At 72.0% G+C, this 114452-nt stretch carries 103 protein-coding genes, 1 tRNA gene and 3 pseudogenes (2 of these 107 only partly in view); 50 read left to right on the top strand and 57 right to left on the bottom strand.

Translation table 11 applies throughout. The features are described 5' to 3' along the window. On the top strand, nt 1-879 hold the 3' portion of the coding sequence (locus KY5_RS22660) for an ABC transporter ATP-binding protein (protein WP_098243976.1). Its footprint begins 270 nt before the window's first position; the window shows 879 of its 1149 coding nt (coding positions 271-1149); the start codon falls outside the window, past its left edge; its stop codon occupies nt 877-879. 62 nt (nt 880-941) lie between these two features. Here KY5_RS22660 and KY5_RS22655 read toward each other — a convergent pair whose 3' ends face one another. Next, a complete protein-coding gene (locus KY5_RS22655) occupies nt 942-2060 on the bottom strand; it encodes an alpha/beta hydrolase (protein ID WP_098243975.1) in 1119 nt (372 codons plus the stop codon). Between the two features lie 249 nt (nt 2061-2309). Between KY5_RS22655 and KY5_RS22650 the strand changes: the two genes are divergently transcribed. The 6 genes from KY5_RS22650 to KY5_RS22625 all read left to right on the top strand — a co-directional run bounded on the left by KY5_RS22650 (nt 2310) and on the right by KY5_RS22625 (nt 7255). Beyond that, on the top strand, nt 2310-4130 hold the full coding sequence (locus tag KY5_RS22650; RefSeq protein WP_098243974.1) for a phosphatidylglycerol lysyltransferase domain-containing protein: 1821 nt from the start codon (nt 2310-2312) through the stop codon (nt 4128-4130). A 30-nt stretch (nt 4131-4160) separates the two neighbouring features. After that, complete coding sequence (folP, locus tag KY5_RS22645) at nt 4161-5033, top strand: dihydropteroate synthase (protein ID WP_098243973.1); 873 nt, start codon at nt 4161-4163, stop codon at nt 5031-5033. Continuing rightward, a complete protein-coding gene (locus tag KY5_RS22640) occupies nt 5030-5530 on the top strand; it encodes a nuclear transport factor 2 family protein (RefSeq protein ID WP_098243972.1) in 501 nt (166 codons plus the stop codon). The genes folP and KY5_RS22640 overlap by 4 nt, the downstream gene beginning before the upstream one ends. Nucleotides 5531-5754: 224 nt before the next feature. Beyond that, nucleotides 5755-6114 (top strand): dihydroneopterin aldolase, encoded by a 360-nt coding sequence (gene folB / locus KY5_RS22635; RefSeq protein WP_098243971.1) that lies wholly within the window; start codon nt 5755-5757, stop codon nt 6112-6114. Continuing rightward, nucleotides 6111-6722, top strand: a complete 612-nt coding sequence (folK, locus tag KY5_RS22630; protein WP_098243970.1) for a 2-amino-4-hydroxy-6-hydroxymethyldihydropteridine diphosphokinase — start codon at nt 6111-6113, stop codon at nt 6720-6722. Before folB ends, folK begins: the two co-directional genes overlap by 4 nt. A gap of 47 nt (nt 6723-6769) precedes the next feature. Continuing rightward, on the top strand, nt 6770-7255 hold the full coding sequence (locus tag KY5_RS22625) for a DUF3180 domain-containing protein (RefSeq protein ID WP_098243969.1): 486 nt from the start codon (nt 6770-6772) through the stop codon (nt 7253-7255). A gap of 4 nt (nt 7256-7259) precedes the next feature. Here KY5_RS22625 and KY5_RS22620 read toward each other — a convergent pair whose 3' ends face one another. From KY5_RS22620 to dacB, 7 genes are all read right to left on the bottom strand, one after another. Further along, complete coding sequence (locus KY5_RS22620) at nt 7260-8249, bottom strand: hypothetical protein (RefSeq protein ID WP_234362821.1); 990 nt, start codon at nt 8247-8249, stop codon at nt 7260-7262. 70 nt (nt 8250-8319) lie between these two features. After that, nucleotides 8320-8925 (bottom strand): GTP cyclohydrolase I FolE, encoded by a 606-nt coding sequence (gene folE, locus KY5_RS22615; RefSeq protein ID WP_098243968.1) that lies wholly within the window; start codon nt 8923-8925, stop codon nt 8320-8322. A gap of 144 nt (nt 8926-9069) precedes the next feature. Beyond that, a complete protein-coding gene (gene ftsH, locus KY5_RS22610) occupies nt 9070-11094 on the bottom strand; it encodes an ATP-dependent zinc metalloprotease FtsH (RefSeq protein WP_098243967.1) in 2025 nt (674 codons plus the stop codon). 184 nt (nt 11095-11278) lie between these two features. Further along, complete coding sequence (hpt, locus tag KY5_RS22605; protein ID WP_055549829.1) at nt 11279-11839, bottom strand: hypoxanthine phosphoribosyltransferase; 561 nt, start codon at nt 11837-11839, stop codon at nt 11279-11281. Between the two features lie 54 nt (nt 11840-11893). After that, entirely contained in the window at nt 11894-12925 is a 1032-nt protein-coding gene (tilS, locus tag KY5_RS22600; protein WP_098243966.1) for a tRNA lysidine(34) synthetase TilS, read from the bottom strand. Nucleotides 12926-13163: 238 nt separating this feature from the next. Beyond that, the gene (locus KY5_RS22595) at nt 13164-14285 is read right to left on the bottom strand and encodes a zinc-dependent metalloprotease (RefSeq protein WP_098243965.1); all 1122 of its coding nucleotides are present in this window, start codon (nt 14283-14285) and stop codon (nt 13164-13166) included. A gap of 164 nt (nt 14286-14449) precedes the next feature. Beyond that, a complete protein-coding gene (gene dacB / locus KY5_RS22590; RefSeq protein WP_098243964.1) occupies nt 14450-15964 on the bottom strand; it encodes a D-alanyl-D-alanine carboxypeptidase/D-alanyl-D-alanine-endopeptidase in 1515 nt (504 codons plus the stop codon). An 85-nt stretch (nt 15965-16049) separates the two neighbouring features. On the opposite strand from dacB, the gene KY5_RS22585 reads away from it, so the two are divergent. Together KY5_RS22585 and KY5_RS22580 are read left to right on the top strand one after the other, a co-directional pair. Beyond that, nucleotides 16050-16541 (top strand): inorganic diphosphatase, encoded by a 492-nt coding sequence (locus KY5_RS22585; RefSeq protein ID WP_055549835.1) that lies wholly within the window; start codon nt 16050-16052, stop codon nt 16539-16541. A 144-nt stretch (nt 16542-16685) separates the two neighbouring features. Beyond that, a complete protein-coding gene (locus KY5_RS22580; protein WP_234362820.1) occupies nt 16686-18359 on the top strand; it encodes a threonine/serine ThrE exporter family protein in 1674 nt (557 codons plus the stop codon). A 110-nt stretch (nt 18360-18469) separates the two neighbouring features. On the opposite strand, the gene KY5_RS22575 is transcribed toward KY5_RS22580, so the two are convergent. After that, on the bottom strand, nt 18470-19165 hold the full coding sequence (locus tag KY5_RS22575) for a DedA family protein (protein WP_098243963.1): 696 nt from the start codon (nt 19163-19165) through the stop codon (nt 18470-18472). 139 nt (nt 19166-19304) lie between these two features. Here KY5_RS22575 and KY5_RS22570 point away from each other — a divergent pair, with 139 nt between their 5' ends. After that, a complete protein-coding gene (locus KY5_RS22570; RefSeq protein WP_098243962.1) occupies nt 19305-19676 on the top strand; it encodes a YbjQ family protein in 372 nt (123 codons plus the stop codon). A 300-nt stretch (nt 19677-19976) separates the two neighbouring features. Here the strand turns inward: KY5_RS22570 and KY5_RS22565 are convergent, their stop codons facing one another. The 7 genes from KY5_RS22565 to KY5_RS22535 all read right to left on the bottom strand — a co-directional run bounded on the left by KY5_RS22565 (nt 19977) and on the right by KY5_RS22535 (nt 26501). Continuing rightward, complete coding sequence (locus KY5_RS22565; RefSeq protein WP_098243961.1) at nt 19977-20753, bottom strand: MerR family transcriptional regulator; 777 nt, start codon at nt 20751-20753, stop codon at nt 19977-19979. Between the two features lie 104 nt (nt 20754-20857). After that, the gene (locus tag KY5_RS22560; RefSeq protein ID WP_098243960.1) at nt 20858-21637 is read right to left on the bottom strand and encodes an ABC transporter permease; all 780 of its coding nucleotides are present in this window, start codon (nt 21635-21637) and stop codon (nt 20858-20860) included. Between the two features lie 17 nt (nt 21638-21654). Next, nucleotides 21655-22605, bottom strand: coding sequence for an ATP-binding cassette domain-containing protein (locus KY5_RS22555; protein WP_098243959.1), 951 nt, complete (start codon nt 22603-22605; stop codon nt 21655-21657). 113 nt (nt 22606-22718) lie between these two features. Next, nucleotides 22719-23360, bottom strand: a complete 642-nt coding sequence (locus tag KY5_RS22550) for a PadR family transcriptional regulator (RefSeq protein ID WP_098247409.1) — start codon at nt 23358-23360, stop codon at nt 22719-22721. A gap of 46 nt (nt 23361-23406) precedes the next feature. Then, on the bottom strand, nt 23407-23958 hold the full coding sequence (locus tag KY5_RS22545) for a DinB family protein (RefSeq protein ID WP_098243958.1): 552 nt from the start codon (nt 23956-23958) through the stop codon (nt 23407-23409). Between the two features lie 153 nt (nt 23959-24111). Then, a complete protein-coding gene (locus KY5_RS22540; RefSeq protein ID WP_098243957.1) occupies nt 24112-25569 on the bottom strand; it encodes an aldehyde dehydrogenase family protein in 1458 nt (485 codons plus the stop codon). 68 nt (nt 25570-25637) lie between these two features. Next, nucleotides 25638-26501, bottom strand: coding sequence for a helix-turn-helix domain-containing protein (locus KY5_RS22535; RefSeq protein ID WP_098243956.1), 864 nt, complete (start codon nt 26499-26501; stop codon nt 25638-25640). A gap of 323 nt (nt 26502-26824) precedes the next feature. On the opposite strand from KY5_RS22535, the gene KY5_RS22530 reads away from it, so the two are divergent. Beyond that, nucleotides 26825-27313: an ATP-binding protein gene (locus tag KY5_RS22530; protein ID WP_098243955.1), complete on the top strand. Its 489-nt coding sequence runs from the start codon at nt 26825-26827 to the stop codon at nt 27311-27313. A gap of 49 nt (nt 27314-27362) precedes the next feature. Here the strand turns inward: KY5_RS22530 and KY5_RS22525 are convergent, their stop codons facing one another. The 7 genes and pseudogenes from KY5_RS22525 to rpmG form a co-directional block, all read right to left on the bottom strand. Then, on the bottom strand, nt 27363-27602 hold the full coding sequence (locus KY5_RS22525; RefSeq protein ID WP_223775964.1) for a DUF397 domain-containing protein: 240 nt from the start codon (nt 27600-27602) through the stop codon (nt 27363-27365). A gap of 127 nt (nt 27603-27729) precedes the next feature. Further along, nucleotides 27730-28076: pseudogene (locus tag KY5_RS22520) on the bottom strand (SRPBCC family protein). Continuing rightward, a pseudogene (locus KY5_RS22515) lies at nt 28073-28309 on the bottom strand (ArsR/SmtB family transcription factor); the annotation flags it as partial. The pseudogenes KY5_RS22520 and KY5_RS22515, both read right to left, overlap by 4 nt. Before the next feature lie 44 nt (nt 28310-28353). Continuing rightward, the gene (locus KY5_RS22510; RefSeq protein WP_234362819.1) at nt 28354-28533 is read right to left on the bottom strand and encodes a hypothetical protein; all 180 of its coding nucleotides are present in this window, start codon (nt 28531-28533) and stop codon (nt 28354-28356) included. Nucleotides 28534-28630: 97 nt separating this feature from the next. Then, entirely contained in the window at nt 28631-29815 is a 1185-nt protein-coding gene (locus tag KY5_RS22505; RefSeq protein WP_234362818.1) for a CobW family GTP-binding protein, read from the bottom strand. Further along, nucleotides 29812-30060 (bottom strand): type B 50S ribosomal protein L31, encoded by a 249-nt coding sequence (locus KY5_RS22500; protein WP_098243951.1) that lies wholly within the window; start codon nt 30058-30060, stop codon nt 29812-29814. The genes KY5_RS22505 and KY5_RS22500 overlap by 4 nt, the downstream gene beginning before the upstream one ends. Before the next feature lie 5 nt (nt 30061-30065). Then, on the bottom strand, nt 30066-30230 hold the full coding sequence (rpmG, locus tag KY5_RS22495) for a 50S ribosomal protein L33 (RefSeq protein ID WP_098243950.1): 165 nt from the start codon (nt 30228-30230) through the stop codon (nt 30066-30068). A 198-nt stretch (nt 30231-30428) separates the two neighbouring features. Here rpmG and KY5_RS22490 point away from each other — a divergent pair, with 198 nt between their 5' ends. Beyond that, nucleotides 30429-30968: a hypothetical protein gene (locus tag KY5_RS22490; protein WP_234362817.1), complete on the top strand. Its 540-nt coding sequence runs from the start codon at nt 30429-30431 to the stop codon at nt 30966-30968. 13 nt (nt 30969-30981) lie between these two features. On the opposite strand, the gene KY5_RS42620 is transcribed toward KY5_RS22490, so the two are convergent. The 5 genes from KY5_RS42620 to KY5_RS22465 all read right to left on the bottom strand — a co-directional run bounded on the left by KY5_RS42620 (nt 30982) and on the right by KY5_RS22465 (nt 37194). Next, nucleotides 30982-33531 (bottom strand): FUSC family protein, encoded by a 2550-nt coding sequence (locus tag KY5_RS42620; RefSeq protein ID WP_234362816.1) that lies wholly within the window; start codon nt 33529-33531, stop codon nt 30982-30984. A gap of 101 nt (nt 33532-33632) precedes the next feature. After that, nucleotides 33633-34814 carry an ABC transporter permease gene (locus KY5_RS22480; protein WP_234362815.1) on the bottom strand — a complete coding sequence of 394 codons (1182 nt, stop codon included), beginning with the start codon at nt 34812-34814 and terminating at the stop codon, nt 33633-33635. Beyond that, a complete protein-coding gene (locus KY5_RS22475) occupies nt 34811-35482 on the bottom strand; it encodes an ABC transporter ATP-binding protein (protein WP_098243947.1) in 672 nt (223 codons plus the stop codon). The genes KY5_RS22480 and KY5_RS22475 overlap by 4 nt, the downstream gene beginning before the upstream one ends. Next, complete coding sequence (locus KY5_RS22470) at nt 35479-36546, bottom strand: peptidoglycan-binding protein (RefSeq protein WP_098243946.1); 1068 nt, start codon at nt 36544-36546, stop codon at nt 35479-35481. The genes KY5_RS22475 and KY5_RS22470 overlap by 4 nt, the downstream gene beginning before the upstream one ends. After that, nucleotides 36547-37194 (bottom strand): hypothetical protein, encoded by a 648-nt coding sequence (locus tag KY5_RS22465; RefSeq protein WP_098243945.1) that lies wholly within the window; start codon nt 37192-37194, stop codon nt 36547-36549. It abuts the gene before it with no gap. 164 nt (nt 37195-37358) lie between these two features. Here KY5_RS22465 and KY5_RS22460 point away from each other — a divergent pair, with 164 nt between their 5' ends. From KY5_RS22460 to KY5_RS22450, 3 genes are read left to right on the top strand one after another with little or no spacing between them, the layout of a single operon-like run. Beyond that, on the top strand, nt 37359-38051 hold the full coding sequence (locus tag KY5_RS22460; RefSeq protein ID WP_098247407.1) for a response regulator transcription factor: 693 nt from the start codon (nt 37359-37361) through the stop codon (nt 38049-38051). 4 nt (nt 38052-38055) lie between these two features. Then, nucleotides 38056-39528, top strand: a complete 1473-nt coding sequence (locus KY5_RS22455; protein ID WP_098243944.1) for a sensor histidine kinase — start codon at nt 38056-38058, stop codon at nt 39526-39528. Then, complete coding sequence (locus KY5_RS22450) at nt 39525-40076, top strand: hypothetical protein (protein ID WP_234362814.1); 552 nt, start codon at nt 39525-39527, stop codon at nt 40074-40076. Before KY5_RS22455 ends, KY5_RS22450 begins: the two co-directional genes overlap by 4 nt. 27 nt (nt 40077-40103) lie before the next feature. Here KY5_RS22450 and KY5_RS22445 read toward each other — a convergent pair whose 3' ends face one another. Next, nucleotides 40104-41291: a DUF2786 domain-containing protein gene (locus KY5_RS22445; RefSeq protein WP_098243942.1), complete on the bottom strand. Its 1188-nt coding sequence runs from the start codon at nt 41289-41291 to the stop codon at nt 40104-40106. Between the two features lie 90 nt (nt 41292-41381). Here KY5_RS22445 and KY5_RS22440 point away from each other — a divergent pair, with 90 nt between their 5' ends. From KY5_RS22440 to KY5_RS22425, 4 genes are all read left to right on the top strand, one after another. After that, entirely contained in the window at nt 41382-42167 is a 786-nt protein-coding gene (locus KY5_RS22440) for an ABC transporter ATP-binding protein (protein WP_098243941.1), read from the top strand. Next, nucleotides 42164-44314 carry an ABC transporter permease gene (locus KY5_RS22435; protein WP_098243940.1) on the top strand — a complete coding sequence of 717 codons (2151 nt, stop codon included), beginning with the start codon at nt 42164-42166 and terminating at the stop codon, nt 44312-44314. Before KY5_RS22440 ends, KY5_RS22435 begins: the two co-directional genes overlap by 4 nt. Before the next feature lie 70 nt (nt 44315-44384). Then, entirely contained in the window at nt 44385-45227 is an 843-nt protein-coding gene (locus tag KY5_RS22430; protein ID WP_098243939.1) for a nitrilase-related carbon-nitrogen hydrolase, read from the top strand. A 411-nt stretch (nt 45228-45638) separates the two neighbouring features. Continuing rightward, entirely contained in the window at nt 45639-47342 is a 1704-nt protein-coding gene (locus KY5_RS22425) for a bifunctional 3'-5' exonuclease/DNA polymerase (RefSeq protein ID WP_098243938.1), read from the top strand. Nucleotides 47343-47402: 60 nt separating this feature from the next. Here KY5_RS22425 and KY5_RS22420 read toward each other — a convergent pair whose 3' ends face one another. From KY5_RS22420 to KY5_RS22405, 4 genes are all read right to left on the bottom strand, one after another. Continuing rightward, nucleotides 47403-50549 (bottom strand): BTAD domain-containing putative transcriptional regulator, encoded by a 3147-nt coding sequence (locus tag KY5_RS22420; RefSeq protein ID WP_418952875.1) that lies wholly within the window; start codon nt 50547-50549, stop codon nt 47403-47405. 272 nt (nt 50550-50821) lie between these two features. Then, nucleotides 50822-53023, bottom strand: coding sequence for a HAMP domain-containing sensor histidine kinase (locus KY5_RS22415; protein WP_234362812.1), 2202 nt, complete (start codon nt 53021-53023; stop codon nt 50822-50824). Further along, complete coding sequence (locus KY5_RS22410; RefSeq protein WP_098243936.1) at nt 53013-53855, bottom strand: response regulator transcription factor; 843 nt, start codon at nt 53853-53855, stop codon at nt 53013-53015. The genes KY5_RS22415 and KY5_RS22410 overlap by 11 nt, the downstream gene beginning before the upstream one ends. Before the next feature lie 129 nt (nt 53856-53984). Next, the gene (locus KY5_RS22405) at nt 53985-54530 is read right to left on the bottom strand and encodes a hypothetical protein (protein WP_159072585.1); all 546 of its coding nucleotides are present in this window, start codon (nt 54528-54530) and stop codon (nt 53985-53987) included. Nucleotides 54531-54672: 142 nt separating this feature from the next. Here KY5_RS22405 and KY5_RS22400 point away from each other — a divergent pair, with 142 nt between their 5' ends. Beyond that, a complete protein-coding gene (locus KY5_RS22400) occupies nt 54673-56427 on the top strand; it encodes a sensor histidine kinase (protein WP_098243934.1) in 1755 nt (584 codons plus the stop codon). Nucleotides 56428-56435: 8 nt separating this feature from the next. Continuing rightward, a complete protein-coding gene (locus KY5_RS22395) occupies nt 56436-57149 on the top strand; it encodes a response regulator (protein ID WP_098243933.1) in 714 nt (237 codons plus the stop codon). A 35-nt stretch (nt 57150-57184) separates the two neighbouring features. On the opposite strand, the gene KY5_RS42615 is transcribed toward KY5_RS22395, so the two are convergent. Continuing rightward, nucleotides 57185-60928 carry a BTAD domain-containing putative transcriptional regulator gene (locus tag KY5_RS42615; protein WP_418952807.1) on the bottom strand — a complete coding sequence of 1248 codons (3744 nt, stop codon included), beginning with the start codon at nt 60926-60928 and terminating at the stop codon, nt 57185-57187. A 113-nt stretch (nt 60929-61041) separates the two neighbouring features. Between KY5_RS42615 and KY5_RS22385 the strand changes: the two genes are divergently transcribed. Beyond that, the gene (locus tag KY5_RS22385) at nt 61042-61998 is read left to right on the top strand and encodes an alpha/beta fold hydrolase (protein ID WP_098243932.1); all 957 of its coding nucleotides are present in this window, start codon (nt 61042-61044) and stop codon (nt 61996-61998) included. A gap of 28 nt (nt 61999-62026) precedes the next feature. On the opposite strand, the gene KY5_RS22380 is transcribed toward KY5_RS22385, so the two are convergent. Then, a complete protein-coding gene (locus KY5_RS22380) occupies nt 62027-63463 on the bottom strand; it encodes a PLP-dependent aminotransferase family protein (protein WP_098243931.1) in 1437 nt (478 codons plus the stop codon). Nucleotides 63464-63553: 90 nt separating this feature from the next. Here KY5_RS22380 and KY5_RS22375 point away from each other — a divergent pair, with 90 nt between their 5' ends. Next, on the top strand, nt 63554-64402 hold the full coding sequence (locus KY5_RS22375) for an alpha/beta fold hydrolase (RefSeq protein ID WP_098243930.1): 849 nt from the start codon (nt 63554-63556) through the stop codon (nt 64400-64402). 18 nt (nt 64403-64420) lie between these two features. On the opposite strand, the gene KY5_RS22370 is transcribed toward KY5_RS22375, so the two are convergent. Continuing rightward, nucleotides 64421-65299 carry an SDR family NAD(P)-dependent oxidoreductase gene (locus tag KY5_RS22370; RefSeq protein WP_098243929.1) on the bottom strand — a complete coding sequence of 293 codons (879 nt, stop codon included), beginning with the start codon at nt 65297-65299 and terminating at the stop codon, nt 64421-64423. Continuing rightward, entirely contained in the window at nt 65292-65840 is a 549-nt protein-coding gene (locus KY5_RS22365; RefSeq protein WP_098243928.1) for a cupin domain-containing protein, read from the bottom strand. The genes KY5_RS22370 and KY5_RS22365 overlap by 8 nt, the downstream gene beginning before the upstream one ends. A gap of 118 nt (nt 65841-65958) precedes the next feature. Between KY5_RS22365 and KY5_RS22360 the strand changes: the two genes are divergently transcribed. Next, nucleotides 65959-67281, top strand: a complete 1323-nt coding sequence (locus tag KY5_RS22360; RefSeq protein WP_098243927.1) for a peptidoglycan-binding protein — start codon at nt 65959-65961, stop codon at nt 67279-67281. A 1118-nt stretch (nt 67282-68399) separates the two neighbouring features. Here KY5_RS22360 and KY5_RS22355 read toward each other — a convergent pair. Further along, nucleotides 68400-69131, bottom strand: a complete 732-nt coding sequence (locus KY5_RS22355) for an RNA polymerase sigma factor (protein WP_098243926.1) — start codon at nt 69129-69131, stop codon at nt 68400-68402. Between the two features lie 85 nt (nt 69132-69216). Beyond that, nucleotides 69217-70062 carry a response regulator gene (locus KY5_RS22350; RefSeq protein ID WP_234362811.1) on the bottom strand — a complete coding sequence of 282 codons (846 nt, stop codon included), beginning with the start codon at nt 70060-70062 and terminating at the stop codon, nt 69217-69219. A 106-nt stretch (nt 70063-70168) separates the two neighbouring features. Here KY5_RS22350 and KY5_RS22345 point away from each other — a divergent pair, with 106 nt between their 5' ends. From KY5_RS22345 to KY5_RS22315, 6 genes are all read left to right on the top strand, one after another. Further along, a complete protein-coding gene (locus KY5_RS22345; protein WP_159072584.1) occupies nt 70169-71449 on the top strand; it encodes a sensor histidine kinase in 1281 nt (426 codons plus the stop codon). A 90-nt stretch (nt 71450-71539) separates the two neighbouring features. Continuing rightward, on the top strand, nt 71540-72130 hold the full coding sequence (locus KY5_RS22340; protein ID WP_098243924.1) for a sigma-70 family RNA polymerase sigma factor: 591 nt from the start codon (nt 71540-71542) through the stop codon (nt 72128-72130). Continuing rightward, the gene (locus KY5_RS22335; RefSeq protein ID WP_098243923.1) at nt 72127-72882 is read left to right on the top strand and encodes an anti-sigma factor; all 756 of its coding nucleotides are present in this window, start codon (nt 72127-72129) and stop codon (nt 72880-72882) included. The genes KY5_RS22340 and KY5_RS22335 overlap by 4 nt, the downstream gene beginning before the upstream one ends. Nucleotides 72883-72904: 22 nt before the next feature. Further along, entirely contained in the window at nt 72905-74269 is a 1365-nt protein-coding gene (locus KY5_RS22330; protein ID WP_098243922.1) for a cryptochrome/photolyase family protein, read from the top strand. A gap of 86 nt (nt 74270-74355) precedes the next feature. Then, nucleotides 74356-76485, top strand: a complete 2130-nt coding sequence (locus KY5_RS41475) for a molybdopterin-dependent oxidoreductase (protein WP_234362810.1) — start codon at nt 74356-74358, stop codon at nt 76483-76485. Nucleotides 76486-76552: 67 nt separating this feature from the next. Next, a complete protein-coding gene (locus tag KY5_RS22315) occupies nt 76553-77227 on the top strand; it encodes a fasciclin domain-containing protein (RefSeq protein ID WP_098243920.1) in 675 nt (224 codons plus the stop codon). Between the two features lie 8 nt (nt 77228-77235). Here KY5_RS22315 and KY5_RS22310 read toward each other — a convergent pair whose 3' ends face one another. Both KY5_RS22310 and KY5_RS22305 read right to left on the bottom strand, forming a co-directional pair. Further along, nucleotides 77236-77985 carry a GAF and ANTAR domain-containing protein gene (locus tag KY5_RS22310; protein ID WP_098243919.1) on the bottom strand — a complete coding sequence of 250 codons (750 nt, stop codon included), beginning with the start codon at nt 77983-77985 and terminating at the stop codon, nt 77236-77238. Between the two features lie 6 nt (nt 77986-77991). Continuing rightward, nucleotides 77992-78843 carry a GAF and ANTAR domain-containing protein gene (locus KY5_RS22305; RefSeq protein WP_098243918.1) on the bottom strand — a complete coding sequence of 284 codons (852 nt, stop codon included), beginning with the start codon at nt 78841-78843 and terminating at the stop codon, nt 77992-77994. A 569-nt stretch (nt 78844-79412) separates the two neighbouring features. Between KY5_RS22305 and KY5_RS22300 the strand changes: the two genes are divergently transcribed. Then, nucleotides 79413-80201: an NUDIX domain-containing protein gene (locus tag KY5_RS22300; RefSeq protein ID WP_098243917.1), complete on the top strand. Its 789-nt coding sequence runs from the start codon at nt 79413-79415 to the stop codon at nt 80199-80201. Here the strand turns inward: KY5_RS22300 and KY5_RS22295 are convergent. Then, nucleotides 80185-81192 (bottom strand): regulator, encoded by a 1008-nt coding sequence (locus tag KY5_RS22295; protein ID WP_098247404.1) that lies wholly within the window; start codon nt 81190-81192, stop codon nt 80185-80187. The genes KY5_RS22300 and KY5_RS22295 overlap by 17 nt on opposite strands. Nucleotides 81193-81837: 645 nt before the next feature. Here KY5_RS22295 and KY5_RS41875 point away from each other — a divergent pair. The 18 genes and pseudogenes from KY5_RS41875 (at nt 81838) to KY5_RS22210 (ending at nt 93647) form a co-directional block, all read left to right on the top strand. Next, a complete protein-coding gene (locus KY5_RS41875; protein WP_159072583.1) occupies nt 81838-81987 on the top strand; it encodes a hypothetical protein in 150 nt (49 codons plus the stop codon). Nucleotides 81988-82038: 51 nt separating this feature from the next. Beyond that, entirely contained in the window at nt 82039-82491 is a 453-nt protein-coding gene (locus KY5_RS22290; protein WP_098243916.1) for a hypothetical protein, read from the top strand. Nucleotides 82492-82595: 104 nt separating this feature from the next. Continuing rightward, nucleotides 82596-82778, top strand: a complete 183-nt coding sequence (locus KY5_RS22285; protein ID WP_098243915.1) for a hypothetical protein — start codon at nt 82596-82598, stop codon at nt 82776-82778. 193 nt (nt 82779-82971) lie between these two features. After that, nucleotides 82972-83238, top strand: a complete 267-nt coding sequence (locus KY5_RS22280; protein WP_098243914.1) for a DUF6284 family protein — start codon at nt 82972-82974, stop codon at nt 83236-83238. Next, nucleotides 83235-83366: pseudogene (locus tag KY5_RS22275) on the top strand (integral membrane plasmid transfer protein); the annotation flags it as partial. The gene KY5_RS22280 and the pseudogene KY5_RS22275, both read left to right, overlap by 4 nt. A gap of 104 nt (nt 83367-83470) precedes the next feature. Next, nucleotides 83471-84001 (top strand): hypothetical protein, encoded by a 531-nt coding sequence (locus KY5_RS22270; RefSeq protein ID WP_098243913.1) that lies wholly within the window; start codon nt 83471-83473, stop codon nt 83999-84001. After that, nucleotides 83998-84984: a DUF2637 domain-containing protein gene (locus tag KY5_RS22265; RefSeq protein WP_098243912.1), complete on the top strand. Its 987-nt coding sequence runs from the start codon at nt 83998-84000 to the stop codon at nt 84982-84984. Before KY5_RS22270 ends, KY5_RS22265 begins: the two co-directional genes overlap by 4 nt. Beyond that, nucleotides 84984-85370 (top strand): RRQRL motif-containing zinc-binding protein, encoded by a 387-nt coding sequence (locus KY5_RS22260; protein ID WP_098243911.1) that lies wholly within the window; start codon nt 84984-84986, stop codon nt 85368-85370. The genes KY5_RS22265 and KY5_RS22260 overlap by 1 nt, the downstream gene beginning before the upstream one ends. Before the next feature lie 32 nt (nt 85371-85402). Then, nucleotides 85403-85729 carry a hypothetical protein gene (locus tag KY5_RS22255; protein ID WP_098243910.1) on the top strand — a complete coding sequence of 109 codons (327 nt, stop codon included), beginning with the start codon at nt 85403-85405 and terminating at the stop codon, nt 85727-85729. Further along, nucleotides 85726-85884, top strand: a complete 159-nt coding sequence (locus tag KY5_RS22250) for a pRL2-8 (RefSeq protein WP_098247403.1) — start codon at nt 85726-85728, stop codon at nt 85882-85884. The genes KY5_RS22255 and KY5_RS22250 overlap by 4 nt, the downstream gene beginning before the upstream one ends. Before the next feature lie 147 nt (nt 85885-86031). Next, complete coding sequence (locus KY5_RS22245) at nt 86032-88167, top strand: FtsK/SpoIIIE domain-containing protein (protein ID WP_098243909.1); 2136 nt, start codon at nt 86032-86034, stop codon at nt 88165-88167. Nucleotides 88168-88370: 203 nt separating this feature from the next. Next, entirely contained in the window at nt 88371-88844 is a 474-nt protein-coding gene (locus KY5_RS22240; protein ID WP_098247402.1) for a hypothetical protein, read from the top strand. Nucleotides 88845-88896: 52 nt separating this feature from the next. After that, on the top strand, nt 88897-89316 hold the full coding sequence (locus KY5_RS22235; RefSeq protein ID WP_159072582.1) for a hypothetical protein: 420 nt from the start codon (nt 88897-88899) through the stop codon (nt 89314-89316). 86 nt (nt 89317-89402) lie between these two features. Beyond that, nucleotides 89403-90320: a bifunctional DNA primase/polymerase gene (locus KY5_RS22230; protein WP_098243907.1), complete on the top strand. Its 918-nt coding sequence runs from the start codon at nt 89403-89405 to the stop codon at nt 90318-90320. 80 nt (nt 90321-90400) lie between these two features. Continuing rightward, entirely contained in the window at nt 90401-90664 is a 264-nt protein-coding gene (locus tag KY5_RS22225; RefSeq protein ID WP_234362809.1) for a hypothetical protein, read from the top strand. Continuing rightward, nucleotides 90661-91806, top strand: coding sequence for a DUF3631 domain-containing protein (locus KY5_RS22220; RefSeq protein ID WP_098243906.1), 1146 nt, complete (start codon nt 90661-90663; stop codon nt 91804-91806). The genes KY5_RS22225 and KY5_RS22220 overlap by 4 nt, the downstream gene beginning before the upstream one ends. 169 nt (nt 91807-91975) lie before the next feature. Then, the gene (locus tag KY5_RS22215) at nt 91976-92176 is read left to right on the top strand and encodes a helix-turn-helix domain-containing protein (RefSeq protein ID WP_098243905.1); all 201 of its coding nucleotides are present in this window, start codon (nt 91976-91978) and stop codon (nt 92174-92176) included. 61 nt (nt 92177-92237) lie between these two features. Further along, nucleotides 92238-93647: a tyrosine-type recombinase/integrase gene (locus KY5_RS22210; RefSeq protein ID WP_098243904.1), complete on the top strand. Its 1410-nt coding sequence runs from the start codon at nt 92238-92240 to the stop codon at nt 93645-93647. Nucleotides 93648-93695: 48 nt separating this feature from the next. Here the strand turns inward: KY5_RS22210 and KY5_RS22205 are convergent. From KY5_RS22205 to bldG, 11 genes are all read right to left on the bottom strand, one after another. Continuing rightward, nucleotides 93696-93769: transfer RNA gene (locus KY5_RS22205), tRNA-Thr, on the bottom strand. An 84-nt stretch (nt 93770-93853) separates the two neighbouring features. Continuing rightward, on the bottom strand, nt 93854-95425 hold the full coding sequence (locus KY5_RS22200) for an alpha/beta hydrolase (protein ID WP_098243903.1): 1572 nt from the start codon (nt 95423-95425) through the stop codon (nt 93854-93856). A gap of 137 nt (nt 95426-95562) precedes the next feature. Then, nucleotides 95563-96768, bottom strand: coding sequence for a DNA polymerase III subunit delta' (locus tag KY5_RS22195; protein WP_098243902.1), 1206 nt, complete (start codon nt 96766-96768; stop codon nt 95563-95565). Nucleotides 96769-96873: 105 nt separating this feature from the next. After that, nucleotides 96874-100098 carry a dTMP kinase gene (tmk, locus tag KY5_RS22190; RefSeq protein ID WP_098243901.1) on the bottom strand — a complete coding sequence of 1075 codons (3225 nt, stop codon included), beginning with the start codon at nt 100096-100098 and terminating at the stop codon, nt 96874-96876. Nucleotides 100099-100249: 151 nt separating this feature from the next. Continuing rightward, nucleotides 100250-103093, bottom strand: coding sequence for a type I DNA topoisomerase (gene topA / locus KY5_RS22185; protein ID WP_098243900.1), 2844 nt, complete (start codon nt 103091-103093; stop codon nt 100250-100252). A gap of 576 nt (nt 103094-103669) precedes the next feature. Continuing rightward, on the bottom strand, nt 103670-103867 hold the full coding sequence (locus KY5_RS22175) for a hypothetical protein (protein WP_098243898.1): 198 nt from the start codon (nt 103865-103867) through the stop codon (nt 103670-103672). Between the two features lie 296 nt (nt 103868-104163). Beyond that, nucleotides 104164-105687 (bottom strand): DUF7059 domain-containing protein, encoded by a 1524-nt coding sequence (locus tag KY5_RS22170; protein WP_098243897.1) that lies wholly within the window; start codon nt 105685-105687, stop codon nt 104164-104166. Nucleotides 105688-105868: 181 nt separating this feature from the next. Continuing rightward, nucleotides 105869-106453 (bottom strand): small secreted protein, encoded by a 585-nt coding sequence (locus KY5_RS22165; protein ID WP_098243896.1) that lies wholly within the window; start codon nt 106451-106453, stop codon nt 105869-105871. A 227-nt stretch (nt 106454-106680) separates the two neighbouring features. Next, nucleotides 106681-109083: a sodium-translocating pyrophosphatase gene (locus KY5_RS22160; protein WP_098243895.1), complete on the bottom strand. Its 2403-nt coding sequence runs from the start codon at nt 109081-109083 to the stop codon at nt 106681-106683. A 315-nt stretch (nt 109084-109398) separates the two neighbouring features. After that, complete coding sequence (locus tag KY5_RS22155) at nt 109399-109839, bottom strand: ATP-binding protein (protein ID WP_098243894.1); 441 nt, start codon at nt 109837-109839, stop codon at nt 109399-109401. A 130-nt stretch (nt 109840-109969) separates the two neighbouring features. Further along, the gene (gene bldG / locus KY5_RS22150) at nt 109970-110311 is read right to left on the bottom strand and encodes an anti-sigma factor antagonist BldG (RefSeq protein ID WP_003975386.1); all 342 of its coding nucleotides are present in this window, start codon (nt 110309-110311) and stop codon (nt 109970-109972) included. A gap of 80 nt (nt 110312-110391) precedes the next feature. Here bldG and KY5_RS22145 point away from each other — a divergent pair, with 80 nt between their 5' ends. After that, nucleotides 110392-112854 carry a DEAD/DEAH box helicase gene (locus KY5_RS22145; protein ID WP_098243893.1) on the top strand — a complete coding sequence of 821 codons (2463 nt, stop codon included), beginning with the start codon at nt 110392-110394 and terminating at the stop codon, nt 112852-112854. On the opposite strand, the gene KY5_RS22140 is transcribed toward KY5_RS22145, so the two are convergent. The 4 genes from KY5_RS22140 to KY5_RS22125 all read right to left on the bottom strand — a co-directional run. Then, a complete protein-coding gene (locus tag KY5_RS22140) occupies nt 112823-113296 on the bottom strand; it encodes an Rv3654c family TadE-like protein (protein ID WP_267894290.1) in 474 nt (157 codons plus the stop codon). The two genes, KY5_RS22145 and KY5_RS22140, sit on opposite strands and share 32 nt — an antisense overlap. Next, the gene (locus KY5_RS22135; RefSeq protein WP_098243892.1) at nt 113293-113700 is read right to left on the bottom strand and encodes a TadE family type IV pilus minor pilin; all 408 of its coding nucleotides are present in this window, start codon (nt 113698-113700) and stop codon (nt 113293-113295) included. Before KY5_RS22135 ends, KY5_RS22140 begins: the two co-directional genes overlap by 4 nt. Next, on the bottom strand, nt 113687-113824 hold the full coding sequence (locus tag KY5_RS42605) for a DUF4244 domain-containing protein (RefSeq protein WP_234362807.1): 138 nt from the start codon (nt 113822-113824) through the stop codon (nt 113687-113689). The genes KY5_RS22135 and KY5_RS42605 overlap by 14 nt, the downstream gene beginning before the upstream one ends. 128 nt (nt 113825-113952) lie before the next feature. Then, nucleotides 113953-114452: the 3' portion of a type II secretion system F family protein gene (locus KY5_RS22125; protein WP_098243890.1), read on the bottom strand. The gene runs 286 nt beyond the window's last position; 500 of the gene's 786 nt are visible here — the last part of the coding sequence; the start codon falls outside the window, past its right edge; the stop codon is at nt 113953-113955.

The following is a 114452-nucleotide window of genomic DNA, read 5'->3' as shown; positions in this document are numbered from 1 at the left end:
AAGACGGTCCTGGAGAACACCGCGACCGTCCCGCACCTCCTGGGCGTCAAGCGCGGCAAGGCACGCGAGCGCGCCGCCGAACTCCTCGACCTGGTCGGCCTCGACCCCGCCGTCTTCGGCGACCGCTACCCCGAGCAGCTCTCCGGCGGCCAGCGCCAACGCGTCGGCGTGGCCCGCGCCCTGGCGGCCGATCCGCCGGTGCTCCTGATGGACGAGCCGTTCGGCGCGGTCGACCCCGTGGTGCGCGAGCACCTGCAGAACGAGTTCCTCCGCCTCCAGCAGGCCGTACGCAAGACCGTGCTCTTCGTCACGCACGACATCGAGGAGGCGGTCCGCCTCGGCGACCGGATCGCCGTCTACGGGCAGGGCCGCATCGAGCAGTTCGACACCCCGTCGACCGTCCTCGGCGCCCCCGCCAACGACTACGTGGCCGACTTCGTGGGCGCGGACCGCGGCCTCAAGCGGCTCTCCGTGACGCCGATCGAGGAGGGCGACCTGGAGCAGCCGCCCGTGGTGCACCTCGACGACCCGCTGCCCAAGAAGCTCGACGCCCGCTGGGCCGTCGTCCTGGACGGCGAGAACAACCTGCACGGCTGGATCTCCGCCGAGCACGCGCGCGGGGAGAGCGGCACGGTCCGCGAGCACGCGCGGCGCATGGAGGCCTGGCTCCCGGTGGGCGCGAGCCTCAAGCAGGCGTTCGCGACGATGCTCCAGCACGACGCGGGCTGGATCGCGGTGATCGACAAGGACAGCGAGGGCCGCTTCCTGGGGGTGCTCACACCCGCCAGGCTGCACGAGGCGCTGCGCCGCTCCACGGCAGCGGACGCGCAGGCCATCGCGCGCGACGAGGTCGAGCTGGAGACGGTCACCAAGGTGTGAGAGAGCTCATCACGGCGTGAGGGGCCTCGGTGTGAGCGAGCTCACCCGGCGGCGCGTGGCGCTCAGTTGTCGGTGAGGCGGCCGCTGATCCACTGCAGGGTCGCCGGGATCTCCCGGCGCCAGGTGTTGAAGTTGTGGCCGCCGCTGTCGAGCGTGATCGACGAGATCCGCGTGGGGGCCTTCACCTTGTCGATGAACTTCAAGGTGTCCTTGTAGTTGCTCTCGCCCTTCTTGCTGCTGCTCACCAGCAGGGAGGTCTTGGGCGGCGGCATGTGCTCCAGGTACCAGTCCAGGTTGGCGCGCTGCTCCAGCTCCTTGTCACCGTGGAAGAGATCGCCCGTGGTGACGTCGATGGGCGCCTTGTAGTACGCGGAGAGGCCCGCGCCCGCGCCGTACTTGTCGGGGTGGTGCATGGCGAGCTTCAGGGCGCAGTAGCCGCCGGTGGAGTCGCCGATGATGCCCCAGTTCTCGGCCTTGGTGCCCACCCGGTACTGGCCGGAGATCGCGTGGGGCAGGTCCTTGGCGAAGAACGTCTCGGTCTGCGGGCCGCCGGGGATGTCCACGCACTCGGTGTCCCTGGGCGGCGCGACGGTCGGCCGCATCATGATCAGGATCATCGGCTGCATCTTGCCGTTGGCGGCCTGGCGGTGCGCGGTCTGCGGGTAGTGCAGGCCCTTGATGAGCGCCTCCGCGGTGCCCGGGTAGCCGGTGAGGACCACGGAGGCGGGGAACTTGCGGTTCTTGTACTGCGGTTGGAAGTACTCGGGCGGCAGGTAGACGTAGGCGGGGCTGGCTATGTTCGACGTCCTGCCGCCGATGTCGACCTTCTGGATCTGGCCGCCGGTGGCGGGCCTGCTGCCGCCGGGCACGTTCACCGGCTGGGTGTCGAGGACCTTTACCGGACCCTCCCCTTTGGCCGGGTCGTGGTCCACCACCACGCCGGGACTCGTCTCCTGCCCGAAGAGGTCGGCCCAGGTGGCGTAGAAGCCGAACGCCTGGTTCGCCGAGAGGCCGATCGAGGCGAAGATCGCGACCTGCGTGGCGATCAGCAGCCCCACCCTCCCCGTGACGGCCTTCCAGGACTGGCGCGCGAGGCGCGGCCAGAGCCATATAGTGCCGACGAAGAGCAGAACGGCCAGCACGACCGCAAGGGTCAGGACCTTGTTGCTCGTGAGTCCCATGGGGTGTTCCTGCCTGCACTTTCTACCTTTGCCCGGCTTTGCCGTGGCCTGCCGGACCGTGACCGAACCCGGACCTCGGCCTTACTGGCTCTTGCCGGAGCTTTTCCTCCGGTTTTCCGGTCGGGAGTGAACCCGTCTCCCGGAAGGACCGTCCTAGAGGGCGCAATAGTGCCGGATGCCGCTTTGGCACCGGATTCAAGCTCTCTCGCAGAACTACGGGATGCGATGTCTGTCAGGATAGATGGGGAAATGTCGGGTGGGGTTCCGAGCAGTGAGGACCACCATCATGACGGGCGGCTCCACCGGATACTGCGCGGCCCGCGCCCGGAGGCAGTGCCGACCCTCGTCGCCAGGGCCTGCCTGCTCGTAGGGCTGCTGAACGTGGCGGCGGGTGTCTTCCCGCGCTTCCGGCACAGTCGCATGCACGCCATCGCGGAGGTCCTGCCGGGCGCGCTCGGCCCCTTCGCGGCCGCCCTCGCGCTCAGCTCGGGCATCTTGCTGCTGCTGCTCGCGCACGGCCTGCGCCGCCACAAACGGCGGGCCTGGCGGGCCGCCGTGGTGCTGCTGCCCGCGGGCGCCGTGGCGCAGTTCACCTACCGGCACTCCGTGATCGGCGTGGTGATCTCGCTCGCTCTGCTCGCTCTCCTGCTGCGCCATCGGAGTGAGTTCACGGCCCTGCCCGACCCGCGCAGCCGCTGGCGGGCACTGGCCAATTTCGTCCTCCTCGGAGCGGGTTCGATCCTCCTCGGTCTGGTGATCGTCAGCGCCCACCCCGGGAAGGTGATCGGGGACCCGAGCATCACCGAGCGCCTGGCGCACGTCCTCTACGGACTCTTCGGTCTCGAAGGCCCCGTCGACTACTACGGACGCACCTCCTGGACGGTTGGTTTCTCCCTGGGCGCACTCGGCATGCTGACCGCGCTCACCACCATCTACCTGGCCTTCCGCCCCGAGCACCCGGCCGCACGCCTCACCGAGGACGACGAGACCAAGCTGCGCGCCCTGCTCGACAAGCACGGCGGCCGCGACTCGCTGGGCCACTTCGCGCTCCGCCGCGACAAGGGCGTCGTCTTCTCCCCCAGCGGCAAGGCCGCCGTCACCTACCGCGTCGTCTCCGGAGTGATGCTCGCGAGCGGCGACCCGATCGGCGACGTCGAGGCCTGGCCCGGCGCGATCGAGCGCTTCATGGACGAGGCGAAGGCCCACTCCTGGACGCCCGCCGTCATGGGCTGCTCCGAGACCGGCGGCGAGGTCTGGACCCGCGAGACCGGCCTTGACGCCCTCGAACTCGGCGACGAGGCGGTGGTGGACGTCGCGGATTTCTCCCTGTCCGGGCGTGCGATGCGCAACGTACGCCAGATGGTCAAGCGAATCGAGCGCAATGGGTACGAGACGCGCGTACGGCGCATCCGTGACCTCGGCGAGAACGAGCTGGCCAGGATCCAGCGCGCCGCCGACGACTGGCGCGGCACCGACACCGAGCGCGGCTTCTCCATGGCGCTCGGCCGCATCGGCGACCCGGACGACGGCGACTGTCTGATCGCGACCGCCCACAAGGCCGACGAGGAGCCGGGCGCCTACGGCGACCTGAAGGCCGTCCTGCACTTCGTCCCCTGGGGCAAGGACGGCGTCTCCCTGGACCTCATGCGCCGCGACCGCTCGGCCGACCCCGGCATGAACGAACTGCTCATCGTGGCCGCCCTCCAGGCCGCCCCGAAGCTCGGCATCGCGCGCGTGTCCCTCAACTTCGCGATGTTCCGCGCGGCGCTCGCCCGCGGCGAGAAGATCGGCGCGGGCCCGGTGCTTCGCGCCTGGCGCGGGCTGCTCGTCTTCCTGTCCCGCTGGTTCCAGATCGAGTCCCTGTACAAGTTCAACGCGAAGTTCCGCCCCCGCTGGGAGCCCCGCTTCGTGGTCTACCGCTCCAGCAAGGACCTGCCCCGCATCGGCTTCGCCGCGATGCAGGCCGAGGGCTTCGTCACGCTCGCGCTGCCCCGGTTCCTGCGCAAGGGCACCGCACAGCGCCGTCCCTGCCCGCACCAGGCCGCCGAGCGCGAGGTCCAGGCGGCGTAATCGGCCCTTGTCCGGGCCTAGGCTGGACGCATGAGTACGTTGCGCGGGCGGGGAACGGTCCAGGGGCTTCCGGAGTGGGACCGCTGTGCGGTCATGGGGGTCGTGAACGTGACGCCCGACTCCTTCTCCGACGGCGGCCGCTGGTTCGACACCACGGCCGCCGTCAAACACGGCATCGACCTGGTCGCGCAGGGCGCCGACCTGGTCGACGTCGGCGGCGAGTCCACCCGCCCCGGCGCACCGCGCGTGGACGAGGACGAGGAGCTCAAGCGCGTCGTCCCCGTGGTGCGCGGCCTGGCGGCCGAGGGCGTCACGGTCTCCGTGGACACCATGCGCGCCACCGTCGCCGAGCAGGCGCTCGCGGCGGGCGCCGTCCTGGTCAACGACGTCAGCGGCGGCCTCGCCGACCCGCGCATGGTCCCTGCGGTTGCCGCCGCGGGCGCCCCCTTCGTCGTCATGCACTGGCGCGGCTTCCTCACCGACATCCACGCCAAGCCGCACTACGAGGACGTGCTCCGCGAGGTCGTCGACGAGCTCCACGCGCGCGTGGCGGCCGCCATCGAGGGCGGCATCGCCCCCGAGCGCATCGTCGTCGACCCGGGCCTCGGCTTCTCCAAGGAGGCCGAGCACGACCTGACGCTCCTCGCGGGTCTGGAGCGGCTGCGCGAGCTCGGCCACCCGATCCTGGTCGCCGCCTCCCGCAAGAGGTTCCTCGGCCGGGTCCTCGCGGGCCCCGAGGGCGCCCCGCCACCCGCCCGCGAGCGCGACGCGGCCACCGCCGCGGTCTCCGCCATCGCCGCCCACCAGGGCGCCTGGGCGGTCCGCGTGCACGAGGTGCGGGCGACCGCCGACGCGGTCCGCGTCGCCCAGGCCGTCACGGACGCCGCTGGCGGCCACAAGTGACCGGGGCCCAGACCGACGTCGAACAGGTCGAACGCGCCAACACCGCCTTCTACGAAGCCCTGGAGCGCGGCGACTTCGACGAGGTCTCCGACCTGTGGCTGGACTCCGAGGACCCCGCGGAGGACGGCGAGGGCCAGGCCACGACCGGCGAGGCGATCTCCTGCGTGCACCCCGGCTGGCCGGTGCTCACCGGGCGCGGCGAGGTCCTCAGGTCGTACGCGCTGATCATGGCGAACACGGAGTACATCCAGTTCTTCCTGACCGACCTCAAGGTCGGCGTCGCCGGTGACACCGCCCTGGTGACCTGCACCGAGAACATCCTCAGCGGCGGCCCGCCCCCGGAGGGCGGCGGCGAGCTCGGCCCGCTGGTGGGCCAGCTCGTGGTCGCCACGAACGTGTTCCGGCGCACACCCGACGGCTGGAAGCTCTGGTCGCACCACGCCTCGCCCGTGCTGGCCGAAACCGACGACGAAGAAGGCGACGAGACACCCTCCTGAGTGGGTAGGTGCCGAGAAGTGGTTGGGATCACGGGCCGCCGGGTATGGGCGGCTACCAGCCACGCGCCGCGGCCCGAACGCGGCGCGACACCCGTCCACCGCGGCGGCCTACGGGCCCCGCGGGCGAGCACTGTCGGTGCTCGCAGGTAGATTCGATCGAGGCTGGTGTGCCGACCGCACTCGGTGCAGGCCTGCCGATACCGACGATTGCAGGAGTGATTCGCGTGGATCGTGTCGCGCTGCGCGGCCTCAAGGCCCGCGGGCACCACGGTGTCTATCCGCGGGAGCGCGAAGAAGGCCAGACCTTCATCGTGGACCTGGTGCTTGGCCTGGACACGCGAGCGGCCGCGGCCGACGACGACCTGGCGAAGACCGTGCACTACGGAATCGTGGCCGAGGAGGTCGTGGCCGTCGTCGAGGGCGAGCCCGTCGACCTCATCGAGACGCTCTCCGAGCGCATCGCCCAGACGTGTCTCAAGCACGACGGAGTCCTGGAGGTCGAGGTGTGCGTGCACAAGCCGGACGCCCCGATCACCGTCCCCTTCGACGACGTGACCGTCACCATCACCCGGAGCCGAGTATGACTGCGCCCTTCAAAGCGGGTCAGAGCGACCCGACCGTCCAGCCGGTGCCCACCTCCGTGGTCGAGCAGGTGGACGCCGCGGACACCACCCTGTCCAACCCCAAGCGCGCCGTGATCTCCCTCGGCAGCAACCTGGGCAACCGCCTGGAGACCCTCCAGGGCGCCATCGACGCCCTGGAGGACACCCCGGGGCTGCGCGTCAAGGCCGTCTCCCCGGTGTACGAGACCGAGCCCTGGGGCGTCGAGCCCGGCACCCAGCCCTCGTACTTCAACGCGGTCGTCGTGGTGAAGACGACCCTGCCGCCCGCCTCCCTCCTGGAGCGCGCGCACGCGGTCGAGGAAGCCTTCCACCGCGTACGCGACGAGCACTGGGGCCCCCGCACGATCGACGTGGACATCGTGGCGTACGCCGACGTGATCTCCGACGACCCGGTGCTCACGCTGCCCCACCCGCGCGCGCACGAACGCGCCTTCGTGCTCGCCCCCTGGCACGACGTGGAGCCCGAGGCCCAGGTCGCGGGACGCGGCCCGGTGGCCGAGCTGCTCGCCGGTGTCGGCCGCGACGGCGTACTGCCCCGCGCCGACCTGGAACTCCGGCTGCCGGAGTAGTCGTTGGAGAAGGCGGTCGAGGAAAGCAAGCCGATGAAGGGTCACCCGTGAAGCAACTGCGCATCAGGACGCTGGCCGGCCTCTTCGCCGTGGCCGGAGTGCTGTCCTGGTCGGGCGCCCGCCTGTGGGACTCCCTCGGCACGCTGCCGCGGGTCCCGCTGGCCGCGCCCATCGTGCTCGCGGTGATCGCCGTCGTCCTGCTGGCGACGGCGCTCTCACTGCGGTCCCGGCTGCGCGCCCAGCGCGAGCGCCGCCCCGACGCGAAGGGCGTGGACCCGATGATGGCCGCGCGCGCCCTGGTCTTCGGCCAGGCGAGCGCCCTCGTCGCGGCCCTCGTCGCGGGGATGTACGGCGGCGTGGGCGTGTTCATGCTGGAGTTCCTCGACATCCCCGCACGCCGCGACCAGGCGATCTACGCCGGGCTCTCGGTCCTGATGGGCATCGCCGTCATCGCGGCCGCCTTCTTCATGGAGCGGGTCTGCAAGCTCCCTGAGGACGACGACGAGGACGCGGGGGCGGCGCCGGCGGCATAGGCGCTCACCACTGCTGTCGGGCCAAGTGACCGTTGACCAGGAAGCTGGGGTAGGGGGCGAGCCGGAACCCGTACAGGGTGAACGGCTTGTCCCCAGCCTCACGACGCCGTACCGCGTGCACCTGGGACCAGCCGGACTCACGCAGCTGGATCGGATGCTGCTCCGGCCTGAACGTCCCGCGTGAAGGCCATCGGTCGGTGATGATGAGCCTCGAAGCCCGCCCGTCAGCTCGGGGCGTGAACCTCGCACCCACGATCCGGGCGAGCTCGGTGAGGAAGGGAACGTTGGCGCTGACCAGTACTCGCCCTGGCCAGGTCTTGATGAGGTATCCGTCGCCGTCCGTGTAGCCGTCCAGGAAACCCTGGAAGGTCTCCGGATCCCGAAGCACCACGCGCGGAAACCCCTGCCTTAGATGGTGGGCATCACCGCCCACGTACTGCCTCAGCACATCCGCCAGGTAGGACGACACGACGCGGACCCGATAACCGGGTACCTGCCGTCGCAGGTACCCGGACGGGCGCGTCACGGGCTCGAGCCCGGCGCTCAGGCCCGTGGCAACGGTCAAGCACCGCGCGTACCGCTGGGCGAACCGTTCGTCATTGACGACCAGCGAAACGTAGTTCACGCCGACCGTGCCGTCCGAACACGTGGCGCCGATCAGATACCCGAACTCGTAGCCCGGCCTGATCGTCAGACGTGCTCGGCACAACTTGCGTGCCGGGGTCCACGCGAGCACCGTGTCCGCGGCGTCCCGGGCGTGAACCCATCCGTCGGGCGCACCGAGCATCTGGTCCGCGGCAACGGTCAGCGTCACGCCGTCAGCCACGACGTCCACGACTTCTCTCGCCTTGACGACCTCCACTTCCGTGACGGTCGTCTGCACCGTGCGTTCGCCGTCCAACGTCCAGAGCCTGGAACCGACACGAATGTCCCGCGCACGCTGCCGCCCGCCCACGGCGTTCACCGTTTGGTTGCTGGGCAGCCCGTATCCCACCGCGATCCCCCTTCGACCAGCGACCAACTCCACTGGCCGGGGAGGGTATCGGGCAGTACTGACAATCCGGCTATCGCGCCATGATCAGGCTCATCGCCTCGTTGCGCGTCGCGGGATCGCGCAGCTGCCCGCGCACCGCCGAGGTGATCGTCTTGGCGCCCGGCTTACGGATACCTCGCATCGACATGCACATGTGCTCGCACTCGACGACGACAATGACGCCACGCGGCTCCAGGATGCCCATCAGCGAGTCCGCGATCTGGGTCGTCATCCGCTCCTGCACTTGGGGGCGCCGAGCGTAGACGTCCACGAGCCGCGCCAGCTTCGACAGTCCCGTGATCTTGCCGCTGGCGGACGGGATGTAGCCCACGTGCGCAAGGCCCCTGAACGGGACCAGATGATGCTCGCAGCATGAGGTCACCTCGATGTCCTTCACCAGGACCATCTCGTCGTGGCCGAGATCGAACGTCGTCGTCAGGACGTCCTCCGGCTTCTGCCACAGCCCGGCGAATATCTCCTTGTACGCCCGCGCCACGCGCCCGGGAGTCTCCCGAAGCCCCTCCCTGTCGGGGTCCTCCCCCACGGCGATCAGGAGCTCACGCACGGCGTTCTCGGCCCGCTTCTCGTCGAACTCGCCGATCGCGCCCTCGCCGTCCAGCGTCACGGGGTCGGTCATCTGTGCCTCGTTCCTCTACGTTCCCGCGCCTGCCGTGCGCGGGAGTGAGCGTGCCAATTGCGGGCGTACGAAACAAGCCGCGCCCCCCAGGCTAAAACCAGGGGGGCGCGGCATCCATTCCGGGCCTGCTCAGGGCTCGCGGGATCAGCTCTCGGGACGGTCCTCCGGGACCACCTCGACGGGCTGGTCCGTCGTGCCGGCGGTCACCGCGGGGGTGGCGCCGTTCGCACCGTTCGTCAGTGACAGCTCCCTGGGGGAGAGCACCGGCGGGCGGGTCGAGGGCGTGCGCCGCGAGGAGCCGGTCCACGCCGGGCGGGCCGGGCGCTTCACGATGCCCGCGAAGATCTCGGCGATCTCTTCCTTGCCGAGGGTCTCCTTCTCGAGCAGCTGGAGAACCATGTTGTCGAGGATGTCGCGGTTCTCGACGAGGATCTCCCACGCTTCGTTGTGCGCGTTCTCGATGAGCTTCTTGACCTCTTCGTCGACCAGCGCGGCGACCTCTTCCGAGTAGTCCCGCTGGTGACCCATCTCGCGGCCCAGGAAGGGCTCGGTGTTGTCACCGCCGAACTTGATCGCGCCGAGCCGCTCGGTCATGCCGTACTGCGTGACCATCGCGCGGGCCGTGCCCGTGGCCTTCTCGATGTCGTTCGCCGCGCCCGTCGTCGGGTCGTGGAAGACGAGCTCCTCGGCCGCGCGCCCACCCATCATGTACGCGAGGGTGTCGAGCATTTCGTTGCGCGTGGTCGAGTACTTGTCCTCTTCGGGCAGGACCATGGTGTAACCCAGGGCCCGGCCGCGGGACAGGATCGTGATCTTGTGGACCGGGTCCGCGTTCGGAGAGGCCGCCGCTACCAGGGCGTGGCCGCCCTCGTGGTACGCGGTGATCTTCTTCTCCTTGTCGGACATGATCCGGGTCCGCTTCTGCGGGCCCGCCACGACGCGGTCGATCGCCTCGTCGAGGGAGTGGTTGTCGATCAGCTTCTTGTCGCTGCGCGCCGTCAGGAGCGCCGCTTCGTTCAGCACGTTCGACAGGTCGGCGCCCGTGAAGCCCGGGGTACGCCTGGCCACCGCGCCCAGATCGACGTCCGGGGCGACCGGCTTGCCCTTCTGGTGGACCTTGAGGATCTCCAGACGGCCCATCATGTCCGGACGGTCGACGGCGATCTGCCGGTCGAAACGGCCCGGGCGGAGCAGCGCCGGGTCGAGGATGTCGGGCCGGTTCGTGGCGGCGATCAGGATGACGCCGCCCTTCACGTCGAAGCCGTCCATCTCGACGAGCAGCTGGTTCAGCGTCTGCTCGCGCTCGTCGTGGCCACCGCCGAGACCGGCACCGCGGTGGCGACCCACCGCGTCGATCTCGTCGACGAAGACGATCGCCGGGGCGTTCGCCTTGGCCTGCTCGAAGAGGTCGCGCACACGGGAGGCACCCACACCGACGAACATCTCGACGAAGTCGGAGCCGGAGATCGAGTAGAACGGCACCCCGGCCTCACCGGCGACGGCACGCGCGAGCAGCGTCTTGCCCGTACCGGGCGGGCCGTAGAGGAGTACGCCCTTGGGGATCTTGGCGCCGACCGCCTGGAACTTCGCCGGCTCCTGGAGGAACTCCTTGATCTCGTGGAGCTCCTCGACCGCCTCGTCGGACCCCGCCACATCGGAGAAGGTCGTCTTCGGGGTGTCCTTGGTGATGAGCTTGGCCTTGGACTTCCCGAACTGCATGACCCGGGAGCCGCCGCCCTGCATCTGATTCATCAGGAACAGGAAGACGACGACGATGAGGACGAAGGGGAGCAGCGAAAGCAGGATGCCGACGAACGGGTTCTGCTTCGACGGGGAGACGGTGTAACCGTCCGGGATGTCCTTGCTCTCGTACTTGGCCTGCAGGGACTTGGCGAGGTCGACGCCCTGGTCGCCGATGTAGCTCGCCTGGATCTTGCTGCTGTCCTTGACCTTCTGGCCGTCCTTGAGCTCGACCTTGATGATCTGCTCGTCACCGGTGGTGAGCTTGGCTGATTCGACCTTGTTGTCGTTGATCGCCTGGACGACCTGGCCGGTGTCCACCGTCTTGTAGCCACCGGACGAGCCGACGACCTGCATCAACACGACCACGGCAAGGACGGCCAGCACGATCCACATGACTGGCCCACGGAAGTATCGCTTCACGTCCATCCATACGGAGCGATGACGCCCCGTCCCTCCTGCCATAGTGAGTTTGATAAAGACTGTTCTTCGGACGGTACCCCAGCATTGTGACCCGAAGCCGCACGGGAGTGCTGGCAATCCCGCCTTCCCTTGCTCCAACGGCGGGAAACGGGTGAGGGTTCCCCGACGCCGTGCGGGCGCTTACGGAGCGTCAGCCTCCGTAGACGTGCGGGGCGAGCGTCCCGACGAACGGGAGGTTGCGGTACTTCTCCGCGAAGTCGAGGCCGTATCCCACGACGAACTCGTTGGGGATGTCGAAGCCGATCCACTTCACGTCGATCGCGACCTTCGCCGCCTCCGGCTTGCGGAGCAGCGTGCACACCTCGAGGGAGGCGGGCTCGCGCGAACCGAGGTTGGAGAGCAGCCAGGACAGCGTCAGACCGGAGTCGATGATGTCCTCGACGATCAGGACGTGCTTGCCCTTGATGTCGGTGTCCAGGTCCTTGAGGATCCGGACGACGCCCGAGGACTGCGTGCCCGCCCCGTACGACGAGACGGCCATCCAGTCCATCGTGACGGGGGTGGACAGCGCACGCGCCAGGTCCGCCATGACCATCACCGCGCCCTTGAGGACGCCGACGATCAGCAGGTCCTTGCCCGCGTACTCCGCGTCGACCTTCGCGGCCAGCTCGGCCAGCTTCGCGTCGATCTCTTCCTTGGTGATGAGCACCGACTGAAGGTCGGTGCCCATGTCTTTCGCGTCCACCCGCATCACTTTCGGTCGTCACACCGGCCACACGGGGCGCACGGTGAACGTGGCCTCTCGTCAGCCTTGCCGGATCACCAGTCTGCCACCCTGCCGCTGAGCCACGACTTTGCCCGGGAGATTGATGGCTCCCTGGCCGCGCCAGCCGGTGATCAGACGGTCGACCTCTTCGATGTGCCGGGCGAACAGCGAACCGGCGGGCGCGCCCGCCTCGATGGCGGCCCTGCGCACGATGCGGCGGCGCACGGCGGGCGGCAGGGCGTAGAGCTTGGCGCACTCCAGGAGGCCCGTGGCGTCCCGCACGCTCGTCTCGGCCTGGGCCGCCCAGCTGTCGAGCGCGTCGGCATCGTCCCTGGACAACTGCGCCGTACGGGCGAGGGCTTCGACGACTCCTTTGCCGAGCGCCTTCTCCAGCGCGGGCAGGCCCTCGTGGCGCAGCCGGGAACGGGTGTACGCCGGGTCGGCGTTGTGCGGGTCGTCCCAGACGGGCAGCGACTGGACCATGCAGGCCTTGCGGGCGGTCTGCCGGTCGATGTGCAGGAAGGGTCGCCGGTAACGTCCCGCGGCCCCCGAGGTCGCGGCCATTCCGGACAGGGAGCGGATCCCGGAGCCGCGGGCGAGCCCGAGCAGGACGGTCTCCGCCTGGTCGTCGCGGGTGTGCCCGAGCAGGACGGCGGCTGCTGAATGCCGTTCGGCGGCGGCATCCAGGGCTGCGTAGCGGGCGTCACGGGCGGCGGCCTCGGGACCGCCTTCCCTGCCCACGTCCACGGCGAAGGACTCGGCCGGGGTCAGGCCGAGCGCGGTCATGCGCACCACGACCTCGGCGGCGCGCAGGTCCGAGCCCGGTTGCAGGCCGTGGTCGACGGTGACGCCGCCGGCGCGGATGCCGAGCTTGGGGGCCTCGAAGGCGAGGGCGGAGGCGAGTGCCATGGAGTCGGCGCCGCCGGAGCATGCGACGAGCACGAGCGGCCGGGCCTGCTCGTGCGGGGGTGGGGGGTCGTTCTCGGAGCTGCGCTGTACGTCGGTCAGTACGTCGTGGAGTACGCGGCGGACCGCCAGGCGTATCGCCGCGACCGCAGGATGGGGACCCATGTCCGGTTCCCTTCATGAAGTTCGGGGGGTGAGCCTCGGAATCAGTCACTCAGGACCCACTCGGGGCTTTCGGGGGCCCACCGTGGGCCCCTGCTTCCCTTGAGTTCGGTCACTCAGAGTGTGTCGATGGTGACAGAGCCGAGCCGTTCCCCGAGCATTGCACGCCTACCCATTGCCTACGGTCCCTCGGACGGGTGATTGCGGGGGCGTTCTCCTGCCATCGGCCGCATCCGGTCCCTCACTCTCCCTTACGGTGCACCCTCGCGACCCAGTCCGCCGGTTTGGCGATCTCCGCCTTGGTGGGCAGTGTGTTCGGAGACGTCCAGACGCGGTTGAAGCCGTCCATGCCGACCTCGTCCACGACCGCGCGCACGAAGCGCTCGCCGTCGCGATATTGGCGCAATTTCGCGTCGAGGCCGAGGAGCTTGCGCAGCGCCTGGTCGAGGCGGCTCGCCCCGCGGGCGCGCCGCTCCTTGAACTTCTCCCTGATCTCGGCGACGGAGGGCACGACGGCGGGTCCCACGCCGTCCATCACGAAGTCCGCGTGTCCCTCCAGGAGGGACATCACGGCCGTGAGGCGGGCGAGGATCTCGCGCTGGGCGGGGGTCTGCACCAGCTCGACGAGGGAGCGCCCGCCGTCGTCCTCCTCGCCCTCGGGGCGTCCGCCCGCCAGCGACTGGGCGGCCTCCCTGACGCGCTCCAGGACCGTCATGGGGTCGACCTCGGTCTCGCCGAGGAACGACTGGATCTCGCCTTCGATGTGGTCGCGGAGCCAGGGCACGGCGGAGAACTGGGTGCGGTGCGTCTCCTCGTGGAGGCAGACCCAGAGCCGGAAGTCGTGGGGGTCCACGTCCAGTTCGCGCTCGACGTGCACGATGTTCGGCGCGACGAGCAGGAGCCTGCCGCCGCCGTTCGCCCCCGCGGGGAGCTCGCGGGTGGCCGGGGCGAAGGTCTCGTACTGCCCGAGGACGCGGGAGGCCAGGAAGGACAGGAGCATGCCCAGCTCCACGCCCGTCACCTTGCCGCCGACCGCGCCGAGCACGGCGCCGCCGGGGCCCGAGCCCCGCCGGTCCTGCATCTTCTCCAGGAGGGGCTTGAGGAGCGCGCGGAAGCCCGCCACGTTCGCCCGGACCCAGCCCGCGCGGTCCACGACGAGGACGGGGGTGTCGTGGATCTCGTCCGTGCCCATCCTCGTGAAGGAACGGACGTGTTCCTCCGAGGACTTGGCGTGCTTGCGGAGCTCCGCGACGACGGCGCGTGCCTCGTCCCGGCTCACCTCAGGGCCCGGGCGCACCAGGCGCGTCGCGGTCGCGACCGCGAGATTCCAGTCGACCATCTCGGCACCACCGATGCGCGTCATGCGTCAACGGTACGTGGTCCCTCCCCGACGCGGAGGGGGTTGTGACCCGGGTCTGGCCCGGAGCGGGCCCCTAGGGGGCCCAGGGGGTTCGTTCGCCTGCGGGCCGCGTGTGGCTTGTCGCGCAGTTCCCCGCGCCCCTTACGGGGCACCCCACCGTCCAGCGACTACCTGCAACCGCAGTTCGCCACCGTCGAGGCCATGTGGTCCAGGGCCTTCTGGGCCGCCTTCGCGTCCGTGGTGCCCGTGGTCATGAAGGCGAAGACCAGGAGGCGGCCGTCGGCGTCCACGACCGTGCCGGAGAGGGTGTTCACGCCGGTGAGCGTGCCGGTCTTGGCGCGGACGAGGCCGGTGCCGGGGGAATCCTCGGGGTAGCGGTCGACGAGGGTGCCGGTGAAGCCCGCGATGGGCAGGCCCGTCAGGACGGAGCGCAGTTCGGGGCGGGCGGGGTCGGCGGCGCGGTCGAGGAGTTCGGTGAGCAGGAGGGCCGATGCCCGGTCGGCGCGGTCCAGGCCGCTGCCGTCGGCGAACACGGCGTCGCCGACGGGGAGTTCGAGCTTGTCGAGCGCGGCGCGGGTGGCCTTGCCCGCGCCGTCGAAGCTGGCGGGCTCCTTGGCGGCCAGCGCCGTCTGGCGTGCCAGGTGCTCGGCGATGTCGTTGTCGCTGTGCGTCAGCATCCGCTCGACCAGGAAGGACAGCGGCGGCGACTCGGTCTTGGCGAGGGACTCGGCGCGGCCCGACGCCTGGGAGGGCCCTGGCTCCCCCTTCGTCTTGACGCCGTGGTCCTTGAGGAAGCCCGCGAACTTGCGCACGGCGTCGCCCGCCGGGTCCCCGGTGCGCGGCGCGGGGCCGCTCACGGAGTCGTCGAGGCGGCCCTCGTCGACCATCAGGGCGCTGACCGGCGTGATGTTCTCGTTCGGGCTGATCGGGTGCTGCACGGGTCCCGAGTACAGCGAGGTGTCGTACGAGAGGGTCACCTCGTCGACGTCGCGGGCCTTCAGGGCGCGGGCGGTGTCCTCGGCGAGGGTGCGCAGGTTCGCCGCGCTGTCGGTGTAGCGGCCGTCCTTGCGGGCGGTGAGCGTGGGATCGCCGCCGCCGACCAGGACGACCTCGTCGGTGTCGGGCTCGATCACCGTCTTGGTGGTGATGCGGTGATCGGGTCCTACGGAGCCGAGCGCCGCGACCGCCGTGGCGATCTTGATCGTGGAGGCGGGCGTCAGGAGCTTGTCCGCGTCCTTGTCGTAGACGCGCTTGCCGGAGGCCGCGTCCACCACGACGGCCGCCTTCTCGGGGCCGAGCGCGGGGTCCTTCATGATCGGGTCGAGGACGTCCGCCAGGGCCCGTCCCGTCGGCACGGGCGCCGTCCCCGCGGGCGCGCCGAGCCCGGCGAGCACGGAGGGCGCGCTGGGGGCTCGTCCCGGCGTACGACCTCCGTGATCTGCGCCACCCCCGGCCTCCTGAGAAGCGGCCCAGTCCCGCTCGGCCGTACGCTGGCCGGAGGAGTCCCAAGGGCCGGCCGCGGCCACCGCCCCGGCCGAGATCGCCAGGCCGACGGTGGCGGCACCCGCCGTGAGCTGCCAGGTCTTGAGCTTCCCCGAAACCCGGGGGAGCTTGACGGCGGAGGGCTTGGGCAGCTGTCTCCACAGCTGCCGAGGCCGCTGCCAAGGCTTGAGCTCCGGCACGACGTCCAGCCCCTTTCGCGATCACACATCTGCGTGAGGGACACTTAATCACCCGAAGTATGTGCTGATCATGGAGGAGCCACCCGTGGAGTTCGACGTCACCATCGAGATTCCGAAGGGTTCGCGGAACAAGTACGAGGTGGACCACGAGACCGGCCGGATCCGTCTGGACCGTCGCCTCTTCACGTCGACCAGCTACCCCGCGGACTACGGATTCGTCGAGAACACCCTCGGCGAGGACGGTGACCCGCTGGACGCCCTCGTCATCCTGGACGAGCCGACCTTCCCGGGCTGCCTCATCAAGTGCCGCGCGATCGGCATGTTCCGGATGACCGACGAGGCGGGCGGCGACGACAAGCTGCTCTGCGTCCCGGCCTCCGACCCCCGCGTGGAGCACCTGCGCGACATCCACCACGTCTCCGAGTTCGACCGCCTGGAGATCCAGCACTTCTTCGAGGTCTACAAGGACCTGGAGCCCGGCAAGTCCGTCGAGGGCGCCGACTGGGTCGGCCGTGCGGACGCCGAGGCCGAGATCGAGAAGTCGTACAAGCGCGCCGAGGCGCAGGGCGGCCACTGAGCCACCGGCCTCGTACGGGCCGCGTGATCCGACGTCCGGATCGCGCGGCCCGTTCGCGTATCTGTGCTCATACTGACGTACGGATCTGTGCTCATACTGGCGTACGGAGGGTGCGCACGTGTCGGACGAGGAGTGAGGCGAGGAGTGTCCGAGCAGGAGGCCGAGGACCGCAAACCGCAGTCGGACGAGGCCCGCAGTGCCTTCGTGCAACCCAGCGGGGTGATGCCGCAGGCACCGACGCTCGAGGACGAGTCGCAGACCACGTCGGAGTTCGCGATCCCCACGGGCCTCGCCACCCCGTCGTCGACGACGCAGGAGACCGAGAAGTCGGCGTTCACCACGCCGCACACCTACAGCTCCCGCAACGCTCCGCAGGCCTTCACGCCCGCGCAGGGCATCCCCCTGGTGAAGCTCACCAAGGAGGTGCCCTGGCAGGACCAGATGCGCACGATGCTGCGGATGCCGGTCGCCGAGCGGCCCGCTCCGGAGGCCGCGCAGAAGCAGGAGGACGAGACCGGGCCCGCCGTGCCCCGCGTGCTCGACCTGACGCTGCGCATCGGGGAGCTGCTGCTCGCGGGCGGTGAGGGCGCCGAGGACGTCGAGGCGGCCATGTTCGCCGTCTGCCGGTCCTACGGCCTCGACCGCTGCGAGCCGAACGTGACGTTCACGCTCCTGTCGATCTCGCACCAGCCCTCGCTCGTCGACGACCCCGTCACGGCCTCCAGGACGGTGCGCAGGCGCGGCACCGACTACACGCGGCTCGCGGCCGTCTTCCACCTGGTGGACGACATCAGCGACCCGGACATCGACGTCTCCCTGGAGGAGGCGTACCGCCGCCTGGCGGGCATCCGGCGTAACCGCCACCCCTACCCCGGCTGGGCCCTGACGGCGGCCAGCGGGCTGCTCGCGGGCTCCGCGTCCGTACTCGTGGGCGGTGGCGCGCTCGTCTTCCTGGTGGCCGCCGTCGGCGCGATGCTCGGCGACCGGCTCGCCTGGCTGTGCGCGGGGCGCGGGCTGCCGGAGTTCTACCAGTTCGTGGGCGCGGCGATGCCGCCCGCCCTGATGGGCGTGGCGCTCAGCTTCACGCACACGGAGGCGTCGATGGCCTCCGCGGTCATCACCGGTGGGCTCTTCGCGCTGATCCCGGGGCGGGCCCTGGTGGCCGGTGTGCAGGACGGTCTGACCGGCTACTACATCACCGCGGCCGCGCGCCTCCTGGAGGTCATGTACCTCATCGTGGGCATCGTCTGCGGCGTCCTGCTCGTGCTCTCGCTCGGCGTGATGCTGGACGCGACGAACCTGACTCCGGAGACGAAGTTCGGTGTGACCTCGTCGCGCCCCGTCATCCAGATCCTGGCGTCGATGGCGCTGAGCCTCGCCTTCGCGATCCTGCTCCAGCAGGAACGTCACACCGTGGCGATCGTGACCCTCAACGGCGGCATCGCCTGGGTGATGTTCGGTGCGCTCGCGCAGACCCCGCTGAAGCTCTCGCCGGTCGCGGCGACGGCCATCGCGGCCGGGCTCGTGGGTCTCTTCGGGCAGCTCTTCTCGCGCTATCGGTTCGCGTCGTCACTGCCGTACGTGACGGCCGCGATCGGGCCGCTGCTGCCAGGTAGCGCGACGTACTTCGGGCTGCTCGCCCTGGCGCAGAACGACCTGAACACGGGCATCAACTCGCTCACCAAGGCCGTCGCGACGGCGCTCGCCATCGCGATCGGCGTGAACTTGGGGAGTGAGGTGTCGCGGCTGATCCTGAAGGTGCCGGGTGCCGCTTCTGCGGCGAATCGGCGTGCGGCTAAGCGGACCAGGGGGTTCTGACCCTGTGGGCCGGGGTTTCGGGGGCGCTGCCCCCGGGCCCCCGGTCCTCAAACGCCGGACGGGCTGGATTTCCTCCCGGACGGGCTGGATTTCCCGCCCCCGGCCTCCAACTACCGCTTCGCGTGCCTGCCGCGCTGGGTCGGGGGCGTGGTCTGGGGGCCGCCCTCGGCCGTCGCCGCCGCCTTCTTGGACTTGCTGCGCGCCCGCAGGAACTCGATGGCGATCGGCACCACCGAGACGAGGACGATCAGGATGAGGATCGCCTCGATGTTCTTGTGGACGAACTCGATGTTGCCCAGCCAGGCGCCGAGCAGCGTCACGCCCGCGCCCCACATGACGCCGCCGATGATGTTGAACGTGATGAACGAGCGGTACCGCATCCCGGAGACGCCCGCGATGATCGGCGTGAAGGTGCGCACGATCGGCACGAAGCGGGCCAGGACCAGGGACTTCGGGCCGTACTTCTCGAAGAAGTCGTGCGCCTTGACCACGTTCTCCTGCTTGAAGAGCTTGGAGTCCGGGCGGTTGAAGAGCGAGGGGCCGACCTTCTTGCCGAAGAGGTAGCCCGCCTGGTCGCCGAGGATCGCGGCGAGGCAGATCAGCAGGCAGGCCAGCCACAGCGGGGTGTCCAGCTTGTTCGTGGTGATCAGCAGGCCCGTGGTGAACAGCAGCGAGTCACCGGGCAGGAAGAAGCCGATCAGCAGGCCCGACTCGGCGAAGACGATGAGGAGCAGGCCCCAGAGACCGAACTGGTTCAGCAGGTAATCCGGATCCAGCCAGCTTGGTCCGAGCGCAAGCGTCGTCACGGTTCCGGGCTCCTGGGGGTGAGGGGGCGGTGCGGCGGCGGGTGCAGCCGCCCAAAGCTATCAACGCGAGGTGGCCCGGCCAGGTTCCACCGTCCCTCCCAGGGTGCACTGTGCGACATCTGGGACAAAGCTGTGTGCCATGGGTATCGAAGATTTCGGTGGGGGCCTCAATCCCCAGTCCGACGTACTGGTCGTGACCACGAACGACGTGCCGGGGTACCGGGTGACCCGCGTGATCGGTGAGGTCTTCGGCCTCACGGTGCGCTCCAGGCACCTCGGCAGCCAGATCGGCGCGGGTCTGAAGTCCATGATCGGCGGCGAGCTGAAGGGGCTCACCAAGACGCTCGTGGAGACCCGCAACCAGGCCATGGAGCGCCTCATCGAGCAGGCACGCGCGCGTGGCGCCAACGCCGTCCTGATGTTCCGCTTCGACGTCACGGAGGCGCTGGACGGGGCCGCGGAGGTCTGCGCGTACGGAACGGCCGTCGTGATCGAGCAGCAGCAGCAGTAGCGGGAGCGGCTGCCGCGCGCCGCTACCGCCTGCCCCGCAGCCTCCCCAGGAGCCGCCTGGCCTGAGCGCGGCGCCTGGGGTCGCGGGACGCGCGCCGGGCCTCGTGGATGGCGCGCTGCCCCTGGGGGCTGCGGAGGAACCGCCTGACGCGGGAGAACAGTCCTGACACGGGGGCCTCCTGGGTGCGCGAGGGTCTACGAGGGCGTGCGGGCCGGTGCGTACCCGCAGTGTCGGTCAGACGCCCCGCCCTGTCACGACCCGGGTCCCGTCACGACCCGGGTCCCGTCGCGCCCCGGCCCGTCACGAGTCGGAGGGAACCCACCCGTTCCGGGCCGCGTTGGCGAGGATCGCGTCCCGCATGTACACCGCGAGCCCCGGCCTGATCGCCTCGTAGTACGCGGTGAAGCGCTCGTCCGCGACGTACATCTCACCGAGGCAGGTGTGCAGCTCGTGCGAGCACTGGTAGTTGTTCGCCGTGATGCACTCCCGGTGCGCCTCCGCCGCGTCCATCGCCTCCTCGGAGTCGGCGGGGACGCCCCGGGCGAGCAGCGCGCCGACGCGGTCGTGGACCGCGTTCATCTCGTCGTTGATCCGCTTCCAGTCCTCCTTCGTGTACGAGGCGGCCTTGCGCTGCGACTCCTTGTAGGCGTCCGTGTCGCCCCAGCGCTGCTCGACCTCCTCCGCGTACCGCTCGGGGTCGTGGTCCCCGAAGACCTCGAACTTCTCCTCGGGCGTGAGGTTGATGCCCATCTTCTTCGCCTCCATGGCGGTCTCGACGGCGGCGGCCATCTCCTGGAGCTTGTGGATCCGCGCGGTCAGCAGCTCGTGCTGGCGGCGCAGGTGGTCCCGCGGGTCCGTGTCCGGGTCGTCCAGGAGGGCCGCCACCTCGTCGAGGGGGAAGCCGAGCTCCCGGTAGAACAGGATCTGTTGCAGCCGGTTCAGGTCGTCGTCGCTGTAGCGCCGGTGTCCCGCGTGGCTGCGCTCGCCGGGGGCGAGCAGGCCGATCTCGTCGTAGTGGTGCAGCGTGCGCACCGTCACTCCGGCGAAGCCCGCGACCTGTCCCACGGAGTAGCTCATGGCTTCCGCCCTCTCTCTTGCTCCGTACGCGCCTCAGCCTGCGTCCTCACGTCACGTGAGGTGCAAGTCCGCGCGCGTCCGGAGGCCGCCGCCCGCGTGCTCGCCTACTTGCTCAGCGCCGTGAACCTCCGCACCGCCAACGGCAGGAATACCCCCACGAGCGCCACGGGCCACAGCACCGCGAGGAGCCCCGCGTGTTCCGCCGCCCAGGAGGTGCCCACCACGCCCGGGTCGTTGCCGAAGAGGTCGCGGACCGCCGTGGCCGTCGCCGACAGGGGGTTCCACTCGACGGCCGTGCCCAGCCACCCGGGCATGTTCTGCGGGACGGTGAAGGCGTTGGAGAGGAAGCCGACCGGCCAGACCAGGATCTGCACGGCCGCCACCAGCTCCGGCCTGCCCGCGATCATCGCCAGGTGGATGCCGAGCCACAGCATCGCGAACCGCAGCATCAGCAGCAGCGCGACGGCCGCGACGACCGAACCGAACGAGCCGTGCCAGCGCCAGCCGATCGCGAGCCCCACGCCCATCATGACCAGCAGCGACACGAACGACTGCAGCATGTCCGCGATCGAACGGCCCACCAGGACCGCACCGTTGGCCATCGGCAGGGAGCGGAACCGGTCGATCACGCCCTTGTTGAGGTCCTGGGTGACCGCGACCATCGTCGCGTCGAGCCCGAAGACCATCGTCAGCGCGAACATGCCGGGCACCAGGAACTCCGCGTACTCCCCCGCGATGCCCTTGCCGCCGCCGACGAGGTACGTGAACATCAGCAGCAGCATCACCGGGAAGACCAGGCCCACCAGGACCTGCACCGGCTGCCGCGCCCAGTGCGCCAGTTCGCGCCGCGTCATGGTCCAGGAGTCCGTCACGGCCCAGCTCATCGACGTACTCGCCGTACTCACACGCCCTCCTTCGTGCGTTCGCCGTCCGTGCGCCCCGTCAGGCTCAGGAACACCTCGTCGAGGGTGGGCCTGCGCACGGCCACGTCCTCCGCGTCGACGCCCGCGTCCTGGAGCGCCCGTACGACGCCGGTGAGGGCCTCCATGCGGTCCTCGACCGGCGCGGAGGCCATCCTGCGGTCGGCGTCCACCGTCGCCCGTCCCGGCAGCAGGTCGGCGACGCGCGCCAGTTGGCCCGCGTCCCGCACCACCACGTCGATGCGGTCGCCGCCGAGGTCCGCCTTCAGGTCGTCGGCCGTGCCGTGCGCGATGACGCGGCCGCCGTCGACCACCGAGATCCGGTCGGCCAGCTGGTCCGCCTCCTCCAGGTACTGCGTGGTCAGGAGCACGGTCGTGCCGCCGCCGACCAGTGAGCGCACCGAGTCCCACACCTCGGCGCGGCCGCGCGGGTCGAGCCCCGTGGTGGGCTCGTCGAGGAACAGCACCTCGGGATCGGTGACGAGCGAGGCGGCGAGGTCGAGACGGCGCCGCATGCCTCCGCTGTACCGCTTGACCGCCTTGCGGCCGGTGTCCGCGAGCCCGAACCGCTCCAGGAGCTCGTCGGCCCGCACGCCCGCGCGCCGGGCACCCAGGTGGTGCAGCCGCCCGAACATGTCGAGGTTCTGCCTGCCGCTCAGCTCCTCGTCCACCGCCGCGTGCTGACCGAGCAGCCCGATGCGCCTGCGCACCTCGTCGGGGCTGCGCCGCACGTCGTGGCCCGCGACCTCCAGACGCCCCTCGTCGGCCCGCAGCAGGGTCGTGAGCACCCGCACCGCGGTGGTCTTGCCCGCGCCGTTCGGACCGAGCACGCCGTGCACCGTGCCGCGCGGCGCCACCAGGTCGAGGCCGTCGAGCGCGACCTTCTCCCCGAACCTCTTCCGTACTCCTTCGACGACGATCGCGTCCGTCATCCAGCCCCCTTCGGCCCAGAGTCCACCTAGCCACCTAATCAAACTTGACTAGATGGGCGAAGGTAACCGAGCCGAAGCCATTCGTCAAACTTGATTAGCGGCGGTACGGCCGCTCAGTCACGGTCCCCCGCGTGCGGTTCGCCCGTCCCGAAGGGGTTCTCCTCGCCCTCGGCGAGGACCCCGACGAACGGCTCGCCCTCGCCCGCGAAGGTGTACGCGCCGCCCTCGATGCGACCGATCAGGTCCTTGGTCCACTGGGCGCCGGTGTCGGCCGAGTTCAGCCAGTAGTTCATGATCTCGCCGATGTGGCCGAGCTGCCCGGGACCTTCCTCCGGGATGTAGTACTCGGTGACGGACGCGCGCCACCCCTCCATGCTGCGCACCCGCTCCTGGAGCAGGCCCACGACCTCGTCGCGCGGCAGGTCCACCATGAGGCCGAGCCCCGCCGTCAGGATGTCGGGCCGCTGGTCGTACTTGGTCAGGGACTCGCGGAGCAGGGAGTGGTACTCCTCCGTGCCCCGCTCCGTGAGCTCGTACTCCGTGCGCGGCGGGCCGCCCGCCGTGGAGGGGGCGATCTCGTGCGCGTGCAGCATGCCCTGCTTGGCCAGCTGCTTCAGGGCGTGGTAGATCGAGCCCGGCTTGGCGTTGGACCACTCGTGGGCGCCCCAGTACTCCAGGTCGTTGCGGACCTGATAGCCGTGGGCGCGGCCGTGCTGACGCACGGCCCCGAGGACCAGCAGCCGGATCGCCGACATGTAGCGCGCCCTTCCGTTCGGCACCACGGCCCGCGGCCGTCATTCATCAACTTTGACCAGAGTAGCCCTGCTCCAGTGCCACCAGTTCGAAGGCCGTCTTCCCGTCGAGGGACTCGCGGACGATGTCGGCGTGGCCCGCGTGCCGCCCGATCTCCTCGACCAGGTGCAGCATCAGCCAGCGCATGGACACCGCGCCGTCCTTGGGGAACCAGGGCGCCTCGGGGAGCGGGAAGGTGTCGTCCAGGCTCGGCACCTGGCGGATGAACTCGTCCGTCTCCCGGGCGACCTCGGTCCAGAAGTCCAGGATCCCGGCGACCGTCTCCCCCTCGACGAGCCGGAAGCTCTCGCCCCAGGTCTCCTGGGTGCGGGCCCGGTCGTTCGGCTTCTGCTGGGCCATCCGCAGCCAGTTCAGCTCGGTCTCCGCGACGTGCTTCAGCAGGCCGCCGACGGACAGTTCGCTGGCGCTCGGCCGGGCGCTGGCCTGCTCGTCCGTCAGCCCGATGACCGAACGGCGCAGGCCGCCCCGCTGGGCCTCCACGAACGCGATCAGGGCGCCGCGCTCGTCTCCACGGGATTCCGCTCCGACGTGAGTAACCATGGTGTCCGCCTCTCTCCCGCCTGCCTTCGCAGGCTGCCCCTTCGGGCTTTCCGACACCACTCAAGCTACGGACCCTTGCGGTCAGGTTCTGTCCGCAAGGGTCCGTGGGCACGAGAGGGTTCCGGGAGAGTCCCGGGAGAGTTCCGGCGGGGCTCAGAACGGGAAGCGCGTGCGGCCGTGCTGGACCGAGATCCACTTCTGCGACGTGAAGGCGTCCACCGTCGACTCGCCGTTCAGCCGGCCGAGGCCGGAGTTCTTCTCGCCGCCGAACGGCACGATCGCCTCGTCGTGCACCGTGCCGTCATTGATGTGGATCATGCCGGTGTTGACGCGCTTGGCGAGGCGCACACCGCGCTCGACGTCGCCGGTGTGCACCGCGCCGCTGAGGCCGTAGGGGGTGTCGTTGGCGATGCGTACGGCCTCGTCCTCGCCGTCGAAGGGCAGCAGCAGCGCGACGGGGCCGAAGATCTCCTGGCCGAGGACCGGGGAGTCGGCGGGCAGGTCGGTCAGGATGGAGGGCGCCACCAGATTGCCCTCGGTGCGGCCGTGCAGCAGGGCCGTGGCGCCCGCCGCGACCGCCTGGTCCACGACGGCCGAGACGGCGTCCGCCTGCGAGGCGTTGATGAGCGGGCCGATGTGGGTCGCGGGGTCGGCCGGGTCGCCTACCGTGAGGCTCGCGACCTTGGCGACGAACTTCTCGGTGAACTCCGCCCGCACGGCCCGGTCCACGAGGATCCGGTTGGCGGCCATGCAGACCTGGCCCTGGTGCACGTAGCGGCTGAAGACCGCCGCGTCCACGGCGTAGTCGATGTCGGCGTCGTCCAGGACGATCAGCGCGCTGTTGCCGCCCATCTCCAGGATCGAGCGCTTGAAGTGCGAGGCGCAGACCGTGGCGACGTGACGGCCCACGCGGTCGGAGCCGGTGAAGGAGATGACGCTCGGCACCGGGTGTTCGAGCAGCGCGTCGCCGATCTCGGCGATGTCGGTGATCACCACGTTGAGCAGTCCGGCCGGCAGGCCCGCGTCCTCGAAGACCTTCGCGAGCAGGCTGCCGCCGATCACCGGGGCGTTCTGGTGCGGCTTGAGCACCACCGCGTTGCCGAGGGCGAGCGCGGGGGCGACGGTCTTCATCGACAGGAACAGCGGGAAGTTGAAGGGGCTGATGACGCCCACCACACCGGCGGGAACGCGGTAGACGCGGTTCTCCTTGCCGTCCTCGGGCGAGGGCAGTATCCGGCCCTCGGGACGCAGCGAGAGGTGCACCGACTCGCGCAGGAACTCCTTGGTGAGGTGGAGCTCGAAGGCCGCCTTGAGCCGGGTGCCGCCGAGCTCGGCGATGATCGCCTCGGTTATCTCTTCCTCGCGGTCCTCGATGATCCGCAGGGCCCGCTCGAACACCCCGCGCCGCGCATAGGGGTTGGTCCGCGCCCACTCCTCCTGCGCGCGCTCGGCCGCGCGGTAGGCCTGGTCGACCTCGGCGGCCGTGGCCACCGTGATGGACGCCAGCTTCTCCCCGTCGTACGGATTGAAGTCGATGATGTCCCAGGACCCTGAGCCCGCCTTCCACTCACCGTCGATGTACTGATGAGCCAGGTCAGTGAAGAAGGACATGAGACGGACCCCTTGCCGCGGCAGCAGACGGAAGCAGACACCTGATCTCACGTCATAGTACTTATGTTTCAGGTGAGTTGGAGTAGACCACGCAGAAGATCCCTGCTGTCCGCCGGATCCGGGCTGTCCTTGTGCAACTGGGCCACCACCCGCTCGTACTGGGCGACTTCCTCCGCCTTGTCGAGATAGAGCGCGCCGGTGAGCTGCTCGACGTACACGACGTCGGAGAGGTCCGACTCGGGGAAGCGCAGCATCGTGAACGCGCCGCTCTCGCCCGCGTGGCCGCCGAAGCTGAACGGCATGACCTGGAGCGTGACGTTGGGACGCTCGGAGATGTCGATGAGGTGCTGGAGCTGACCCCTCATCACTTCCCGGTCGCCGTACGGGCGTCGGAGCGCCGCCTCGTCCAGGACGCAGTGGAAGCGGGGCGCGTGCTCGGAGATGAGCAGCTTCTGGCGCTCCAGGCGCAGCGCGACGCGCCGCTCGATCTCCGCTCTGCTCGCGCCCTTCATGCCGCGGGCGACCACCGCGTGCGCGTACGCCTCGGTCTGCAACAGGCCGTTGACGAACTGGACTTCGTAGACGCGGATGAGCGATGCCGCGCCCTCCAGGCCGATGTAGGTCTGGAACCAGCCCGGCAGGACATCCGAGTAACTGTGCCACCAGCCGGTGAGGTTGGCCTCCTTGGCGAGCGAGAGGAGTGCGCCGCGCTCCACCTCGTCCGTGACGCCGTACAGCGTCAGAAGGTCCTCTACGTCCCTGGACTTGAAGCTCACCCGTCCCAACTCCATGCGGCTGATCTTCGATTCGGATGCGCGGATCGAGTAGCCGGCCGCTTCGCGGGTGATGCCACGGGATTCCCTCAGGCGCCTCAGCTGCGAGCCCAGCAGGATGCGCCGTACCACCGAGCCGCTCGACTCCCCTGCGGTCACTTCGCTCAATCCTCCCCATCGACTGGAAGCCAGCAGTCTGCCATTAAACGCTTCGGGCCGTACTCGTTCGGTTACAGAAACGGAAGAACTCCGAAAGACCGCGCAAGCCCTCCACAAGAAACCGTAGGAAGAAATGGGCAAGAAGTGGCACGGGAACGACCAAGTCCGGCGCGTGCACGTGCATCTGCCCTTGCATCTGCTGTACGCATTCGGAACCATGGTCCGCGCGCCACCGCTGTACCGACCGCGTACCACCGCACCATCGGCGACCGACCGCGCCACCGCTCCATCGCTATGTACCGCGAAACCGGGGAGTGCCTCGCATGGGGACGAATGGATCGACCATGCTCGAGCCGTTACGGCAGGGGCTACCACCACTCGACCCCTCCGCGGTCTCCAGCACGGCGTCCGTGGCACTCGCCGCCCGCTACGAAGCGGTGGGCAGCGCACGGAAGTTCACCCGTACGACGCTCACGCAGTGGGACCTGGACGAACGCTTCGACGACATCGCGCTCGTCGTCTCCGAACTCGTCACCAACGCGCTGCGCCACGCGCTGCCCGCGGACACCCCGCGCGAGAGCCAGGACCCGCCCGTACGGCTGCACTTGATGCGCTGGGCCTCGCGCCTGGTCTGCGCCGTGCGCGATCCCAGCGACGAGAGTCCCGTCACGCGCGACACCGACGACGACTTCTCGGCGGAGTCGGGCCGCGGCCTCTTCCTGGTGGATTCCTTCAGCGACGGCTGGGGCTGGCACCCGCTCGCGGGCACGCTGCGCGGGAAGGTGGTCTGGGCGCTGTTCCACCTCGCCTGAGGCGGGTTGAGCCCGAGACGGGTCGAGCCGGAGACGGGTTGAGTGAGCGTCAGCCGCCTATCAGGTGGTCGAACTCCCCGTCCTTCATCCCGAGCAGCATCGCCTCTATCTCCGCCCGCGTGTAGACGAGCGCGGGACCGTCGGGGAAGCGCGAGTTGCGCACGGCGACATCGCCACCGGGCAGTTTCGCGAACTCCACGCAGGATCCCTGCGAGTTGCTGTGCCTGCTCTTCTGCCAGACCACCCCGTGAAGCTCCGTGGCCGCCATGCCGTTAAACGCGTGGTGCACAGGTCGCTCCCCGGTCTTGCAGTGCCATTAGTGGCTCTAGATGCAGCGGTCAACTGTCCCCGGATCATAGCTGTGTTCACATGCCGATGCATGGGCAGATGCACGTGCACGCGGGGTGTTCCCCTGATTACAGATCCGTCAGCACCTGCCCCAGAGCCCGCATGACATGCGAACGCCAGCCCCCGTCCATGATCTTCCGCGCCCTCATCTGTGCCGGGTCGTCCGGGTCGAACCCTTCATGTACAAGGAAGAGACGCGTTCCACGCCCTTCGTGTTCCAGGGTCCATGTGAGCGTCCAGTTCGCGAAGTTGGCCGGATCCGGGTCCAGCCAGCGGACGCTGAGCATCCGCTCCACCTCGTACGCGAGAACGCGCACGTGAACGGTGCCGGGTCGGTCAGCGCGCGCCAGACCTTGGCGGGCGGGTGCGGGAAGAACTGGTCCACATGGATGGTGGTGAGGTCATCGGTGGTCATGACCGCTCATCGTCGGGCATCCGGTCGAGCAGCGCGCCGAGGCTCTTCAGCCTGTCGCGCCAGAACCGCTCGTACGGGCTGAGCCAGTCCTGCACCTCGGCGAGCGGCACCGCTTCGAGGCGGTAGATGCGCTGCCGTCCGGAGCGCTCCTCCGCCACGAGACCGGCCTCCCGCAACACCTTGAGGTGCTCCGAGAGGCTGGGCCTGCGCATGTCGAAGTGGTCGGCGAGCGCGGCGAAGAGCCGGTCCTCGCGTTCGCCGGTGGTGACCATGACCGTCAGAAGCCTTCCTTCTCCGTCAGCAGCATCCAACCGTTGCCGTCGGGATCGACATCGGTCGTGACCAGCATGATCCCCTGCACACTGCCGGGCACGGAACCGCCCATGTCGGGGCCGGAGAGCGTGAAAACGGTCTGCGCCCCCTCCGGCGCGACCTGGAGCCAGCGGCCCGGGGGCATCCGGCGGTCCGCGACGGCCTCGAAGCCGAGGAGGTCGCGGTAGAAGCGGAGGGAGCCGGTCAGCGGCGCGCGTGACGCGTCGGGCGCGGGGACATGGTCAGACCTGCAGGAGCGCGTCGAAGGCAGGGTGCAGGTTCCTCCAGGCCGCGCGGCCCCCGGCGTACTCCTCGTCGGTCAACAGGCAGGACCCCAGGACCTGTTCGAGCCCCTCGCGGTCCAGACCCGGCGAGGTGAACACCAGGTGGTTGCAGCAGTCGCCGTGCTCCGGGTGCCAGTCGAGCGCGGCGGCGGCGCGGCGCACCGGCGGGACCGCCTCCCACGCGGCGTCCGGCAGCGCGGCGAGCCAGGGGCCCATGCTCTCCACACAGAGCGCGCCGCCCGCCGCGTCCCAGCCAAGCAACGTGTCCGGCCGGTCGGCCAGCCAGAACCGCCCCCGGCTGCGCGCGGCCGCGCAGGTCAGGTCCTCCAGGGCCGCGTGGAGCCGCTCCGGGTGGAACGGGCGCTCGCGGTGCCACACGAAGGTGGCGACACCGCACGCGTCGGCCTCGGCGGGGAGCCGCGCGCAGGCCGGATGCTGGGCCGCGGCGGCGGCCTCGACGTCGAAACCGGCCCGCGCGGCCCCGGCGAGACCACCGCTCCCGATGACGACCTGGCGCGCCGTCGGGTGCAGCTGGGCGAGCAGCGCGCGGTCCTCGTCGTCGGTCCGCGCCGAGTCGGCGACGGCGAGCACGGGCGCGTACTCCAGCTGGCGCGCCCAGGTGTCGGCGACGGTGCGCCGGTCGGTGGGGGCCGCGGCGAGCCCCGCCTCCATCAGGTCGTCGCCGTTGCCGAGGCAGGCCAGGAGCAGGGCGGGGTCGACCGCCGTGACCACGCCGCGCAGCCCGAACCCGCCGCCCTGGTGCGCGGCGATCACCTCGGCCATCGCCTTCGGCTCGACCGAATCCCACAGCTCCACGACCGCGAGCCGGGTGAGACCCGCGTCCGCGAGGCGCTCGAGCTCGGGCACCAGGGCCTCGCGGAGCGCACAGCACGCGCAGTCGTTGACGAGCGGGGCGTCCCCCCTGGACAGCTCGCCCGACCTGTCGCGGACGGTGCGCACGACGGTGCCCCGCACCGCGGTGGAGAGGTCGTGGTGGAGCGCGACGCTGTCGGGGACGGCGGCGAGGAGTTCGCCGACGGCCGCCGCACGGGCGTCCGAGTGGAGCCCGCCGACGATCACGACGTCCATCGGGGCGGCGTCCGTCGGGACGCCGCCCCTCGGATCCGGGTGACCGTCCCTCATCGGCGCGCCCCGAAGCGGCGCTCGAAGCGTTCGACGCGGCCCGCCGTGTCCAGCACGCGCGCCGTGCCCGTGTAGAAGGGGTGGCTCGCGGACGAGATCTCGACGTCGATGACCGGGTACGTACGCCCGTCCTGCCACTCGACCGTCTTCGCGCTGGTCGCGGTCGACCGCGTGAGGAAGGCGAATCCCGCGGCCTTGTCGCGGAAGACGACGGGTGCGTACGGCGGGTGGATGTCCTTGCGCATGGTGATCAGCGCTCCTCTCGGAAGTCGACGTGCTTGCCCGCCACCGGGTCGTACTTGCGCAGGGTGAGGCGGTCGGGGTCGTTGCGGCGGTTCTTGCGGGTGACGTAGGTGAAGCCCGTTCCGGCGGTGGACCGGAGCTTGATGACCGGGCGGAGTTCGTTGCGTGCCATGGGGCCAGTATATGAAAATGACTCCCGTTTTCAATAGGGGTCCGTCCACGACTACCGAGAGGTGCGTGCGTGAGCAAGCGCACGCCGGACATCTGCCCGGCGTGCGCAAGTCGTCCTGGTAGCTTGGCGCGCGCTTCGGCCGGTGGCGGATGGCACCGGCCGAAGCGGTCGACATCATGATCTTTTGGGGGACTTCAAGTGCGTACGTACGTCCGTAGCGGCCTCGGTAACCGTGGTGTCCGTCGTGTCCGGGGCGGGGTCGCCGTGCTCGGCCTCGCCGCCGCGCTCGCCCTGACCGGGTGCAGCAGTGACGGCGACGGTGACAGTGGTGACGGTGGCGGCAAGAAGGACCGGGGCTCGGCCGGTGGTTCCGCGGCCGACGGGGGCTCCACCGGGGGCTCCGACTCCGGCTCCGGCGGCAAGGACGGCAGCATCGAGGGTGCGTGGGTCGCCACCGCCGGGGGCAAACCGCTCGCCCTCGTCATCAACGGCAAGAACGCGTCGCTGGTCGGCGAGGACGTCATGTGCAGTGGCACCGCGGGTGACGAGGCGGGCTCGCAGATGATCAACCTCAAGTGCCCCAAGGGGAACGCGGACCGCACGACGGGGCGCGTCGAGTCCGTCGACACGAAGACGATGAAGGTCTCCTGGGAAGGCGCGGGCAAGGACCAGTTCCTGAGGACCGAGGGCGGCAAGCTGCCCGAGGGGCTGCCCACGGGTGGGATGCCGCAGTCCTGACGAGGGCGTGAGGTCAGGGGCCGGGCTCGGGCGGCCTGCGTTTCGTCTCCGTGCCGTCCACCAGCATCGGGGGCGGCGTCGTGTCCAGCGCGTCGGAGAGTTCTTCCAGGGTCTCCAGGAGCAGGCCGGCCCCCTTGCGTACGACGCGGTCGGGCACGCCCTCGCCGTCCCACTCCCGCAGCGCCGTGCGCACCGCGTCCCACCGGGGCACGCGGCGTTCGCGCACCGCCTTGGCGCCCTGCTCCGTCGACGCGCGCAGCGCGTCCGCGAGGCGGGCCGCCGCGGGGACCGGGGTCGCGTCCCGGTCCGGCAGGTGGGCCTCCATCAGCATGGCCACGCGGCCCAGTTGGGCCAGGGTCTCCTCCGCGTCCGCCGCGGCCGCGCGGGACAGGCCTCGGTGGCGTACCGGCTCGTTCTTCGCGCGCGCCACCGCGTCCTGCCAGGCGACCCGCGCGTCGCGGGCCGCGAGCAGGGCCTCGCGGACGTCGGGGCAGGACTTGCCCGCGGGGTGCGCGTAGTGGTCGACGACGGCCGCGGCGTAGCGGCCGTCCGCGATCAGCCAGTCCGCGAGGCGGGTGCGCAGGCGCGGGGTCTCCCACGCGGGGTACACGGCGTACGCGATCATCGCGAGCACCCCGCCGAGCAGGGTCAGGACCACTCGCTCCGGAACCGTCTGCGTCCACTGCTGGCCGCCCATCCCGAGCAGGAACACGACGTACGCCGCCACGCACGCCTGCGCCGCCACCTGACCGGTGCGCATCAGCAGGTACATCAGTCCCGCGCAGAGCACGGCCAGCGCGGCGGACAGACCCGTGCCCGGGTCGGCCAGCTGGAGCAGGCCCGTCGCCAGGGCGACACCCACGAGGGTGCCGCCGAAGCGGGCCACCGCGCGCGAGTACGTCTGGGAGAAGTCCGGGCGCATCACCATGACCGAGGCCATGGGGGCCCAGTAGCCGTGCCCCAGCGGCAGCCAGTGCCCCAGGAGGTACCCGGCGGCCGCCACCGCCGTGACGCGGATCGCGTGACGGGCGACCGGGGATTCATGTCGCAGCTCCGCCCGCATGGCGCGGAGGGTGCCGGGGATCAGGGCGGGGAGGGTGGGGCGGAGGAGGGGGATCGCCTGGGTGTCGGAGTGGGTGTGGGGGGTTGGGGGCGGGGTTGGGGTTGGGGTTGGGGCTGAGGTGGGGGGCGTGTCCGGAGCTGGGGCCGAGGTGGGGGCTGGGGGCGGAGTCGGAGCCGAGTCCGGAGCCGAAGCCGGGGCCGAGCCCGAGTCCGAGGCCGGGGCCGAGTCCGAGGCCGGGGCCGGGGCCGGGGCCGGGGCCAGGGCCGGAGCCGAAGCCGAGCTCGAAGCCGAAGCCGAAGCCGAGCCCGGGGCCGAGCCCGAGCCCGAAGCCGAAGCCGAGCCCGAGCCCGGGGCCGAGCCCGAGCCCGAAGCCGAAGCCGAGCCCGAAGCCGAAGCCGAGCCCGAGCCCGGGGCCGAGCCCGAGGCCGAAGCCGAGCCCGAGCCCGGGGCCGGAGCCGAGCCCGGGGCCGGAGCCGGGTTCGAGGTAGGGGGCGGTTCTGGAGTGGGCTGTGGCGTGGGGGTTCCCGCTGTTTCCAGGACGTCTCTCAGGAGCGCGCCCAGGCGTGTCGCCGCCCGGTACGCCGGGCCCGTCAGGATCGCTCCCGTGTCCGGTGTCCGCAGCGTCGCCAGCGCCGCCGGGGGGATCTTCACCGGCTCCCCGTGGCGGACCGCGCGCGCCGCCGCGTCCAGGACCGCGCCCGCCGCGGCGAGGATCTCCCGTACGCGGTCGCGTTCCCTGCCCTCCGGCGGTACGCCCACCGCCGGGTCCGCCAGGGACGCGAGCACCGGGCGGATGCGTTCGGCGAGGCCGCGCGCCCCGTGCAGTTCCGCGGGGCGGGTGCGGGCCTGGCGCGGGGTGATCCTCGCCGCGTCGCGCGCCGCCATCAGGGGCTCGGGGTCGAAGGGGGCCACGGGGTCGTGGCGGAGCCTGCGGGCGTAGTCCGCCTCCGCCGCGAGCGCGTCCGCCAGGGCGTCCCTGTGCGCGCCCCATCTGCGGATCGGGAAGAGGACCACCAGCGCCGCCTGGACGCAGCCGCCCACGACCATCATCGCCGCGTGGCCCGCGGCGGCGGCGAGCGAGGTGGGGAGCGTGACCGTCACCAGCATGATCGCCACGTTCGACGACGCGATGATGCCGACCGTGGGGCCCGCCGCCCAGCTCAGGCCCGCCAGGAACGTCCAGAGCGAGAGGAGGGCCAGGAAGAGGAGCGTGTGGGTGCCGGTGAGGTAGCCGAGGAAGGTGGAGAGGGCGAGGCTCGTGCCGGAGGCAAGGGCGAGTTCCGGGCGGGGGCGCCAGCTGCGCTGGAAGGTGGCGATGGCCGCTTGGTACGCGCCGAAGGCGGAGCTCGCGGCCACCGCCGGGCCGAAGAGGGTGAGGCTGACGCCGATGATGATGGCCAGGCCCGCGGCGCCGCGCAGGGCGATCAGGGGTTCTAGGCGTTTGCGCTCGACGGTCAGACCCGAGCGAGCTGTCTCTTTCAGCGCTCGGAGCCAGGTCACTCTGTGATGATACGGGGCATATGGGGCGCACCGGGCTGGTGTGGGCACAGCCCCGGCGCCGAAGGCGGCGACGGGGCGTGAGCCACTGTCCGCGCAGAGGACTACGTCGCGTTCAACGCCACCGTCGGATGCAGGCGCGAGGCTCTGATCGCGGGGTAGAGGCCCGCCGCCACGCCGATCAGGAGCGTCGCGGCGAAGCCCGCCGTCAGGGACCAGGGCGGGACCACCGGGGTCCAGTGCTGGGTCAGGGCGAACGCGTAGGTGGCCGCCGCGCCCAGGAGTGCGCCGGTCGCCCCGCCCAGGGAGGACAGGAGGAGGGACTCCGTCAGGAACTGGAGGCGGATCGCGTTCTTGGTCGCGCCGAGGGCCCTGCGCAGGCCGATCTCCGTTCTGCGTTCCAGGACCGAGATCACCATCGTGTTGGCCACTCCTACGCCGCCCACCAGGAGCGCGACCGCCCCGAGGCCCAGCATCAGGGTGGTCAGTCCCTTGTCGGTCGCCGCCTTCGCCGCCAGCGCGTCGGAGGGGCGGGAGACCCTGACCGAGCCCTCGTCGCCGGGGCTGACCGTGCGGGCAAGGACGTCCCGCACGTCCTCGACCGAGTCGTCCGTGGAGCGTTCGAAGATCGTGGACGGGTGGCCGTCGAAGGCGAAGTGGCGTTCCGCCGCGGGGAAGCCGATCATCGCCACCCGGTCAAGGGTGGGGAACAGTTCGATGGGGTCCAGGATGCCGATGACCGCCACGTACTGGTCGTTCAGCATGATCTTCTCGCCGGGCGAGGTGATGCCCAGGCGCTCCGCCGCGATGGAGCCGAGGACCGTGACGGGGAGCTTCTCGTTCGTCGCGTTCAGCCATGTCCCTTTGCTCGTACGGGCATTGAGGGCCTTCAGCAGGTCGGTGCGGGCCGCCTGGACCGTGACGCCCGACGACTGCTCCTCGGGGACCACGTCGCTGCGGCGGACCCGGGCGTCGACGTTGGCGGTGGCCGTCGCGTGCTGGACCGGGCCGATGCGTTCCACCATCGCCACCGCGTTCTTGGGCAGCGGGACGGCGTTGCCCTGGATGTCCTTGCCCTCCTCGGCGGTGAGGAGGTTGGTGCCGAGGCGGTCCAGGCGGGACATCAGGTCCGCCTTGCTGGACTGGGACAGGCCCACCACCGCGACCATCGTGGCGATGCCGATCGCGATGCCGAGTGCCGAGAGCAGCACGCGCGCCCTGCGGGCCCGCAGGCCGACCGCGCCCACCCGCAGGATGTCCGTGAGGGAGAGCCTCGCGGGCTTCACGCCACCACCTCCCCGTCCCTGAAGCGGACGCGGCGGGGAAGGGCGTCGGCGATGTCGTGGTCGTGGGTGATGACGCAGATCGTGGTGCCGGTCGCGTGGAGCTCGTGGAGCAGGTCCATGACGACGCGGCCCGACGCGGTGTCCAGGGCGCCGGTGGGTTCGTCGGCGAGCAGGATCGTGGGGTCGCCGATCAACGCCCTTGCGATGGCGACCCGTTGCTTCTCGCCGCCGGAGAGTTCGTTCGGGGTGTGGGTGAGGCGGTGGCCGAGACCGACCCGTTCCAGGGCCGCGCGGGCCCGCGCGCCGCGTTCGCGCGCGCCGACGCCCGCGTACAGCAGGCCGTCCGCCACGTTCTCCAGCGCGGTGCGCGCCGGTGCCAGGTGGAAGTGCTGGAAGACGAAGCCGATGTGGCGGGCGCGCAGCGCCGAGAGCTGGGCGTCCGAGAGGCTGCCCACGTCGTGGCCCGCCACCTCGACCGTGCCCGATGTCGGCTTGTCGAGGGTGCCGATGATGTTGAGCATCGTCGACTTGCCCGATCCGGAAGGGCCGACGATCGCGAGGAGTTCGCCCGCGTGCACGGTGAGGTCCACGCCGCGCAGGGCGTGCACTCCTCCCTCGTACGACTTGGTGGCCCCGCGGAGTTCGATGACAGGTGCGCTCGTCCTCATTGCCCGGCCACTCCGACCTTCATGCCCTCCTTGATGTCCGGGCCGCTGACCTCGATGCGGCTGTCCGCCGTCATGCCGGTCTCGACCCGCACCATGCGGGCGGTGCCGCCCTCGACGACCTGGAGGCCGTAGCCGCCGTGCGCGCCGCGCAGCGCGACGATCGCCTCGACCGGGACCGCGAGGACGTTCTCGCGGCTCTCGCTGACGAACCGCACGCTCGCCGACGCCTTGGTGTCCTCGCCCGACGCCGCCGACCGGCCGCCGTCCAGGGTCACTTCGACCGTGATGGCGTCCCGCGCCCCCTCGTCGTCCGCGTTCTCGGGATTCACCGTGCCCGACACCCTGCCCCGCTCCTTCTTGCCGCTGGGCAGCGTCACCTCGACCTTCGTCCCCTTCGCGGTGAGCGGCGCGTCGCCCTGGTCGAGCTCGGCGCGGACGACGGGCTTCGTCGAGGCGGCCGTGAGGACCGAGGTGTCGGGTCCCACCGCGTCGGCGAGCGCGGCGTCCGCCGACACGACCTTGATCCGGTCCGGCTGGAAGACCACGTCCCCCTTGCCGACCCGCCCGGTGGGCACCCGGTTCAGGGACTTCTGCCAGCGCTTGACCGCGGCCTCCGTCGCCTTGTCGTAGCGCGGATCGACGTACAGGCCCGCGCCGTAACCCAACGCGGCCAGATTGCGCTCCAGTTGGAGTACGTCCGTGCCGCGCGCGCCGACCTTCATCTCGCGGAAGGCGGGGACCGGGCCGTAGAGGAGGGTCACGGGTTTGTCGTCCAGCTCGTAGAGCGCCTGGCCTCGCGTGACCGTCGCGCCCTGCCGCGCCGCGACCGTGACCGTGCCCTCGACCGCCGACTTGACCGCCCTGCGCCGCGCGAAGTCGACCTTGCCGTCGACCGTCTTGGCCTGCACGAGGTCGGTGCGGACGACGGCGGCCGTGGCGGGCGGGACGTCGCCGTTCTCGTTGCTCGCGTCCGCGTCACCGCCGCCTAGGGACAGCGCCCCGGCTCCGGCGGCCGCGGCGGCCACGACTGCCGCGGCCGCCAGGATTCCCGTACGGCGTCTCATCTACTGCATCCCGTCCAGGCCGTCGAGCAGCTTGTCCTTGCAGGCCGTGCGGGCTTCCTTGTACGTGGCGGACTCCGTGTCGAGCTGCGGGTCCGCGGGGCTCGGGTCGCCGCCGGGCAGGACGTTGCCGCCGGACATCGTGGGGTTGGTGAACTTCGATACGCCCTTCTCGCGCATGCACTTGGCGTGCGCGAGCATCGACTCGTAGTCCTTCTGGTCGTCGCGCTCCGGCTCCACGTTCATGGCGGCCTTCAGCTCGGTGACGCAGACGCCGTCCTTGCCGCCCTTGTACTCCTCGCCGTTCCCGTTCGGGTCGACGACCTTCTCGACCTCGGACATGTCCAGGTAGCCGCTCAGCTCGGGGTCGGGGAAGTCCTCGACCCCCGCCTTGGCCCGCATGCACTGGACGTACTTCACCTGGGCGTCGTAGAAGGCGCTCTTGTGCTTCTTGGCGCCCTCCTGGGTGGAGTCGCCCTTCGCGGAGTCGGCGGGCTTGCCCGTGGCCGTCTCCTCGGGGACCGACGCGACACCGGAGTCCTTCGTTCCGTCGCCGCCTCCGCAGGCCGCTGAGAACACCAGGACGGGGAGCGCGACGAGGCTCGCGACGCGCAGCCGGGCGAGGGCACCGGGTGGGGTGTGCATGCTCATGCCGGGCAATCTGCCGCCGCCACATGGTGGGCGGTCCATGGCCGCATGATGAACGCGTAACGCCACATGATGAGCACGTAACAATGCCCCGCGCGGCCACGATCCGCGCCCGTACCAGCCCTGAACTGGTCAAACCGTCGCCCATAATCGTCGGCATGCCCCGAGTGCCCCATGTGCTGCTGATCGAGGACGACGCGTCCGTGCGCGACGGAATGGAACTGGTGCTGCGCCGCCACGGGTACGCGGTCTTCGCCGCGGCCACCGGCGAGGAGGCCCTCGCGCTGCTCGCCTCGCCCGCGGGCCAGGACGTCGAACTCGCCGTGCTCGATCTGATGCTGCCCGGCATCGACGGCTTCGAGGTCTGCCGGCGCGTCCGCGCGACCGGGTCGACGATCCCCGTCGTCATGCTGACCGCGCGCGGCGACGACGGCGACATCGTGCGGGGCCTGGAGTCCGGCGCCGACGACTACGTGGTCAAGCCCGTGACCGCGCCCGTGCTCGAAGCGCGGATCCGGGCCGCGCTGCGGCGGGCCGAGCCGGTGCGGCGGCGGCCGGGCGAGGACACGTACGCCGGGCTCGTCATCGACCGCGCGGGCCTCACCGTCGCCAAACACGGCACGCCCCTCGCCCTGCCGCCCACCGAACTCCGCGTGCTGCTCGAACTCTCCGCCTCGCCCGGCCAGGTCTTCAGCCGCGAGCAGCTGCTCCGCTCGGTGTGGGAGCACGACTTCCTCGGCGACTCCCGCCTGGTCGACGCGGCGGTGGGCCGCCTCCGCGCGAAGATCGAGGACGTCCCCGCGAGACCGGTGTACGTGCAGACCGTGCGGGGCTTCGGCTACCGCTTCGGGCCGGTGTGAGGACGTGAGCGAGGTGAGCGGCGGGGCGGGGACGCGTGAGCGGCGTGGCCGCTGGCGGCGGTGGGGCGGGCTCCGGGCGCGGCTCGTGGTCGCGTTCGTGCTGGTCGCGCTGGTCAGCGCCGTGACCGCCACCGGGCTCGCCTACCGCGAGTCGCGGACCGCCGTCCTCGAACGCAAGCAGGACGCCGTGCGCACCGACTTCAAGAACCGCGTCGACCAGGTCGCCGCCGATCTCTCCGTGCCGCCCGACGAGGTCTCCCTCACGCGGTTCGCCGGAAGCGTCGCCGACGGGCTCGGGGACTCCGTTGTCGTCGCCGAGTACCGCTCCCTGAAGGGCTCGTCCGACGCGTCCGCCGACCGGTCGCTGATCTCCCCCTCGCTCCGTGAGGCCGTACGGAAGCGGAACCGCATGAGCCTTCAGCGGATCGACCGGGACGGCAGCCCCTATCTGGCCGTGGGTACGCCCGTCACCTTCGAGTCGGGGCCGCCGTCCGGCCTCGATGTCTTCGCCGTCACCTCGTTGCGGGCCGAGCAGGACGACACCGCGGAGATCCTCGACGCCGTACGCGACGGGCTCGTACCCGTCGTCCTGCTCGCCGCCGTGCTCGCGCTGCTCGCCGCCCGCACGGTGCTGCGGCCCGTGCGCGAACTGGGCCGCGCCACGCGCAGGCACGCGGCGGGGGACCTCACGTCACGGGTCGAGGCACCCAAGGGCCGGGACGAACTCGCCGATCTGGCACGGGACTTCAACAGGACGGCCGACGCCCTCGAGTCGTCCGTCGCCGAGCTGCGCGAGCAGGAGGCCAAGGCGCGGCGGTTCGTCGCCGACGTCTCGCACGAGCTGCGGACGCCGCTCGCCGCGATGACGATGGTGGCGACGGTGCTCGACGAGGACGCCGCGCAACTGCCGCCGGACACCGCGCACGCCGCCCGCACGATCAGCGCGGAGACCGCGCGGCTGGCCCGGCTGGTCGAGGACCTGATGGAGATGTCCCGCTTCGACTCGGGCGCCGCACGGCTCAACCTCGGCGAGGTCGACCTCGCCGAGACCCTGCGCAACACGCTCGCGCTGCGCGCCCTGACCGACCGCGTCCGGACCCACCTCCCGGACGGCGTGCGGGCCGTGGTCGACCCGCGCCGCATCGACGTCGTGGTCGCCAACCTCGTCGGCAACGCGCTGCGGCACGGTGCCGAGCCGGTCTCCCTGACCCTGGCGGCCTCGGGCGACTGGGTGACGGTCGAGGTCACCGACCGCGGTCCTGGCCTCGCCCCCGACGTCCTCCCCCACGTCTTCGACCGCTTCTACAAGGCCGACAGCGCGCGCACCCGGTCGGAGGGCAGCGGACTCGGCACGGCCATCGCCCTGGAGAACGCGCGGTTGCACGGCGGGACGATCGAGGTGGCCAACAGGGCCGGGGGCGGGGCGGCGTTCACGTTGCGGCTGCCGTGGCGGCGGGGCGAGGAGGACGCGAAGTGAGAGGACGCGAAGTGACCTTCGTACGCGGAGCGGTCGCCCTCGCGGCAGCGGCCCTGGTGCTCACGCTCGCGGGCTGCGGCGTCCGCCCCACCGGCATCGTGGACGCGGGGGAACCCGCGAGCGGGCTCACCAAGGGGCTGCGGATCTACTTCGTCTCCGAGACGGGCCGCCTGGAGGGCGTCACGCGCTCGGACGAGCCGCTGCGCGAACCGGCCGCCGTCATCAAGCTGTTGATGTCGGGACCCGACGAGTCCGAGCGGCGCTCCGGTCTCACCACGCTGGTGCACGGCGGCCGGTTCGAGGTCACCGGAGACGGCGACAGGCTCACGGTCCGCGTCTTCGACCTGCTGCTCGACCCCGCGTCCGTCAACGACCGCAACTACACGGGCCAGTTGGTGTGCAGCCTGGCGCGCGCACAGGCCGTCCTCGACAAGAGCGGACGCACCAGGCCGGACGACGTGCGGGTGACGGTGCGGGCGGTCCCTCCCGAAGGCGTGCAGCGGGAGGAGGAGTTGGGGCCCTATGTGTGCTCGGACTTCCTGAAGTAGGGCCCTTCGGCGCGGGAGCCGAGCGGGTCAGCGCCCGCGGCTGTTCCCGTTCCCACGCCCCAGCGAACGGTCGGCGTCGGGAGCCCGGCCCCCGCGCCCCGGCACATGGGCCCGGTCCGCCGCCGCCGTGCCGTGCGTCCAGCCCTCGCCGTCCGTCGCGCCGCGCACCCGCGTCGTGGTCGTCTCGGGGAACATCTGATCGACGCGGTCGGTGACGGCCACGTCGCGTGCGGCGAGTACGGGGAGCAGGGAGTCCTCCCGTGCCGCCTCTTCCGCCGCCTCGGCGACCGCGTGTTCGCCCGCCGTCGCGAGCCGTCCACCGATCCGGTGGGCGTACGCCATCAGGAAGGACTGGCGGAACGTCTTCGTACGCTTGCGGCCGCCCGCGCGCTGCTCGGCCTCGGCCCTGGTCATCGCCGACGTGCCCTGGACCAGGAGGGAGGTGTAGAGGAGCTCCACCGCCTCCAGGTCGGACGCGAAGCCGACCACGGTCGAGAATCCGTACGCCTCGTTCCACACGGCGCGACAGCGGTTCGCGGCGGCGACGGCGTCCAGGAGGATCGCCTTGGCCGTCTCGTACGGGGCGTCGACGCCGACGCGGCACGCGCCGGGGACGTCCTTCGCGTGCGTACGCGCGGCGAGCAGCGCCTCGTCGACCGAGTGCCGCGCCATCAGCTCCTGCGCCTTGGCGGTGAGCGCCTCCGCCTCCTCGGGGAACCCGGTCGCCTCGGCCTTGGCGAGCAGGGCGCGGATGCGGGTCAGCGCGCGCGGCTCGCCCGCGACGGGGCCGTTCACCGCACCGCCGGGCGGCGGGCCGACCGGCTCGATGGGCGGGAGGCGCAGGAGGAGGCGGTAGAGCTGAAGGTGGACGGTGGCGGACGAGAAGCGGTCCCGGGAGCTCTCGGCGCCGGGCCCGATGTCGGCCAGTTGGGCCGCCCAGCGCGGCGGCAGGTGCGGGTAGCGGCCGGTCTCCGCGCGGATCAGGGCGGCGGTCAGGTTCAGATGAGCCGCGTCCAGGTCGCGCCGGACGACGCGTACGACGTCGGCGGGCTGCCAGCCCCGCTCCCAGGCGCGCCGCAGGTACTCGGCGCCGCGCAGGCGCAGCTCGTCGTCCGCGTCGGGTGCGGCCGCGAGCATCGAGGCCCCGGCGTCCAGGCCCTCGTCACCGTCGCCGTACAGCGCCGCCGCGAACGCCTTGTCGATCACCGAATCCATGGGTCCAAGGGTAGGAGGTAGGGCCAGGCATACCCCCGGACGCCCTCCAGTGGTCGTGTTCCGCGAGCCGCCCGGCGCTTGGCTTGGCGCATGACAGAAACCGATACCGGGGCCGGTACCGCGGCGGCCGCCGTACGCCTCCGTTCCGTGCGCCGCCTCTACCGCGACGTCGTCGCCCTGGACGGGGTGGATCTCACCGTCCGCGCCGGGAGCTTCGTCGCGATCATGGGGCCTTCCGGCTCCGGCAAGTCCACGCTGTTGCAGTGCGCCGCCGGGCTCGACCGGCCGACGTCCGGGTCGGTGGAGGTGGGCGGCACCGAGCTGACGGGGCTGAGCGAGCGGCGCAGGACGCTGTTGCGCAGGGACCTGATCGGCTTCGTCTTCCAGTCGTTCAACCTGATCCCCTCGCTGAGCGCGGCGCAGAACGTCGCGCTGCCGGGACGCCTCGCGGGACGTCGGCCCTCCCGTGCGCAGGTGCGCGCGGCGCTCCGCCGGGTGGGCCTGGCCGAGCGGGCCGGGCACAGGCCCGGTGAGCTGTCCGGCGGGCAGCAGCAGCGGGTGGCGCTCGCGCGGGCCCTCGTGAGCCGCCCCGCCGTCCTCTTCGGCGACGAGCCGACGGGCGCGCTCGACACCACGACGAGCCGTCATGTCCTGTGTCTGCTGCGGGAGTTGGTGGACGGGGAGGGGCAGACGACGGTGCTGGTCACGCATGACCCGGTGGCGGCCTCGTACGCGGACCGGGTGGTGTTCCTCGTCGACGGGCGGGTGGAGAGCGAGCTGCTCCGCCCGCGCGCCGAGGAGGTGGCGGGGCGGATGGCCACGCTGGAGAGACACACCGGAGCCGTTGGCGCCGGCGCCGGGGCGGTCGGACGATGATCGTTCTCGCCTCGCTGCGCGCCCGCTGGACCACCCTCCTCGGCGCCTTCGTCGCCGTCGCCCTCGGTGTCGGGCTCACCGCGGCCATGGGGCTCGGGCTCGACGCGAGCCTCGGGGCGCCGGAGCGCGCGCCGGTGCGGTTCGCCGGGTCGCCCGTGGTCGTCATGGGTCACGACACGCTGACCGTGCCGGTGCGGCGCGGGCCGGACACCGATCACGTAGCGAAGCCGCTCGCTCATCCACACCCTGTGGATATCGAACTTCTGCGCGACCTCCGACGGCTCGGCCCCGTGCGCCTCGACGGCGCCGCACGGGACGCCGTCGGCGTCGACGCCCCCGCCTCCGCCGTACGCGACGCGGTCGGCGACCGGGCCCTCGTCCTCACCGGCGACGACCGCCGCCGCGCCGACCCGGCCACCGCGCGGGACGCCGAGGCGCTGGTGGCCGTGAACGCCTTCCTCGGCACGGCGGGCGGGGTCGCCGCCTTCGTCTCGGTCTTCGTCACCGCGTCGACGTTCGCCTTCGTCGTGGCGCTGCGGCGAAGGGAGTTCGGGCTGCTGCGGATGGCGGGGGCGACGCCGGGACAGGTGCGCGCCCAACTCCTGGGCGAGGCACTGGCGGTGGGCATCGCGGCATCCGCGACAGGCTGCGCACTGGGCGCACGGTCGGCTCCCCTCCTCGGCGACGCCATGGTCGACGCCGGGATCGCCCCGGAGTGGTTCACGATCCCCACCACGGCGTCACCGTTCGCCTGGCCGTGCCAACTCGCCTTCTGGACAGGACTGTTCGTCGTCCTCGCGGGAGCCTGGACCGCCTCTCGCCGGGCCGGTCGCATCACGCCCACCGAGGCGCTGCGCGACGCGTCCGTGGACAGCGACGTCATGCCGTGGAGCCGCCGCCTGATCGGCGCGGCGCTCCTGGCCCTGGCGCTCGGACTGCTGATCAGGGACCTCTCGACGGACCCGTCCGCCCTCCTGAAGCGCAAGACGTACACGACCCAGCCGATGATCCTCATCACGGCCGCCGCCGCACTGGCTCCCCTTCTCGTACGCCCCGTCGTACGCGCCCTGCGGCTGCCCGGCGCCATCGGCCTGCTCATCCGCGAGAACTCCACGGCCTCCGTACGCCGCACCGCCGCCGTGGCCGCCCCCGTCCTGGTCACGGTGGCGCTCGCGGGCAGCCTGCTCGGCTCGGCGCAGACCGTGAGCGGCGCGAAGGCGGCGGAGGCGCGCGAGCAGACGTCCGCCCAACTGGTCGTGACCGGCACCGACTTGAAGAGACCGCCCGCCCGCGACGCCATCCCGGGAATCGCCGCCGCCTCCCCCTCCGCCGCCACCGCCGTCTTCGTACGGGAAGAGGGCAGCGCCCTGGTCCGCTCGGACGCGCGCGCGATCGGCGACCCGGACGCGTGGGCCGCCACGTCGCGGCTGCCGGTGGTGGCGGGCGACGTGCGGGACCTGGACGACCGCTCCATCGTCGTCAACGAGGAGTGGGAGGAGCACCGGGTCGGCGAGCGCGTCGAGGTGTGGCTCGGGGACGGGCGCAGAGCGCGGCTGCGGATCGCGGCGGTGCTCGCGCGCGGGACGGGGGACAACGGCGCGTACGTCACGGCGGCGCGCGCCGGGACCGTCCCCGTGGACCGCGTCGACGTCACGCTGAGGCCCGGCGCGGACCGGACCGCGACGGCCGCCGCGCTGGCGTCGGCGACCGGAGGGCAGGTGCGCACCGCGCGGGAGTGGCTGGCGGCGACCCACCCCGCCACCAAGGCGCAGACGCGCATCGGCCTGCTGATGCTGCTGGCCATCTCCCTCGCCTACACGGCGATTTCGCTGGCGAGCACGCTCCTGATGGCCGCGTCGGTCCGCTCCGGGGAGCTGCGCTCCCTGCGGCTCGCGGGGGCCACGTCCACGCAGGTGCGGATGGTCGTGGCGGGCGAGGCGCTGGTGGCGGTGACGGTCGGCGCGCTCCTCGGTCTCCTGGTCACGGCGATCACCCTGGGCGGCCTGGCGACGGGCCTCGCGCGGCTCTCGGCCCCGGTGGCGTGGGCGGTGCCGTGGGACGCGGTGGGGGTGGGCGCGGGGGCGTGCGCGGTGGTGGCGGTGACGGCGGGGGTTGCCGGGGTGCGGCGAGCTCGGCGGGCTTGGTGAGCCGGGTGGGACCTCCACGGCCGGACGCTCCCGGAGTGCGGGGGGCCGTGGGCGCTGCGAGGCTCGGGGCATGCGAGTGGCGCTGGCGCAGACCGACTGCGCACTGGGTGAGATCGAGGAGAACCTGGAGACCGCGCGGGACCAGGTGGCCCAGGCGGCCGCCCAGGGCGCGGACCTCGTGGTCTTCCCCGAGCTGAGCCTGCACGGGTATCACCTGGGCGGCCTCAAGCGGGACGCGTCGATCACGACGGACGACCCGCGCCTGTTCGCGCTCGCCGCGCCGGGCGGTCCGGACGTCATCGTCGGCCTCCACGAGCACACGAGCCTGCGGGCCTACAACACGTCCGCGTACTACTCCGCGGGGCAACTCCTGCACGCTCACCGCAAGTTGTACCTCCCCAACTACCTGGCCTGGGAGGAACGCAAGCACGTCAGTCCCGGCCAGCACCTGCGCGCGTACGACCTGCCCGGCGGGCACGGGCGCGCGGCGACGCTCGTCTGCAACGACGCGTGGCAGCCGGTCCTGCCGTGGCTCGCGGTGCAGGACGGGGCCGAGGTCATCGTCGTACCGACCAACAGCGCGGCGAGCCTCGATCCGGAGGCGATGGACACGGGGCTGTACTGGGACACGCTCCTCTCCTACACGGCGCGGATGCTGCAGTGCTGGGTGATCTTCGTGAACCGGGTCGGGAACGAGTACGGGGCGTCGTTCTGGGGCGGCTCCCGCGTCGTCGACCCGCGCGGGACGGTGGTCGCGCAGGCGCCGAAGTGGGAGCCGGGTCTCGTGACGGTCGACATCGACGTCCACGAGGCGCGTCGGCAGCGGCGGTCCGTTCCTCTGGTGGCGGAGGCGCGGCTTGGCCTCGTGGACCGCGAGGTACGGAGGCTGATCGACGAGGGCGGAGACAGCTGACGCCTCCCTCGGCAACGGTTCCCTGCCGGGTGGGTGGGGGAGGTGGGGGCCTCTTCCCCACCTCCGGTGCGGTGTCACACGGGGTTTTGCGCGGTTCCCTGCCGGGTGGGTGGGGGAGGTGGGGGCCTCTTCCCCACCTCCGGTGCGGTGTCACACGGGGTTTTGCGCAGTTCCCCGCGCCCCTAAACGGGGCCGCAGTCGCCTGGACGGCCCGAGGGGACGTGGGGGTATGTGCGCACGGAGCACATCAGTGGACGAAGCAGGGAAGCAAACCCATTGGCAATGCTCTGGGACGGCGAGTACGCACATACCCCCGCGGCCCCGCCCCACAACCGAACCCAAGGCGCAAGACCCGCACCCACCGAGCCCCGCGACCCCGCCACTGTCAGTCCCGAGTGCGACACTCCCCACATGAGTGATCGGTGGGCCATCACCCCGACCGAGGGCACCGGCGCCGACCTGGTGCCCCTCGGGGACGACTCCCTGCCCGCGGGCCCCGTCCTCCGCGAACCCGACCTCGCCCACGCCATCCGCTCCCGCCCCGCCGTCACCCGCTGGATCTGGCGCTCGACCACCGCCATCTACCCCCGCCTCCTCGCCACCGGCACCCACGTGACCCGCTGCTACGACATCGAGGCCGCCGAGCTCCTCCTCCTCGGCCACGAAGGCCGCCTCGGCGAACCCCGCTCCGCGGCCGCCGCCCTCGCCCGCATCCGCAACACCCCCGTGCCTCCCGACCCCCCGCCCCGCGCCGCGGAACCCGGCTCCCAGGACTCCCTCTTCCTCTTCGAGCCCCGCCCCGGCGGCACCCCCCTCCCCCTCACGGACCTCGTCGAGGTCTACGCGGAGCAGCAGCGAAGACACGACGCCTCCGCCCACCCGGGCCGCCTGCGCCTGCTCACCGCGTCCGAGTCCGCGGGCATGCTGGTGGCCGCCGAGATGAACGCCGCGGGCCTGCCCTGGCGCGCGGACCTGCACCGCGAGCTCCTGAACGAACTGCTCGGCGAGCGGTACGCGGGCGGCGGCGAACCCCGCCGCCTCGCGGAGCTGGCCGACGAGGTCTCCACCGCGTTCGGCCGCCGCGTCCGGCCGGACCTGCCCGCCGACGTCGTCAAGGCGTTCGCGCAGGCGGGCATCAAGGTGACGTCCACCCGCCGCTGGGAGCTCGAAGAGATCGACCACCCGGCAGTGAAGCCCCTCATCGAATACAAGAAGCTGTACCGGATCTGGACCGCGCACGGCTGGAGCTGGCTCCAGGACTGGGTCCGCGACGGCCGCTTCCGCCCGGAGTACACGCCGGGCGGCTCGGTCAGCGGCCGCTGGACGACCAACGGCGGCGGGGCGCTCCAGATCCCCAAGGTGATCCGCAGGGCGGTCGTCGCCGACCCCGGCTGGCGGCTGGTCGTCGCCGACGCCGACCAGATGGAGCCCAGGGTGCTCGCCGCGATCTCCCGCGACCGGGGCCTGATGGAGGTGGCGGGCAGCGACGAGGACCTCTACACGCGCCTGTCCGACCGCGCGTTCTCAGGCGACCGCGACCACGCCAAGCTCGCTCTGCTGGGCGCCGTGTACGGGCAGACGTCGGGCGACGGCCTGAAGAACCTGGCGGCGCTGCGCCGCCGCTTCCCGCTGGCCGTCGCGTACGTGGACGACGCGGCGAAGGCGGGCGAGGAGGGCAGGCTCGTCCGGACGTGGCTGGGCAGGACGAGCCCTCCGGCGGCCGGGGCGGGCGAGGACGACGAGGCGGGCATCCCCCAGGAGGCCGTGCCCGGCCCGGTCAAGGACGGCGAGTTCACGCCGGGGTACGCCTCGTCCAACTCCCGCGCCAGGGGCCGTTTCACGCGGAACTTCGTGGTGCAGGGCAGCGCGGCGGACTGGGCGCTCCTGATGCTGGCGGCGCTGCGGCGGACGATCACGGAGGCGGGCCTGCGGGCGGAACTGGTGTTCTTCCAGCACGACGAGGTCATCGTGCACTGCCCCGTCGAGGAGGCGGAGGAGGTGACGGCGGCGGTGCGGGCGGCCGGGGACCTGGCGGGCCGGATCGCGTTCGGGGAGACACCGGTGCGCTTCCCGTTCACGATCGCGGTGGTCGAGTGCTACGCGGACGCGAAGTAGGACGAGTCCGAGCCGAGCCCGACCCGGACCAAGGCACCCCCGAGCCGAGCCCGACCCGGACTAAGACACCCCCAGCAACCCCCTCAGCTCGTCCGCCACCTTGCTGTCCGTCCCGTCCAGCGCCCGAAGCGCCGACTCCCACTGCTCGTACGCCTCCTCACGACGCCCCGTGGCGGCGAGCAGCAGCCCGTGCTGGTGCCGGGCGAGCCCGGCCATGTGGGTGTCGCCGCGCTGCTCGGCGCGGTCGAGGAGCACGGCGCACTCGCGGGCCGCGTCCTCGTGACGGCCGAGTTCGCGCAGGGCGCGGACGAGGCCGAGGCGGGCCTGGGAAGCACCGTGCCAGTCCTCGTACTCGTCGTGGACGCGCAGGCTCTCCTCCAAGTGGGCGAGAGCGGCGGCCGGTTCGCCGAGGGTGAGGTGGGCGTAGCCGATGTTGCAGTGGGCGGACTGGCGGACGATGGCGTGGCCGATGGTCTCGCCGATGGCGAGGCTGCGTTCGTGGTGGGCGATGGCGGCGCGGGCGTCCGTGTGCTCGTAGAGGTTGCCGAGGTGGCTGAGGGTGACGGCCTCGCTGAGCGGGTCGGCGAGCTCCTTGGCGAGGGCCAGGCTCTGGTGGAGGGCCTCGGCGGACTCCTCGTACCGGTCGAGCCCTTCCAGGAGGAGACCGCGGTTGTTGAGGCCGCGGCGTACGCAGGAGACGACGCCGAGTCCGCGCCAGAGGGCGAGGGCCTCGTCGTTGAGGGCGAGCGCCTCGCTTCCCCGGCCAGACATGTAGTGCATGCCCGCGAGGTCGGTGAGGGCCTGGGCCTCGTCGGCGGTGTCGCCCTGACGGCGGGCGGCGGCCACGGCGACGGCGCCGAGCGCGGCCAACTCGGTGAGGCGGCCGCGCCGTTGGAGGTACGGGAAGAGACAGCGGACCAGGACGGGCACGAGCGCGGAGGTGTCCCGGTGGCGCTCGGCGAGGGCGACGATGTTGTCGAGCTCGGTGTCGCCCCAGGCGAAGGCGGCTTCCCTGGACAGGGGCTCGGCCGTGGAGGCGCTCCCCAACCGCGCCTCCACCCCCCGCAGCCGGTCCGCCCGGTCGAGCCCCTCCGGGATGATCGCGAGCAGGCTGCGCCGCGCGGACTCCGCGTACCAGCGAAGGGCGGTCTCCACGACGCGATCGACGAAGGCGCCGTCGTCCTCCGACGCCTCCCTCGCGAAGTCGCGGACGAGGTCGTGCGGGGCGTACCTGCCGTAGGCGGTCTCTTCGAGGAGGGCGACGTCGACGAGACGGTCGAGCGCGGCGCCCGCGCGTGGTTCGTCGGTGTCCAACAGGCGGGCGAGGAGCGGCACTCCGTACGTCGGGAGGTCGAGCGCGCCGATCCTGGCGAGCGCGAGGGCCGCGTCGCGGTCGGCCTCGCGGTCCGATGTGCGCAGGGCGTCGAGGGCGACGGAGAGGGAGCAGCGCACGCTCAGGTCGTCGTACTCCAGGTGGTCCAGGCGGCCGCCGTTGACCGTGAGGAGTTCGGCGAGCGCGTCCGGGGTGAGGGCGTGGCGCGCGGCGAGCCGAGCGGCGATGATGCGCAGGGCGAGCGGGAGGCGGCCCGCGAGGCGGACCAGGGGGTGCCCTGCGTCGAGCCCGTCCCGTCCGGAGACGGCGCGCAGGAGGGCGGCGCTGTCGCCGTCGGAGAGCGGTTCGAGGGGGAAGCGCTCGGCGCCGTCGAGCGCGGTCAGCGGCGAACGGCTGGTGACGACGACGGCGCAGCCGGGTCCGCCGGGCAGCAGCGGGCGCACCTGGGCGGCGGTGGCGGCGTCGTCGAGGACCATCAGGGTGCGGGTGGGCGCGAGCAGGGAACGCAGCAACGCGCTGGCCGCCGAGGGGTCTTCGTCGCCCTCGGGGGCGTGGCGCGGCTCGGCGCCGAGGTCGCGCAGGAGCGAGGCGAGGGCGGCCGCGGGGGTGAGGGGGGTCATGCCGGGGGTGGCGCCGCGGAGGTTGACGTAGAGCTGCCCGTCGGGGAACTCCTCGCGCAGCCCGTGCGCCACGTGCAGCGCGAGCGCGCTCTTGCCGACACCGGCCATGCCGGAGACGACGGCGAAGGGCCGCTCCCCGGTGAGCCCGCGCCGCAGGGCGTGGACGGCGTCGACGCGACCCGTGAAGTGCGCGGGTGCGGGCGGCAGTTGAGCAGGCCGAGGCGCCCGCTCCTTCCGGCTCCGCTCTTCCCCGACGCCATCGAACTCAGCCGACTGCGCACCGCCTACGCCGTCCCCGACCTCACCGCCATCCCCACCGCCCCCGGCTGCCGCCGACACAACGCCAACGCCTTGACCTTGCCCCGCCAACTCCCCGCCGCAGCGGCCCTCTTCACCTTCAAGAGCAGCCCCAACCTGAGCCCCAACCTCAGTCTCAGCTTCAGCCTCAACCCCAGTGGATGCGACACCCGCACCCACCCCCGCCCCCTCCAACTCCACTCGCAGAACCTCCCGATGGGCCTCCCGCACCCCCGCCCCCGGCTCGACCCCCAGCTCCTCCACCAACCTGCGGCGCAGTTCTCGGTGGACGGTGAGGGCCTCCGCCTGGCGGCCCGTGCGGTGCAGGGCCAGCATCAGGTGGCGGTGGAAGACCTCGCGGAACGGGTGCTCGGCGACCAGGGACGTGAGTTCGGGGACGAGCGCGGCGAGGCCCGCGCCGTGGCCGTCGGCGCCGAGTGCGAGTTCGGCGTCGTACCGCCACTCCAGAGCGAGCAGACGGGCTTCTTCGAGGCGCGGTACGAGGGAGTGGACCGCCACGGAGTCGGGGAGGCCGCTCAGCGGCGTGCCGCGCCACAGGGCGAGCGCGTCGGCGGCGTGCGCCGAGGCCCGCGCCCAGTCGCGCGCGGCGTGCGCCTCCCGCGCGCGGGCCACCCGGCTCTCGAAGAGGCGTACGTCCAACTCCGCGTCGGCGACCCGCAACCGGTACCCCGGCGGCACCGAGCGCAGCCGCTCCGGATCGTCGAGGAGGCGCCGCAGCCGTGTGACGTGGTTCTGCAGGGACGCCTGCGCGGACGCGGGCGGACAGTCGCCCCACAGCGCGTCCTTGAGGGCGCCGAGCGAGACGACCCGGTCCGGTTCGAGGAGCAGCGCGGCCAGCAGGGCGCGCCCCTTCGCGCTGCGCACAGGACGCGGCTCACCCGCCGCGTCGTACACCGCGGGCGCCCCGAGCAGACCGAACTTCAGTCCGGACCGCAGCTCGCACCGCTCACTCACACCGTCTCCCTGTGCCCCCGTGCACACCGTTGGCCACATGTTAGCGATCTGTTGGTGAGCCCTGATGTGATCACGACATCGGACCTGGCCCGCCGGTACTCGCGCACAGCGCGTAACTCGGGGGAGTGTCGCCGCCGCGGCTGGGTCCGGGGGCAGAGAGAGCCCCGGTCGTCGGAGGTGAGCGACCGGGGCTTTCGCCCTGCCCGACCGGGCGGGAGGCCCGCCCGGGGATCAGACCGACCCGTGCTGGGGATTCAGACCGACCCCTCCCGCGCCTCCGGCAGCCGCACCGTGAAGAGCGACCCCTTGCCCGGCGCGCTCGCCGCCGTCACCGTCCCGCCGTGCGCCTCCGTCAGATTGCGCACGATCGACAGGCCGAGACCGCTGCCGCCCGTCGCGCGGGCCCGCGACTTGTCGGCGCGCCAGAAGCGGTCGAAGACGTGCGGCAGGTCGTCGGGCTCGATGCCCGTGCCGGTGTCGGCGACCTCGATGAGTACGGCGTCGGGCGTGGTCCGGCAGGTGATCCGGACGCTGCCGCCGTCGGGGGTGTGGCGGATGGCGTTGGAGACGAGGTTGCCGACCGCCTGGCGGAGCCGCAGCGGATCGGCGCTCAGCCAGGGGTCGCCGAGCGTCGTCGCGCGCAGCCGTACGCCCGCCGCGTCCGCCCGCGCCTGGTGCGCCGCGGCCACCTGTTCGGCGATCTCGGCGGCCCGCACCGGTTCGCGGTGCAGCCGCAGCGTGCCCGCGTCGGCGGCCGCCAGGTCCTGGAGGTCGTCGACGATGTGCTGGAGCAGCAGGGCCTCTTCGAGCAGCGAGGTGACGAGTTCGGGATCGGTCTCGACGACGCCGTCCTCCGCCGCCTCCAGCCAGCCCCTGATGTTGGACAGCGGGGTGCGCAGCTCGTGCGCGACGTCGCTGACCATGGCCCTGCGCTGCTCTTCCAGGGCCTTGCGGTGGGCCGCCATGTCGTTGAAGGCGGCGGCCAGTTGGCTGATCTCGCCCGCGGAACGGGTAGCGCTCGCGGGCACCGGCGGCCCGTCCGTGGCACCCGACTTCATGCGCCGCGTCGCGGTGGTGAGCGCGCGCAGCGGACGGGTCAGCCGCGTCGCGGCGAGCGCGGTGACGGCGACCGTGACGGCGAGTACGGCGGCGGCGAGCCCGGCGAGACGGGCGGTGTTGGCGACCGAGAGGCTGAAGCCCCGGGCGACGGGAGCGCCGTCGGAACTGGTGATGAAGAGCAGGGCCGGCGTGGAGACGAAGGGCCCGAGCTGTTCGCGGCGCGCGGTGTCGACGCAGGTGGCGGCCGCGGCGTTGGCCCGGTCGGTGGCGGTGGGCCGGGTGGCGGGGGCGGCCGGGTCGATACCGCGGCTGGGGGTGGAGGAGGGGGTGGGAACAGCGAGGGAAGGGGTGTCTGAGGTGTCTGAGGTATCCGAGGTGTCTGAGGTATCCGAGGTCTCGGGGATGTTCGAGGTGTCCGGGGTATCGGGGGTATCGGGGGTCTTGTCGGCCCTGGTGCCGTCCCGGGTGTCAGCCCGGGGACCGTCCCGGGGCTCGCGCCCCGCTTCGGCATGGGCCTCGCGCTCGGCCTCGGCCTTGGCCTTGACCTTGGCCTCGGCCTCGGACTCGATGGGCGGATACGTCGGTATGACACCCACCGGCTTCGCGCCGTCGCGACCGGTCAGGTCGAGGCTGACCGCGACGGAACCGAGGCCACGCCGCTTCATGCACGCCTCGACGAGGGAGTTGAGCTTGGTGACGGCCTTCTGCTCGGTCGCCGTCGGCTGGTTGAACAGGGAGCCAGGGCACTTGACCCCCAGGAGCGCGGCGCGATCGCCACCGGGCCCTTCGCCCGAGGGGTCGCCGGTCTCGACGACGGGGCGGCCGCCGGGCCCGACGACGAGCTCGGCGGGCAGACCGAGCCCGTGCAGACAGGACACGTACTGGTCGGCCTGGCCCTTGAGCCGCGTACGTTCCTTCGCGGGGAGCCGGTAGGGGCCGACCGCGCGCGGGTCGATGCGGTCGGCTGACCGGTCCTCCGGCCTGCCCGCGAGCATCGTGTCCACGGAGAGCGGATCGACGACGGCGGCCGCCTTGGGCGGCAGGGCGGCGGGCCTGCGGCCGTCCTGCGCCGCGCTCTTCCCCGCGGGCGCCGCCGAGTCCGTGATGACCTTGCGGTCCTGGGTGGTGAGGGCGATGCGGCGGCCGGTCTGGCGGGCCAGTTCACGGACGGCCTCGTCGGCACCGCGCCAGTCGGGCGCGCCCGCGCCGACGCCGAGGAGCCGGTCGTAGATCCGCGCGTCGTCGGCGAGCACCTGCCCCTGCTCCTGCCGGATGGCACCGGACGTGGTCTGCGCGGCGAGCCACGCGGTGGCGGCGATGGACCCGACCGAGACCAGCACGGAGACGGCGAGCAGCCGCGTCAACAGGCTCTTGCGGAACGGAACGTCACGCCCCACGCGAGGCCGCCGATCCGTGCCGCGCGCGCAGACCTGTCACCTGTGCCGCGGCTGGGGCCGGGGCCGCGGCCGCAGTCGGGTTCGGGGCCGCGGCCCCGGAAGGCGACGGCTCGGCCCCCGCCCCCACCAGCTTGTAACCGATGCCGAAGACCGTGACGAGACGGGTCGGGCGGCGCGGGTCGGCCTCGATCTTCTTGCGGAGGTTGAGGATGTGCACGTCGACCGTGCGGGCGGATATGTAGCCGGACGAGCCGTGGATGTGGTCGAGCAGCTGGGGCCGGGTGAAGACCCGGTCGGGTTCGCCCGCGAGCGCGCTGAGGAGGTCGAACTCGCCCGGTGTGCAGTCCACTCCGCGCCCGTCGACCGTCACCTCGTGCCGCAGCGGGTCGACCACGAGGCCGTCCACGCGCAGCACGCGCTGTCCGGCGTCCGGCACCGGATGGTGGATGCCGCCCACGCGGCGGAGCAGCGTTCGTACGCGGGCCATCAGTTCGCGCGGGCTGTACGGCTTGGTCAGATAGTCGTCCGCGCCCAGATCGAGCCCCGCGAGCAGGTCGTCCTCCGTGGAGCGGGCCGTGAGCATCAGGATCGGCAGCCCCGTCAGGTCCGGCGGCCCCGGCTCCGTGCGCAGGACGCGGGTGACCTCGAGGCCGTCGGCGCCCGGCATCATCACGTCGAGGATGAGCAGGTCCGGCGTCCCGCGCCGGGCCTCGCGGAGCGCCGCGCGCCCGTCGTGCACGACGGCGACCACGTGGCCCTCGCGCTCCAGGTAGCGGCGGACCAGCTCGGCCTGTTTCTCGTCGTCCTCCGCGACCAGGACAAAAGCGCACATGGCGTTGAGGATAGGCGCGGCACGAAAACGAAACGGGATCCGGACGGCGGCCTGACAGGATCCTCATAAGTGCCCCCGGCACGATTCCGGCCCACGCCCCCCCGCAGGTTCACCGTCCCCCACCCACACCTACCCGTCCGCCGACGCCTCCCCGTTCGTCCACGCGTACACCGTGTCCCCCTGCACCGCGACCCGGTACCGGTAGTGGTCCCCGCACTCCCCGCGCGACGTGCTCGGCGTGCGGTCCGGCCACCAGGGGGCGTCCAGTTCGGGGCCCGCCACGTGCCGCGCCCGCGCCCCGCACTCCCGCTCCGGGGCCAGCCGCTGTCCGTCCGCCAGCGTGAAGCGGATCAGCTTCGCCTCGCCGGTCGTCTTCACCTTGACCTTGACGTTCTCGGCGTCGCGCGGGATCCACTCGGGCAGCACGAACGCCAGGTCGCCCTTGGTGGGCGCGTCCGCCGCCGTCGCGAAGGCCCGCGTCTTCTCCTTGAAGACGTGCTCGCTGACGGCGTCCGGCATCAGCGAGCTGTTCCTGAGCGCGGGCGCGGCGACGGCCACGGCACCCGCCGAGGCCAGGCAGCCCGCCGCGACGATGACGACGACACCGGCCTTCTTCTTGTTCGACGACTTCGAGGGCTTCGACGACCGGGACGACTGGGACGAGTTCAGGGGCATGCGTCCAGTCTTCGCGCCCTCCACCCCCTTTCCGTACGGCCGCAGGACGAACCTCCCCCTATGCCAAAAGGCAGAGAACGCGGCGGCCATCCACCTCAAGATGTACGAAGAGGACACCCCCACCTGTCCAATACTTGACGTTATGCCCCGCCCCGCACCTGTCCGCCACCCCCTCCGCTCCCCCTTCGCCCGCGAGCCCCGCACCACCTGGCACCTGGTCCGTGCCGCCCTGGAGGCGCTGGCGGGCGGGGCGCTGCTCGTCCTGACGTACACCGGCTTCGGCGCCGCCGTCACCGACCTGCCGCGCGCCGGCAAGATCGCGTACGGCCTCGTCGTCCTGCTCGCGCTCGTCGTGCGGCGGCGGTTCCCCGTGGGGAGCCTGCTCGCCCTCGCCGCCCTCGCGGGGGTGATGCCGCAGGCCGGACTGCTCGTCGCGGTGGCCGCGTATCCGGCGGCGCGACAGGTGGCCGAGCCACGCCGCAGGGTCGCCGTGCTGCTCACCGCCGCCGCGCTCACCATGCTGGTGGCCGCGGTGACCGCGCGGCCGATGGCGGTGGGCAGCTGGCAGTACGGGCTCGCGCTCGGGACGATGCTCGCGGCCGTGACGGTGATCGTGCCGGGGCTCGTCGGCACGGCGGCGGGCCAGCAGGACCGGCTGCTCCGCGCGCTGCGCGAGCGCACCGCGGCCGCCGAGCGGGCCCGCCGCCTCGCGGACAGCGAGTCCCGCATCCACGAGCGTTCCCGGATCGCCGCCGAGATGCACGACCTGGTGGGCCACCGGCTCAGCCTGATCTCGCTGCGCGCGGGCGGCCTCGAACTGGCCCTCGGCAAGCAGGCGCCCGAGCTGCGCGACGAGGCGACCATACTGCGCAAGGCCACCCGGGACGCGATGAACGAACTCCGCGAAGTCCTCGGCGTACTCGGCCCGTTGGGGCGCGACACCGGAACGAACGCCCTCACCGACGCGACCGGCACGCGCCCCGACATCGAGGCCCTGGTGACGGAGTCGCGCGGCGGCGGCATCCCGGTGACGTTCACCTGGGAGGGCCCCGATCTGGGCGACGCGGAGGGTCCTTCGGTACGCAGGGCGGTCCACCGCGTCGTACGGGAGTCCCTGACGAACGTGCACCGGTACGCGACGGGAGCGCCGGTCACCGTGACGGTCGCGCACACCGACGACGAGGTGCGGATCTCCGTGCGCAACGGCGTACCGCCGAGCCCGCCGACCGCGACCACGGGGCTCGGCACCGGGCGCGGGCTCGTCGGACTGCGCGAGCGGGTGACGCTGCTCGGCGGCACGTTCGAGGCGGGCCCGGTGCCCGGCGGCGGCTTCGACGTGACCGCGACGATCCCCACGGGGCCGGACGCGGCGAGCCGCGCGGAGCCCCTGCCGGGGCCGCCGCTGCCGGACACGACGGCCGAGGAGGGCGCGGTCGGCGGCCTCCAGGGACGGATCGCGGGCGTGCTCACGACGGTGCTCGGGATGGGCGGGGTGGCCCTGATGCTCGGCCTCGGACTCGGCCTGGTGAGCGAGGCGCAGCCGGGCCCCGACCTTCCCGAACGGCAGGAGGTGCACGTCGGGATGGGCAAGCAGGAGGTCGAACGGTCGGTGCCGCCCGACAACGACGCGGTGCGGGCGGCTGCCGCCGGGCACGGTCCCGCGGTGCCCGCGGGGACCACGAGCTGCCTCTATCCGTACGTGAACGGGGCGGGCGAGGGAGCGGGTGAGGTGCCGAGCGAGGAGTCAGGCGAGGGGTCAGGTGAGGGGGCAGGCGAGAGGGCAGGCGAGGAGTCAGATGAGGAGAGAGCCGCCCGTTTTGCGGTGACTCGCTACTGTTTCCACGATGATGTCCTGACAGCCATCGACCACTTCACCGTCCCGCTGGCCAGACCGTAGGAGCAGCCATGACGACCCCGCCGGTTTCCGAGACCCCGACGACCATCCGCGTCCTGCTCGCCGACGACGAGGAGATGATCCGGCACGGCGTCCGCATGATCCTCCAGCACGCCGACGGCATCGAGGTCGTCGGCGAGGCGGTGAACGGCGCCGAAGCGGTCACGCTCGCCGCCGAACTGCGCCCCGACGTCGCCCTCGTCGACATCCGGATGCCCGTGCTCGACGGGCTCGCGGCGATCGCCCCGCTGATCGCGCTCGACCCGAGGCCGCAGGTCGTCATGCTCACCACGTTCGGCGACGAGGAGAACGTGACGCGCGCCCTCCAGGCGGGCGCGGGCGGCTTCCTGCTCAAGGACGAGGGTCCCGACGAACTGATCCGCTCGGTGCGGGCGGCGGCCGCCGGTGACGCGGTGCTCTCGCCCGGCGTGACGGGGACGGTCATCAAGCGGATGCTCCAGGGCGGCGCCGCCCCCGCGCCGTCGGGGACCCCGGGTGCCACCGGCCCGGCATCGGCGGAGGACCGCGTCGCCGCCCTCACCGACCGCGAACGCGAGGTGCTCGCCATGCTCGGCGCTGGGCTGCCGAACCTGGAGATCGGGCTGCGGCTCGGCATCGGCGTGGGGACGGTCAAGACGCACGTGGCCGCGATCCTGGAGAAGACGGACAGCGACAGCAGGGTGCAGGCGGCGCTGCTCGCGCACCGGGCGGGGCTGGCTTCCTGAGGGACCCGGGGCCCGGTGGCGGTGGCCGGTGAGGGTCAGAGGCCGCGGAGGCGGGACTCCAGGGCCAGGGCCCGCTCGTGGTGCCGCGCCGCGTCCGCGGCCCTGCCGAGGGCGGCGGCGAGCTCACCCGCGTACCGGTCCACGGGCCCGAAGCTGACGAGACCGCTCCCGGCCCCCGCCAACTCCCCGCAGGCCGGGAGGAGTTCGCGGTAGAGCCGCTCCATGAGGACCGGGTCGTCACCGGCGGCGACAGCGGCCCTGGCGTGCAGACAGAGGCGGGCCTCCAGGAGGAGGTCGGGAGGGGAGGGCGGCGGGCCACAAGGTGCGGGACGACACCAGGGGTCGTACGGCCCGAAGTACCCGTCACCCCTCAAGGACTTCCCCTTCTGCCCCTCCTGGCTTCCCTGGCTTCCCTGGCCTCCCTGGCTTCCCTGGCTTCCCTGGCCTCCCTGGCCTCCCTGGCCTCCCTGGCCTTCCTGGCCCCGCAGGCTGAACAGGGCGAGCGGGAGCAGCCCGTCCGCGAGCCCGGTCATCCCCGTCTCCGGGAGGCGCTCCGCCGCGGCGACGTACGCGGCACGCGCCTCCTCCGTACGCCCGGACACGGCCGACTTCAGTGCGGCGTACCACTCGGTGAACACCCCGACGAGGGGCAGGTCGTACCGCTCGGCGAGGCGGTCGGCGGCCTCGGCGTGCGCGTCGGCCTCAGCGAACTCGGCGCGTGCGCAGTGCGCCTGAAGGCACATCAGATGCCCGAGTACGCGAAAGGCGACGAGCGCCCCCGCCCCACCGGCGATGTCCACCAACTCCTCACCGATGCGCAGCCGTTCGGCGGAGCGGCCGGTGCGCTCGAAGCTGTGCATGAAGCGGGCGTTGAGGGCGAAGGCGAGGAGTGCCGGGTCGTGACCGGGGCCGAGGGAGCGGGCGAGCGCCTCCGCCTCGGCGGCCGCGTCGCGCCCGCGCGGCCCGGTCGAGCCGCGCAGTTCCATGGCGATCGTGGCGAGCAGGCGGCAGCGTGCCGCGTCGTCGTCCCCGGGGAGCGCGAGGAGCGTGCGTTCGGCGGCGTCGACGATGCGGCGGGAGAGCGCTTCATCGTCGTTGCGGGTCCAGTTGGCGGGGACGTCGAAGGCGCCGATGACCTGGGCGGTCAGCTCGGGGTCGCCGAGGCGTTCGGCGTCGGCGAGGGCGTCGGAGCGGTGCTGTCTGGCCTCCGCGAGGCCGCCGGTGAGGGCGAGGGCGCGGACGAGTCCCATGACGAGCCCGAGCCGCTCGCGCGCGCGATCGCCCCCGCGCCGGTCATGGGCGTCGAGCGCCGCCCGCCACAGACGGGCCGCGCGGTGCGGGGCCGCGTCCTGTTCGGCGCGGTGGGCGGCGAGTTGGGCGTAGCGGGCGGCGCGGGCCGAGGTCGCCCGGGTGCCCGCGCGGAGGTAGTGGTCGGCGAGCGCGTCGACGTCGTCCGGGCGCAGCGTCTCGATGACCTCGGCGAGGGCGGTGTGCCAGCGGGCGCGGCGGGCGCGGGAGATGTCCTCGTACAGGGTCTCGCGGACCAGCGCGTGGGCGAACCGGACGCGTTCCGGGCCGAGTTCGTCGAGGAAGCCGTGGCGCAGCGCCGTCTCGACGGCGTGGACGACCGCGTCTTCGTTGCCGCCCGCGAGCGGGACCAGGAGGTCGAGATCGACCTCGGGCCCGATGACGGCGGCCTGCCGCAGCACGGTCCGCGCCTCCTCTCCGAGCGCGCCGAGCCGGTGCCGGATGACGTCGCGTACGCCGATGGGGACACCCGAGAGGGCGGCGCGGCCGTCCGTGGCGCAGAGGCGGGCCAGTTCGCGTACGAAGAAGGGGTTGCCGCCGCTGCGGGCGTGCACGGCACGGACGGCGTCGTCCGCCACGCCGGGGCCCGCGACGGTGCGGACGAGCGCGGCCACGTCGTCCTCGCCGAGCCCGCCGAGGACGACCCGCACGGGTTCCCCCCGAGCCGCCCGCCCGAGGAACGCCCGCAGCCGCGCGGGCACGTCGGCCTCCCGATGGATCCCGACGACAAGCACACCCGCCGACGCGGGCGATCCGAGACCCTCCAGGCCCTCCAGACACTCCAGCGTCTCGTCGTCGGCCCACTGGAGGTCATCGAGCACGAGAAGCAGGGGGCCACGCTCCCGCGCGACGACGCCACGCAGCAACTCCCCGAGCGCGCGGCGGCGTTGGAAGCGGGCGTCGGGGGCGGGGGATGTTCCGGTGGAGGGGAAGGCGGGGTCGGTAGGGGCAGGCGCCTCCCCGCCGGGGGTGACGGGACACCCTGCCGAGTCACACGGCCGCCCACCACGCACAGAAGACCCCTGCGCAGCAGCGAACCGCCACCCAGCCGAGACAGGCCCCCCAGCCGGGGCAAGCGACCGCCCCGCCACCACGGGCTCCTCCCCGCCGGAGGCGAGGGAACACCCTGCCAAGCCACACGGCCGCCCACCACGCACAGAAGACCCCTGCGCAGCAGCGGACCGCCACCCAGCCGAGACAGGCTCCCCAGCAGGAACGGGCGACTGCCCAGCGCGGGCAGGCGTCTCCCCGGCAGCGGCAGAAGCAGGTCGCTCCCCCGCCCCGCCGGGCACGGGCACGGGCACCGCGCCTTCGGCCCCGCCGTCCGCCCCCGCCCCGGTCGGCCACGGCCCCGCCGCCAGTTCCGTCAGGATCGTGGTCCAGGGCCATGCCGCCGGTACGCCCTCGTGTTCCGGGCAGCGGCCCCACGCCGTGGTCCAGCCTCGGGCCGCGAGGCGTGCCGTCAGCTGTTCGACCAGGGCCGTCTTTCCGGCGCCCGCTTCACCGGACACCAGGACGAGCCCACCGTGTCCGGCGAGGTATCCGGCGTGCCCGGCAGCGTGCTCCGCACGCCCCGCAGCCCCCTCAAGGACGGCCAGCTCCCGCTCCCGCCCCACGAAACCGTCGGAATCCGCCACCCGCGCCGCCTCGGGTCCGGGCGCCAGCAACCCGGGCTCCTGACCCAGCACCCCCGCCTCCAATCGGCGCAGCTCGGGCCCGGGGTCCACGCCGAGTTCCGTGACCAGGATGCGGCGGGCCCGGCGCAGGGCGGCGAGGGCGTCGCCCTGGCGGCCCGAGCGGTAGAGCGCGAGCGCGAGGAGGCGCCAGGACTCCTCGCGCCAGGGGTGCTCCACGACCTGCGCCTCCAGGTCGGGGACCACGTCGTCGCTCAGGCCGAGCGCCAGCGCCCCCGCCGCGCGGCGTTCCACGGCGAGCAGCCGCAGGCCGTCCAGGCGCACGGCCTCCGCCCGCGCCCAGTCCGCGTCGGCCCACTCGGCGTACGCGGGCCCCCGCCACAGCGCGAGCGCCTCGTCGACGCACCGTACGGCGGGCCCGGGCCGCCCCGCTTCGAGGAGCTCGCCCGCGCCGCGCACCGCCGACTCGAACCGCCAGGCGTCGACCGCGTCGGGCGCGGGGCGCAGCGCGTAGCCGGGGCCCGCGGTGACGAGGAGGCGGGCGGGGGCGCGCGGCGGCCTGTCGGGTTCGAGGGCGCGGCGCAGCGTGGAGACGAACGTCCTGATCGTGCCGACGGCCCTCGGCGGCGGGTCCTCCCAGAGGTCGTCCACCAGCCACTCCAGGGGGACGACCTTGCCGCGCGCGATCAGCAGCCTGGCCAGTACGGCACGGTGCATCGGCCCCTTGAGCCCCAGCGGCCGCCCGTCCCCGTCGCGCGCGCCCACGGACCCGAGCACGGTGAACGCCACCGCCGGTTCCTGCGGCGGCCGGGCGGGGCCCCCTGCTTGCTGCGGCACTGGGTCAACGTACCCGCTCGGACGAGGTGCGCCGAGCCGCCGCCGCCCCGCCGCCGGGCCATCGCTGAGCCGTCACTGATCCGCTGCTGATCCACCCGGCGCACCCTCTCCGTATGCACCGAACGCACCGAGAGAACACCGAGGCCCCGGGCCCCCGCATCGACGGATTCACCTACCACCGCGTCAACGTCGACGGTGATGTCGACGGCGATGTCGACGGCGACGGCGACGAAGGCGTCGCGCTCAACGTCGCCGTCGGCGGGCCCGCCACCGGCACCCCCGTCGTCCTGCTGCACGGCTTTCCCCAGACCCACCTGATGTGGCGCCACGTGGCGGCGGAGCTCGCCGTCGACCACCGCGTCATCTGCCCCGACCTGCGCGGATACGGCGCCAGCGACAAGCCTGCCGCCGTCTCTGACGCGACGTACTCCAAGCGCACGATGGCCGCCGACGTCGTCGCGCTCGCCCGCGCCCTCGGCCACGAGCGGTTCGCGCTCGCCGGGCACGACCGCGGCGCGCTCGTCGCGGTCAGGGCGGGCCTCGACCACCCGGCCGCGATCACGCACCTCGCCTCGCTCGACGTGCTGCCGACGCCCGACATGTGGGAGGTCATGCACGGCACGTCCGCCGCGGTCGGCTTCCACCTGTATCTGATGGCGCAGCCGCCCGGTCTGCCCGAGCGGATGATCGAGGCGTCGGCGGACGCGTTCTTCGGCCACTTCCTGGACATCTGGACGCGGGACCCCGCGGCCGTTCCCGACGACGTCAGGGCCGCCTACCTGAAGGCGTCGCGCGAGGCCGTGCCCTCGATCGTCGCGGACTACCGCGCGTCGGCGACCGTCGACCTCGAACACGACACCGCCGACCGGCGCGCGGGCCGCACCCTCGGCATGCCGGTCACGGTGCTCCAGCAGGACTGGGGCGCGGCGCTCGGCTTCGACGCCGCCGCGCGCTGGCGGGCCTGGGCGCCCCGTCTGACGCACCGCACCGTCTCGTGCGGCCACTTCATGGCGGAGGAGGACCCGGCCGGGGTCACGGAGGCACTGCGCGCGCTGCTGGCCACGGGGTGATCGCCCGCTGACGGGGCGCGCCCGCCCGTCAGCCGGCCGCGCCCGTCGCCCCCGGCACGCCTTCCGCGACCTCCGCGAGGACCCCCAGCGCCTCCCCGAGCACCTCCGTCGGCGGGGAGGCGAGACCGATCCGTACGGCGTCCGGGGTGAGATGCCCGCCCGCCGCGAAGGCCGCGCCGGGCGTGACGGCCACGCCGCGCGCGGCAGACGCGGCGACGAACGGCTCGGCCCGCCACCGCGACGGCAGGTCCCACCAGCAGTAGTACGCACCGGGATCGGTACGGACCCGGCCGCCCGCGCGGACCCGGCCCGCCGCGTCGACCCCGAGCCGCTCCCGCAGGATCCGCTGGCGTGCGGCCGCGTCGGCGCGCTTGGCCTCGACGACCGCCGCGACGGTCCCGTCGGCGATCCACCGCACGGCCGCCTCCAGGCTGAAGGCCGGAGCCGTCCAGGCCCCCGCCCGCAGGCCGTCCGCGAGGGTCTCGACGAGCCCCGGGGGCGCGGCCAGCATGCCGACGGTGAGGCCGGGGGCGAGCCGCTTGGAGAGGCTGTCGACGAGGACGGTCCGCTCGGGCGCGTGCGCGGCGAGGGGCGCGAGCGGACCAGGACCGGATCCAGGCAGCCCGCGAGGACCGTCCGGCACGAGGAACCCCCACGTGGCGTCCTCCACCGCCGTGATCCCGTACTCCCGCAGAACGGCGGCCAGTTGGGCCCTGCGCCCCTCCCCCGCGGTCACGGACAGCGGGTTCTGGAGGGTCGGCTGTACGTAGACGGCACTGAGCGGAGCGCTCCTGTGGGCGTCGGCGAGCGCCTCGGGGACCATGCCCTGCTCGTCCACGGCGACCGGCACCAGCCGCACGCCGATCCGCCCGGCGATGGACTTGACCAGCGGATACGTCAGTTCCTCGACGCCGACGCGACCGCCGGGCCCGCAGAGCGAGGAGAGCGCGGCGGCGATGGCCTGCCGCCCGTTCCCCGCGAAGAGCAGCCGCTCGGGCTCCGGCCGCCACCCGGCGCGGGCGAGCACCTCGGCGGCGGCATCGCGCGCCTGCGGCGTACCGGCGGGCGCGGCGGTCCGGGTGGCGTCGAGCAGCACGTCGGGCCTGAGCAGCGGGGCGAGCCCCTTGCTCATCAGCTCCGACTGCCCTGGTGTCACCGGGTAGTTGAGTTCGAGGTTCACGGCGGGCGGCGGCGGCCCGGCGGCGTCGGCCGCCGCGCGCTCGGTGAGGGCGGCGCCCCCGGCGTGCGGGGCCGAGGCCCGGACGAACGTGCCGCGCCCCACCTCGCCGACGACGAGCCCGCGCCGCGTCAGCTCGCCGTACACGCGGATGGCGGTGGAGTTGGCGATGCCCCGCGCCCGCGCGAAGGCCCGCTGCGTGGGCAGCCGCTCACCCGGCCGCAGCACCCCGCTCGCGATCTCCGCCGCCACCTCGTCCGCGACCCGCCGGAACTCGTCCCGCCGCACGCTCCACCCCGTTTTCCCTGGTCAGCCCGCATTGCACCGAGAGCAAAGATCCTATTGCACCGCCATCTCGTCGCGGCCTAGCCTCCCTCCATGGCAACCGCACACGTCAACGGCGTCACCATCGGCTACGACGACGAGGGCCCGGCCGCGTCCCCCGGCGCACTCTCCTCCGCCTCCGCCTCCGCCCCCGCCCTCGTCCTCATCCACGGCCACCCCTTCGACCGCTCCATGTGGACACCGCAGCGCCGCGCGTTCGCCGCCACCCACCGCGTCATCACGCCCGACCTGCGCGGCTACGGCGAGTCGACGGTGGTCCCCGGCACCACCCCGCTCGGCACGTTCGCCGAGGACATCGCGGCGCTCCTCGACCACCTGGGCGTACGGGAGTTCGCGCTCGGCGGGCTCTCCATGGGCGGCCAGATCGTCATGGAGTGCTACCGCAGGTTCCCCGGCCGCGTCACCGGGCTGCTCCTCGCCGACACGTTCCCCGCCGCGGAGACGCCGGAGGGCAAGGCGCACCGTAACGCCATGGCGGACCGACTGCTCGCCGAGGGCATGCGGGGGTACGCGGACGAGGTCCTGGACAAGATGGCCGCCCCGTACAACCCGGTGGCGGCGGCCCACGTGCACCGCATGATGCTGGCCGCGCCGCCCGAGGGAGCCGCGGCCGCGCTGCGCGGTCGGGCCGAACGCCCGGACTACCGCGACCTGTTGACCCGGGTCACGGTCCCTTCGCTGGTGGTCGTGGGCCGCGACGACACGTACACGCCGGTCGCCGACGCGGAGGCCATGCACGCGGCGCTCCCCGACTCCGTGCTGCGGGTCGTCGAGTCGGCCGCGCATCTGCCGAACCTGGAACGGCCCGCCGAGTTCGACGCGGCCGTCGGCGCGTGGCTCGACCGAGTGGCCTCGCCCCGTGGAACGACGCCCCCGGCCTGACCCGCCCGCCCCCTCCTCCTACCAGGTGGGCCGCGCCCCCACCCCACCGTCCACGACGAGGTCGGTCCCGGTGATCCAGGACGCCGCGTCCGAGGCGAGGAACACGCAGGCGTCGCCGATGTCCTCGGGCCGCCCGAGCCTGCCGAGCGGCGCCGCGCGGCCCCACCGCGCCACGCCGTCCGGCCAGTCGTCGGCGAGGCCGGGCCGATCGACGAGGCCGGGCGAGACGCTGTTGACGCGGATGCCGAGCGGCCCGTACTCCAGGGCTGCGGAACGGGCGAACATGATGAGGGCGGCCTTGGACGCGCTGTAGTGCGCGTGGCCGGGGGCGGGGTGCGAGCCCTCGATCGACGCGATGTGCGTGATCGAACCGCCGCCGTCCTGGCGGGACATGAGCTCCGCGGCGGCCTGCGTGCAGCTGAACGCACTGGTCACGTTCGCCTCCGACACCGCCCGCCAGTCGGCGGCGGTCATCCCGGGAAGCGCCCGCACGGGCTGGATCCCGGCGCAGTTCACCACCGCGTCAAGCCGCCCCCGCCAGTCCCCGGCCGCCCGGACGAGCCGCCGGCACTCGGCCTCGCCCCCACCGGCCTCACCACCCGCGTCCCCGACGCCCGTGCCCTCCGCGCCCTCCGCGCCCTCCGCACCCTCCGCACCCTGCGCGCCCACCAGATCCGCCCGCACCGCGATGCCCGCGCCACCCGCCGCCCTGATCCGTTCCACCACGGCCTCCGCGGCCGCCGCGCCGCTCCGGTAGTGCACCACCACCGCCGCGCCCGCCTGGGCGAACCGGCGGGCGATGCCCGCGCCGATCGTGCCGCTCGCCCCGGTCACCAGGACGACCTTGCCTGCCAGTCCGGGCAGCGACGCGTCGAGTCCCCACGCCGACTCACTCACTGTCCACTCCGTCCGCTCCGGGCATCCGCAGCCGTCCGTCCGTACGGCACAGGGCCCGGATGAGGTCCGCCCGTTCCGGGTGGCGTGCGCTCAGGGCCGTGGGGTCGCCGCCCTCGTAGTCCTCGGGCAGGAAACCTGGTGCCATCGTCGTCCCGAAGAGCGCCCACCCGTGGCGGCCGCCCGCCGCGACCCGCGCGCCCATCCACGTCCCGGCGGGGACCACGCACTGCACCTGTCCGCCCGCGCCGAGCAGCACGACCCGGTCCGTCCCTTCGGGCGCGAGCAGGAGCATTTCCAGCGCGTCACCGTCGTAGAAGTGCCAGACCTCGTCGGTCGGCAGCCGGTGCAGCGCCGAGAAGTCGTCGGGGTCCCTGGTCAGGAGCGCGATGATCGCCGTTCCCGAGGGGCGCCCCGCCGCGTCGGGCGGTCCGGCCCAGATCTGGCGGAAGAGCCCGCCTTCCACGGGCAGGGGCCGCAGCCCGTGCCGCGCGGTCAGATCCTCGACGGTCTCGGGCGGTTCGGAGGGCGTGGTGTCGACCATGTCCGATCGCTCCCCGCCCCAAGACCGTCATAACCGCCCCCGTCACCACTCCTGTCCATGAAGGGGCCGTTTCCACCCCTTCACCCGTTCTTTCGGTTTCGAACCCATGGAGGGTGATGTGAGTACTCCCGTCTTCGAGGACATATCCGTGACGCGCGACTGCCCCTGCGCGGGCTGCGCGCACGAGCGGCTCGAACTCCGTACGGGGGGCGCGTCGCGGGCCAGTACGCGCGCCGCGGCCGTCGTGGCGCTCGGCGCGGTCCTGACGGGGACGGGCGCGGGCGCCGCGCACGCCCTGGAACAGCGGGCCTTCGCCACGCAGGACACGACGCCGCCGGGCCAGGGCGCACCGGGCCCGCTCGTCACCCGGGCGACGACCGCGACCACGGCGACGGCGACGGCGACGGCGACGGCGACGGCCGCGCGGACCACATCCGCGCCGATGCGCCTGACCCGGAGCCAGATCATGGCGCGCGCCCAGACCTGGGTGAACGCCCGCGTCTCGTACAGCATGGGCGCGTACTACCAGGGCTACCGCAAGGACTGCTCGGGCTACGTGTCGATGGCCTGGGGCCTCGGCAGCAACCAGTGGACGGGCAGCCTCGCCGCGTACGGCGTACGGATCGGCAAGAGCCAGCTCAAGCCCGGCGACATGCTGCTCTTCCACAACCCCTCGAACCCGAGCGCCGGTTCACACGTGACGATCTTCGGCGGCTGGACGGACTCGTCGAGGACCCGGTACGTGGCGTACGAGCAGACGCGGCCGCACACGCTGAAGCGGACCACCCCGTACGCGTACTGGAACAACTCCGGCGGCTACGTCCCCTACCGCTACAAGTACGTCGTGGAGGACGGCGGAAACGGCGGCGGCACGGGCGGCGGCTCCGGCGGCTCGTCCGGCACGGCCTTCCCCGGCGCGTCCTCCTTCGGCCCCGGCGCCGTCAACGGCCACGTCACCGAGCTCGGCAGGATGCTGACCAAGCGGGGCGGCGGCACGTTCTACCGGGAGGGCCCCGGCCCCCGCTGGACGGAGGCGGACCGCAGGGCGACGCGCGCGTTCCAGGAGGCGCAGGGGTGGCGGGGCGCCGAGGCGGACGGCATCCCGGGGCCCGCGACCTGGCGCCATCTGGTGCAGGGCACGGGGAAGAACATCGGCGGGGGCTCCGGGGGCGGAACGGGCGGGTCCGGCGGCGGAAGCTCAGCCTCCGCCTTCCCCGGCAAGCAGCACTTCCGGCCCGGGCAGTCCAACGCGCACATCACCAAGCTGGGCAGGCAACTGGTGAAGAAGGGGTACGGCAAGCACTACACGCAGGGCCCGGGACCGCGGTGGTCCGAGTCCGACCGGCGCAACGTGGAGGCGTTCCAGCGGGCACAGGGCTGGCGGGGCAGCGCCGCGGACGGCTACCCGGGCCCGGAGACGTGGCGCAGACTCTTCCACTGAGCCCACTGGGCCCACTGATCCCACGCAACCCGCTGAGCCCACTGGGCCCACTGAGCCTGCTGACCCCATCGACACCACCGACCCCGTTGGCCCTGCTGATCCCGGTGGTACCGGTGGTCCCGCTGTCACGACGGACCGCTGGCCCGACGGACCGCTGGCCCCGCTGATCCCGGTGGTCCCGCTGGCCCGACGGACCTGGTGGCCGGACGGACGGCGGCCGCAGCCGGTCGGCCACCGGGCCGGGCGCCAAGCGCCGGGGGCCGGACACCGGAAGCCAGGGGCCGGACACCAGAGGCCGAGCGCCGGACGCCGGAAGCCGGGGGCCGGGGGCCGGGGGCGATCGCCGGACGTCGGCCTCCGGACTCCGGGCGCCGGGGGCTGGGGGCTGGGGGCCGGACTCCGAGCGCCGGAGGCCGGGGACGAGCGCCGGACTCCGGGCGCCGGGGGCCGGGGGCCAAGCGCCGGACGCCGGACGCCGAGCACCGAAGGCCAGGGGCCAAGCGCCGGACGCCGGACGCCGAGCACCGAAGGCCAGGGGCCAAGCGCCGGACTCCGGACTTCAAGGGCCGGGGGCCAGGGGCCAAGCGCCGGACTCCGGACTTCAAGGGCCGGGGGCCGAGGGCCCAGCGCCGGGCGACGGGGGCTGGGGGCCGGGCTCCGAGCACCGGACGCCAGGGGCCGATCGCCGGACGCCGAGCGCCGAGCACCGAAGGCTGGGGGCGAGCGCCGGACGCCGGACTCCGGACTCCAAGGGCCGGAGGCCGAGGGCCCAGCGCCGGGCGACGGGGGGCTGGGGGCCGGGCTCCGAGCACCGGACGCCAGGGGCCGAGCACCGGACGCCAGGGGCGAGCGCCGGACGCCGGGCGCCGAGGGCCGGAGGCTGGGGGCCGATCGCCGGACGCCGAGCGCCGAGCACCGGACGCCAGGGGCGAGCGCCGGACGCCGGGCGCCGAGGGCCGGAGGCTGGGGGCCGATCGCCGGACGCCGGACCCGGGCGCCGGGGCCGAGCGTCGGACTCCGGGCGCCGAGCTCCGGACGCCGAGCGCCAGGCTCCGATCCCCACCCTCCGGCAGCCCCCTCCCCACTTCACCCCCACCCCTCCGGCAGCCCACCCCCCCCTACTTCACCCCCACCCGCTGCGGCAGCCCCGCGTTCACGTCCCGCAACTGTCGCCCCCGCTCGCGGCACGCGGCGCACCGGTGCAGGTGCGAGGAGACGGCCGCCGTGTGGCGTCGCACGGAACGGCCCCGCAAAGAGGCCACCACGCGGTCCATGACGTCGGCGCATTCCGCGTCGGCGGGGCTCACGTGGTGGCGTAGATATCCCGCCCGCAACGCCTCTTTGGCCCGGTAGACGAGCGAGGAAGCGGCCGGTGGAGCGATACCGAGCCGTTCGCCGATCTGCCCCGCGCCTTTTCCCTCCAGGGCGAACAGCCTTACGGCGATTCGGCGTTGCTCGGAAAGCCCGAGAAAAGCCTCCCGCGCGCATGCCGCGTCGAAGTACGCGGTCACCCGGCAGCCGTTCTCCGACGCCGGAAGGTCGGGCAATTCGGCGACGGGGAGTTCCCTGTGCCGCCGCGCCGCCGTCCTGGCGGCCGCTCTCCGCACGGAAACCCGCAGATATCCGGGGACGTTGCCGACGGGACCGCGCCCGCCGCGCAGCGCCTGCAAAAGCCCGAGCATCGCATCGGAAACCGCGTCCTCGGCATCGGCCGCACTTCCGCGCGTACAGCCGATGGCACACTGCCGGGCCATCGCCACGTGCCGTTCCCACAGCAAGCGGAATGCCCGCGAATCCCCGGCACGGACCTGTTCGCACAGCTCCGCGTCCTCGACACTCTCGACGTACACGAACTGGCCTTTCGGTGGTGCGGAACGCGCTGTGATCCAGCGTTCCGCGCACCGTCGGAAAGGTTGCGCCACCAAAGTGGACACTTCACACCAAAGGGAGACAACTACCGGCACTTTCGCCCGCCCCGCCGGACATCCCGCCGGACACCCCGCCGATCGCGCCACCCACCACCCCGTCGACCGAAAGCCCCAGCTCGTACGCCAGGATCGCCGCCTGCGTCCGGTTGTCGAGGCCCAGGCGGCGCAGGATCCGCGACACGTACGTCTTCACGCTGGTCAGCGAGAGATGCAGCGTCCCCGCTATCTCCTTGTTGCTCATTCCCGCGCCCACCAGGGCGAGCACCTTCACCTCGCCCGCGCCGAACGACGCGACTTTCCCCGCGAGTTCCGCGACCTCGGGAAGCCGCGCGCGCGGCGCGGGCCGCGAAATCAGTCGCTTCATGACGGAGTACGAGAGAACACTCGCGCCCGCGGCGACGGAACGCACGGACGAGATGATTTCACGCGGCGAGGACGACTTCAGAAGAAGCCCCGACGCACCGGCCTCGAATGCGGCGACGACCGTGTCCGCCGATTCGTGGTCGGTCAGGACGAGCACCCGCGCGGAAGGCGTGGCGCGGGTCAGTTGAATCGTCGCGTCAATTCCGCTGACACCGGGCATGCGCAGATCGAGAAGCACCACGTCGGGCACGAGTTCACGCGCCATGCTCACCGCTTCCGCGCCATCGCTCGCCTCCCCCACGACCACCATGTCGTCGGCCGCGCCGATCAGGGCACGCAGGCCCGCGCGGATCACCGGCTGATCGTCGGCGACGAGTACGCGAACCACGTTCATTCCTGCCTTAATTGAAGCGCCGGTGATCGTGTCATGCGCTTGATAATAACGGGACGACCCGTCAACTCCGGCTTGCGGCTCAGGACTTTCGGCCATGACGAATTGCCGTGACGAGAAGGTAAAGTCCTTTACCGGGAACGGTGTACAGCGCGACGAGCCGGGTGAACGACGTGACAGGCAGACAGAAGGACGGGCCGCGCCCATGAGGAGCGCGACCCGTCGGACCATCCGCCGGACCACCCGGCGGACCACCACCCGGGCCACCCGCGCGGCCGCCCGCGCATGGGCGTCACGAACCCCCGCCGAGCGCACCGCGATCACCGACGTCTCGATCGCGGCCGCCGTCCTCCTGCCCTCCCTCGTCGCCCTGCCCGCGGGCGGCACGCACCTGCTCGGGCTGCGGTTCGCGACGCTGCTGCTCGCCGGGGTCCTGCTGGTGGCGCGCCGCCGCATGCCCTGGCTCGCGCTGCTCGCGGCCTCCGTCGCCACCCTGCTCGACTACTCGTCGCGGCTCACGATGATGGCCGCGTCGTACGCCGTCGCCGTCTACCAGCGCCGGTTCAGGACCTTCGTCCTGCTGCTGCCCGTACTGCTCGGCATCCTGTACTCCCTGGACGTACCGCCCGACGACCGGCTCGACCTGGACGGGCTCGTCGCCTTCACCGCGGACGTCCTGCTGCCCGCGCTGACCGGCCTCGCCGTGCGCCGTCAGCGCAGTTACGGACGGGCCGTGCGGCGCGGCAACCGCATCGTCGACGGGCTCATCGAGAGCACCGCCGACCTCGCGGTCGAACGCGAACGGGCGCGCCTGGCCAGGGATCTGCACGACGGCATCGGACACCAGCTCAGCATCGCCGCGCTCTACGCGGGCGTACTCGAACAACGGGCCGCGGGCGACGAGCGCCTGACCGCGCCGGCCCGCACCGTGCAGGACGCCTGCGCGGGCGCCGCGCACCAGCTCTCCGGAGTGCTCGGCGTGCTGCGCGGCCAGGGCGGCACGGCCGAGCGGACCGACCCGCGCGGATCCGTCACGGAGCTGGTCCACTCGCTGCGCGCGGCCGGAGTCGACGTGCGCTTCGCCAAGGCACGAGGCCCCGCGGTCCCGCTGCCCCACGAGACGGCGCTCACCGTCTTCCGCATCGCCCAGGAGGCGCTCACCAACGCCCTCAAGCACGCGCCGGGCGCCCGCGTCGACGTGACGCTCGACGAGGACGGCACCGGCGACACCCTGACCCTGCGCGTGGTCAACGGTCCGGCCCGCCACCCCAGCTGGGGCGCCCCGTCCAGCGGCCTCGGCCTGCGCGGCATGCGCGAGCGCGCGCGGGCCTGCGGGGCGACACTCGCCACGGGTCCGCTCCCGGAGGGCGGCTTCGCGGTACGACTCGACGTACCGGTTCCCGACCGGCCCGGGGACGGACCTTCCGGCCTGCCCCGGGACCAATCCGCGGACACCCCGGCTCCGAATCAAGGGGAGAAACGGTGAACTGACGGCCGCGCGCCCGCGCGCCCGCCGCTCGACCAGAAGGGCCGCACACATGGTCGCCATGCCCCGCACGCTCGACGGGCGCCTCCGATGAGACCGGCGGAGCGCGCGCACGCCGCCCCGACCCCGCCCCCGCGGTCCGGCCTGGACGAGCACCTGCTGAACGTGGCGCGGGGCGACCAGGACGCCTTCACGCGGGTCTACGACGCGGTGAGCGGCCCGGTCTTCGGCCTGGTCCGCAACGTGCTGCGCGATCCGGCCCAGTCCGAGGAGGTCACCCAGGAGGTCCTCGTCGAGGTCTGGCGGACCGCGGCCCGCTTCCGGCCCGACAAGGGCAGCGCCATGACGTGGGTGATGACCCTGGCGCACCGCCGCGCGGTGGACCGCGTGCGCTCGGCCCAGGCCGCCGCCGAGCGGGAGCACAAGGCCGCGCTGCTCGCGGAGATGCCCGCGTACGACGAGGTGACCGAGACGGTCGAGACGCGCCTGGAGCAGCAGCGGGTGCGGCGCTGTCTGAGCGCGCTCACCAAGCTCCAGCGCGAGTCGGTCACCCTCGCCTACTACCGCGGCCTCACCTACAGCGAGGTGGCCCAGCTCCTGACCCTGCCGCTCGGCACCGTCAAGACCCGCCTGCGCGACGGCCTGATCCGGCTGCGCGACTGCCTGGGGGTGAGCGCGTGAGCACCGCCGACCTGCACACGGCGACCGGAGCGTACGTCCTGCACGCGCTCGCCCCCGCCGAACGCGCCGCCTTCGAGCGCCATCTCGCCGTCTGCGACGCCTGCGCCCAGGAAGTCCGCGAACTGGCCGCCACCGCCGAGCGGCTCGGCCTCGCCGTCTCCGCGGCTCCCCCGCCCCAGCTGCGGGAACAGGTGCTGCGGCAGATCACCACGGTCCGCCAGGAGCCGCCCAGGGTGCCCACGCCGCCGCGGGCCCGCGCCTGGTCCCTGCGCGCGTCGCGGCTGGTGCTCGCCGCCTGTCTCGCCGCGGCCGCGGCCTTCGGCGGCATCGCGGTCTGGCAGCACCAGTCGGCCGAGGACGCGAGGACCCAGGCGCGCAGGGCCGAGCGGCAGGCCGAGCACCGGGCCGCCGAACTGGCCGAGGTGCTCGCGGCGCCCGACGCGCGGACCGTCACCGCCAAGCTCGCCGACGGCGCGCGGGCCACGGTGGTGGTCTCCAAGGGACGCGACCGCGCGGCGTTCCTCGCCTCCGCGCTGCCGGACCTGCCGACGGGCAAGGTGTACCAACTGTGGTTCGACGACGCGGGCAAGATGCGCCCCGCCGGTCTCCTCACGGACTCCGGCGGTACGAACGCCGTACTCATGGAGGGCGCGGTGGACGACGCGTCCGGCATGGGCGTCACCGTCGAACCGTCGGGCGGCTCGCCCGAGCCGACGACGCCCCCGATCGGCCTGATGAAGTTCCCCACCTGACCCTTCTTCTAGGAGCACGGAATTGTCCGTATCGGTCTGCCTGTTCACCGCCGACCTGCGTCTGCACGACAACCCCGTCCTGCACGCCGCGCTACGGGACGCCGACCAGGTCGTCCCGCTGTTCGTCCTGGACGAGGGCATCGCGGCCGCGGGCTTCGCCGCGCCCAACCGGCGCGCGTTCCTCGCCGACTGCCTGGCCGACCTCGACGCCGGGCTGCGCGAGCGCGGCGGGCGGCTCGTGCTGCGGTCCGGCGCCGTCGCGGACGAGGTCGCCGCGGTGGTCTCCCGTACCGGGGCCCGCGCGGTGCACGTGGCGGCGGGGACCAGTGCGTACGCGCGCCGGCGCGAGGAACGGCTGCGGAAGGAGCTCACCGCGCTCGGCGCCGACCTGCGCGTCCACGACGCGGTGATCACCGCGGTCGCGCCGGGCGCCGAAGTCCCGCAGGACCGCGACCACTTCGCGGTCTTCACGCCCTACTTCAGGCGCTGGCAGAACACGGCCGTGCGGCCGGTCGTCGCCGCGCCCCGCGCGGTGTCCGTCCCCGAGGCCGTCGACGGGCAGGACCTCCCCGCGCGCGCGTCCGTGGCCGGGGTGTCGCCGGGACTCGCGGCGGGCGGCGAGCGCGAGGCCCGCCGCCGGACGACGTCGTGGCTGCGCGGCTCCTTGTCCGAGTACGCCGACCAGCAGTCGGACCTGGCCGCCGACGCCACCTCGCACCTCTCCTCGCACCTCCACTTCGGCACGCTCTCCGCCACCGAACTGATCCAGCGCGCGGGCAGGTCACCCGGCCCCGGGAGCGAGGCGTTCGTACGGCAGTTGGCCTGGCGGGACTTCAACCACCAGCTACTCGCGGCCCGTCCGGAGGTCGCGCACGCCGACTACCGCACGCGGCACGACCGTTGGCGCCACGACGAGAAGGAGGCCGAGGCGTGGCGCGAGGGGCGCACCGGCTACCCCGTGATCGACGCGGCGATGCGCCAGTTGCGGCACGAGGGCTGGCTGCCGGGCCGGGCCAGGATGCTGGTGGCGAGCTTCTTCACCAAGACGCTCTACCTGGACTGGCGGACCGGCGCCGCGCACTTCCTCGACCTGCTGGTCGACGGCGACGTCGCCAACAACCAGCTCAACTGGCAGTGGGTGGCGGGCACCGGCACGGACACCCGCCCCAACCGCGTGCTCAACCCCGTCATCCAGGCCAAACGCCATGACCCCGACGGCGATTACGTACGCCGCTGGGTCCCCGAGCTGGCCGACATCGAGGGACCGGCGATCCACGAACCGTGGAAGCTCCAGGGCCTGGAGCGGGCCGCGATCGACTACCCGGACCCTCTGGTGGAACTCCCCGACGGCCTCGCCCGGTTCAAGCAGGCCCGCGACCTGGCGTGACGCACGTGCCGGGAGCGCCGGGAGCGCCGATTGACCCGATCGGGTGAACGACCAAGCCGGACGCCACGCCGCTTCGAATCAAGGGTGTGAGCACACGAGGAGACACCGCGAAGCGGGCCGCGGCGGCCGCACTGGCCGCACTCGGCGGCCTGGTGTCCGGCTACGCGGCCCTCGCGGTCGCGGAGCTGGTCTCGGTGGCGGTCCGGCCGGAGGCGGGCCCGGTCACGGCGGTCGGCGGCGCGGTCATCGACCGCACGCCGGCCCCCGTGAAGGACTGGGCGATCCACCACTTCGGCGAGGACGACAAGCTGGTCCTCCAACTGGGCATCCTCGCCGCACTGGCCCTCTTCGCCGCGGCAGCGGGCGTCCTCGCCCTCCGCCGCCCCCGCAGCGCGTCGCTCGGCGTCCTGCTCTTCGGCGCGGTGGGCGCCCTGGCCGCGACGGCCCGCCCCGACTCCACATCCGCACTGGACGCGCTGCCGTCCCTCGCCGGAGCGGCAACGGGCTCGGCAACGCTGTACTTCCTCAGCACCCGCCTCCCCCCACGCTCCCCGAAGCCAGCCACGCCCTCCACCCCGCCGAACCAGCCACCGCCCGCCACCGCGCTCACGCCCCCGTCCCGTACGCCGACCACCCCCACGCTCCCGCCCGAGGCGTCGACCCCCACCGCCCCCGCGGCCCCCGCGGCCCCGAACCGGACATCGACCGACACCACCCCGACGCCCTCGTCCCCGGCACCGCCCCCTACCGGCCCCACGCCCCCGGACCGGAACCCGACGGCAGACCGGACACAGCCCTCAGCTCCCGCCCCACCCACGCCCCCCGGCCGAACCGCACCCCCCACCGCCCCCAACACCCCGGCCCAGACCCCGCCGACCACCACCCCCACGCCTCCCACCCGAACCTCGCCTTCGGACAGCGCCACGGACCGCACCCGAGCGGGAGACCCCGCCCCGGGGCCGGGACAGGAGCGGACACCGGACTCCGAGCGATCCGCGGCCCCGGACTCGGTCCCGGTCCCGCCCCCGGACCCAGCCCGGGACCAAAACCAGGACCGGGACCAGGGCCGGGACCAGGACCAGGACCGGGACCGAGCACCCACCCCCACCCCCACCGCCACCGCCACCCCCACCCGCCGAACCTTCCTCCTGGCCACCGCAGCCGCGGCCGCCCTCTCCACCGGCGCCTGGCTGGTCGGGCGGCGGCTCAAGGCCGGGACCGCCGCCGAAGCCGAGGCGTCACGGAGCGCGCTCCGGCTCCCCGCGCCCGCCTCACCCGCCCCCGCCCTGCCGCGCGGCGTCGATCTGAAGCTCCCCGGGCTCACGCCGTACACCACGTCCAACGACCGCTTCTACCGCGTCGACACCGCCATCGACGTACCCCGCCTGGACGCGAACCGCTGGCGGCTGCGCGTTCACGGCAAGGGGGTCGACCGTGAACTGAGCCTGGACTTCCAGGACTTGCTCCGCAGAGAGCTCGTCGAGCGGGACATCACCATGACCTGCGTGTCGAACGAGGTCGGCGGCCCCTACGTCGGCTCCGCGCGCTGGCTCGGCGTACGCCTCGCGGACCTCCTGAGGGAGGCCGGGGTGCGGCCGCCGTCCAAGGGCGGCCCCGCCGACCAGCTCGTGGCCCGTTCGGTCGACGGCATGACGATCGGCACCCCGGTGGAGACGGTCATGGACGGCCGCGACGCCCTGCTCGCCGTCGGCATGAACGGCGAGCCGCTCCCCTTCGAGCACGGTTTCCCCGTCCGCATGCTCGTCCCCGGCCTGTACGGCTACGTCTCCGCCTGCAAGTGGATCGAGGACATCGAGCTCACCACCTTCGACGCCTACGACCCCTACTGGGTCGAGCGCGACTGGGCCCGCGAGGCGCCGATCAAGACGCAGTCCCGTATCGATACCCCCAAGCCCTTCGCCCGCCCCGCCCCCGGCCGCGTCACCGTCGCCGGAGTCGCCTGGGCCCAGCACAAGGGCATCGCCCGCGTCGAGGTCAGCGTCGACGACGGCCCCTGGCACGAGGCCCGCCTCGCCGCCGAGGGCCCCCTGGACACCTGGCGTCAGTGGAGCTGGCAGTGGCCCGCCACACCCGGCACCCACACCCTCCACGTCCGCGCGACCGACCGCACCGGCACCGCGCAGACCGCCGAACGCACCCGCACGATGCCCGACGGCGCCTCCGGCAGGCACTCGGTGGTGGTCACCGTGACGTGACGCCGAAGAGAGCCGCGGAAAGACCGCGAACCAACCCCAACACCCCCACCCAGCAAGGAGAAAGACCATGAACACCCCCACTCCCACCCCCGCCCTCCCCCTGCGCCGCATCGCCATCGCCGCAGCCGCCGCACTCGTCCTGCCCCTCTCGCTGACCGCGTGCTCCGACAGCGACAGCGGCAACGACGGCGGGGGCAAGAAGGACAGCGCGGCCGCGGCCACGCCGAACGGGAAGGAGACCTCGTCGGCCGACGCGGCCGCGAAGGACCAGCCGTTCGGCCCGGCCTGCTCCTCCGTGCCCAAGGACGGCGCGGGCAGCTTCGACGGGATGGCGAAGGACCCGGTGGCCACCGCCGCTTCGCACAACCCGGCGCTGTCCACGCTGGTCACCGCGGTGAAGAAGGCGGGCCTCGTCGACACGCTCAACAACGCGAAGGACATCACGGTCTTCGCGCCCACCAACGACGCCTTCGCCAAGATCCCCAAGGCCGACCTGGACAAGGTCCTCGCCGACAAGGAGCAGCTCACCAAGATCCTGACCTACCACGTGGTGGGCCAGAAGCTGACGCCCGAGCAGCTGGAGAAGGGCTCCTACGAGACGCTGGAGAAGAGCAAGCTCAGCACGGCGGGCTCCGGCGAGTCGTACGAGGTCAACAACAGCTCGAAGGTGGTCTGCGGCAACGTCCCGACCGCCAACGCCACGGTCTACATCGTCGACACGGTCCTGATGCCGAAGATGTGACGCCCGGTTCAGCCGGTGCCGGTGCCGGTCAGCACACTGCGCAGATCCAGTTCGCGCCGTACGAGCGCCTGGGCCACCTCGGTGAGGCGCCCGCCGTTCCGTCGGGCGTGGGCGCGCAGGGCCTGACCGGCCTCGGCGATGCCGAGCCCGCCGCCCTCGGCGAGCATGCCGGTGGCCATGTCGACGGTGGCCCGTGCGGAGACGACGGCCTGGACGCGGGTCAGTACGTCGGAGGGCCTGGCCGGGTCGGGCCGGTAGTGGATCAGCGCGACCGTCGCGACGTCGGCGAGCGCCTGGGCGAGCCGCAGCTCGTCGTCCGACAGCCCGTCCGGGTCCCTGAGGAGAAGGGCGAGGACCCCGATGACCTGGTGGTTCACGCGTAGCGGCAGCGCGTGTACGGCCGGGAACCCGGCCCGCGCGGCCAGCGCGGCGAGACGCGCCCAACGGCCCCCCGCGGCCCCGTCCACATCGGCGAGACGGGTGGCGGCGACGGCCAGCCCGGTGCGCAGGCATTCCCGGCAGGGCCCCTCACCGGCCCGCAACCGGAGCCGCTCCATCAGCGCCGCCCCTTCGTCGGACGCGGACATGGTGCGCAGCCCGCCGCGGGCGGTGGCCATCATGATGCCCACCTGGTCGGCGCCCACGATGTCGACGACGTGACCGGCGAGCCGGTCGAGCAGAACGACCGGGTCGAAGTCCTCGGCGAGGGTGTCGGTCAGCCCGACGAACGCCTCGGCGAGCTGTTGTTCGCGGTTCATCCCCGTTCACCGTTCCTCTTCGAATGTGCCGCGGGACCGTCCGTCCGGACGGTCGTCATCGGTGGACGCTTGCCGCTGGAAGGTGAATCTCCGGTCGATGACGCTCTGGGCGGCCTCGGAGACGGTCTGGCCCTGGGCGAACGCGTGCGCCCGCAGGTAGTCCAGAGCCTGCTCCGGGCCGGTGCCCAGCTGGATCATGACCATACCCACGGCCTGATGGACCTCGGTACGGTCGGCCTCAGCGGCTTCCACCCACGACGCTACTCCGCCCCCGTCCGTGTCAGTGGACTCCTGCGAGCCGTTGCCGAGGTTGAGGACGGCGAAGGTCATCGCATCCTTGATCATCATGGCGATGCCGAGGTCACGCCGGGAGAGCGCCCCCACGCTCGCCCGGTACAGATCGAGGGTGCCGATCGCCAGCGCGCCCGACCCCAGCGGCAGCGAGAAGGTGGCGAGTACCCCGAGCTCGACCGCCTGCACGGCGAAGACCGGCCATTTCCGGGCGTCGGGCCCCTGCGTGAGGTCCCCCGCGAGCACCGGCGCGGCCAACTCCAGCGCGCTCTGGCACGGCCCGTCACCCAACGTGTACTGGGCCTCGGCGAGCCGGGCCGCGGTGTCGTCGCTGGCGCACCAGAGGGTGCGTACGGAACTGCCCGCGGTGATCGACACGGAGACACCACTGATCGGCAGCAGCTCCACGCAGGCCCGGCACAGCGCGGCGGGCACCTGTCGCACGTCGACGTCGACCGCGGCGGCCGTGAGGACATCGGTGATCCGCCGCCACTCCGCGGAATCGGACAGCGACTCGGGCTCGGGCTCAGCACCACGGTCATCACCACCAGGGTGCTCGGCTCGCATCACTGTCACCTCCACCCGGCGCGCCCGTCAGGGGGCCATGATCCCCCAGTATCGAACTCCCGCAGCCCGGAACACCCCCACAAGAACGCGCGTTCCCCCCACCTCGCGCCCTACCCCACCGCATTCCATCGTGCCCGCCGGGGCGACACACCGCAGCGCCGTCCGCGCCCAGGGACGGGGCCTCACGCCGACCACGCCCACGCGCCTCTTCCCACCGTCAACTCGGACATGAAAAAACCCCAGGCCACGGCGAGTGAGTCCTGGGGTCAATCCGAGCCGCCTTCGGGATTCGAACCCGAGACCTACGCATTACGAGTTGTCGGATCTTGGTCCAAGCGCGTCCGTGGTGGTCCGGCAGCGGTCGTTCATCGCAGGTCGGACGGGCCGCCGGACGACGGTGGACGATCACGGATACCGACAGATTGAGGGGCTATCGAGACCACGACTGAGACCACATCCTGTACTGCCCTTAGGAGCCTCAGGGGGTTGGCATAGATACGACCGAAGGCAGTGTGCCCCTGCCCCGTTACGCTGGTACGCACCACCTCAGAATGGAGAGTGCGCCGCGGATGGGGCCGAAGACAGCCAAGGTCTACGAGACGATTCGTGCACGGCTCGCGTCAGGCGAGTACGCCCCCGGCGACAAGATGCCCTCGGAGAGAACACTCTCGGAGGAGCTTGGCATCGGCCGGACGGCGCTTCGGCAAGTCCTCGCTCGACTCCTGTCAGAGGGCGCCTTGGAAGTCCGAGGGAGAAGCTCGTACCGGGTCCCCGGAGCGGTGAGCGTCGGGACACCCGAAGGCTTGGAACCATGGGTCATTCACGGTGAGCGCGATCTCTACGACAACCGCTGGGTGAAACTGCAACTCTGGGATGTGGAGCCGCCCGGCGTAGAGCGCTTCGAGCACCACGTGGTGAAGCTCCACCACGTAGCCATCACAGCGGTCTTGGATGATCAGGACCGCGTCCTGATGATGTGGCGGTACCGCTTCGTTCCGCAGCAGTGGGGATGGGAACTTCCGGGCGGCATCGTCGACGAGGACGAAGCCCCTGCGACCACGGCGCTACGGGAGGTCGTGGAGGAGACAGGGTGGCGCCCGAAGTCCGTGGAGCACATCGTCACCTACCAACCCATGGTCGGGATGGTCGACTCGCCTCACGAGATCTTCGTTGGACACGGAGCCGAGCGGGTTGGCGACCCCACTGATCTCGAAGAGGCGGGCCACATCGAGTGGGTCCCTCTGGCCGATATCCCGGGTCTCATGGCTCGCGGTGAGCTGATGGGGTCCGGCACCCTCGTGGCCCTGCTTCACATCCTCGCGAGCCGAAAGAACTCCGGGGTCACAGGCGCTCGCTGAGGAGGTCGACGCGACGGCGCTGCCGCACCGAACCGGTGCGGCTCGCCAGTAGTCGCGCCTTCCGGAGATGGGTGTTCGCGTCGTCGTACTCGGCACGCGCCAGATGAGCCTGGGCAAGGTCAGTGTGGAGTCCGGCTTGGGCACGGACAAAGGTCGGGTCGACTACCTCTAAGGCCCCATACAGACTGCTCACAGCATCGGCATCCCCCAACAGGCCCAGGACGTTGCCTCGCCACCGGGCCAAGTGACCGCCGTTCAGGAAGATGCTCGCCATGTCCGGGTCGCGATCCTCAGCACCCGGCGGGATGCTCGCCATAGCCGCATCAAGCGCGCGTCGGCAGTCGTCCGGCATTCCGGCGTGGGCGCACAGCTCTGCCTCAGCGGCGTACAACCATGCCCTCAAGCGCGCCGATCCGGCTTGTCCCAGGGTGTGTTGAGCATCGCGAACCAGTTCCAGACCTAGAGCAGGTCGACCCGCCTCGCAAAGCACGTACGCCTGCTCCCCCATCGCGTGGGCGAGGTACATCGGAGCCGCCGCGTCGTGCGCTGCTCGCTTGGCAAGTTCGTAGTGCTTCCAGGCCCGTTCGATTGCCCCTGAGTCGATCGCCTGCCATGCGGCGAGCGTCGATGCACCGGCGAGCGCAAGTGCCACGGGGCGGCGCGCGCTCGGGAGTACCGCGAAGTTCAGCGCGTCCTCAAGAGCTGCGAGGTGCCCTGTCATCTGATCCACGAGACCAGCGGCACCCATCTGGCGGTCCATCGTGCGCAGTAGCTCGGTCTGGTCATTGAACGCCTTCACCATGGATTCCCCGACGCTGTGGGCTGAGTCGATCCTGCTCAGCAGGTCGTCGTACCCATCGGCTGTGGGTGAAGCAATCGAAGGCGGGCCGCTCCTCAACTCCGCGTCGGTGACCCCGAGAAGCTGCCGCAGGACCGTCGCGTAGCGGTCCGAGATGGTGCGCTTGCCGTTTTCCCACTCAGAGACGTACACGCGCAGGCTCGCGGTCGAAGCGACATCGGTCACGTGCCGCTTGGCGTACTGCTCAATCTCGCGAACCAGTCGCTCCTGAGACCAGCCCTGCGCCGTTCGCGCGCTCCGAAGTCCTGCACTCACAGGCCACCGCCCGGCAGTAGGTCCATTCACTGACTCCCCCAGCATGCCTCACATCGCCGCAGGTCAACAGGGGTTAACAGAACGGGAGTTAAGAGCTGTTGGCTACCGAACCCCCTCCCCGAAGCGGTCTTCTGTAGGTGCACCGCAGGGGGCAAACGCCACTCGATCCGGCGAAGCCCCTTGACTCTGGTGCGCACCAGTTGCATGCTTCTGGTGCGCACCAGATGACGGACTTGCTCCGGCGGTGGTGCGCAACCAGGAGCCCCGCGTTGGACGGGGGGAGGGTGCCGGACAGTCGCCGCCGAAAGGTGGCGTCCCTTGTCAGTCCGGACGGTCTGTCTCACCTGAGACGGGGCCCTAGCGACCTGTTCCGTGAAACGGCAGGCGCGTCCCCGAACGAGACACCTGAACCACCCAACTCCGCAGCTCAGCACTGCGGCCGGTTGCCTCCGCTGCTCGTCTCGTACGAGCAGTGCTGAGGGGAGCCGGGAGAGACCCGAACTCCTTCGTGAGAGGACTGCCATGGCCAAGCACTCCACGTCGATCCGACACTCGACCGCGCTCGACGGCACCTGGGTCGTCAAGTGCCACTGCGGGTTCCACAAGTACGCGGGACGCAACAAGCTGGCCGCCGCCCAGATCGCCCAGCAGCACAAGAAGGCCAACCGCTGACCCGCCCTGCACCATCTCGTGCCCGTGCCTCTGTCGCTTCCTGGAGTCGTCATGATCGGAACGCTTATCGCGGTGCTCGGCACGCTCGCCGGTGCCGTCGTCGCCGGGTTCATGCAGTACCTGACCACCGCCCGCACCGCGCAGAAGGCCACCGCTGAACAGCGCAGGCAGGCCCTCGCGACCGCGATCCCGGCGCTGCTCGCCGCGCTGGCCCGCCACCGTGAACAGCAGTACCTGAAGCTCGTGGCCCGCCGCGAGGCGCAGGCCGAGACCACCGAAGCGCGTCAGGCCCGCTACGCGGCCCGTACGGCGGTGACCAGCGCCATGGACACCCTGCACATGACCACCCAGGACGACGTCCTGCTGGCGGCCGCGCAGGAAGCGGTCGACGCCGCCATGGCGCTCGGAGACGCGAGCGAGGGCGAGTTGGACGCGGCGGGCCTGCGGGCCCGTGTGGCGCACACCGCGCTGCGTGAGACCGGCGCCCGCCGCGTCTATGCCTGATCCCTACTCGATCGCCCCGAAGGTCCAAGCGCCGGGTTCGACTCCCGGCGGGGGCACTCCGGCCATCACCGGCCGGTCCTTCACTGATCCGACAGGAGCACGTCATGGCGCTGAGCATCGAGGACCTGAAGAACATGGCGTCGACCGTCATCGAGTCGACCGACGGCCCGACGCATCTGGGCAGCGGACAGCAGGTCGATATGGACAGCGAGTCGCAGTACGGCACCAACGCGAACGTGATCGACGGCGACAACCACGGCAGCATCCGCCAGTCCTTCGGCCGCTGACCTACCCCCTGCACTTCCGCCCCGATGGTCCACGCGCCGGGTTCGACTCCCGGCGGGGGCACTCCGGCCGCTGCTCTGCGGCCGTGCCGCGCATCAATCGCGCGGCTTCCTTCCTCAACGGCGCGAGCCCCCGGAGCGGCTACTCCGGGGGCTCTGTTGGGGCCGTTGCCACCTGCTAGGGAGAACACGACCCATGGACCACATCGTCACTGTTCAAGAGGCTGTTACGGCCTTGGCTCCGGATCTGGAGCCCACGGCCGTTGAGCTGGACGCGATCGAGCTGGAGATGCCCGTCATCCTGGCGGACGTCGACCTGCTCGACGCGCAGATCCTCACCCTGGACCGGGTCCCGAACGAGCTGGACGAGCGGCGTCTGCGCCGCGCCCGCCGCAAGGCCCTGGCCGCCCGCGTGACGCTCGCCAACACGGCCGCCGCCATCGCGCCGGGGGTGGGCGCGTGAGTGCCACCGAGCAGAACCTTGCGGCCGCGCACGCTGAGGTGAAGGCGGAGATCGCCCGGACCGACACCAAGACCAGTCTCCTGCTCGCGTTCGTGGGCGCGGTGCTGTCCATCGCCGCGTCGGTCAGCTCCCTGGTATGGAACGTGCCGTGGCTGGTGGCGGTGTCCGCCCTCTGCTTCACCGGGCAGGTCATCGGCTGGCGCCACCACGTCCGCCAGAGGGGCGGTGCAGCATGATGCGCCTCGTCACCAGGAAGCGCCTGGCACTGCTCGAAGCCGACACGCATGCCGCGTTCGAGCGAGCCCGCCAGGCGACCGAGACCGCGAGCCGGGCTGCTGCCCGGCACGTGGAGGAGCTGGCCGCCGCCACCGCCCGCGCCGAGCGTGCGGAGGCAAGCAAGCGCGGGGTTGAGGCGATGCTGGCCGGTGCGGTGGACGAACTGAGCGCCGCGCAGGAAGACCTTCTGCTGAAGGGCATCGAGCTACGGCGCCTGCGCGAGGAACTCGCGGAGGCGCTCGTACCGGCCCGGCAGGTGTTCGTGCTCGTGCACTACGGCACCCCGACGATGGTCTACCGCAGTCGCGAGGACGCCTACGCCGACACCGCCACCCACGGGGTTCCGGCGGACCGCGCGTGGGGTCCTGCCCGGGGATTTTGGGCGGATGCGGAATGGCGGCTCGCGACGTTCACCTATGACGTGGATGCGCGGGGATTTCGTGGGGCGCTCACCCCGGTCGCGGAACCGGTCGGGGGTGCGGCGTGAACGCTGTTCATATCCGTTCAGCGGAGAAGGCGCTGTCCATCGGCACGTGGCTGATCGTGTTCGGGGCGATGCTCTACTCCGTCTTGACGGTCACGCCGCTGATGGCCCAGCACACCGCCGACACGTGGGCGTGGACGGCTCCGATCCTGCCGCTCGTGGTCGATGCGGCCGTGGTGATCGTGGTCAAGCTCGATGACGTGTTGGCCCGCCTGGGCGGGTGCGGCGGACGCTGGCCCGTGGTGCTGCGGTGGATGACCGGCCTGATGACGCTGGCCCTCAACACGGCTGACTCCGCATTGAAGAAGGACCTGGTCGGCATGTCCGTCCACGCCGTGGCGCCGCTGCTGCTCATCGTCACGGCCGAGACGGGCCTTGCCTACCGGCGCGCCATCGCAAGGGCCGTCAGCAGCCTGGAAGCCCAGCAGAAGGCCGAGCGCGTACAGCGGGAGCAGGCGGCCCGCGAGCGTGCCGAGCAGGCCCGCGCTGAGGCCCGCGAGGAACGCGAGCACGCCGCGCGGTTGGCGCGTGAACAGCGCGACCATGAAGCCCGCCTGGCTCGTGAACAGAGCGAGCGCGAGGAGCGTCGTCGTCGTGAGGAGCGCGAGGCGCGCGAGCGGTCGGAGGCTGTTGAGCGGGAGGCTCGTGAACGCCGTGAACGCGAGCATGAACAGCGTGAACGCGAGCGCCTCACGCGTGAACGCCAGGCCCGCGAGCGGGCGGAAGCGGAACGGCGTGAGCGCGCTGCGGCAGCCGAGCGTGAACACCGTGAACGTCAGGAGCGGGCCGAGCGTGAACGCGCCGCGCTCCTGAGCCGGGGCCTCGCTGAGCACAAGCTGCCCGAGGATGAGGCGCGCCGGATCGTGGCCGCCGCGTTCCAGGCCAGTGTTTCGGTGCGGCAGGCGGCGGAGTTGTGCGGCTGGTCGGTCGGGTGGGTTTCTTCCCGCTTTGCCGAGCACCGCGAGCCCGCCCTTGAGGCCGTGTGATGGCCACCGCGTATGCCGAGTGCTTCGACCCGACCGGCGCCCGATACGGCCTGCCCACCTTCCCGTGGAAGTTCGCCCCGGACGGGCTCTGCACGCGCAGGCAGTTGCGCGCCCAGGGTCTGCGTCCGGGCGGTCAGCCGATAGCGGCCCAGCTCATGCGCCTTTCGCGCCGCCGCAAGTCCGGCGCGGCGATCGCCTACCTCTACTGGGTGGACCGGGCGTTGCCGGTGCGGCCGATGACGTCGCGCAGGTGCGGGGCGCTCGCGCTGGCGATGCTCGCCCGGCGCACCTGCCCCGTGTGCGGGGTGGTCTACAGCTACTGCCTGCCGACGTCGCTCGGCATGTGCGTGCTGTGCCACGACGCCCGCCGTACCTCTACCCCCTGACCAGGCACGTTTCCCTTGCGAGGAGAACCCCTGTGGGTACCCCTGACACGAACCGGATCGACCGCGATATCCGCACCACCAAGCGCAAGCTCGAAGCCGCCCGCAAGCGTGAGATGTGGGCGCTGAACGGCCGTGAGCGCCGCGCCATCTTGTCCGCCGTGGCGAGCGGGTCGGCCAAGGTCGTGCGGCACAAGAGCACGTCCGGGCCGGACGCGAAGGGCGAACAGACCTGGGAGTCGGCCGCGATCCGTCTCCAGGCGGAGGTCGGCGCGCTGGAGATCGAGCGGGCCGAGGCCGTGAAGCGGGCCGCCGCCGACAAGGCCGCCAAGAAGGCCAAGAAGTCGTCGGGCTGGTGGTGACCGTGGCCGCCAAACCGGCGCCTGCGGGTGAGTGTCCGCAGTGCTGGCAGCACGCGTACGACAAGAGCATTCACCGCCGCCTGGGGCCGCGTGAGGACTGCCCGTCGTGCGTGGACCACATGGTCAACGGCTGCCCCTTCCTCGTGCCCAAGTAGCCGTCCCGCTGGTGGTGACCCACCGCCCGCCGATGCGCTGAGCCTCCCGCATCCGCGCCTCTTTTCGGGGTGGCCGCCGCCTGCCGCGCGGCCACCCCGCACCCCAACGTTCCGCCCCTGCCAGGGGCAGTCAGGAGTGATGCCGTCATGAGCGGCACCATCGTTCACCTGCACAAAGACCCGGCCCAGAGTTATGCCGGCATAAATCCCGACCTCCCCGCGGCTTCCACCCCGGACGGGCCCGAGCGGCCGTTGTGGGTGCGCTCCGGACGTGCCATCCGCCACGCGGTCACGCACGAACGCACCCGTGAGGCGGGCCGGTTGGCCGTGCGCCACAGCATGTACGTGGTGGGTGGCACCCGGATCGTGGCCCGCCGCACCTGGGACGGCCGCACCGGAGCCCGCTACGAACGCCTCCTGCGCGCCGCCGAAGCCGCCGGAAACTACGAGGTGGCCGCCGAGTGGGAAGAGCGGCTTCAGCGCTTCCGGGAGGCCCGTCACCGCCGCCGCATGGACCTCCTCACGTCCCCCGTGGACGTGGCCAAGGGCCTCGCGGTCGGCACCGGAGCGGGCATCGGCTCCCTCGTTGGGCTCGGGGTGGTGCTCGCTGTCGCGAACGAGGACGTCGGCGACGTTCTCACGCCGTTGATGGCGGTGATCGAGTTCATCCGCCTGCTCGTCACGATCGTGTCCGTGGTGTGGGGTCCCGCGCTGCGGATCGGGCCGTTGCTGGCGCTGCTCGCGCTGTGGAGCGTGGGCCGCCACTCCCAGGCCGCCCCCACCTGGGCCCTGCCCGAGCGGGTCCGCTCCGGTGAGGGCGAGCCCATCACCCCCTCGATCGTCGTCAAGGCGCTGCGGGACCTGGGGGTTCCGGCGCTGCGCAACGCCATCCGAGAGATGGGCGACGCGGGCGCGGCGATGCTGGGTCCGATCCGGATCGCCGGATGCGGCGTGGAGGTCGACGTCACCCTGCCCTCCGGGGTCTCCACCGTGGAAGTGCAGCAGCGCCGCCGCAAGCTCGCGGAGAACCTGACCAGGCACGAGCACGAAGTGTTCATCACGATCCCCGAAGCCGCCCGCACGGTGCGGTTGTGGGTGGCCGACTCCGGCGCGCTAGACGAGCCGATCGGCCCGTCCCCGCTGGTCACCGACGAGACGACGACCGCCGACTACTGCAAGGGCAAGGCCCCGTGGAGCCAGGACCTGCGCGGTGATGCCGCCACGCTCAGCGTGTATCAGCGACACCTGTTGGTGACCGGCCTGTCCAACCAGGGCAAGACCGCCGCCGTGCGGGCTCTGGCTCTGTGGCTGGCCCTGGACAGGTCGGTACAGTTCTGGATCGCCGACCTGAAGGGCATCGGCGACTGGGCCATGTTCGAGGGCATCGCCAGCGTGCTCATCGAGGGCCCTTCCGATGACCACGTCATCGAGGCCACCGAGATGGTCGAGGACGCGGTGGAGGAGATGAACCGCCGCATCGAGGCACGCCGCAAGGACCCGACCATCGTGTTCGCTCCGCTCATCGTCCTGGTGGATGAAGCGCAGCTGGCGTTCATGTGCCCGGTCATCGGTGACGACAAGCGGCCCTACGGCGGAGCCAAGGCCACCAGCCGCTACTTCATGGCGGTCCGCAAAATCCACAACCAGGGGCGCGCGGTCGACGTCCTGATGTGGCAGGGCACCCAGGACCCCACCGACCAGAACCTGCCCAAGCTGGTCCGCGAGGGCGCCCACACCCGCGCCTCCCTCGTGCTGGGCACCGAGTCGCAGGCCCGCATGGCGCTGGGAGACAAGGCCGTCGACGGCGGCGCCGCCCCGCACCTGCTGCGTCAGGGCCTGGACAAGGGCACCCTGGTCGTCGCCTCCGACGGCATCGACATCCCGGCCGGACAGTCGTCCATCACGGTGCGCACGCACTACATCAACGACGACGACGCCAAGGCCATCATCGAGCGCGCCAAGGCGCTGCGCGACAACGTCACCACCCTGCACGCCATCGACCGGGGCGAGCAGCGCGACCCGCTCCGTGACATCTTCTCCGTGCTCGGAGACGCGCCCCGCGTCCGCACCAAGGACGTGCTTGCGCGGCTCGCCTCGCTGAATGCGGACGCCTACGGGAAGTGGTCGTTCATCGACCTCAAGCGCGTCTTGGACGCCGATGGGGCGGAGCCGTACAAGTCCGATGGCGTGATGGTCGTCTCCCGCGACAAGGTCGCCCGCGCGCTCGCCAACCGTCCCGACGACGACGGCGACGGGGACGCTCCGCTTTCCGCGATCGGCTAGAGGGAGCCGACCACTGCCGGGTCAGGGAGGCAGGGAGAACTCCCTACCCGCCTCCCTGCCCCGCCTCCCTCCCTCTGACCTGCGCAAACGATCAATCAGGGAGGCAGGGAGGCACCGCAGGTCAACCCCCTGAAACCCCCTCCACAGCGCCCCCGCAAGGGGGTGCTTCTGCCTCCCTGGACACTCCGATGAAGGGATTCCACATGCACCCCGACACCCCCCAGGCGCCCCCGGCGGGCGCCGGTCTGAGTGAGGAGCAGGCCGAGGTGGCGGCGCGTCGGCTCATCACCGACGCCTACCGGCCCACCGCCTACCGCGACGACACCCCGGTGCCCGCCCACGGCGACACCCCGGCCGTGGCGCAGCCCGGACGCCCGCCGATGAGCCAGGGCGCCACCGACGCCAGCGTGCTCCTGCTCGCCGGGGGCGCCACCACCGTCATGGTCGGCGGCACGGCGGGCGTGCTCATGTACGTCTCCCAGTTCGCCGACCCGCTCGTCTGCGGCCTCGCCTTCGGCGCCCCCACCGCCCTCGTGCTCGCCCTCGCCCGCCTCGCCCAGCGCGCCAAGCCCGCCCCGGACATCCACCACCACTACCAAGGCCCCGTCCACCAGGACCGACGCACCCTCCACAGCCGCACCAACGGCGTGTGGGCCAAGACCCACAACCAGCCGTAACACCCGTCCTCAAGCACAACCACTTCCACGGCTAGCCCAAGGAGTTCTGCCCTTGTTTGAAATCCGCGTGATCTGCGAGCCCGACGACGTCACCAAGGTCAAAGAAACGCTGACCCTCGCGTTCGACCTGACCAGCGCGATCGATGACCGCCCGACTCGCGACGGTCACCGCCGACGCCTGTACACCAAGGCCAAACACCGCACCGTGCCGCCCGTGCAGTGCGCCGTGTGCGGCCAGGGCGTCCAGTGGGTCGACTCCTACCGCGAGGGCTGGTGGGTGCACGCCCACATGGACACCCCCAGCCACGAAGCCGAACCCCCCACCTGGCAGGAGGGCGACCGGCTGATGGCGGCACTCGCTGCGGCCATGAGCGCCTACTGCGGCACCGACGTTCACGGCTTGGTTCGCGCCGACCCGAAGGACATCGCCGTCGTCGCCGCGTCGATCGCCCGCCTCCTGCCCAGCACCTAGCAGCAACGCAAGGGCGGCCCCCGTCTCGCCAAAGCCTGGGGCCGCCCTTGTCACCAGCGCTCATCACAGAACTGGAGACATCCAGCATGACGCAACCCACCGACATCCGGCGAGTGGGCCTGTTGTCCGCCGCCTTAGACGCTGCCGCGCGCGGTTGGCACGTCTTCCCGCTGCGCCCCGGCAGCAAGCGCCCCGCCCTGCACGGCGAGGCATCCTGCCCCCGCACCGGAGTCTGCGCGAGCGGGCACCGCAAGTGGGAGCAGCGCGCCTCCACCGACCCGGACCGCATCCGTGCCGCCTGGTCGACGGACGCGTTCAACGTCGGCATCGCCACCGGCCCTTCCCAGCTGGTCGTCGTCGACCTGGACATGCCCAAGGACAAGGGCAGTTCGGACGCGCCTTGCGGCGCGACGACCTTCGAGGCGCTCTGCGAGCGCGCCGGGCACACCGTCCCCGACACCCACCGAGTGCGGACTGCGAGCGGTGGTGAGCACCTGTACTTCACCACCCCGCCCAGCGTGCGCCTGGCCAACACCGCAGGCTCCATCGCCCCGTTGGTCGACACCCGGGCGTGGGGCGGCTACGTCGTCGCGGCGGGCAGCGCCACTCCCGCCGGACCCTACGAAGCCGTGGGCGGCCCTGTGGCGACCCCGTTGCCCTCGTGGCTCCTGAGCATCCTGAAACCGGCCCCCAGGCCCGCACAGGCGCCCCCACGGGCCGGATCGGGGCAATCCAGCCGATATGTGGATGCAGCGTTCACCAGCGAGGTGAAGAACGTCGCTACCGCTGCCGACGGCACCCGCAACGCAACACTCCTTCGAGCCGCCCGCGCTCTGGGACGGTTCATCGCATCCGGCGACCTCCCCCGCGTCCGGGTTGAGCAGGCTCTTAGAGGGGCGGCGGGGGCCAACGCCACACAGTCGCAGAGCTACTACGACGACGTGATCCGGCGTGCCCTGGACTGGTCCGAGACCCACAACTCACCCCGGGGCAGGGCCACATGAACACCCCCACCACCCCTAAGAGCCCTCCCCGACCCCCGACGGGACCGTGCGCCGCCAAGCCCTCCGCCGCCCCTCCGGCGGTGGGCGAGCCGAAGGGCGTCGCCGAAGGCGTCCCCATTGCTGTTCGCCCTGACCCGCAGGCAGGCGACGGACGGTTCCCCATCGCGTGGCTGCACATCTGCGCCCCGCGCGGCACGGTCCCCACCGCCACCTCCAAGTGCCTGTGCGGCCGTGACCGCAGCGCGGTCGGCCACCACAAGGTGCTCGCCCTCATCGACGACCACGAAGCCCACCGCGACGCATGCCCCCTGCGCCTCCCCCCGGAAGGAAGGGCCGCCGCATGACCAGCCCCATCGACGGCGCCGCACTGCTCAACGAGGTGGAAGCCTTCCACCGCCGCTTCAACGTCTTCCCCCACGAAGCCGCCTACGTCGCAGTCGCGTTGTGGGACGCGCACGCGCACCTGCTCGACTGCTTCGACTCCACCCCGCGCATCGCGTTCCTGTCCCCCGAGCCGGGCTCGGGGAAGACACGGGCATTGGAGATCGTGGAAACCCTCGTGCCGCAGCCCATGACTGCCGTCAACGCGTCCGCCGCCGCGCTCTTCCGCAGCGTGTCCAGCGGGAACGGCAAGCCGACGATCCTGTTCGACGAGATCGACACCGTCTTCGGGCCCAAGGCGGGCGACAACGAGGAGTTGCGCGGCTTCCTGAACGCCGGACACCGCCGTACCGGGGTCACCTACCGGTGCATCGGCGACGGTGGCAACCAGAGCGTGCAAGCCTTCCCCTCGTACTGCGCGGTGGCGGTGGCGGGACTCGGCTCCCTGCCCGACACGATCCTGTCCCGCTCCGTCATCATCCGCATGCGCCGCCGCGCACGGAACGAGACGGTCGAGCCCTTCCGGGCCCGCGTCCACGAAGCCGAAGGCCACAAGCTCCGCGACCAGCTCGCCACCTGGGCCGAACACGCCCGAGGCTTCATCATGGGCGCCTGGCCGGACATGCCCGAAGGGGTCTCCGACCGGCCCGCCGACGTGTGGGAACCGCTGCTCGCCATCGCCGACGCGGCAGGCGGCGACTGGCCCGAGCGGGCCCGCGCCGCGTGCGTGACCCTCGTGAACGCCTCCCGCGCCAACGACAAGGGCAGCATCGGCGTCCGGCTCCTGACGGACCTGCGCGACCACGTCATGCCCGGCATCGACCGCCTGCCCACCGTCGCCATCCTGGACCGCCTCAACTCCATGGACGACGCCCCCTGGGCCGACCTGAACGGCAAGCCACTCGACAACCGGCGCCTGTCCAAGATGCTCGCGGAGTACATGACGGCCGAGAACGAGCCCATCTCCTCCCGCAACATCAAGACCGGCGCGAGCGTCCTCAAGGGCTACCACGCGGCCGATCTCCACGACGCGTGGCAGCGCTACTGCCCCCCGCCCCCCGAAAGTCCGCTACCTCCGCTACCCGGCACCGAAAACCTGGCCTGACCAGCAACAACGCGGTAGCGGCAAGCGCTCTGCTTGCCGCTACCCCATCCGCTACCGCTACCCCGTCCGCTACCTCCCACAGGCCCCCTGACCTGCGAGGTAGCGGCGGTAGCGGAAGTAGCGGACTTCCCAGAAGGGTCTCGGACGACCTGCCGAGGAGGCACCCCGGATGAGCACCGCAGTCCCGCCCACCGAGCAGCTTCTCTACACCCCCAGGGAAGCCGCTTCCGTGCTCCGCTTCGGCCGCTCAACGGTCTACGAGCTGATGGCCGCCGGAGCCCTGAAGTACGTGAAACAGGGGCGCTCACGCCGTATCAAGCGCCGGGATCTTGAAGCGTTCGTCGACAGCCTCGAATCCCTGACCAACTGATCCAGTCCCACCGCGAAGGCCCCGGATCGTTCCGGGGCCTTCGCGTGATTGGAGGAGCAACATGAGCCCCCGCAGGGCCAACAACGAGTCGTCCATCTATTTCGGCGCCGATGGCTGGTGGCACGGCCGCGTCACGATGGGCGTGAAGAACGACGGAAGCCCCGACCGCCGCCACCGCCGCGCCAAGTCCGAACCCGAGATCAAGCGCAAGGTCAAAGAGCTGGAACGCCAGCGCGACCAGGGCCGCGCACCTACCGCAGGGCGCAAGCCGACCGTGGCCACGTGGATGGAGACCTACCTCACCGACATCGCGAGCCTGAAGCTCAAGCCGCGCTCCCTCGACGACTACTGGTCCAAGACCCGCAACGACATCGTCCCGGGCGTCGGCCAGCACCGCATCGACAAGCTCCAGCCCGAGCACCTGGAGCGGATGTACCGGGCCATGCTCGATGCCGGGCACGCCCCCTCCCACGTGGTGAAGGTGCACCGGATCCTGTCGCGCGCGCTGAAGATTGCCCACCGCCGCCGCATGATCAGCGAGAACGTGGCCACCCTCGTGGACCCCCCGAGCGTCGACGAGACCGAGGCCAACCCCTTCAGCAAGGAGGAGGCCAAGGCGTTCCTCGAAGCCGCCGCCAAGCGACCCACCTTCATGAGGTGGATCGTCGGCGTCGGCATGGGCTTCCGGCAGGGCGAGACGCTCGGCCTGCGGTGGCCGTACGTCGATCTGGAAGCAGAGCTGTTCCACCCCAAGTGGCAGCTCCAGCGCCTCACCTGGCGGCATGGGTGCGATGACCCGCACGCCTGCGGGGCGCGTCGCCACCGCTTCGCCCCGTGCCCGTCGAACTGCACCCGGCACGAGGGCTACAAGCGCGGCTGCCCGAAGCCCTGCACCAAGACGTGCACGAAGCACGCGAGCATCTGCCCCCAGCGCAAGGGAGGCGGGCTCGTCTTCACGCGCCCCAAGACCAAGAAGAGCCAGAACCCCGTACCGATCCCGCCCGTCTTCATCCCCTTCCTGCGCGACCACAAGGCGCTGCAAGACGAGATGCGCACCGCAGCCGCGGAACTGTGGCAGGAGCACGACGTGGTGTTCGCGCGCCCCGACGGGCGCCCCTTCGACCCGCGCGCCGACTACGAAGAGTTCAAGGAGCTGCTCGCCGAAGTCGGAATCGACGACCGCCGCCTGTACGACGGGAGCCGCCACACCGCCGGAACGATCCTGAACGAGCTCGGCGTCGACATGCCCACCATCATGGAGATCCTTCGGCACACCCAGATCAGCCAGACCCGCCGCTACGTCAAGGGCCGATCCCACCTGTCCAAGGACGCGATGCGGCGCATGGGCGAGTTCTTCGTACCCGGTCCGCAGGACCCCGATCCGGCCCCCGTCCATGGCTCCACTGAGACCAGAACTGAGACCCCCGAGACCCGCGCGGCCCGCTCCCGCCGACGCCGCCGCATCCGCTGAACGACGAAACCCCAGGTCGGAGTACATCCGACCTGGGGTTCCAAGATGAGCCGCCTTCGGGATTCGAACCCGAGACCTACGCATTACGAGTGCGTTGCTCTGGCCATCTGAGCTAAGGCGGCGCGCCGTCCGCACCATGGTGCGATCAGCAACGCGCCCAAGTCTACACAGTTTCCGGGGGTGCTCCGCACACCCCCTTCGGACGGCTATGAGCAGCGCTTTCCGTCCTTCGGTGCGGTGCCCTTCAGGAGGTAGGCGTCGATCGTCGAGTCGATGCACTCGCTGCCCCGGCCGTACGCCGTGTGGCCGTCGCCCTCGTAGGTGAGGAGGCGGCCCGAGTCGAGCTGCGAGGCCAGGGAGCGGGCCCAGCGGTAGGGGGTGGCCGGGTCGCGGGTCGTGCCGACCACCACGATGGGGGCCGCGCCCTTCGCCTCGATGCGGTGCGGGGTGCCGGTGGCCGCTACCGGCCAGGACGCGCAGTTCAGGGCGGACCAGGCCAGGCCCTCGCCGAAGACCGGGGACGCCTTCTCGAACGCGGGCAGGGACTCGCGGACCTCCTCCGGAGTGGAGAAGGACGGCGGCAGGTCCAGGCAGTTCACGGCGGCGTTGGCGAACATCAGGTTCGCGTACGTGCCGTCGCCGTCCCGCTCGTAGTAGCTGTCGGAGAGCGCGAGCAGGGCCGCGCCGTCCTTCTTCTCGATCGCCGAGGTGAGCGCGTCGCGCAGCTGGGGCCAGGCCCCCTCGTCGTACATCGAGGCGATCACGCCCGTCGTGGCGAGTGCCTCGCCGAGCTTGCGGCCGTCGCCGTCGCCCGTGGGCAGGGGCGCCCGGTCCAGCTCGTCGAAGAAGGACTTCAGGCGCTTCCCGGCCGCATCGGGAGTGCCCGAGCCCAGCGGGCACTCGGCGGCGCGCGCCACGCAGTCCTTCGCGAAGGACTGGAACGCCGTCTCGAAGCCCGCCGTCTGGTCGCGGTTCATCCGGCGCGCGGGCAGCGCCGGGTCCATCGCGCCGTCCAGGACCAGGCGGCCCACGCGCTCCGGGTAGAGGCCCGCGTACGTCGCGCCGAGGAACGTGCCGTACGAGGCGCCCACGTACGACAGCTTCTCGTCGCCGAGTGCCGCCCGCAGGACGTCCATGTCGCGGGCCGCCTCGACCGTGGAGACGTGCGGCAGGACCTTCGCCGAGCGCTTCTCGCAGCCGCCCGCGAACTCGTCGAAGGCGGTGCGGAGTTCACCGGTCTCGCGCCGGTCGTCGGGGGTGACGTCGGTCTGCGTGTACGCGTCCATGTCCTTGCCGTCCAGGCAGGTGACGGGCTCGCTGCGGGCCACGCCGCGCGGGTCGACGGCCACCATGTCGTAGCTCGCCCTGACCTTCGCGGGGTAGCCGAGCGCCGCGTACGACTGGAGGTAGCCGATCGCCGAACCGCCGGGGCCGCCCGGATTGACCAGGAGCGAGCCGAGCCGTCCGCTCTTCTCAGTGGCCTTCTTGCGGGCCACCGCCAGCTTGATGTCCCCCGCGCCCGGCTTTGCGTAGTCGAGTGGGGCCTTCATCGAGGCGCACTCGAACCCGGGGACGCCGCACTCGCGCCAGCTCAGCTTCTGCGCGTAGTACGGCGCGAGTTCCTCGGGTGTCGAACGGGGCAGCGCCGCCATGGAGGCGTCCGCCGTCGAACTCCCCGACGAGCAGCCGGAGATGAGCAGCCCGGCGGTCACGAGCAGCGTGCCGCACGTACGGAAGGTGAGGAGACGGCTGTGCCGGCCGCGACGGCTGATGTCCATCACACGACACTAACTCTCCGCGATGGATTCATCACACACCGTACCCGTACGGGTGACCTCGTCAATCGCCCGACTCCGCGCGGCCGTTCACCACCGTTCGAAGACGGCGACGCAGGGCCGGTGCCGGACGGCGGTGCTCAGCCCGCCCGCAGCGCCACCGTCATCGCCTCGACCGCGAGCAGCGGCGCCACATTGCGGTCGAGCGCGGTGCGGCAGGCGCCGATGGCCTCGATGCGGCGCAGCGTCGACTCGGGCGAGGTGGCGAGCGCCATGCGCTGCAACATGTCCTGCACCTCGGTGTTGGCGATGGCCACTCCGGAGCCCAGTTGCAGGGCGAGGACGTCGCGGTAGAGCCCGGTCAGGTCGATGAGCGCGAGGTCCAGGCTGTCGCGCTGCGTACGGGTCTTGCGGCGCTTCTGCTTGTCCTCCAGGTCCTTCATGACGCCCGCGGTGCCGCGCGGCATCCGGCCGCCCTGCCCCCCGCCGAGCGCCGCCTTCAGCTCCTCGGTCTCCTTGGTGTCGACCTCTTCGGCGACCTGCTTGGCGTCGTCCGACGCCGTGTCGATCAGCTCCTGCGCCGCCTTCAGACAGCCGCCGATCTCCTGCACGCGCTGCGGCAGCTTGAGCACCGCGGCCCTGCGCTCGCGCGCCCGCGGGTCGGTGGCCAGGCGCCGGGCCCTGCCGATGTGCCCCTGCGTGGCCCGCGCGGCGGCCGCGGCGACGTCCGGCTCGATGCCGTCCCTGCGGATCAGCACGTCGGCGACGGCCGCCACCGGAGGCGTACGCAGCGTCAGATGGCGGCAACGGGAGCGGATGGTCGGCAGCACGTCCTCCAGAGAGGGCGCGCACAGGAGCCACACGGTGCGCGGAGCGGGCTCCTCGACGGCCTTCAGGAGCACGTTCCCCGCGCCCTCGGTGAGGCGGTCGGCGTCCTCCAGGACGATGACCTGCCAGCGGCCGACGGCGGGCGAGAGCTGGGCGCGCCTGACCAGGTCACGGGTCTCCTTGACGCCGATGGACAGCAGGTCGGTGCGGACGACCTCCACGTCCGCGTGCGTACCGACCAGGCTCGTGTGGCAGCCGTCGCAGAAGCCGCAGCCGGGGGCGCCGCCGAGCGCGCGGTCCGGGCTGGTGCACTGGAGGGCGGCGGCGAAGGCGCGCGCGGCCGTGGACCTGCCGGATCCCGGCGGGCCCGTGAACAGCCAGGCGTGCGTCATCTTCGACGACTCGGGCTGCGGCGCGGCAGCGGCGACCGCGGTCACGAGCGCGTCGGCGTCCCGGGCCGCGGCCCCGAGCTGGTCGCTCACCCGCTCCTGCCCCACCAGGTCGTCCCACACGCTCATGGGGTCACCGCCTCCGCCTTGCTCTCCGCACGTTCCGCGTTACGTCCGCGCCATCGTGTTCATTGTGGGACATGGCACTGACATCGCCGACGGCACCGCGTGGTGTCAGCCGCGACGACCGCGTCGGCGTCCGCCGCGGCCCTCGTCCTCGTCGTCGTGCGAGCCGAGCAGTTCGTCCGCGAGCGACGGCAGGTCGTCCAGCGGCGTCTCCTCCGCCCAGTCCGAACGGGGCCGCTGCCGGGGCTCGCCCTGCTCGTCGACCTGCGGCAGCTCGCGCGTACGGTCGTCGGACCCGTCGGGCGAGGGGCGCTCGTCCCGGAAGTAGCCGGGCGGCACCTTGTCCTCCTGGACCTGCGGCAGCACCGCGGTCTCGTCCGCGGCCCCGGGGACGGGCGGCTGCGGCAGCACCGCGGTGTCCTCCGGGCTGGGCCCGTCGGCCCGGACCTGCGGCAGTACGGCCGTCTCGTCGGCCGCTCCGGAGGGCGGCGTCGGCGTCACGATCGGCGTGGGCACGGTCGTCTCGTTGTCGTGAACGGCGGGGGCGTCGGCCTGCGCGGGCTGCTCCGCCTTCGCGGACTGCTCCCCCTTCGCGGACTGCTCCCCCTTCGCGGGCTGCTCCGCCTTCTTCGGCCGCGAGACCGATCCCGTACCGGCGCCAGCGCCAGCACCAGCACCGGCACCACCAACACCAACACCAGCACTCGCACTTGCCTGCGCCGCCTTCGTAGCCGCAGCCTGAGCCGCCGCAGCGGCCTGCGCCGCGGCGAGCCGACGCGCCTCCTCGGCCCGCAGCAGCGCCTCCTCCGCCTTGCGCTGCTTCTCCAGCCTGCGCTCCTCGGCCTCGGCCCGCAGCCGCGCCTCTTCCTCAGCCTCCAGGCGGCGCCGCTCCTCCTCTGCGGCCCTGACCTTCTCCTCCGCGAGGAGCCTGGCCTGCTCCTCCTCGGCCTTGCGGCGCGCTTCCTCGGCGCGCTTCCTGGCCTCCTCGGCCTGGCGCTCGGCCTCGCGGCGCTGGGCTTCCTCCAGCTCGCGCCGCTTGCGCTCCTCCTCCTCGGCACGGAGCTTGGCGAGCTGCTCCTGGCGCTCACGCTCCAGGCGCTCCTCCTCGGCCTTGCGCGCGGCCTCTTCCTCGGCCTTGCGCCGGGCCTCTTCCTCGGCGGCCTTGCGGGCCTCTTCCTGTGCCTTGATCTCGGCTTCGGAGAGCGGCAGGACCGTGTCGAGCCGGTGCCGGATCACGGTGGTGACCGCCTCCGGCTCCTGGGCCGCGTCGACGACCAGGTAGCGGCCGGGGTCGGCGGCGGCGAGGGTGAGGAAACCGGACCGTACGCGCGCGTGGAACTCGGCGGGCTCCGACTCGAGGCGGTCGGGCGCCTCCGTGAACCGCTCGCGGGCGGCCTCGGGCGCCACGTCGAGCAGGCACGTCAGGTGCGGTACGAGACCGCCGGTGGCCCAGCGGTTGATGCGGGCGACCTCGGTGGGCGACAGATCGCGTCCCGCGCCCTGGTAGGCGACGGACGAGTCGATGTACCGGTCGGAGATGACGACGGCGCCGCGCTCCAGGGCGGGCCGTACGACGGTGTCGACGTGCTCGGCACGGTCCGCCGCGTACAGCAGGGCCTCGGCGCGGTGCGAGAGACCGGCCGACGACACGTCGAGCAGGATCGACCGCAGCCGCTTGCCGACCGGCGTGGCGCCCGGCTCACGCGTGACGACGACCTCGTGCCCCTTGGCGCGGATCCACTCGGCGAGCGCCTCGGCCTGCGTCGACTTGCCCGCTCCGTCGCCGCCTTCGAGGGCGATGAAGAAGCCGGTGGCCGCTGCCAGCTGCACCGGGTCGTCGCCGCCGCGCAGCGCGTCCCGCAGGTCGTGCCTGAGCGGCACGCCCTGGCGGTCGTCGGCCTTGGCGAGGACGAGCGCGGCCACCGGCAGGAGCAGCGCGCCGACCAGCATCAGCGTGAAGGAGGCGCCGCCGTGGTCGAAGACGAACTTGCCGTTGACCATCCGGTGCGGTCCGATGCCCGCGGCGACCGCCGGGGCGATCAGGGCGCCGAGCGCGACACAGAGGCGTACGACCGCCTGGAGGTGCTCGGTCGTACGGGCCCTGCGGTAGTCCTCGACCTCCTGGTCGAGGAGCGCGTGCCCGATGTTCGCCGCGACGCCCGCGCAGGTCCCGGCGAGGCCGAGGAGCAGCAGCACGGTCGTCACGTCGGGCACGAGGCCCGCGGCGAGCAGCGCGATGCCGGTGAGGGCGATGGCGATGGCGAGCAGCCTGCGGCGCGAGAGCGAGGGCAGCAGGGCGGGCGCGGTGCGGATGCCGACGACGGTGCCGCCGGTCAGGGCGAGGACGATCAGGCCGTACGTGACGGGCCCGCCGCCGAGGTCCTTGGCGTGCAGCACGCCGACGGCGACGGCCGCGGCGACGGCCGTCGCGACCGCGGCGCAGGCGGCGACGAACAGCGGGATCGCGCCCGTGCGCCCCTTGTCGGTACCGGATCCGGTGCGCGGCCTGCGCAGTCCTTCGAGCGGGCTACGCGCGCGTGGCGTGTGCGTACCGGGAAGTTCGAGGAAGTAGACGATCGAGAGCGCCGCGGCGAAGAGCCCGGCCGCGACGAACGAGGCGAGCCCCGCCTGGTGCAGCTCGAACCAGTCGAGCCCGGCGCCGAGGAGGTTGCCGATGAGCGTGATGGCGACGAGGGCGGCGGCCGCGAGGGGCAGCGACACGAATCCCGTACGCAGCGAGAGGCGCCGCAGCGCGTCCATGTGGTCGGGCAGCGGCCGCACCGTCGCGCCCTCCAGGGGCGGCGCGGGCAGCAGCGCGGGGGCGGCGCTCTCCCTGGCGACGGTCCAGAAGCGCTCGGCGACGCCGATCACGAAGGAGGTCACCAGGACCATCGCGAGGGCGTTGTCCGGGGTCCAGTCGATCCACAGGGGCGCGACGATCAGCAGCGCGGCCCGCACCGCGTCGGCCCCGACCATCGTCCAGCGCCGGTCGAGCGGCCCGTCCGGAGAGGTGAGGGAGGTGAGCGGTCCGAGGAGCACCGCTCCGAAGAGCAGGGTCGCGAGGACGCGCGCGCCGAAGACGGCGGTGACGGCGAGGGCCACGCCCCGGTAGCCGCCGCCGAAGGCCGCTTCGGAGATGGCCGCCTGGAGCGTGAGGATCACCAGGACGAGCAGGGCGAGCGCGTCGCCGACACTGCCGACGAGCTGGGCGCTCCACAAGCGCTTCAGTTGCGGTACGCGCAGCAAGGCGCGGACCGCACGCTCTCGTGAATCTGCGACCAGGGCGTCGTCGGGGGCCGGGGTTCCGGCCGTTGGCTGCTCTGCACGCGTCATCCGTCCAGCCTATCCGGAGTGTGTGACACCCCGAAGGGGCGCCCGAACAAACGGGCGCCCCTTCGGGTTACGGCTCACACACTCGGCGTACCGGCGTTTCCGACGTACCGCTCGGCGTCGGACGAAGCCGACGTCGCGCGTACCTCGCGTACTACTCAGCGTCGGACGAAGCAGACTTCGCGGCTGCCGTCTTCTTCGTGGCGGCCTTCTTCGTCGTCGTCTTCTTCGCGGTCGTCTTCGCGGCCGTCGTCTTCTTGGCGGCGGTTTTCTTGGCTGCCGTCTTCTTGGCGGCGGTCTTCTTCGCGGGGGCCTTCTTCGCCGCCTTCTTGGCGGTCTTCTTCGCGGGCCCCTTCGCCCGCTTCTCCGCGAGGAGCTCGTAGCCCCTCTCCGGAGTGATGTCCTCGACGGAGTCGGCCGCGCGCAGGGTCGCGTTCGTCTCGCCGTCGGTGACGTACGCCCCGAAGCGGCCGTCCTTGACGACGACCGGCTGTCCGCTGACCGGGTCCTGGCCGAGCTCCTTCAGCGGCGGCTTGGCGGCGGCGCGGCCGCGCTGCTTCGGCTTGGAGTAGATCTCCAGGGCCTCTTCAAGCGTGATGCCGAAGAGCTGCTCCTCGTTCTCCAGGGAGCGCGAGTCGGTGCCCTTCTTCAGATACGGGCCGTACCGGCCGTTCTGCGCGGTGATCTCCACGCCCTCGGCATCGGCGCCCACCACGCGCGGCAGGGACATCAGCTTGAGGGCGTCGGCGAGGGTGACCGTGTCGAGCGACATGGACTTGAAGAGCGACGCCGTACGCGGCTTGACCGCGTTCTTGCCGGTCTTCGGAGTGCCCTCGGGGAGCACCTCGGTGACGTACGGGCCGTACCGGCCGTCCTTGGCGACGATCTGGTGGCCCGTGGTCGGGTCGGCGCCGAGCTCGAAGTCACCGCTCGGCTTGGCGAGCAGCTCCTCCGCGTACTCGACGGTCAGCTCGTCCGGCGCCAGGTCGTCGGGGACGTCGGCGCGCTGGTGGTTCTCGGAGTCCCGCTCGCCGCGCTCCACGTAGGGGCCGTAGCGGCCCACGCGGAGCACGATGCCGTCGCCGACGGGGAAGGACGAGATCTCCCGGGCGTCGATCGCGCCGAGGTCGGTGACGAGCTCCTTGAGGCCACCGAGGTGGTCGCCGTCGCCGTTGCCCGCGTCGGAGGCCGCGCCCGTGGCGTCGCCCTCGCCGAAGTAGAAGCGCTTCAGCCACGGCACGGCCTGCGCCTCGCCGCGCGCGATGCGGTCGAGGTCGTCCTCCATCTTGGCGGTGAAGTCGTAGTCGACGAGCCGCCCGAAGTGCTTCTCCAGGAGGTTGACCACGGCGAACGACAGGAAGGACGGCACGAGGGCCGTGCCCTTCTTGAAGACGTAGCCGCGGTCCAGGATCGTGCCGATGATCGACGAGTACGTCGAGGGGCGGCCGATCTCGCGCTCTTCGAGCTCCTTGATCAGCGAGGCTTCGGTGTAGCGGGCCGGGGGCTTGGTCGCGTGGCCGTCGACCGAGATCTCGTCGGCGGTGAGCGCGTCGCCCTGGTTGACCTGCGGGAGCCTGCGCTCGCGGTCGTCCAGTTCGGCGTTCGGGTCGTCGGCGCCCTCTACGTATGCCTTGAGGAAGCCGTGGAAGGTGATGGTCTTGCCGGACGCGCTGAACTCGGCGTCGCGGCCGTCGGCGGCGCGGCCACCGATCTTGACCGTGACGGAGTTGCCCGTCGCGTCCTTCATCTGGGAGGCGACGGTCCGCTTCCAGATCAGCTCGTAGAGCCGGAACTGGTCGCCGGTCAGACCGGTCTCGGCGGGCGTGCGGAAACGATCACCCGACGGACGGATCGCCTCGTGCGCCTCCTGCGCGTTCTTGACCTTCCCGGCGTACACCCGCGGCTTGTCCGGCAGGTAGTCGCTGCCGTAGAGCTGCGTGACCTGGGCGCGGGCGGCGTTGATCGCCGTGTCGGACAGCGTCGTGGAGTCCGTACGCATATAGGTGATGAAGCCGTTCTCGTACAGCTTCTGGGCCACCTGCATGGTCGCCTTCGCGCCGAAGCCGAGCTTGCGCGAGGCCTCCTGCTGCATCGTCGTCGTACGGAAGGGTGCGTACGGCGAGCGGCGGTAGGGCTTGGACTCGACCGACCGTACGGAGAAGTCCGTGTCCTGGAGCGCGGCGGCGAGGGCGCGGGCGTTGGCCTCGTCCAGGTGCAGCGTGTCGGACTTGAGCTGCCCCACCGAGTTGAAGTCGCGGCCCTGCGCCACGCGCTTGCCGTCGACCGTGGTGAGGCGGGCGACCAGCTGCGCGGGATCGGAGGCGTCACCGGTGCGGCCCGTGCCGAACGTGCCGGTCAGGTCCCAGTACTCGGCGGAGCGGAAGGCGATGCGCTCGCGCTCACGCTCGACGACGAGACGGGTCGCCACCGACTGCACACGGCCCGCCGACAGGCGCGGCATGACCTTCTTCCACAGGACCGGCGAGACCTCGTAGCCGTACAGGCGGTCGAGGATGCGGCGGGTCTCCTGGGCGTCGACCATGCGCTTGTTGAGCTCGCGCGGGTTGGCGACGGCGGCGCGGATCGCGTCCTTGGTGATCTCGTGGAAGACCATCCGGTGGACGGGGACCTTGGGCTTCAGGACCTCGAGGAGGTGCCACGCGATGGCTTCGCCCTCGCGGTCCTCATCGGTGGCGAGGAAGAGTTCGTCGGACTCCTTCAGGAGGTCCTTGAGCTTCTTGACCTGCGACTTCTTGTCGGCGTTGACGACGTAGATCGGTTCGAAGTCGTTCTCGACGTCCACGCCGAGGCGGCGCACCTCGCCGGTGTACTTGTCGGGCACCTCCGCGGCGCCGTTGGGAAGGTCACGGATGTGCCCGACGCTGGCCTCGACTACGTAGCCGGGGCCGAGGTAGCTCTTGATCGTCTTCGCCTTGGCAGGCGACTCGACGATGACGAGTCGGCGGCCGCCCTGTGCGGTCTCGCTGGTCGGGGACAACTTCGCTCTTCTCTCCGGTCGACGCTCGGTGGCAGTGCGCGGTGGCAGTGCTCGTGGCTGTGCGGTGGCAGCGCTCACACGGCTTGCGTTGCGCTGACGCTGCGGAGTGTGACGGTACATCCCGCCCCCGTGTCAAACGGGAAAAGCCCGCAACGGCCACTCGAACGGTAACCCGACTACCGCCATTCCTGCCGCCCGGAGTGTCGACCTGCTGTTTCGGCGCGGGGAACGGGCCGGGGGCCTGTCGTGCCCGCGCCTCGCCCGTACCGCGTCGCGCTCGCCCCCTTGTCGCGCCGTTGTCGCGCCGCCTGCGCGGCCCGGCCTGACCGGGGTGCCCGCTGGTCGGCGGGCCTTCCGCACTGCGGAAGAGGGGAGTCCGGCTGTGCCGGAATCCAAAGGTCCGGCGGTCTGCGAGCGAGCCGCTAAGAGAGGGGTGCGGTGGTGTGGTGAAACTCGCCGGTCCGCAACCGTCGTGCGCCTCCCGCGCGCCGGTCGTGTACCGGCCACGCGCCGGTCGTGCCGTCGTTCAGCCCCGCGGCCCGCGCGCCGCGTTCCGCACCGCGGTCCGCGCCGACCTCACAGCCGCGTGAAGCACCACGCGGCGAGTGCCAGGGCGCCCGCTCCCGCGACGGCGGCGAGGGTCGCCGACGCGACAGGGTTCACACCCTCGGCGACCGGCGACCGGTGCGCGACGCGAACTCCCGTCCACAGCAGCAGGGCCGCGCCGAACAGCGCGAACACCGTCCCCGCGAAGATCGCTGGTGCGCTCTCCATGTCCTTGCCTCCCCGTACCGGATTTCCGTACCGGTTTCCCGGCCTGGAGGCTGACACGCACGGGAATCGGGAGCGCGAAATCCGGGTGAACGCAGGGCGGCCCACGACGGTCGTCCCTCAGGAACGAGGAACCCGCCCGTGGGGAGGAGCACCACCCGGTGGCCGGATCGGGCCGAAGGCGCCGATACGGCAAGGACGTTGGCCGGTTCACACCGGGCGCCCTCGACCCCGGATCGCCCCTCCCCTCTCCCTCTGTTCCCCCCTCCAGCTCCCTCGGCTCCCTCTCCGCTCCCCCTCTACTCCCCCACGGGCAGCAGGAACCCCTGCCCCACCAGGAGCCTGATCTGCGCGGGAGTGCGGTCGCGCAGCAACACCGGGTCCTCGCCGACCAGTTGTGCGATGGCGTCCAGGATCCGTCCAGCGCTCAGCGAGCCGTCGCACACCCCGGCGAACCCGGCGCCCACGGTGTCCACCTTGGTGGCCCGCCGCATCCCGCGGTGCTGGCGCAGCACGACGTGCTCCGGGTCCTCGGCGCCCGGCAGCCCGACCTGCTCCTGCACGACCTCGTCGGCCAGCTTGAAGTGCGCCGCGAGCAGGGCGGCGTCGTCGTGCGTGCGCAGGTACTCCTGCCGGTCGAAGAACTCCCGGACCGCCTCGCCGAGCGGCTGCTCGACGGGGTGCGGCCACTCCTCCACCGTGATGGAGGGATCGGCCGCCCCGGTCTTCCTGAGCGTGATCCAGCCGAACCCGATCGCACGCGTGCCCCGCGCGTCGAACTCGTCGAGCCACGCCTCGTACCGCGCCGCGTACTCCGCGGGATCCGTGCGGTGGTCCCCCGCGTCGCGCAGCCACAGCTCGGCGTACTGCGTGATGTCCTGCACTTCGCGCTGCACGATCCAGGCGTCGCAGCCGCGCGGCACCCAGGACCGGAGCCGGTCCTGCCACTCTTCGCCCTCCACGTGCTGCCAGTTGGCGAGGAACTGCGCGTATCCCCCTTCGTTCAGTCGCTCTCCCGCCTCCTGAACGAGCGAGCGGCACAGATCGTCCCCGCCCATCCCGCCGTCGCGATAGGTGAGCCGCGCCCCCGGCGAGATCACGAAGGGCGGGTTCGACACGATCAGGTCGTACGTTTCGTCGCCCACCGGTTCGAAGAGCGAGCCCTCCCGGAGGTCCGCCTGCGGGGCCCCGGACAGCGCGAGCGTGAGCCGGGTGAAGTGCAGCGCGCGGGGGTTGAGGTCGGTCGCGGTCACGCGCGTGGCGTGCTGTGCGGCGTGCAGCGCCTGGATGCCGGAACCGGTACCGAGGTCGAGGGCGCTCGCGAAGGGCGCCCGCACGGTGATCCCGGCGAGCGTCGTGGACGCGCCGCCGACACCGAGGACGACGCCTTCGTCGCGGCTCCCGATGCCGCCGGCGCCGCCGACCGCACAGCCGAGGTCGGAGGCGATGAACCAGTCCTCACCGCTCGGCCCGCCGTACGGCCGCACGTCCACGGTGGCCCGCAGCGACTCACCGTCCTCGACCAGCCACCCGCTCTCCAGGAGGGCGTCGACGGGCAGAACGTCGGCCACGCGCGCGTGGGGCACGGTTTCCTGCAACAGGAAGAGACGCACGAGCGCCGAGAGCGCCCCGTCTCCACGGGTGGCCCGCAGCGCGGGCACGGTCTCGCTGCGCGCGAGCGCGGCGTACGCGGGCGCCCCGAGCAGTTCGAGCAGCCCGTCGGCGGTGAAGTCGGCACCGATCAGCGCACCACGCAGGGCGGCGGCCACATCGGCACGGTCGGACGAAGGCAGGGGGAGGCTGGCGATACTCACGCCCTCCATTGTGGCGCCACAGCCGTGGGCAGGCGTTCCGCAAGGGGAGTGGGGTCTCCCCTGCTCGAGCGAAGCCGAGAGCTTGGGGAAGGGTGGGCACGGCCCCCGGTGCAGGCCAGCCGCAGAGACGACACGGCCCCGACGCGGAGGGTCAGTACCCCCCGGCGCCGAGGCCACGTCAATAAGGGGATCAGCTCTTGGCCGACGGCGCAGCGGACGCGCTCTTGCAGCTGTCCTGCTTGCCCATCGCCTTGCCGACCTCCCCCTCCTGCAGCTTCTCCAGCGCCTCGTTGCCGCTCTTGCTGAGCTTGTCCAGCTCGCCCGCGATGTTCTTGAGGCCGTCCGCGAAGTCCGCCTGGTCCTTGGTGTCGAGGTCGTCGACCTGCTTCTTGAGGCCTTCGTACGACTTGGAGATGGCGTTGAGCTCCTTGACGGCGTCGTCCGTCTTCTTCTGCCCGCCGTCGACCGGCGGCGCGCCCGCGCCCTTCACGGAGGCGCCCATCGCCTTGTAGGCGTCGGACATGTCCTGGAACGCCTTGGAGTCCGTCTTCTGGACGTCGGCAGGCGCGCTGTTGTCCGAGGTCTCCTTCTGGATCGCGGCGTTGGCGTCCGCGATCTTCTTCGACTGCGGCTGTACGGAGTCACAGACCTTCTTGGCCCAGTCGTCCAGCTTCTTGTCACCGTCGTCGCTGCACCCGGACAACGCGAGTACCAGTACCGCACCGCCGGACAGTGCGGCTGCAAGCTTCTTGTTCACCGGATTGGTCCCTTCCATGGCTCTCGGCCCCGGAACTTACACGCCAACTGGGCGACAACCGCATGTCGGGGGTCCCATACAACCGCTATTGAAGCCATTTGCACCAAGCGACGGAGGAGCAGGGAGCGCGAGAGAAGGCTCACGGAGCCTCCCCGGCACACCGGCGGGCGGACGGCGCATCAAAAAGCGCCGTCCGCCCGCGTGTTGAGCGGAGCCCGACCCGTTGGGCAGAGCCCGACCCGGAGTTACGACACCACGGCCGGATCGGCCGGCTTGGCCACCGTTTCCGAGTTGCCCTCGTCCCCGACGGCGATGCCCCGCCGCTTGGAGAGGTAGACCGCCCCGATGATGACCGCGATGGAGAGCACCGCGATCAGCACCCGCATCCCGACGCTGGCGTCGTCCCCGTAGCTGAACTTGACGACCGCGGGCGCGATCAGCAGCGCCACGAGGTTCATCACCTTCAGCAGGGGGTTGATCGCGGGGCCCGCGGTGTCCTTGAACGGGTCGCCCACGGTGTCGCCGATGACGACCGCGGCATGGGCCTCGCTGCCCTTGCCGCCGTGGTGCCCGTCCTCGACGAGCTTCTTCGCGTTGTCCCAGGCGCCGCCCGAGTTGGCGAGGAAGACCGCCATCAGGGTGCCGGTGCCGATCGCGCCCGCGAGGAAGGAGCCGAGCGCGCCGACGCCGAGCGAGAAGCCGACCGCGATCGGCGTGAGCACGGCGAGCAGCCCCGGGGTGGCCAGCTCGCGCAGCGCGTCCTTGGTGCAGATGTCGACGACGCGCCCGTACTCCGGTTCCTCGGAGTAGTCCATGATCCCGGGGTGCTCGCGGAACTGCCGCCGCACCTCGTAGACCACGGCACCGGCCGACCGCGACACCGCGTTGATCGCGAGCCCCGAGAAGAGGAAGACGACCGCGGCGCCGAGGATCAGGCCCACCAGGTTGTTGGGCTGTGAGATGTCCATCACGAGATTCATCGGCGCGCCGTCGCCCAGCTTCTCGCCGACGTCCTTGGCCGCTTCCGCGATGGCGTCGCGGTACGACCCGAAGAGCGCCGAGGCCGCGAGGACCGCGGTGGCGATGGCGATGCCCTTGGTGATGGCCTTGGTGGTGTTGCCGACCGCGTCCAGGTCGGTGAGCACCTGCGCGCCCGATCCCGTGACGTCGCCGGACATCTCGGCGATGCCCTGGGCGTTGTCCGAAACGGGGCCGAAAGTGTCCATCGCGACGATGACACCGACCGTGGTGAGCAGGCCGGTACCGGCGAGCGCCACCGCGAACAGGGCGAGCATGATCGACGTACCGCCGAGCAGGAACGCCCCGTACACGCCGAGCCCGATCAACAGCGCGGTGTAGACGGCCGACTCGAGACCGATCGAGATCCCGGCCAGGACGACGGTGGCAGGTCCTGTCAGCGAGGTCTTGCCGATGTCCTTCACGGGACGCCGGGTGGTCTCGGTGAAGTAGCCGGTGAGCTGCTGGATCAGCGCGGCCATCACGATGCCGATGGCGACGGCGACGACCGCGAGGATCCGCGGATCGCCGTCGTGGCCCTTGATCGCCGCGTCCGTGACGCCGTCCAGGTCCGCGTACGAGGACGGGAGGTAGACGAAGACGGCCGCGGCCACGAGCGCCAGCGAGATGACCGCGGAGATGAAGAAGCCGCGGTTGATGGCGCTCATGCCACTGCGGTCGGAGCGCCTCGGCGCCACCGCGAAGATGCCGATCATCGCGGTGATGACGCCGATGGCCGGGACGATCAGCGGGAAGGCGAGCCCGGAGTCGCCGAACGCCACCTTGCCGAGGATCAGCGCGGCGACCAGCGTCACGGCGTACGACTCGAAGAGGTCGGCGGCCATACCGGCACAGTCGCCGACGTTGTCGCCCACGTTGTCGGCGATGGTCGCGGCATTGCGCGGATCGTCCTCCGGAATGCCCTGCTCGACCTTGCCGACCAGGTCGGCGCCGACGTCGGCGGCCTTGGTGAAGATGCCGCCGCCGACGCGCATGAACATCGCGATCAGCGCGGCACCCAGGCCGAAACCTTCCAGCACCTTCGGCGCGTCGGCCGCGTAGACGAGCACCACACAGGAGGCGCCCAGAAGACCGAGCCCCACCGTGAACATGCCGACGACGCCGCCCGTGCGGAAAGCGATCTTCATGGCCTTGTGCGAAACGGCGGTGAGATCCTTTTCGGGCTCACCCTCCGCCGGAGTGGCCTCTCGGGCGGCGGCCGCCACGCGCACATTGCTGCGCACGGCGAGCCACATACCGATATAGCCGGTGGTCGCCGAGAACGCCGCACCGATCAAGAAGAAGATCGATCGTCCGGCGCGCTGATTCCAGTCGTCCGCGGGCAGCAGCATGAGCAGGAAGAACACCACGACGGCGAATACGCCGAGAGTGCGCAACTGCCGTCCCAGATAGGCATTGGCGCCTTCCTGGACCGCTGCCGCGATCTTCTTCATGCTGTCGGTGCCCTCGCCGGCCGCGAGCACCTGGCGCACCAGGACACCGGCGACCACGAGCGCCGCGAGCGCGACGGCCGCGATGACCATCACGATGAGGCGGTTGTCGTCGGTCAGTACTGCGGCTGCGAAGGTTGAGGGATGGTCGATCTGATGAGGGGTAGAAAGCCCCGCCATTCGTCCTCCTTGACGCTTGGGCTGAGCTCAAGATGTGGACGGATTGTAGGGAGCGGAACCTGATCAAAACAGAGCGCCACAAACGGAATTGACCTGAGATTGCTACTCAGCAAATGATCGTCGGCCCGGATTGACCCCGAAAGCAGTAATGCCTCAAAAGCGTTGACGAAAGATCGTCGATCTAGGCCGTTAAATGATCAGAAAAAGAAAAGGCCCTGTTCACCGTGGTGGTGACAGGGCCTGCGTCGGCCTGCGACAGCTCCCGGGGAACCGGACGGGAGAGTCCGGATACGTCGGGGCGGGAGGCCCCGGATCTCAGGGCAGAAGGGAGACGGGAGCCGTCGGCCAGCTCATCCGGATCAAGCCACCGGACGCGCCCGCGGTGACCTCCACGTCATCCACGAGACCGCTGATGACGGCGAGACCCATCTCGTCCTCGCCCTCGGCCTCCAGGTCCTCGCCGGCACCGGCCGACGCACCGGGCGCCCGGTCACCGGGAGCGGCGCGTGGCGCCTCGTCGCCGACCTCGATGGAGAACTGCTTCTCGTCCTCGATCAGCGCGACCCGCACCGGCTCGGTGACACCGGCGCTCTGATGAAGTCCGACGGCACGCGTGCAGGCCTCGCCGACCGCGAGCCTCACCTCGTCGAGAACGGCCTCGTCCACCCCGGCCCTGCGCGCGACCGCGGCCGCCACCAGGCGAGCGGTCCTGACGTGCTCAGGCAGCGCGCTGAAGCGGAGTTCAACGGTGGCCATGCATCCCCCTCGACATACGCGCGTGCTGTCAGGGGGCCGGGCCGCAGGCCCGGTCCCCTGCTGTACTGCCGTCCCGGGCCGGGGCCCGGAACGTCCGGCTCTCGGTCGGTCGGCCTGGGCCGACCGGCACTCAGTCGGTGGCCGCGACCGCTTCCTCGACCGAGGTGTGAATGGGGAACACCTTGGTGAGGCCGGTAATGCGGAAGATCTTGAGAATGCGCTCCTGGTTGCAGACCAGGCGCAGCGAGCCCTCATGGGCACGCACGCGCTTCAGGCCGCCGACCAGCACGCCGAGTCCGGTGGAGTCGAGGAAGTCCACGCCCTCCATGTCGACGACAAGATGGAAACTGCCGTCGTTCACCAACTCGACCAACTGCTCGCGCAGCTTGGGCGCGGTATATACGTCGATTTCGCCACCGACCTCGACGACCGTACGATCGCCGACGGTACGGGTCGACAGGGACAGGTCCACGGATCCTCCAGCACCTTGCTATCGAGCGGTCATCCCTCGGGACACCTCGGCAGAGCCCCCAGGACGGATCGCCAGCCGCGATGGCATTCAATCACTTACCGGCAGGCGAGCACGACGCCTTCGGACCATTGTCCATCCCGCCAGTGACACACTCGGTGCCGATGGCCAAAAAATCGCCTCCCGGAGGACCCTCTTCGGGCGCCCCGGCACACACGCCCCCGCGGACGGTCCTGGACCGGCTCACCGCGGGGCCGAGCCGTGCTTCGCGCGTCACTCATACGGAGCACTTGCCCCCACGTGCGGCTCGGTATGCCGTCTGGCCCGACCGCATCCGATCCGAGGTCATTTCCGCTGTCCAGGCGGCAGGCATCGAACATCCGTGGGCCCACCAGGCACGCGCCGCCGAGCACGCCCTGGACGGCGAATCCGTGGTCGTCGCCACCGGCACCGCCTCCGGCAAGTCCCTGGCCTACCTCACCCCCGTGCTCTCCACCCTGCTCGACGGCTCCGAGGCCCCCAACGGGCGCGGCACGACCGCCCTGTACCTGGCCCCGACCAAGGCGCTCGCCGCCGACCAGCGCCGGGCCGTGCGCGAGCTCGCGGACCCCCTCGGCAACGCGATCCGGCCCGCCGTGTACGACGGCGACACCCCTGTCGAGGAACGCGAGTGGGTGCGCCAGTACGCCAATTACGTGCTGACCAACCCCGACATGCTGCACCGCGGGATACTCCCCTCCCACCCGCGCTGGTCCTCCTTCCTGCGCGCGCTGCGCTACGTCGTCATCGACGAGTGCCACACCTACCGCGGCGTCTTCGGCTCCCACGTCGCCCAGGTCCTGCGCCGCCTGCGCCGCCTCTGCGCCCGCTACGGCTCCGAGCCCGTCTTCCTCCTCGCCTCCGCCACCTCCGCCGAACCGGCCCTCTCGGCGCAGCGCCTGACCGGCCTCCCGGTGCACGAGGTCGCCGACGACGCCTCACCCCGCGGCGACCTCGTGTTCGCCCTGTGGGAGCCCCCGCTCACCGAGCTCCACGGCGAGAAGGGCGCCCCCGTCCGCCGCACCGCCACCGCGGAGACGGCGGACCTGCTGACCGACCTCACCGTGCAGGGCGTCCGCTCGGTCGCCTTCGTCCGCTCCCGGCGGGGCGCCGAACTGATCTCGGTGATCGCCCAGGAACGCCTCGCCGAGGTCGACCGCTCCCTGGTCCGCCGCGTGGCCGCCTACCGGGGCGGATACCTCCCCGAGGAGCGCCGCGCCCTGGAGCGTGCGCTGCACTCCGGAGAGCTCCTCGGCCTCGCCGCCACCACCGCGCTCGAACTGGGCGTCGACGTCTCGGGGTTGGACGCCGTCGTCATCGCCGGATATCCGGGCACGCGGGCCTCGCTTTGGCAGCAGGCGGGGCGGGCGGGCCGCTCCGGACAGGGCGCCCTCGCCGTCCTCGTCGCCCGCGACGACCCGCTGGACACGTATCTCGTCCACCATCCCGAGGCGCTGTTCGAACAGCCCGTGGAGTCGACGGTCCTGGACCCCGACAATCCGTACGTCCTCGCGCCCCACCTCTGCGCGGCCGCGGCGGAACTCCCGCTCACCGACCAGGACATGACCCTGTTCGGTCCGGCGACCGAGGAACTGCTCCCGCAGCTGGAGGCCGCGAAACTGCTGCGCCGCCGCACCAGGGCCTGGCACTGGACCCGCCGCGAACGGGCCGCCGACCTCACCGACATCCGCGGCGAGGGCGGCAAGCCGGTCCAGATCGTCGAGGAGGGCACGGGACGCCTGCTCGGCACCGTCGACGCCTCCGCCGCGCACACCACCGTGCACGAGGGAGCGGTCCACCTCCACCAGGGCCTCACGTATCTCGTGCGCCACCTCGACCTGGAGGACTCGGTCGCCCTCGTCGAGGAGGCCGTACCGCCGTACTCCACGACCGCCCGCGACACCACCGCGATCTCCATCCTGGAAACGGACGTCGAGGTCCCCTGGGGCGCGGGACGCCTGTGCTACGGCTCGGTCGAAGTCACCAACCAGGTCGTCTCCTTCCTGCGCAGGAAACTCATCACGGGCGAGGTCCTCGGCGAGACGAAGCTCGACCTGCCCCCGCGGACGCTGCGCACCCGCGCGGTCTGGTGGACCGTCACCGAGGACCAACTGGACGCCGCCCGCGTCAATCCCGAGATCCTCGGCGGCGCCCTGCACGCCGCCGAGCACGCCTCCATCGGCATGCTGCCGCTGTTCGCCACGTGCGACCGCTGGGACATCGGCGGCGTATCGATCCCCCTCCATCCGGACACCCTCCTTCCCACGGTCTTCGTCTACGACGGTCACCCCGGCGGCGCCGGATTCGCCGAGCGGGCCTTCCACACGGCCCGCGAATGGCTCACCGCCACCCGCCAGGCCATCGCCTCCTGCGAATGCGAGGCGGGCTGCCCCTCCTGCATCCAGTCCCCCAAATGCGGCAACGGCAACGACCCTCTGCACAAACGCGGCGCCGTCCGCCTCCTCACGACCCTCCTCAAGGACGCACCGGACTCGGCTGCCGGGTAGGACGAGCACCCGGGCGCACCGACTCCACCGAGCCGACCACCTCGTCCGCCCCGACGGGACCCGCAGGACCCGCCCGCGCACCCACCTCCGTGGCGAAGGGCCCCGCCTCCGCCGTCACCGTGACCTCGGAGACCTGCCCGCGCACGACGCACCGCACCATCCGTGTCGCCTGCGCCGCCGCGACCCTCCCGGCCGCGTCACACGCCGCGTCCCGCCCCTCGCCCCAGCGGTCCGCCGCCGCGAGCGCCGCCAAGTCCGCCGCGCCGCCCGCCCGGTGCCGGGCCACGATCGCCTGCGACATCGCGAGGACCGCGCCACAGACCACACAGAGCGCGGCCATCACGACGACCACCCACACCGTGGCCGCGCCCCGGTCCGGACCCGCACCGCGCCACCTCGCACCCCGATCCCGCCCCGCACCGCGCCGCCTCGCGCCCCTCACTCCCCCACCCCCACCGTCTCCTCCGCCAACGCCACCGCCTCCGACCGCAGGCGCAGCCCGATGCCGAGTGCCGCCGGGCCCGGCGCGTCCGCCGCGACCTCCACGCGCACCAGGTCGCCCTCGCGCCGCACGGACACGCTCGCCCCGCCCGGCGCCGCCTGCCGCGCCGCCGCCACCGCCGCGGACTCCGGGTCCTGCCTGGCCACCGCTCGTGCCCCGGCCCTGGCCGCGTCGACGCACTGGATCTGCGCCGACGCGGCCAGCAACACCCAGACCAGCGCCATCGTGAACAGCACCAGCGTGGGCAACACCACGGCCGCCTCCGCCGTCACGAAACCCCGGTCCCCGAGCCGCCGGTCCCCGAGCCGCAGGCCCCCGGGGCCCGCCCTCTCAGAACTGGACATCGAGCGCCTTCTCCACCACCGCTTGCAGTGCCGCCCTGACCTGCCCGCTCGTCACCACCTTGTAGAGCAGCCCGGCGAACCCCACCGCCGCGATCAGCCCCATCGCGTACTCGGAAGTGACCATCCCGGCGTCCCGGCCCACCGCTCGAGCCCACCGCCGCAGCGTCCGCACCCACACCTGTCCACACATCTCAACCCCCATGGAATTCACACCAGTTGTTCGACTTCTCGACATCGACGTCGACTTCGGCTTCAGCCGACGCTCAGCAACCCGTCCGCGAGCCCGATCACCACCGGCAGCACCCCGACCGCCACGAACGCGGGCAAGAAGCACAGCCCCACGGGCGCCGTCATGAGCACCGCCGCTCTCCGCGCCGCGGCCGTCGCCGTACGTCCCCGCTCGGCCCGCGCGTCCGCGGCGACGCGCGCCACCGGTTCCGCCGCCGGAGCGCCGGACTCACCCATCCGCTCCAGAAGCCGCGCCAGCGCCCCGGCGCCCGGTATCGCACCCAACCTCCGCCACGCGTCGGCTGGTTCGGCGCCGAACCTCAACTCGGTCGCGCCCCTCGCCAGGCACACCCCCACCGGCCCCCTCAGCGACTCCCCGACGGCTTGCGCGGCCGCCACAGGGCTCGCCCCGGCGGCGACGCAGGCCGCCAACAGATCGGCCGCCAGAGGAAGTTGCCGCGCCGCCTCCAGGTCATCGCTCTGACCTGCCTCCCCGACCTCACGCCCCCGCCGCCAGCGCCACA

This window comes from Streptomyces formicae (assembly GCF_002556545.1).
GTDB lineage: Bacteria > Actinomycetota > Actinomycetes > Streptomycetales > Streptomycetaceae > Streptomyces > Streptomyces formicae_A.
Note: the sequence above shows the minus strand (reverse complement) of the source record. Positions and strands in the feature narration are given on the sequence as shown.

Bases quoted from the DNA above. Each gene is read 5' to 3' on its own strand.
- KY5_RS22655 (WP_098243975.1), bottom strand. From the start codon at position 2,060: ATGGGACTCACGAGCAACAAGGTCCTGACCCTTGCGGTCGTGCTGGCC.
- KY5_RS22650 (WP_098243974.1), top strand. From the start codon at position 2,310: ATGTCGGGTGGGGTTCCGAGCAGTGAGGACCACCATCATGACGGGCGG.
- folP (WP_098243973.1), top strand. From the start codon at position 4,161: ATGAGTACGTTGCGCGGGCGGGGAACGGTCCAGGGGCTTCCGGAGTGG.
- folK (WP_098243970.1), top strand. From the start codon at position 6,111: ATGACTGCGCCCTTCAAAGCGGGTCAGAGCGACCCGACCGTCCAGCCG.
- folE (WP_098243968.1), bottom strand. From the start codon at position 8,925: ATGACCGACCCCGTGACGCTGGACGGCGAGGGCGCGATCGGCGAGTTC.
- ftsH (WP_098243967.1), bottom strand. From the start codon at position 11,094: ATGGACGTGAAGCGATACTTCCGTGGGCCAGTCATGTGGATCGTGCTG.
- hpt (WP_055549829.1), bottom strand. From the start codon at position 11,839: ATGCGGGTGGACGCGAAAGACATGGGCACCGACCTTCAGTCGGTGCTC.
- tilS (WP_098243966.1), bottom strand. From the start codon at position 12,925: ATGGGTCCCCATCCTGCGGTCGCGGCGATACGCCTGGCGGTCCGCCGC.
- KY5_RS22595 (WP_098243965.1), bottom strand. From the start codon at position 14,285: ATGACGCGCATCGGTGGTGCCGAGATGGTCGACTGGAATCTCGCGGTC.
- KY5_RS22570 (WP_098243962.1), top strand. From the start codon at position 19,305: ATGGGTATCGAAGATTTCGGTGGGGGCCTCAATCCCCAGTCCGACGTA.
- KY5_RS22565 (WP_098243961.1), bottom strand. From the start codon at position 20,753: ATGAGCTACTCCGTGGGACAGGTCGCGGGCTTCGCCGGAGTGACGGTG.
- KY5_RS22560 (WP_098243960.1), bottom strand. From the start codon at position 21,637: ATGAGCTGGGCCGTGACGGACTCCTGGACCATGACGCGGCGCGAACTG.
- KY5_RS22555 (WP_098243959.1), bottom strand. From the start codon at position 22,605: ATGACGGACGCGATCGTCGTCGAAGGAGTACGGAAGAGGTTCGGGGAG.
- KY5_RS22550 (WP_098247409.1), bottom strand. From the start codon at position 23,360: ATGTCGGCGATCCGGCTGCTGGTCCTCGGGGCCGTGCGTCAGCACGGC.
- KY5_RS22545 (WP_098243958.1), bottom strand. From the start codon at position 23,958: ATGGTTACTCACGTCGGAGCGGAATCCCGTGGAGACGAGCGCGGCGCC.
- KY5_RS22540 (WP_098243957.1), bottom strand. From the start codon at position 25,569: ATGTCCTTCTTCACTGACCTGGCTCATCAGTACATCGACGGTGAGTGG.
- KY5_RS22530 (WP_098243955.1), top strand. From the start codon at position 26,825: ATGGGGACGAATGGATCGACCATGCTCGAGCCGTTACGGCAGGGGCTA.
- KY5_RS22510 (WP_234362819.1), bottom strand. From the start codon at position 28,533: ATGCCCCCGGGCCGCTGGCTCCAGGTCGCGCCGGAGGGGGCGCAGACC.
- KY5_RS22505 (WP_234362818.1), bottom strand. From the start codon at position 29,815: ATGAGGGACGGTCACCCGGATCCGAGGGGCGGCGTCCCGACGGACGCC.
- KY5_RS22500 (WP_098243951.1), bottom strand. From the start codon at position 30,060: ATGCGCAAGGACATCCACCCGCCGTACGCACCCGTCGTCTTCCGCGAC.
- rpmG (WP_098243950.1), bottom strand. From the start codon at position 30,230: ATGGCACGCAACGAACTCCGCCCGGTCATCAAGCTCCGGTCCACCGCC.
- KY5_RS22475 (WP_098243947.1), bottom strand. From the start codon at position 35,482: ATGAGGACGAGCGCACCTGTCATCGAACTCCGCGGGGCCACCAAGTCG.
- KY5_RS22470 (WP_098243946.1), bottom strand. From the start codon at position 36,546: ATGAGACGCCGTACGGGAATCCTGGCGGCCGCGGCAGTCGTGGCCGCC.
- KY5_RS22465 (WP_098243945.1), bottom strand. From the start codon at position 37,194: ATGAGCATGCACACCCCACCCGGTGCCCTCGCCCGGCTGCGCGTCGCG.
- KY5_RS22445 (WP_098243942.1), bottom strand. From the start codon at position 41,291: ATGGATTCGGTGATCGACAAGGCGTTCGCGGCGGCGCTGTACGGCGAC.
- KY5_RS22440 (WP_098243941.1), top strand. From the start codon at position 41,382: ATGACAGAAACCGATACCGGGGCCGGTACCGCGGCGGCCGCCGTACGC.
- KY5_RS22435 (WP_098243940.1), top strand. From the start codon at position 42,164: ATGATCGTTCTCGCCTCGCTGCGCGCCCGCTGGACCACCCTCCTCGGC.
- KY5_RS22430 (WP_098243939.1), top strand. From the start codon at position 44,385: ATGCGAGTGGCGCTGGCGCAGACCGACTGCGCACTGGGTGAGATCGAG.
- KY5_RS22425 (WP_098243938.1), top strand. From the start codon at position 45,639: ATGAGTGATCGGTGGGCCATCACCCCGACCGAGGGCACCGGCGCCGAC.
- KY5_RS22410 (WP_098243936.1), bottom strand. From the start codon at position 53,855: ATGTGCGCTTTTGTCCTGGTCGCGGAGGACGACGAGAAACAGGCCGAG.
- KY5_RS22405 (WP_159072585.1), bottom strand. From the start codon at position 54,530: ATGCCCCTGAACTCGTCCCAGTCGTCCCGGTCGTCGAAGCCCTCGAAG.
- KY5_RS22400 (WP_098243934.1), top strand. From the start codon at position 54,673: ATGCCCCGCCCCGCACCTGTCCGCCACCCCCTCCGCTCCCCCTTCGCC.
- KY5_RS22395 (WP_098243933.1), top strand. From the start codon at position 56,436: ATGACGACCCCGCCGGTTTCCGAGACCCCGACGACCATCCGCGTCCTG.
- KY5_RS22385 (WP_098243932.1), top strand. From the start codon at position 61,042: ATGCACCGAACGCACCGAGAGAACACCGAGGCCCCGGGCCCCCGCATC.
- KY5_RS22375 (WP_098243930.1), top strand. From the start codon at position 63,554: ATGGCAACCGCACACGTCAACGGCGTCACCATCGGCTACGACGACGAG.
- KY5_RS22365 (WP_098243928.1), bottom strand. From the start codon at position 65,840: ATGGTCGACACCACGCCCTCCGAACCGCCCGAGACCGTCGAGGATCTG.
- KY5_RS22350 (WP_234362811.1), bottom strand. From the start codon at position 70,062: ATGGCCGAAAGTCCTGAGCCGCAAGCCGGAGTTGACGGGTCGTCCCGT.
- KY5_RS22345 (WP_159072584.1), top strand. From the start codon at position 70,169: ATGAGGAGCGCGACCCGTCGGACCATCCGCCGGACCACCCGGCGGACC.
- KY5_RS22340 (WP_098243924.1), top strand. From the start codon at position 71,540: ATGAGACCGGCGGAGCGCGCGCACGCCGCCCCGACCCCGCCCCCGCGG.
- KY5_RS22315 (WP_098243920.1), top strand. From the start codon at position 76,553: ATGAACACCCCCACTCCCACCCCCGCCCTCCCCCTGCGCCGCATCGCC.
- KY5_RS22310 (WP_098243919.1), bottom strand. From the start codon at position 77,985: ATGAACCGCGAACAACAGCTCGCCGAGGCGTTCGTCGGGCTGACCGAC.
- KY5_RS22305 (WP_098243918.1), bottom strand. From the start codon at position 78,843: ATGCGAGCCGAGCACCCTGGTGGTGATGACCGTGGTGCTGAGCCCGAG.
- KY5_RS22300 (WP_098243917.1), top strand. From the start codon at position 79,413: ATGGGGCCGAAGACAGCCAAGGTCTACGAGACGATTCGTGCACGGCTC.
- KY5_RS41875 (WP_159072583.1), top strand. From the start codon at position 81,838: ATGGCCAAGCACTCCACGTCGATCCGACACTCGACCGCGCTCGACGGC.
- KY5_RS22290 (WP_098243916.1), top strand. From the start codon at position 82,039: ATGATCGGAACGCTTATCGCGGTGCTCGGCACGCTCGCCGGTGCCGTC.
- KY5_RS22285 (WP_098243915.1), top strand. From the start codon at position 82,596: ATGGCGCTGAGCATCGAGGACCTGAAGAACATGGCGTCGACCGTCATC.
- KY5_RS22280 (WP_098243914.1), top strand. From the start codon at position 82,972: ATGGACCACATCGTCACTGTTCAAGAGGCTGTTACGGCCTTGGCTCCG.
- KY5_RS22270 (WP_098243913.1), top strand. From the start codon at position 83,471: ATGATGCGCCTCGTCACCAGGAAGCGCCTGGCACTGCTCGAAGCCGAC.
- KY5_RS22260 (WP_098243911.1), top strand. From the start codon at position 84,984: ATGGCCACCGCGTATGCCGAGTGCTTCGACCCGACCGGCGCCCGATAC.
- KY5_RS22245 (WP_098243909.1), top strand. From the start codon at position 86,032: ATGAGCGGCACCATCGTTCACCTGCACAAAGACCCGGCCCAGAGTTAT.
- KY5_RS22240 (WP_098247402.1), top strand. From the start codon at position 88,371: ATGCACCCCGACACCCCCCAGGCGCCCCCGGCGGGCGCCGGTCTGAGT.
- KY5_RS22230 (WP_098243907.1), top strand. From the start codon at position 89,403: ATGACGCAACCCACCGACATCCGGCGAGTGGGCCTGTTGTCCGCCGCC.
- KY5_RS22220 (WP_098243906.1), top strand. From the start codon at position 90,661: ATGACCAGCCCCATCGACGGCGCCGCACTGCTCAACGAGGTGGAAGCC.
- KY5_RS22215 (WP_098243905.1), top strand. From the start codon at position 91,976: ATGAGCACCGCAGTCCCGCCCACCGAGCAGCTTCTCTACACCCCCAGG.
- KY5_RS22210 (WP_098243904.1), top strand. From the start codon at position 92,238: ATGAGCCCCCGCAGGGCCAACAACGAGTCGTCCATCTATTTCGGCGCC.
- KY5_RS22200 (WP_098243903.1), bottom strand. From the start codon at position 95,425: ATGGACATCAGCCGTCGCGGCCGGCACAGCCGTCTCCTCACCTTCCGT.
- KY5_RS22195 (WP_098243902.1), bottom strand. From the start codon at position 96,768: ATGAGCGTGTGGGACGACCTGGTGGGGCAGGAGCGGGTGAGCGACCAG.
- tmk (WP_098243901.1), bottom strand. From the start codon at position 100,098: ATGACGCGTGCAGAGCAGCCAACGGCCGGAACCCCGGCCCCCGACGAC.
- KY5_RS22175 (WP_098243898.1), bottom strand. From the start codon at position 103,867: ATGGAGAGCGCACCAGCGATCTTCGCGGGGACGGTGTTCGCGCTGTTC.
- KY5_RS22170 (WP_098243897.1), bottom strand. From the start codon at position 105,687: ATGGAGGGCGTGAGTATCGCCAGCCTCCCCCTGCCTTCGTCCGACCGT.
- KY5_RS22165 (WP_098243896.1), bottom strand. From the start codon at position 106,453: ATGGAAGGGACCAATCCGGTGAACAAGAAGCTTGCAGCCGCACTGTCC.
- KY5_RS22160 (WP_098243895.1), bottom strand. From the start codon at position 109,083: ATGGCGGGGCTTTCTACCCCTCATCAGATCGACCATCCCTCAACCTTC.
- KY5_RS22155 (WP_098243894.1), bottom strand. From the start codon at position 109,839: ATGGCCACCGTTGAACTCCGCTTCAGCGCGCTGCCTGAGCACGTCAGG.
- KY5_RS22145 (WP_098243893.1), top strand. From the start codon at position 110,392: ATGGCATTCAATCACTTACCGGCAGGCGAGCACGACGCCTTCGGACCA.
- KY5_RS22135 (WP_098243892.1), bottom strand. From the start codon at position 113,700: ATGTCCAGTTCTGAGAGGGCGGGCCCCGGGGGCCTGCGGCTCGGGGAC.
- KY5_RS42605 (WP_234362807.1), bottom strand. From the start codon at position 113,824: ATGGTCACTTCCGAGTACGCGATGGGGCTGATCGCGGCGGTGGGGTTC.